General features: G+C 70.8%; 100 protein-coding genes and 1 riboswitch (1 of these 101 only partly in view). Of the genes, 58 read left to right on the top strand and 42 right to left on the bottom strand.

All coding sequences use genetic code 11. The annotated features are described in order from the left end of the window. Positions 1-120: adenosylhomocysteinase (locus INP57_RS14830; RefSeq protein ID WP_200070770.1), on the top strand; the 120-nt coding region annotated here is incomplete at its 5' end. Positions 121-356: 236 nt separating this feature from the next. Further along, on the top strand, positions 357-1244 hold the full coding sequence (locus INP57_RS14825) for a mycobacterial-type methylenetetrahydrofolate reductase (protein WP_200070769.1): 888 nt from the start codon (positions 357-359) through the stop codon (positions 1242-1244). Positions 1245-1390: 146 nt separating this feature from the next. Here the strand turns inward: INP57_RS14825 and mmuM are convergent, their stop codons facing one another. Then, complete coding sequence (gene mmuM / locus INP57_RS14820) at positions 1391-2278, bottom strand: homocysteine S-methyltransferase (protein ID WP_200070768.1); 888 nt, start codon at positions 2276-2278, stop codon at positions 1391-1393. Positions 2279-2357: 79 nt separating this feature from the next. On the opposite strand from mmuM, the gene INP57_RS14815 reads away from it, so the two are divergent. The 4 genes from INP57_RS14815 (at position 2358) to INP57_RS14800 (ending at position 5799) form a co-directional block, all read left to right on the top strand. Further along, entirely contained in the window at positions 2358-3356 is a 999-nt protein-coding gene (locus INP57_RS14815) for a phosphatidylinositol-specific phospholipase C (protein ID WP_200070767.1), read from the top strand. 64 nt (positions 3357-3420) lie between these two features. Further along, positions 3421-3858: a PPOX class F420-dependent oxidoreductase gene (locus INP57_RS14810; RefSeq protein ID WP_200070766.1), complete on the top strand. Its 438-nt coding sequence runs from the start codon at positions 3421-3423 to the stop codon at positions 3856-3858. Between the two features lie 121 nt (positions 3859-3979). Next, on the top strand, positions 3980-4225 hold the full coding sequence (locus INP57_RS14805) for a DUF397 domain-containing protein (protein WP_307850088.1): 246 nt from the start codon (positions 3980-3982) through the stop codon (positions 4223-4225). 179 nt (positions 4226-4404) lie between these two features. Beyond that, positions 4405-5799: an FAD-binding oxidoreductase gene (locus tag INP57_RS14800; RefSeq protein WP_200070764.1), complete on the top strand. Its 1395-nt coding sequence runs from the start codon at positions 4405-4407 to the stop codon at positions 5797-5799. Between the two features lie 326 nt (positions 5800-6125). On the opposite strand, the gene INP57_RS14795 is transcribed toward INP57_RS14800, so the two are convergent. From INP57_RS14795 to INP57_RS14775, 5 genes are read right to left on the bottom strand one after another with little or no spacing between them, the layout of a single operon-like run. Beyond that, positions 6126-8360, bottom strand: a complete 2235-nt coding sequence (locus tag INP57_RS14795; RefSeq protein WP_200070763.1) for a thiamine pyrophosphate-dependent enzyme — start codon at positions 8358-8360, stop codon at positions 6126-6128. Next, the gene (locus INP57_RS14790) at positions 8357-9448 is read right to left on the bottom strand and encodes a LysR family transcriptional regulator (RefSeq protein WP_233627533.1); all 1092 of its coding nucleotides are present in this window, start codon (positions 9446-9448) and stop codon (positions 8357-8359) included. The genes INP57_RS14795 and INP57_RS14790 overlap by 4 nt, the downstream gene beginning before the upstream one ends. A 6-nt stretch (positions 9449-9454) precedes the next feature. Beyond that, positions 9455-10630: a Glu/Leu/Phe/Val family dehydrogenase gene (locus INP57_RS14785; protein ID WP_307850087.1), complete on the bottom strand. Its 1176-nt coding sequence runs from the start codon at positions 10628-10630 to the stop codon at positions 9455-9457. A 48-nt stretch (positions 10631-10678) separates the two neighbouring features. Next, the gene (locus INP57_RS14780) at positions 10679-11821 is read right to left on the bottom strand and encodes an NAD(P)/FAD-dependent oxidoreductase (RefSeq protein ID WP_200070761.1); all 1143 of its coding nucleotides are present in this window, start codon (positions 11819-11821) and stop codon (positions 10679-10681) included. Then, a complete protein-coding gene (locus INP57_RS14775) occupies positions 11818-13404 on the bottom strand; it encodes an aldehyde dehydrogenase family protein (protein WP_200070760.1) in 1587 nt (528 codons plus the stop codon). Before INP57_RS14775 ends, INP57_RS14780 begins: the two co-directional genes overlap by 4 nt. Positions 13405-13717: 313 nt before the next feature. On the opposite strand from INP57_RS14775, the gene INP57_RS14770 reads away from it, so the two are divergent. Then, entirely contained in the window at positions 13718-14662 is a 945-nt protein-coding gene (locus INP57_RS14770) for an ornithine cyclodeaminase family protein (protein WP_200070759.1), read from the top strand. Positions 14663-14678: 16 nt separating this feature from the next. Further along, entirely contained in the window at positions 14679-15476 is a 798-nt protein-coding gene (locus INP57_RS14765) for a serine hydrolase (protein ID WP_295150859.1), read from the top strand. A gap of 52 nt (positions 15477-15528) precedes the next feature. On the opposite strand, the gene INP57_RS14760 is transcribed toward INP57_RS14765, so the two are convergent. Then, positions 15529-17097, bottom strand: coding sequence for an amidohydrolase (locus tag INP57_RS14760; RefSeq protein WP_200070758.1), 1569 nt, complete (start codon positions 17095-17097; stop codon positions 15529-15531). A gap of 41 nt (positions 17098-17138) precedes the next feature. Continuing rightward, entirely contained in the window at positions 17139-18026 is an 888-nt protein-coding gene (locus INP57_RS14755; RefSeq protein WP_200070757.1) for a hypothetical protein, read from the bottom strand. A gap of 557 nt (positions 18027-18583) precedes the next feature. Between INP57_RS14755 and INP57_RS14750 the strand changes: the two genes are divergently transcribed. The 4 genes from INP57_RS14750 to INP57_RS14735 all read left to right on the top strand — a co-directional run bounded on the left by INP57_RS14750 (position 18584) and on the right by INP57_RS14735 (position 23062). Next, the gene (locus INP57_RS14750; RefSeq protein WP_233627532.1) at positions 18584-19807 is read left to right on the top strand and encodes a Glu/Leu/Phe/Val family dehydrogenase; all 1224 of its coding nucleotides are present in this window, start codon (positions 18584-18586) and stop codon (positions 19805-19807) included. Positions 19808-20123: 316 nt separating this feature from the next. After that, complete coding sequence (locus INP57_RS14745) at positions 20124-20327, top strand: cold-shock protein (RefSeq protein ID WP_200070755.1); 204 nt, start codon at positions 20124-20126, stop codon at positions 20325-20327. Positions 20328-20468: 141 nt separating this feature from the next. Then, positions 20469-21398 carry an NAD-dependent epimerase/dehydratase family protein gene (locus INP57_RS14740; protein WP_307850086.1) on the top strand — a complete coding sequence of 310 codons (930 nt, stop codon included), beginning with the start codon at positions 20469-20471 and terminating at the stop codon, positions 21396-21398. Between the two features lie 245 nt (positions 21399-21643). Next, on the top strand, positions 21644-23062 hold the full coding sequence (locus INP57_RS14735; protein ID WP_200070753.1) for an FAD-binding oxidoreductase: 1419 nt from the start codon (positions 21644-21646) through the stop codon (positions 23060-23062). Here the strand turns inward: INP57_RS14735 and INP57_RS14730 are convergent. The 3 genes from INP57_RS14730 to INP57_RS14720 all read right to left on the bottom strand — a co-directional run bounded on the left by INP57_RS14730 (position 23047) and on the right by INP57_RS14720 (position 25117). Then, a complete protein-coding gene (locus INP57_RS14730; protein WP_200070752.1) occupies positions 23047-23217 on the bottom strand; it encodes a hypothetical protein in 171 nt (56 codons plus the stop codon). The two genes, INP57_RS14735 and INP57_RS14730, sit on opposite strands and share 16 nt — an antisense overlap. A 182-nt stretch (positions 23218-23399) precedes the next feature. Next, positions 23400-24173 carry an enoyl-CoA hydratase-related protein gene (locus INP57_RS14725; RefSeq protein ID WP_200070751.1) on the bottom strand — a complete coding sequence of 258 codons (774 nt, stop codon included), beginning with the start codon at positions 24171-24173 and terminating at the stop codon, positions 23400-23402. Positions 24174-24259: 86 nt separating this feature from the next. Further along, positions 24260-25117, bottom strand: coding sequence for a TetR family transcriptional regulator C-terminal domain-containing protein (locus INP57_RS14720; protein ID WP_200070819.1), 858 nt, complete (start codon positions 25115-25117; stop codon positions 24260-24262). A 125-nt stretch (positions 25118-25242) separates the two neighbouring features. Between INP57_RS14720 and INP57_RS14715 the strand changes: the two genes are divergently transcribed. Continuing rightward, positions 25243-26664, top strand: coding sequence for an MFS transporter (locus INP57_RS14715; protein ID WP_307850085.1), 1422 nt, complete (start codon positions 25243-25245; stop codon positions 26662-26664). On the opposite strand, the gene INP57_RS14710 is transcribed toward INP57_RS14715, so the two are convergent. From INP57_RS14710 to INP57_RS14695, 4 genes are all read right to left on the bottom strand, one after another. Then, a complete protein-coding gene (locus INP57_RS14710) occupies positions 26645-28105 on the bottom strand; it encodes an APC family permease (protein ID WP_200070750.1) in 1461 nt (486 codons plus the stop codon). The genes INP57_RS14715 and INP57_RS14710 overlap by 20 nt on opposite strands. Before the next feature lie 301 nt (positions 28106-28406). Further along, on the bottom strand, positions 28407-30527 hold the full coding sequence (locus tag INP57_RS14705; RefSeq protein ID WP_200070749.1) for a catalase: 2121 nt from the start codon (positions 30525-30527) through the stop codon (positions 28407-28409). A gap of 65 nt (positions 30528-30592) precedes the next feature. Beyond that, the gene (locus tag INP57_RS14700; protein WP_200070748.1) at positions 30593-31081 is read right to left on the bottom strand and encodes a VTT domain-containing protein; all 489 of its coding nucleotides are present in this window, start codon (positions 31079-31081) and stop codon (positions 30593-30595) included. A 151-nt stretch (positions 31082-31232) separates the two neighbouring features. Then, entirely contained in the window at positions 31233-31937 is a 705-nt protein-coding gene (locus tag INP57_RS14695; RefSeq protein WP_200070747.1) for a FadR/GntR family transcriptional regulator, read from the bottom strand. Positions 31938-32117: 180 nt separating this feature from the next. Between INP57_RS14695 and INP57_RS14690 the strand changes: the two genes are divergently transcribed. The 8 genes from INP57_RS14690 (at position 32118) to INP57_RS14655 (ending at position 41730) form a co-directional block, all read left to right on the top strand. Further along, a complete protein-coding gene (locus INP57_RS14690) occupies positions 32118-33368 on the top strand; it encodes an SLC13 family permease (protein ID WP_200070746.1) in 1251 nt (416 codons plus the stop codon). 27 nt (positions 33369-33395) lie between these two features. Beyond that, positions 33396-34847 carry an acyl-CoA synthetase gene (locus INP57_RS14685; RefSeq protein ID WP_200070745.1) on the top strand — a complete coding sequence of 484 codons (1452 nt, stop codon included), beginning with the start codon at positions 33396-33398 and terminating at the stop codon, positions 34845-34847. Positions 34848-34998: 151 nt separating this feature from the next. Next, entirely contained in the window at positions 34999-36294 is a 1296-nt protein-coding gene (locus INP57_RS14680) for a carboxyl transferase domain-containing protein (protein WP_200070817.1), read from the top strand. A 738-nt stretch (positions 36295-37032) separates the two neighbouring features. After that, entirely contained in the window at positions 37033-37815 is a 783-nt protein-coding gene (locus INP57_RS14675; RefSeq protein WP_200070744.1) for a 2,3-dihydro-2,3-dihydroxybenzoate dehydrogenase, read from the top strand. 47 nt (positions 37816-37862) lie between these two features. Then, on the top strand, positions 37863-39119 hold the full coding sequence (dhbC, locus tag INP57_RS14670; RefSeq protein WP_233627531.1) for an isochorismate synthase DhbC: 1257 nt from the start codon (positions 37863-37865) through the stop codon (positions 39117-39119). Positions 39120-39138: 19 nt separating this feature from the next. Next, on the top strand, positions 39139-40788 hold the full coding sequence (locus INP57_RS14665; RefSeq protein ID WP_200070743.1) for a (2,3-dihydroxybenzoyl)adenylate synthase: 1650 nt from the start codon (positions 39139-39141) through the stop codon (positions 40786-40788). A 34-nt stretch (positions 40789-40822) separates the two neighbouring features. Further along, on the top strand, positions 40823-41485 hold the full coding sequence (locus INP57_RS14660) for an isochorismatase family protein (protein ID WP_200070742.1): 663 nt from the start codon (positions 40823-40825) through the stop codon (positions 41483-41485). Next, positions 41482-41730, top strand: a complete 249-nt coding sequence (locus INP57_RS14655) for a phosphopantetheine-binding protein (RefSeq protein WP_200070741.1) — start codon at positions 41482-41484, stop codon at positions 41728-41730. The genes INP57_RS14660 and INP57_RS14655 overlap by 4 nt, the downstream gene beginning before the upstream one ends. 117 nt (positions 41731-41847) lie before the next feature. Here INP57_RS14655 and INP57_RS14650 read toward each other — a convergent pair whose 3' ends face one another. Further along, on the bottom strand, positions 41848-43320 hold the full coding sequence (locus INP57_RS14650) for a GAF domain-containing protein (RefSeq protein WP_200070740.1): 1473 nt from the start codon (positions 43318-43320) through the stop codon (positions 41848-41850). Between the two features lie 266 nt (positions 43321-43586). Between INP57_RS14650 and exaC the strand changes: the two genes are divergently transcribed. Together exaC and INP57_RS14640 are read left to right on the top strand one after the other, a co-directional pair. Further along, positions 43587-45110 (top strand): acetaldehyde dehydrogenase ExaC, encoded by a 1524-nt coding sequence (gene exaC / locus INP57_RS14645; protein WP_200070739.1) that lies wholly within the window; start codon positions 43587-43589, stop codon positions 45108-45110. Continuing rightward, complete coding sequence (locus INP57_RS14640; protein WP_200070738.1) at positions 45110-45502, top strand: DUF779 domain-containing protein; 393 nt, start codon at positions 45110-45112, stop codon at positions 45500-45502. The genes exaC and INP57_RS14640 overlap by 1 nt, the downstream gene beginning before the upstream one ends. A gap of 42 nt (positions 45503-45544) precedes the next feature. Here the strand turns inward: INP57_RS14640 and INP57_RS14635 are convergent, their stop codons facing one another. Both INP57_RS14635 and INP57_RS14630 read right to left on the bottom strand, forming a co-directional pair. Further along, positions 45545-47119 (bottom strand): beta-N-acetylhexosaminidase, encoded by a 1575-nt coding sequence (locus INP57_RS14635; RefSeq protein WP_200070737.1) that lies wholly within the window; start codon positions 47117-47119, stop codon positions 45545-45547. 117 nt (positions 47120-47236) lie between these two features. Further along, positions 47237-49126, bottom strand: a complete 1890-nt coding sequence (locus tag INP57_RS14630; RefSeq protein ID WP_200070736.1) for a propionyl-CoA synthetase — start codon at positions 49124-49126, stop codon at positions 47237-47239. Positions 49127-49544: 418 nt separating this feature from the next. Here INP57_RS14630 and INP57_RS14625 point away from each other — a divergent pair, with 418 nt between their 5' ends. The 8 genes from INP57_RS14625 to INP57_RS14590 all read left to right on the top strand — a co-directional run bounded on the left by INP57_RS14625 (position 49545) and on the right by INP57_RS14590 (position 57483). After that, a complete protein-coding gene (locus INP57_RS14625) occupies positions 49545-49769 on the top strand; it encodes a hypothetical protein (RefSeq protein ID WP_200070735.1) in 225 nt (74 codons plus the stop codon). Between the two features lie 411 nt (positions 49770-50180). Continuing rightward, positions 50181-50786, top strand: coding sequence for a cardiolipin synthase ClsA (clsA, locus tag INP57_RS14620; RefSeq protein ID WP_200070815.1), 606 nt, complete (start codon positions 50181-50183; stop codon positions 50784-50786). Between the two features lie 191 nt (positions 50787-50977). Further along, positions 50978-51361: a glycine cleavage system protein GcvH gene (gene gcvH / locus INP57_RS14615; protein WP_200070734.1), complete on the top strand. Its 384-nt coding sequence runs from the start codon at positions 50978-50980 to the stop codon at positions 51359-51361. A gap of 115 nt (positions 51362-51476) precedes the next feature. Then, positions 51477-51938, top strand: a complete 462-nt coding sequence (gene garA / locus INP57_RS14610) for a glycogen accumulation regulator GarA (protein ID WP_200070733.1) — start codon at positions 51477-51479, stop codon at positions 51936-51938. Positions 51939-52464: 526 nt separating this feature from the next. After that, positions 52465-52941, top strand: a complete 477-nt coding sequence (locus INP57_RS14605) for a bifunctional nuclease family protein (RefSeq protein WP_200070732.1) — start codon at positions 52465-52467, stop codon at positions 52939-52941. 340 nt (positions 52942-53281) lie between these two features. Next, positions 53282-53812 carry a MerR family transcriptional regulator gene (locus tag INP57_RS14600; protein WP_200070814.1) on the top strand — a complete coding sequence of 177 codons (531 nt, stop codon included), beginning with the start codon at positions 53282-53284 and terminating at the stop codon, positions 53810-53812. 138 nt (positions 53813-53950) lie between these two features. Continuing rightward, positions 53951-54052, top strand: a riboswitch (glycine riboswitch). Positions 54053-54219: 167 nt separating this feature from the next. Continuing rightward, complete coding sequence (gene gcvP / locus INP57_RS14595) at positions 54220-57117, top strand: aminomethyl-transferring glycine dehydrogenase (protein ID WP_200070731.1); 2898 nt, start codon at positions 54220-54222, stop codon at positions 57115-57117. 81 nt (positions 57118-57198) lie between these two features. Beyond that, on the top strand, positions 57199-57483 hold the full coding sequence (locus tag INP57_RS14590; RefSeq protein WP_200070730.1) for a HesB/YadR/YfhF-family protein: 285 nt from the start codon (positions 57199-57201) through the stop codon (positions 57481-57483). 181 nt (positions 57484-57664) lie between these two features. On the opposite strand, the gene INP57_RS14585 is transcribed toward INP57_RS14590, so the two are convergent. From INP57_RS14585 to INP57_RS14545, 9 genes are all read right to left on the bottom strand, one after another. Then, positions 57665-58570: a 3-methyladenine DNA glycosylase gene (locus tag INP57_RS14585; RefSeq protein WP_200070729.1), complete on the bottom strand. Its 906-nt coding sequence runs from the start codon at positions 58568-58570 to the stop codon at positions 57665-57667. A 51-nt stretch (positions 58571-58621) separates the two neighbouring features. Next, entirely contained in the window at positions 58622-59038 is a 417-nt protein-coding gene (locus tag INP57_RS14580) for an acyl-CoA thioesterase (protein ID WP_200070728.1), read from the bottom strand. Continuing rightward, positions 59035-59448: a MaoC family dehydratase gene (locus INP57_RS14575; protein WP_307850083.1), complete on the bottom strand. Its 414-nt coding sequence runs from the start codon at positions 59446-59448 to the stop codon at positions 59035-59037. Before INP57_RS14575 ends, INP57_RS14580 begins: the two co-directional genes overlap by 4 nt. Further along, entirely contained in the window at positions 59445-59885 is a 441-nt protein-coding gene (locus INP57_RS14570) for a hypothetical protein (RefSeq protein ID WP_200070727.1), read from the bottom strand. Before INP57_RS14570 ends, INP57_RS14575 begins: the two co-directional genes overlap by 4 nt. Beyond that, on the bottom strand, positions 59882-61441 hold the full coding sequence (locus INP57_RS14565) for an AMP-binding protein (RefSeq protein WP_200070726.1): 1560 nt from the start codon (positions 61439-61441) through the stop codon (positions 59882-59884). The genes INP57_RS14570 and INP57_RS14565 overlap by 4 nt, the downstream gene beginning before the upstream one ends. 7 nt (positions 61442-61448) lie before the next feature. Further along, positions 61449-61862, bottom strand: a complete 414-nt coding sequence (locus INP57_RS14560; protein ID WP_200070725.1) for a nuclear transport factor 2 family protein — start codon at positions 61860-61862, stop codon at positions 61449-61451. Positions 61863-61885: 23 nt separating this feature from the next. Further along, the gene (locus INP57_RS14555; protein ID WP_200070724.1) at positions 61886-62707 is read right to left on the bottom strand and encodes a mycofactocin-coupled SDR family oxidoreductase; all 822 of its coding nucleotides are present in this window, start codon (positions 62705-62707) and stop codon (positions 61886-61888) included. A 207-nt stretch (positions 62708-62914) separates the two neighbouring features. Further along, positions 62915-63958, bottom strand: a complete 1044-nt coding sequence (locus INP57_RS14550; protein WP_200070723.1) for a hemolysin family protein — start codon at positions 63956-63958, stop codon at positions 62915-62917. Continuing rightward, positions 63955-65313, bottom strand: a complete 1359-nt coding sequence (locus INP57_RS14545; protein ID WP_200070722.1) for a hemolysin family protein — start codon at positions 65311-65313, stop codon at positions 63955-63957. Before INP57_RS14545 ends, INP57_RS14550 begins: the two co-directional genes overlap by 4 nt. Positions 65314-65849: 536 nt before the next feature. Between INP57_RS14545 and INP57_RS14540 the strand changes: the two genes are divergently transcribed. After that, a complete protein-coding gene (locus INP57_RS14540) occupies positions 65850-67328 on the top strand; it encodes a peptide MFS transporter (RefSeq protein ID WP_307850082.1) in 1479 nt (492 codons plus the stop codon). Positions 67329-67505: 177 nt separating this feature from the next. Here the strand turns inward: INP57_RS14540 and INP57_RS29580 are convergent, their stop codons facing one another. Together INP57_RS29580 and INP57_RS14530 are read right to left on the bottom strand one after the other, a co-directional pair. Beyond that, positions 67506-69845, bottom strand: a complete 2340-nt coding sequence (locus INP57_RS29580; RefSeq protein ID WP_233627530.1) for an FUSC family protein — start codon at positions 69843-69845, stop codon at positions 67506-67508. A 164-nt stretch (positions 69846-70009) separates the two neighbouring features. After that, positions 70010-70603: a TetR/AcrR family transcriptional regulator gene (locus INP57_RS14530; protein WP_200070721.1), complete on the bottom strand. Its 594-nt coding sequence runs from the start codon at positions 70601-70603 to the stop codon at positions 70010-70012. 236 nt (positions 70604-70839) lie between these two features. Between INP57_RS14530 and egtA the strand changes: the two genes are divergently transcribed. The 4 genes from egtA (at position 70840) to egtD (ending at position 75262) form a co-directional block, all read left to right on the top strand. After that, positions 70840-72081, top strand: a complete 1242-nt coding sequence (gene egtA, locus INP57_RS14525; protein ID WP_200070720.1) for an ergothioneine biosynthesis glutamate--cysteine ligase EgtA — start codon at positions 70840-70842, stop codon at positions 72079-72081. An 83-nt stretch (positions 72082-72164) separates the two neighbouring features. Further along, positions 72165-73535 (top strand): ergothioneine biosynthesis protein EgtB, encoded by a 1371-nt coding sequence (gene egtB, locus INP57_RS14520; RefSeq protein ID WP_307850081.1) that lies wholly within the window; start codon positions 72165-72167, stop codon positions 73533-73535. A gap of 6 nt (positions 73536-73541) precedes the next feature. Further along, positions 73542-74294, top strand: a complete 753-nt coding sequence (gene egtC, locus INP57_RS14515) for an ergothioneine biosynthesis protein EgtC (RefSeq protein ID WP_200070719.1) — start codon at positions 73542-73544, stop codon at positions 74292-74294. After that, positions 74291-75262: an L-histidine N(alpha)-methyltransferase gene (gene egtD, locus INP57_RS14510; RefSeq protein WP_200070718.1), complete on the top strand. Its 972-nt coding sequence runs from the start codon at positions 74291-74293 to the stop codon at positions 75260-75262. Before egtC ends, egtD begins: the two co-directional genes overlap by 4 nt. 39 nt (positions 75263-75301) lie before the next feature. On the opposite strand, the gene INP57_RS14505 is transcribed toward egtD, so the two are convergent. From INP57_RS14505 to INP57_RS14495, 3 genes are all read right to left on the bottom strand, one after another. Beyond that, complete coding sequence (locus tag INP57_RS14505; protein WP_200070717.1) at positions 75302-76189, bottom strand: oxygenase MpaB family protein; 888 nt, start codon at positions 76187-76189, stop codon at positions 75302-75304. Positions 76190-76410: 221 nt separating this feature from the next. Beyond that, on the bottom strand, positions 76411-77670 hold the full coding sequence (locus INP57_RS14500) for a hypothetical protein (RefSeq protein ID WP_200070716.1): 1260 nt from the start codon (positions 77668-77670) through the stop codon (positions 76411-76413). A 257-nt stretch (positions 77671-77927) separates the two neighbouring features. Further along, entirely contained in the window at positions 77928-78743 is an 816-nt protein-coding gene (locus INP57_RS14495; RefSeq protein WP_200070715.1) for an enoyl-CoA hydratase-related protein, read from the bottom strand. A gap of 233 nt (positions 78744-78976) precedes the next feature. Between INP57_RS14495 and INP57_RS14490 the strand changes: the two genes are divergently transcribed. The 7 genes from INP57_RS14490 to INP57_RS14460 all read left to right on the top strand — a co-directional run bounded on the left by INP57_RS14490 (position 78977) and on the right by INP57_RS14460 (position 86597). Then, positions 78977-80149 carry a TetR/AcrR family transcriptional regulator gene (locus INP57_RS14490; protein WP_307850080.1) on the top strand — a complete coding sequence of 391 codons (1173 nt, stop codon included), beginning with the start codon at positions 78977-78979 and terminating at the stop codon, positions 80147-80149. A 293-nt stretch (positions 80150-80442) separates the two neighbouring features. Continuing rightward, positions 80443-82080: an acyl-CoA carboxylase subunit beta gene (locus INP57_RS14485; RefSeq protein WP_200070713.1), complete on the top strand. Its 1638-nt coding sequence runs from the start codon at positions 80443-80445 to the stop codon at positions 82078-82080. 251 nt (positions 82081-82331) lie between these two features. Further along, the gene (locus INP57_RS14480) at positions 82332-82622 is read left to right on the top strand and encodes an acyl-CoA carboxylase epsilon subunit (RefSeq protein WP_200070712.1); all 291 of its coding nucleotides are present in this window, start codon (positions 82332-82334) and stop codon (positions 82620-82622) included. Between the two features lie 77 nt (positions 82623-82699). Further along, positions 82700-84472: an acetyl/propionyl/methylcrotonyl-CoA carboxylase subunit alpha gene (locus INP57_RS14475; RefSeq protein WP_200070711.1), complete on the top strand. Its 1773-nt coding sequence runs from the start codon at positions 82700-82702 to the stop codon at positions 84470-84472. Positions 84473-84554: 82 nt separating this feature from the next. Continuing rightward, a complete protein-coding gene (locus tag INP57_RS14470) occupies positions 84555-84737 on the top strand; it encodes a hypothetical protein (RefSeq protein ID WP_200070710.1) in 183 nt (60 codons plus the stop codon). A 186-nt stretch (positions 84738-84923) separates the two neighbouring features. Then, entirely contained in the window at positions 84924-85946 is a 1023-nt protein-coding gene (locus INP57_RS14465) for an Acg family FMN-binding oxidoreductase (RefSeq protein ID WP_200070709.1), read from the top strand. Between the two features lie 108 nt (positions 85947-86054). Next, the gene (locus INP57_RS14460; RefSeq protein ID WP_200070708.1) at positions 86055-86597 is read left to right on the top strand and encodes a 2'-5' RNA ligase family protein; all 543 of its coding nucleotides are present in this window, start codon (positions 86055-86057) and stop codon (positions 86595-86597) included. Positions 86598-86607: 10 nt separating this feature from the next. Here INP57_RS14460 and INP57_RS14455 read toward each other — a convergent pair whose 3' ends face one another. After that, positions 86608-87045, bottom strand: a complete 438-nt coding sequence (locus tag INP57_RS14455) for a MarR family winged helix-turn-helix transcriptional regulator (RefSeq protein WP_307850091.1) — start codon at positions 87043-87045, stop codon at positions 86608-86610. Positions 87046-87358: 313 nt separating this feature from the next. Here INP57_RS14455 and wrbA point away from each other — a divergent pair, with 313 nt between their 5' ends. The 4 genes from wrbA (at position 87359) to INP57_RS14435 (ending at position 90420) form a co-directional block, all read left to right on the top strand. Further along, positions 87359-87973 (top strand): NAD(P)H:quinone oxidoreductase, encoded by a 615-nt coding sequence (gene wrbA, locus INP57_RS14450; protein WP_200070706.1) that lies wholly within the window; start codon positions 87359-87361, stop codon positions 87971-87973. Positions 87974-88039: 66 nt separating this feature from the next. Further along, complete coding sequence (locus INP57_RS14445; protein ID WP_200070705.1) at positions 88040-89005, top strand: ring-cleaving dioxygenase; 966 nt, start codon at positions 88040-88042, stop codon at positions 89003-89005. Then, entirely contained in the window at positions 89002-89616 is a 615-nt protein-coding gene (locus INP57_RS14440) for an alpha/beta hydrolase (RefSeq protein WP_200070704.1), read from the top strand. The genes INP57_RS14445 and INP57_RS14440 overlap by 4 nt, the downstream gene beginning before the upstream one ends. A gap of 204 nt (positions 89617-89820) precedes the next feature. Next, complete coding sequence (locus INP57_RS14435) at positions 89821-90420, top strand: LURP-one-related family protein (RefSeq protein WP_200070703.1); 600 nt, start codon at positions 89821-89823, stop codon at positions 90418-90420. A gap of 49 nt (positions 90421-90469) precedes the next feature. On the opposite strand, the gene INP57_RS14430 is transcribed toward INP57_RS14435, so the two are convergent. Next, positions 90470-91330, bottom strand: coding sequence for an alpha/beta fold hydrolase (locus tag INP57_RS14430; RefSeq protein ID WP_200070702.1), 861 nt, complete (start codon positions 91328-91330; stop codon positions 90470-90472). A gap of 159 nt (positions 91331-91489) precedes the next feature. Between INP57_RS14430 and INP57_RS14425 the strand changes: the two genes are divergently transcribed. Then, positions 91490-92656, top strand: coding sequence for an MFS transporter (locus INP57_RS14425; RefSeq protein ID WP_307850079.1), 1167 nt, complete (start codon positions 91490-91492; stop codon positions 92654-92656). Positions 92657-92666: 10 nt separating this feature from the next. Here the strand turns inward: INP57_RS14425 and INP57_RS14420 are convergent, their stop codons facing one another. The 3 genes from INP57_RS14420 to INP57_RS14410 form a co-directional block, all read right to left on the bottom strand. Continuing rightward, positions 92667-93413, bottom strand: coding sequence for an MBL fold metallo-hydrolase (locus INP57_RS14420; protein WP_200070701.1), 747 nt, complete (start codon positions 93411-93413; stop codon positions 92667-92669). A 100-nt stretch (positions 93414-93513) separates the two neighbouring features. Then, positions 93514-94176 carry a 4'-phosphopantetheinyl transferase family protein gene (locus tag INP57_RS14415; RefSeq protein WP_200070700.1) on the bottom strand — a complete coding sequence of 221 codons (663 nt, stop codon included), beginning with the start codon at positions 94174-94176 and terminating at the stop codon, positions 93514-93516. Continuing rightward, positions 94173-95018 carry a metallophosphoesterase family protein gene (locus tag INP57_RS14410; protein ID WP_200070699.1) on the bottom strand — a complete coding sequence of 282 codons (846 nt, stop codon included), beginning with the start codon at positions 95016-95018 and terminating at the stop codon, positions 94173-94175. The genes INP57_RS14415 and INP57_RS14410 overlap by 4 nt, the downstream gene beginning before the upstream one ends. Before the next feature lie 325 nt (positions 95019-95343). On the opposite strand from INP57_RS14410, the gene INP57_RS14405 reads away from it, so the two are divergent. The 9 genes from INP57_RS14405 (at position 95344) to INP57_RS14365 (ending at position 109668) form a co-directional block, all read left to right on the top strand. After that, entirely contained in the window at positions 95344-96201 is an 858-nt protein-coding gene (locus INP57_RS14405) for an ABC transporter permease (protein ID WP_200070698.1), read from the top strand. Then, positions 96174-96914: an ABC transporter ATP-binding protein gene (locus INP57_RS14400; protein WP_200070697.1), complete on the top strand. Its 741-nt coding sequence runs from the start codon at positions 96174-96176 to the stop codon at positions 96912-96914. Before INP57_RS14405 ends, INP57_RS14400 begins: the two co-directional genes overlap by 28 nt. A gap of 120 nt (positions 96915-97034) precedes the next feature. Continuing rightward, positions 97035-98153 carry an LLM class flavin-dependent oxidoreductase gene (locus INP57_RS14395; protein ID WP_200070696.1) on the top strand — a complete coding sequence of 373 codons (1119 nt, stop codon included), beginning with the start codon at positions 97035-97037 and terminating at the stop codon, positions 98151-98153. Positions 98154-98373: 220 nt separating this feature from the next. Next, entirely contained in the window at positions 98374-99429 is a 1056-nt protein-coding gene (locus tag INP57_RS14390) for an Rrf2 family transcriptional regulator (protein ID WP_200070695.1), read from the top strand. 92 nt (positions 99430-99521) lie between these two features. After that, positions 99522-99989, top strand: coding sequence for a cupin domain-containing protein (locus INP57_RS14385; protein WP_200070694.1), 468 nt, complete (start codon positions 99522-99524; stop codon positions 99987-99989). A gap of 240 nt (positions 99990-100229) precedes the next feature. Continuing rightward, a complete protein-coding gene (locus INP57_RS14380) occupies positions 100230-101525 on the top strand; it encodes a glycosyltransferase family 87 protein (RefSeq protein ID WP_233627528.1) in 1296 nt (431 codons plus the stop codon). A 676-nt stretch (positions 101526-102201) separates the two neighbouring features. Further along, positions 102202-106767 (top strand): glutamate synthase large subunit, encoded by a 4566-nt coding sequence (gene gltB, locus INP57_RS14375; protein WP_200070693.1) that lies wholly within the window; start codon positions 102202-102204, stop codon positions 106765-106767. Continuing rightward, entirely contained in the window at positions 106760-108211 is a 1452-nt protein-coding gene (locus tag INP57_RS14370; protein WP_200070692.1) for a glutamate synthase subunit beta, read from the top strand. The genes gltB and INP57_RS14370 overlap by 8 nt, the downstream gene beginning before the upstream one ends. A 257-nt stretch (positions 108212-108468) precedes the next feature. Further along, entirely contained in the window at positions 108469-109668 is a 1200-nt protein-coding gene (locus INP57_RS14365; RefSeq protein WP_200070691.1) for a macrolide family glycosyltransferase, read from the top strand. Positions 109669-109732: 64 nt separating this feature from the next. On the opposite strand, the gene INP57_RS30035 is transcribed toward INP57_RS14365, so the two are convergent. Further along, a complete protein-coding gene (locus tag INP57_RS30035; protein ID WP_295141770.1) occupies positions 109733-109936 on the bottom strand; it encodes a DUF397 domain-containing protein in 204 nt (67 codons plus the stop codon). Between the two features lie 13 nt (positions 109937-109949). Further along, positions 109950-110801, bottom strand: a complete 852-nt coding sequence (locus INP57_RS29570; RefSeq protein WP_295141773.1) for a helix-turn-helix domain-containing protein — start codon at positions 110799-110801, stop codon at positions 109950-109952. Positions 110802-110941: 140 nt separating this feature from the next. On the opposite strand from INP57_RS29570, the gene INP57_RS14355 reads away from it, so the two are divergent. Beyond that, positions 110942-111256 (top strand): hypothetical protein, encoded by a 315-nt coding sequence (locus tag INP57_RS14355; protein WP_200070689.1) that lies wholly within the window; start codon positions 110942-110944, stop codon positions 111254-111256. A gap of 138 nt (positions 111257-111394) precedes the next feature. On the opposite strand, the gene INP57_RS14350 is transcribed toward INP57_RS14355, so the two are convergent. The 3 genes from INP57_RS14350 to dnaK form a co-directional block, all read right to left on the bottom strand. Further along, complete coding sequence (locus INP57_RS14350; RefSeq protein WP_200070688.1) at positions 111395-112003, bottom strand: lytic polysaccharide monooxygenase auxiliary activity family 9 protein; 609 nt, start codon at positions 112001-112003, stop codon at positions 111395-111397. 239 nt (positions 112004-112242) lie between these two features. Further along, positions 112243-112833 (bottom strand): nucleotide exchange factor GrpE, encoded by a 591-nt coding sequence (locus INP57_RS14345; RefSeq protein WP_200070687.1) that lies wholly within the window; start codon positions 112831-112833, stop codon positions 112243-112245. Between the two features lie 6 nt (positions 112834-112839). Further along, positions 112840-113447, bottom strand: the final stretch of a protein-coding gene (gene dnaK, locus INP57_RS14340) for a molecular chaperone DnaK (protein ID WP_200070686.1). The gene runs 1270 nt beyond the window's last position; only the last 608 of its 1878 coding nucleotides appear in the window; the start codon falls outside the window, past its right edge — the gene reads right to left on this strand; it ends in the stop codon at positions 112840-112842.

Genomic DNA, 113447 nt, shown 5'->3' with positions numbered 1-113447 from the left:
GTCGCCCGGCTGCACCTGGACGCGCTCGGGGTCAACCTCACCCGCATGACCAAGGCCCAGGCCGAGTACATCGGCGTCGACGTCAACGGGCCCTACAAGCCCGAACACTACCGCTACTGATTCGTTCGGCTACGGCCTGAGCGACCGGTGGTCGCCGCCACCGCCCGGGGTTTGCAGCCTCGGGCGGTGGCGGCCCCCGAAAAACCAGCAACTCCCGTCGAGGCCGCGGCGCCGAACACTTCGCGCCCCCTCGAATTCCGATTTTTCCGGCAGTACGGTTGCTGCTCGCGCGGCTGCTCCAGCGACGCGGCCGGGTGTGCGCGGTGACCGGCTAGGAAGGAAAACCTGAGGCCGACATGCACACGATCGCACTCGAAATGGCACCGCCCGACCTGGACGGCGGACAGGAGAGGGCCGTGGAGGAAGGCCGCAAGGTGGCCGAGAACAGCCGCGCCGCCGGGCTCGCCGACCGCATCGGGCACCTCATGATCCCGGGCATCATCGCCGAGGACGACGACCGTCCGATCGAGATGAAGCCGAAGATGGACGTCATCGATTTCTGGAACGCGGTGCGTCCGGAGATCGGCGACGTCAAGGGCCTGTGCACGCAGGTCACCGCGTTCATGGACAAGCCGCAGCTGACCGAGCGGCTCAAGCACCTGCGCAGCGCCGGGATGGAAGGCATCACGTTCGTCGGCGTGCCGCGCACCATGGCCGACGGCGAAGGCGGCGGGATCCCGCCGACCGACGCCTTAACCCAGTTCCAGGACATCGTGCCCAACCGCGGCTCGATCCTCATCCCGACCCGCGAGGGCGAGCACGGCCGGTTCAACTTCAAGTGCGACCGCGGCGCGACGTACGGCATGACGCAGCTGCTGTACTCCGACGCGATCGTCGGATTCCTGCGGGAATTCGCGGAGAAGACGCCGCACCGCCCGGAGATCCTGCTCTCGTTCGGTTTCGTGCCGAGCGTCGAAGGCAAGCGCGGACTGATCGACTGGCTCATCCAGGACCCCGGCAACCCGGCCGTCGAGGCCGAGCAGAAGTGGGTCGCCGCGATCAGCGAGCTCGGCTTCGAGCAGCGCAAGCAGAAGCATCTCGACGTGTACAAGAGCGTCATCGACGGGGTGGCCGACCTCGGCTTCCCGCTGAGCCTGCACCTGGAGGCACCGTACGGCTACTCCAAGCCGGCCTTCGACGTGTTCGCGGAGATGCTCGACTACTGGTCCCCGACACCGTCCTGATCGCCTGTTGCTGAGCTCGTGTTGCGTGCGCCTTCCGGCGCTCTCCCGCTGCGGGATCTCTCCTCCCTTCGATACCCGAGCGGTTCGCCGGAAGTGAACGGATCGTCCGCCCGGCGGGCGGTCCGTTCACTCCGCGCCCCTGCAGCTCAATCGCGCGGCCGTGCCAGGACGTTCGCGACGGCGTTGATGTCGGCGGGCGCGACGCGGCAGCAACCGCCGACGATGCGGGCTCCCGCAGCGACCCAATCGCGAACCAGCGCCGCGTCGAACCGGGACGGCCCCGTCCAGTCCTGCCGTCCGGCGTTCCAGCCTTCGCCGCTGTTCGGATAGACCACGACGGGTTTTCCGGTCATCTCGCGAGCGATCGGCACCGCCCGCGTGGCATCGGCGGGCGTGCAGCAGTTGATGCCGACCGCGAGCACGTCGTCCCGACCGGCGGCTACGGCGAACGCCTCCTCCAGCGGCTGTCCGGCGCGAGTGCGCTCGCCATCGATGTTGTACGAGAGCCAAGCGGGCACGTCGACGTCGCCGAGCACTTCCAGCAGCGCGGCCGCCTCGTCCACGTCCGGAACCGTCTCCAGCGCGAGCAGGTCGGGCCCGGCTTCGGCGAGGACTTCCAGCCGTGGCCGGTGGAACCCGACGAGTTCGCGGTGGCTCAGGCCGTAGCGGCCGCGGAACTCCGAACCGTCCGGCAGCACCGCCCCGTACGGGCCCACCGATGCCGCGACCAAGCGCCGCTTGCCCGCATCTCGCTGCGCGGCCCGCTTGGCCAGCTCGACGCTGCGACGCATCAGCCCGGCCGCGTGCTCGCGATCGAAGCCGTGCGCGGCGAAACCCGCGAAGCCCGCCTGGTAGCTCGCCGTGGTCACGATGTCCGCACCGGCCGCGAAGAACGCCTCGTGCGCGGCGACTATCTCTTCCGGTGCCGATGCCAGGAACCGCGCCGACCACAAGTCGCCGGAGAGATCACCCCCGCGCGCCTCCAGTTGCGTGCCCAGCCCGCCGTCGAGCACCAGCGGCTCGTCGAGTTCCATGTCCCCACGGTAAAAGCCCGCCATGGCGGGATGTCGCCAGTACCGCCACCCGGTACGCCGCACGCGTGATCATGCCCGCATGGCCGGAGTCGCAACTTCCACCGCCCGGGCCGCGCTCACCTTCGCTGCGGCGCTCGCGGTGACCCTCGTTCCCGCCGGGTCCGCGCACGCGGCGACCGCCTACTGCGAAAGCCTCACCGACGCGTCGAACCAGGAGTGGATGAGCGGGCTGCCCGACGACACCGGCCTCGCGGCGCTGTCCGTTCCCGGCACGCACGACACCTTGTCGTTGCACGGCGGCGACATCACGCAGACCCAGGAGGACCACGGCGACAGCGCCGAAACCCTCACCGCGCAGCTCGACGCCGGCATCCGCGCCATCGACATCCGGGTGCGCAAGGTGGACAACGAGTTCACCGTCCACCACGGAACCTTCTACCAGCACGCCAACTTCGCCGACGTGCTGGCGAAGGCCGGTGACTTCCTCGCCGCCCACCCCGGCGAGACCGTGCTGCTGCGGCTGAAAGCCGAGTGCACCGGCGAAGTCGGCTCGTGCACCGACGAGTCCAGCGACCTGAGCACCGCGGAGATCGTGGACCGCTACCAGCAGAACGATCCCAACGGGCACTACCTGTACAACCCGGCTTCCGATGGGACGCCCACGCTGGGTGCCGCCCGCGGCAAGATCGTGCTCACCGCACTGCAGGAAGCCCAAGGCGGCTTGGTCGGCGGCTACGGGCTGGAGCAGTTCAACGACGACAACTGGGGCGACTACGTCCAGGACGAGTACGAAGTGCCCACCGTCGGCGACATCGAGCAGAAGTGGAACCACGTGCGGGAGCACTGGGACAAGACGAACTCCGCCGATCCCGCGGAGATGTTCCTGAACTTCACCAGCGGCTCCAGCCTCGGCGCCGACCCGAAAGACGTCGCTTGCGGCGCGAGCGGGGCCCGCGGCGTCAACGACCACGCCCTGGAACATCTCGGTGGCAACGACGTGCCGCGCACCGGCGTGGTGCTGATGGACTTCCCCGGCTCGGACCTGATCAACGAGGTCATCTCCCGCAACGGCGCCTGATTGGCGCCGGTGGGCTCCGGGTAGGGCGGAATCGAGAAGGTTCGCCCGACCGGGAGGAGTCGCGATGCCGGCGAAGACCGAGAACGGACCACAGCTGATGCCCGAAACCGAGCGGTTGGCCACCGGCAAGAACTTCGCCGCCGTGTCCACGGTGCTGCCCAGCGGCCGGATCCAGAGCCAGACGATCTGGGTGGACGTGGACGACGACCAGCTGGTGCTCAACACCGAGACGCACCGCGCGAAGTACCTCAACGTGCAGCGGGACCCCCGGATCACCGTGCTGATCAGGGACGAGCAGGACCCGTACCGCTACGCGGAGGTGCGTGGCCGGGTGTCGGCCACGACCACCGGCGACCGCGCCCGGCGGCAGGTGGACGAACTCGCGCACAAGTACATCGGCAAGGACTACCCGCCGGAAGCGATCAAGAGCGACCGCGTGACCATCTGGATCGTCCCGGAGCGCCAGACCTTCATCGATCAGAGCAGGGGCGTCGCGGACTGACCCGGCCTCCGGTGCTCGGCCGCGGCGGCGCGGTCCACCGACTGGGATGTCGAGTCGTGATGTGTCGGAGGAAGCCGGTTGCGACAAGTGCTGAATTGAGTCCATCGGCCGATCACCGAAGATGAAAGGAGTCCTGATATCTGAGGAGGGGGTCGTGATGTCCGAGGAGTGGCACCGCAGTACTCGAAGCGGGTCGACGGGCAACTGCGTCGAGGTCGCGTGCACGGGGACGGCCACGCTGATCCGGGACTCCAAAGAACCCCACGGGGCGCTGCTGCGGGTGTCGAAGGAGCGGTGGCGAGGCTTCCTGGCTTCGATCGGTTCGGGGCGCTGCGACCGTCGGAAGCTGCCCGCAACGGCGGAATGACGCAGGTCCTTCGCAGCATGTGATAACCGCCGAGCACCGCGTTTCAACCGCGCAAGCCGCTGTGACCAGCGCGGACGTCGCTGCCGAAAGCATCACCGAGGGTCGGTCCCGCCGGGTGGAGGTGGGCTCGTCCGCACCCGAACGGTTAGCGTGGGTGCGAACGGGTGAACGGAGGGTCGATGGACACGGAGAGCACACTCGCGGCGCTGCGGGCCGAGCTACCGCAAGAACAGCTGGTCACCGATCCGGACTCCGTCGCCCGCTACGCCCACGACGAAGCCGAATGGGCGCCGCACGGGACCCCGGCCGCCGTCGTGCGCCCCACCGGCACCGAAGACGTCGTCGCCGTGGTCAAAGTGTGCGCGCAACTCGGTGTGCCGGTGGTGCCGCGGGGAGCCGGCACCGGCCTCTCCGGCGGGGCCAACGCGCTGGACGGCTGCGTGCTGATCTCGTTCGAGCGGATGACTTCGGTCTTGGAGATCAACCCGCGCGAACAGCTCGCCGTGGTCCAGCCCGGTGCGGTCAACGACGACTTCCGCGCCGCCTGCCGCGAGCACGGCGCCTGGTATCCACCGGACCCGGCGAGCTCGCCCTGGTCCACGATCGGCGGCAACGTCGCCACCAACGCGGGCGGCGTCTGCTGCGTCAAATACGGCGTGACCAGGGATTACGTCCTCGGGTTGGAAGCCGTTGTCGGCGACGGCGAGGTGGTTCGGCTCGGCAGGCGCACCGCCAAAGGCGTCGCGGGTTACGACCTGTGCGGGCTGTTCGTCGGTTCCGAGGGCACGCTCGGGATCATCACCGAGATCACCGTGAAGCTGCTGCCCGGGGTGCGCGCGCCGGAGCGCACCGTGGTCGGCTACTTCGATTCGCTCGTGGCGGCAGGTGATGCGGTGGCCGCGGTGGCCGCCTCCGGGGTGACGCCTTCCGCGCTGGAACTGCTCGACCGGCACTGCCTGCGTGCCGTGGACGAGTGGAAGAACATGGGCCTCAGCGACGAGGCCGAAGTGCTGCTGCTGGGCCGCTCGGACACGCCGGGCGAAGCCGGGGATCGCGAAGTCGAAGCCATCGTCGAATGCTTCGAGAAGGGCGGGGCCACGTTCAGCGCGGCCTCCACCGATCAGCACGAGGCGGATGCGCTGTTCGCCGCCCGCCGGTTGGCCTATCCGGCGCTGGAACGGCTGGGTCCGCTGTTGACCGAGGATGTGTGCGTGCCTCGCGCGCTGGTGCCGGACATGCTCGCCAAGGTCGAAGCCGCCGCGCAGCGGCACGACACGAAGATCGCGAACATCGCGCACGCCGGGGACGGCAACCTGCACCCGCTGATCATCACTCCCGCCGGGGACGAAGCGGCGCGCGAGCGTGCGCAGCGCGCTTTCGACGACATCGTGGCCGATGCGATCGCGCTGGGCGGCACCGTCACCGGTGAGCACGGCGTGGGCCTGCTGAAACGGCGCGGCTTGCACGATGAACTCGGGCCGACGGTGGTCGGGATGCACCACGCGGTGAAGAACGCGCTCGACCCGGCGGGCATCTTCAACCCCGGCAAGGTCTTCGGCGATCCCGACGGCTGAGGCGATCTGAACCGTGCCGAGTGCCGGTTCCGCTTCGTGCATGCAGCAGTGAAGTGCGCGGGGCGCCGCAGGTACGCCTGCAGACGATCACGTGGCCGGGCAGACCGCACGGCGCGGGATCGTCGATGTGCGCCTCCAGGGCCTTGGCGGCTGCCTCGTGATCGGAGAATTAGCAGTTCAGCGGCTCATGAACGACATGAACCCGAGGCGGTTCCGCGCCTAGCATGGCGGTGCCGGCGGCGCAGGGGAGTGCGCCGTCGGCCCTTTTGCCCGGACGGCCTCCGCCGCGGTCCGAGGGCCGGAACCTTCGGTCAGGGCCGCGGCGATCAGCCGTCGCGGGTCGGGCGGGTGCCGGCTCCCGTGGCGGCGTCGGACGTTCCCGCCAGCAGCTTCCGCGCGGTGTCCTCGATGTCCTGCTCGTCCAACAGCACGTGGTACGCGGCGTCGCCGAGCGGGATGAAACTGTCCTCGCTGGTGACCCGCGCGATCCTGCCGGCGAAACCCGCGTCCGCGAGAGCGGTCACGACCGGTTCGGACACCCCGCCGCTGCGCCGCGTCTCGTCGGCCACCAGCACCGACCCGGTCGCACGCGCCGCCGCCAGCAGGTCCTCGGTGGGTAGCGGGCTCAGCCACCGCAGGTCCAGCACGCGAACCCCGGCCCCTTCGCGCTGCAACCGCCGCGCGACCCGGAGGCAACGCGGTAGCCCGTTGCCGAAGGTGACCAGCGTCAGGTCGGTCCCGTTCCCGTAGGTGCGCGCCCGCCCGATCGGTACGTGTCCGCCGACCGGATCGGGGTAGCGCGCCAGCCATCCTTCGTCCCCGGTCTCGTGCAGGTCCCGCTCGTGGTAGAGCGCGATCGGTTCCAGGAACACGCACACCCGTCCGTCCTCGCGGGCGGCTGCTACGCAGGTGCGCAGCATGGCGGCGGCATCGTCCGGGCTGGCCGGGGAGGCGACCACCAGGCCGGGGATGTCGCGCAGCGCGGCGACGGAATTGTCGTTGTGGAAGTGCCCGCCGAAACCTTTCTGGAAGGCGTACCCGGCGATGCGCACCACCATCGGGTTCCGGAAGCGGCCGTCCGAGAAGAACCCCAGCGTCGCGGCCTCACCCCGGAGCTGATCGGCGGCGTTGTGCAGGTACGCCAGGTATTGGATCTCCGGAATGGGCAGCAGGCCGGCCGTTCCGGCCCCGAGCGCGGTCCCCAGCACGCTCTGCTCGTCGAGCACCGTGTCGAACACCCGCAGGCCCCCGAACCTGCGGCGCAGACCGCGGGTCACCCCGTACACGCCGCCCTTGCCCGCGACGTCCTCACCGAACACCAGCACACCGGGATCGCCCGCCAACGCCGCCGCCAGCCCGTGATTGATCGACTCCGCGAGGGTCAGCCCCCGGTCCGGAACCGTCGCCTGCTCGGTCGGTCCACGGCGGACGCGTGCCCGGACGGCTTCCGGGTGCTCGGAGGCGATCGTTGCCATGACGTCCCGGCTGTCGGCGAGTTTCGGCCGGGACAGCGCCTGTTCGGCGATGCGCGTCACCTCGGCCCGCTTCTGCTCGTAACGCTCCAGCACCTGCTCGGCGGAGAGAACTTGTTGCCGCACCAAGGTTTTCGCGGTGGCGAGCAGTGGGTCCCGCGCGTGCTCGGCCACGATCTCGGCACGGGAGCGGTAGGCGGACTCCACATCGGACCCCGCATGCCCCATCAGCCGCACCGTGCGCAGGTGCAGCAACGCGGGCCGGCGATGTTCGCGCACCCAATCCGCCGTCTCGGCGGCGATCCGCAGGCACTGCTCCGGATCGTCACCGTCCACTGTGGAGTACCGTAGTCCCGGTCTGCCGGAGTGCGCGGACTCCACCCAGTCGTGCGGAGTGCGGACGCTGATGCCGAGCCCGTTGTCCTCGCACACCAGCAGCAAGGGCATCGGTAGCCCTTGGTGTGCGCAGTGCAGCGCCGAGTTGATCGCCCCGAGGGCGGTGGAGTGGTTCATCGAGGCATCGCCGAAGCTGCACAGCACCACCGAATCCGCGGGCCACTCGGCGCGGACGCCGAGTTGTTCGGCGCGCGCCAGCGAGAACGCCAGCCCCATCGCGCGCGGCAGGTGCGAGGCGATCGTCGAGGTCTGCGGGATGATCCCGAGATCGCCGTGACCGAAGACCTTGTGCCGTCCCGCGGAAATCGGCTCTTCGGCGGAAGCGACCACGCCGAGCAGTACGTCCCGCAGCGGGTCCTGTCCCGGCACTTGGCTCGCCCGCCGCAGGTAGAACGCGCCGGACCGGTAGTGCAGCAGCGCGGGGTCCGTCGGGCGCAACGACGCGGCGACCGCCGCGTTCGACTCGTGCCCGGCCGAGCCGATGCTGTAGTAGCCGAGCTTGCGGTGCCCCAGTTCCCGAGCTGCGAAGTCCAGGTGCCTGCTGCCGCACTGCGCGTCGAACAGCTCCAGCAGTTCCTGGCGCGCCGCGGCCGGATACCGGGCCGTTGTCGAGGAATCGGCGGTGCCGCATCCGGCCACAGTGGACCGGAAGTGGTCGTCGATCGGCTCGGACCTGGCGGGTTGCTGGGTCATGATCGCTCCGCTTCGATGCGCCCGGACGCCGGCTCGTTCTCGTCCGAGGTCATTCCTCGATCGGTGTGCACCGCGTCGTGCTCGGTGCCGTTCTCGCGGGCCGGCGGTGCGGGTGCTGCCGGACCCGGACCGGAACCGGATGCCCGTTCCCTGCTGCCCCGGGGCGGGTGCTCGAAGTCCGATTTCCACAGCACCGCGAGTTCCGACCCGGCTCGCGTCAAGCAGTCCAGTGCGATCGGCAGCAGCGGGTTCGTGTTCTGCTTGCGATACAGCGTCCGCACCCGCCGATACGGTTGCCGACCGGCGATCCGGGCGAGCCGAACTCCGCCACCGCTGGGCGCGAGCCCCGGCAGCACGGCGACCCCGAGCCCGCGCGCCACCAGATCGCGGATCACCGAGTAGTCGTTGCTGCGGAAGGTGATCCGGGGGACGAACCCGCTGGCCGCGGCCAGCCGCACCAGCGACCGCGCACCCGCGGTGTCCTTGCGGGTGCAGATCCAGGACTCCTCGGCCAGTTCCTCCAGAGCGACCTCCGGGGAATCGGCCAGCCGGTGGGATGCGGGCAGCGCCAGCCGCAGCGGCTCGGCGAGCACGTCGTCGGCGCGCAGGTCCGACGGCCATTTCCGGGGATCCAGGTCGTACTCGAAGACGACCGCGGCATCCAGCACTCCGTCCAGCACTCCGTCCAAGACTTCGTCCGGCTCGCCCTCGTCGAGCTGCAGCTCCGCGCTCGGGCGCCGCGCGATCACCGCGGCCAGCACGGACGGCAGGATTCGCGCGTTGGCGGTGGCGAACCCGGCCAGCCGCAGACTGCCCTCGTCGCCGCTGACCATGGCGTGGACTTCACGTTCCAAGGCGTCCAACGCGCCCAGCGCGTCACGGCTGCGTTCGGCCAAGCGCGTCGCCAGCGTGGTGCTGCGGGTGCTGCGCGCGGAGCGCTCGAAAAGCGGTGCTCCGACGGCACGTTCCAGCAGCGCCATCTGCTGGGACACCGCCGATGCGGTGTAGCCGAGTGTCCGGCCCGCTTCGGCGAACGATCCGGTGCGCACGCACTCCTGCAAGGTTCGCAGGTGGATGGGGTTGAGCATCGCCGATCACCCGCAGGCGCCGACCGGTTCGGCATCGACCCGCGGCAGTCGTCCGCGCAGCTCCATCGCCGTGCGCACCCGGTGCTGAGCCAGTTCCAGCGCCGCGTGGTGCGGCTCGATCCGCCGCTGCGCAGCGGTGCGCAGCACGAGAGCGGTGTTCGCCCGGCACCGCTCGGCGACCTCGTGCAGTATTCGCGCCGGTTCCGGCCGGAACGCCGAGCGGCGCGCGTCCATGGCGAACCCGGCGGCGATCGCACCGCCCGCGTTCGCGATGAAATCCGGCACCACCTGGACACCCCGCGCGGCCAGCAACGCGCGGGCGCCGGTCGTGGTCGGCAGGTTCGCGCCCTCGACGATCAACTCGGCGCGCACTCCGGCTGCGACCTGTTCACCGATCACGTCCTGCTGCGCAGCGGGCAGCAGCACGTCGCAGTCCACCAGCAGCTCGTCCCCGCGGCCGAGCCGCTGCGCGGAGGGAGCGGCGTGCACGCACGCATCGCCCTGTTCGGCGCGCGCGGCGAGCCACCACGGCACGTCCAGGCCGGCCGGATCGTGCACGGCGCCCTGCGCCGTGGACAGCGCGACGATCCGCGCCCCGAGCTCGTGCAACCGGCGGGCTGCGGCGGCGCCGACAGCGCCGAACCCCTGCACCGCGACGCGGACCCCGTCGAGCGAACGACCCCGCAGTTCCAGCGCGCTTGCGATCGAGGCCGCCACCCCGTGGCCGGTGACGCCGAGCTCGTCGTACGGGACGCCGCCCAGTTCCTCCGGCACCCCGACGGCCGCGCCGCGGTCGCCGAGCTCGTCCTGGATGATCGCCGCGTCGTGCTCGGTCATGCCCATGTCCAGACCGGCGACGTAACTGGCCGGAACCTGGTCGGCCAGCCTGCGCGCGAACGCCCGCACCACCCTTTCCTTGTCCGGTGCGGCGGGATCGGCCGCGATGCCCGCCTTGGCACCGCCGTGGAACAGGTCGGCGGCGGCCCACTTCCACGTCATCACCCTGGCCAGCTTGGCGATCTCGCCGACCGTGACACCGGGACTCATCCGGATGCCGCCCTTGCCGGTGCCGCGCGCGGTGTTGTCCACCACCAGCACGCCGCGCATCCCGGTGCGGGCATCGGAAACGCAGACGATCTTCTCCGGACCCCACTGGTCCATGGACTGCAACAGGTCGTTCACAACTGCCTCCATCGCCGCCGACCGGTCGCCCGGTGTCCGGCTCGGTGTTCAGACGAGGTTCCGTTCGGGGCGGTGCCCGGCGCGTTCGAAGCGCGCCACGTCGAGAGCACCGACGTCGACCGGCGGTGTGCGGCCGAGGACGAGGTCCCGCAGCACTTCGCCGATCGCCGGGCTCTGCAGGAAGCCATGCCCGGAGAAACCGGTGGCGTACCACAGGCCCCGCACCTGGCCGGCCTGCCCGACGAGGGCGTTGTGGTCGGGCGTGATCTCGTACAGGCCGGCCCACCGGTGCGCCGCGCCCGCGGTCGAGAACCGGGGCGCGCGGTGCGCGACGGCCTCGGCCAGCAGCTCCAGCCAGCTGTCGTCCGGATGCGGATCCGGGCTGTCGGCGGGATCGGGCATCCCCATCAGCAGCCCGGGCCCCTCCTCGTGGAAGTAGAAACCGGTGCCGAAGTCAATGGTGAACGGCAACCGGCCCGGCAGGTCCCGGATCGGCTCGGTGACCACGATCTGCCGCCGCAGCGGCCGCACCGGCAGTTCGACCCCCGCCATCGCGGCCACCGCCGAAGACCACGCTCCGGCCGCGCAGAGCGCGGCGGAGGTCGCGATGACACCGGAGTCCGTGCGCACCCCGGTGACCGCATCGCCTGCGGTGTCGATGCCGGTCACCGCGCAGTGCGGGAGCACGGTGCCGCCGTGCCTGCGGATACCGGCGGCGTAGCCGTGCACCACGGCCTCCGGCGTGCAATGGCCGTCGGTGGGGGAGTAGGCGGCGGCGAGCACGTCCTGCACGGACACCACGGGCGTGAGCTCGGCCGCCTCGGCAGCGGTGAGCATCCGGCTGGGCACCCCTAGCTCGTTCTGCAACCGCACGCCGTCCTCGAACGCCGTGACGTCCGCAGGTGCGGAAAGCAGGAACAGATAGCCGTGCTGGCGCAGGTCGATCTCCGCTCCGGGACGCTCGCCGAACTGCTCGAAGGCCCGCAGGCTCCGCGCGCCGAGCGCGATGTTGACCGGGTCGGAGAACTGCGCCCGCACTCCGCCCGCCGCCTTGCAGGTGCTGCCACCGCCGAGCTCGCCGCGGTCCAGCAGGACGACGTCCACACCGGCTTCGGCCAGGTGGAAGGCCGCCGATGCGCCGATCGCCCCGCCACCGATCACCACGACGTCGGCCGTGGCGGGCGGGTTCACGGCGTCCCGCCCAGCTCGGGCGGCAGCCGGTAGCCGCGGTCCGGCTCGATGGTGTCCACGTCCATCTGGGCCTTCTGCAGCTTCCCGGAGAAGTCCCAGTTGAGCGATTGCCAGCGGGTGAACTGGTCCAGCACCCAGATGCCGGATTGGCGACTGCCGTTGCCGGACCGGCCGTTGCCGCCGAACGGCAGGTGCGCTTCCGCGCCGGAGGTCGAGTTGTTCACGCTGACCATGCCCGCGCGAGTGCCCTGCCGGAAGCGGAAGGCCGTGGCGGGATCGCTGGTGTAGACGGCGGCGGAGAGCCCGTAACCGGGTGCGTCGCCGAGTTCGATCGCCTCGTCGAGGTCGCTGAAGGTGCTCACCCCGACGATCGGCCCGAAGGTCTCGTGGGTGAAGACGTGGTCGTCCGGGCGCAACCCGTCCAGCAGCACCGGGTGGTAGTACAGCCCGGACTCCGGATCACCGCGAAAGCCCGTGCGGGGCGCGGACGATCCGATCCGGCCGACCGCGTCCGAACCGAGCACCTCGTGGTGATCGGCGATCGTCTCCAACGCGGATTCGAAGCCCGCGGCGAAGCGCTCGTCCAGCATCGGGCCGTAGAGCACGTCCCCGCCGGGATCCCCGATCGCCGCCGCGCGCAGCGCTTGGTCCAGCCGCCCGACGAACTCCTCGTGCACGTCCCGGTGCACGATCAGATTGCCCAGCGAGGTGCAGCGCTGCCCGGCGGTTCCCCAGCCGGAGAACAGCGCGCCCTCCACCGCGAGGTCCAGATCCGCGTCCGCGGCGACGACCATCGGGTTCTTGCCGCCGAGTTCCAGGCACGGGCTCTGCCGGTGGCGCCCGCACAGTTCGCCGACCCGGGAACCGACCGCGGTGGACCCGGTGAACCCCACCTTGTCCACCAGGCCGTCTTCCAACGCCGATTCCAGTCCGCCGAAGGTCGACTCGCCATCGGCGTAGACGAGGTTGAGCACGCCCTGCGGCACACCGGCGCGCCACGCCAGCTCGGCCACCGCGCGCGCCGCCGCAGCGGCGTATTCGGCCGGTTTCCACACCACCGCGTTGCCGCAGAGCAACGCCGGGACCAGGTACCAGGACGGCACCGCGACCGGGAAGTTGCCCGCGGTGATCACCGCGACCACGCCGACCGGCACCCGGAAGGTGAACAGCTGCTTGTCCGGCATCTCCGATGGCACCGTCTGCCCGTAGAGCCTGCGCCCCTCACCGAGGAAGAAGTCGCAGGTGTCCACGATCTCCTGGACCTCGCCGAGCGCTTCGGCGTAGGGCTTGCCGATCTCCCTGGTGACCAGCCTGGCGAGCGAGTCCTTGTTGGCCTCCACGAGCCTGCCCAGCTCCGCGACCGCTCTGCCGCGCACCGGCGCCGGTACGCGCCCCCACTCCCGCTGCGCGGTGCGCGCGGCCCGCGCAGCCGAGTGCAGCGCGGAGGCACCGCCGAGGTGGACCTCTGCCACCACGTCGTCCAGATGCGCGGGATTGCGCGAGCGGTACACCTCGCCCTGCGGGTCCGGTGCCGCGTCGCGGGTGCCGGTGCCGATCACCGAACTCAAGGTCGTCGACTCCACGGGTCCACCTCTTCCTCGGGGTTGCGTGTTCCTCGGGGTTGCGTGCTGCGGTCGCGGGCCGCTCGGTTCCGCGATCGGCCGCCGGATTCGGCTGATCGATCCGGGGAATCGGCCTGGCTGTTCGATCTGGACGATCGCACTGCGCGATCAAGCGCGATACCCACCGTAACCGTTCAGGCGTTCGACCATCGAGCACCAGAAGAGTGATTTCCCAACTTTCTGAGCGACAGCGCTGCTTGGTCCGGCTCCCGGCCGCTGTCGCGACCCGCTCCGGCTGTGGCAGTTTCCGGATGTGCGCGGCGAGGAGGACCGGATGACGAACCCGCCCGAGACGTGGACCGACGAAGACGTCCGGGCCGCTCTGGACCCGGACACCGCGATCGCGTCGCAGCGCACCGCGTTCCGGGCGCTCAGCGACGGGCGAGCGCGGATGGCGGAGAAGGTCGCGCTCGGCGTCGGCGCGAACACCGCGCTCGGCTACCTCAGCACGCTGTCACCGGACCACGGCGCGGTCAGCAAGCTCGTCGCCGTGCATCCCGGCAACGGCTCGCTCGGGCTTCCCGCGATCAGCGCCACCGTGCTGGTCTTGGACGCAGCGACCGGTCGGCTGCGGGCGACGCTCGCGGGTACCGCGCTCACCGAGCTGCGCACCGCCGCGGGCAGCGCCGTCGCGGTCGACGCGCTCGCACCGCGCGGTGCCGACGAGTTGGCGGTGCTGGGCTCGGGGGTGCAGGCGCGGGCGCACGTCCGCGCGTTCGCTCGAGTCCGCGAGCTGCGCGCGGTGCGGCTCTACAGCCGCAACCGGGGTCGCCGGGAAGCCGCCGCGCGGGAGCTCGATGCCGAACTGGACGTCGACGTGCGCCCCGCGGACTCGCCGGAGGATGCCGTGCGCGGCGCCGCGCTGGTCGCGACCTGCACCCTCAGCACCGATCCGGTGCTCGGCCCGGTCGACCCCGGCACCACCGTGATCTCGGTAGGCGGTTTCGAACCGCACCGCAGGGAAGTCGCGCCCGCGCTGGTGCGCCAGGCGGCACCGGTCGTCGTGGACGACGTCGAAACCGCCGCCGCGCACGCCGGCCCGATCATAGCGGCGCTGGAGCAAGGCGCGATGTCGGTCGAGGAGCTGCATTCGCTCGGCGACGTGCTCACCGGCCGCCGCGCCGGGCGCACCGACGAAGAACAGGTCATCTTCTACAACAGCGTGGGAGTCGCGGTGCAGGACGCGGCCGCCGCGCACGCCGTGCTGGGGACCTTGTAGCGGAAAGGGGCCGAAGGTGACTTTCGCGGAACGGCTGGGTGCGTCGCTGCAGCAGGCGTGGGAGACCTTTCCCGGGCAAGTCAACTTCGCCGCGTGGGACCTGCAAGAGCGGGAACCGGTGCTGCTCGGCGCGAACCGCGAGGTGCACCCGGCCAGCACGATCAAGGTGCTGATCATGATCACCGCGCTCCGCGAGGCGCACGCCGGCCGCGTCGCGCTGGACACCTCGGTCGCGTTGCCCGCCGAGCGGACCGGAGGCTTCGGAGTGCTGCGCGAACTGCCCAGCGTGCACCGCGTAGCGCTGGCGGACCTGATCACGCTGATGATCGTGGTCAGCGACAACGCAGCGACCAACGCCGTCATCGACATCATCGGTTTCGACGCGATCGCCGAGTGCACCGCTGAACTCGGCTGCGAGCGCACTCGCGTCGAACGCCGCTTGATGGACGTGCACGCCCCTGGCCGCAACACGACCTGCGCGCTGGATCAAGCGCGCGTTCTGGACCGGCTGGCGACCGAGCGCGCGTTGCCGCCGGAGCTCACCCGGCACGCGTTGGGAGTGCTGGCCCGCCAGCAGGTCCGGGACCGGCTACCGGCGTTGCTGCCCGCCTCCGCGCGGTGCTGGAACAAGACCGGCGAGATCAGGGGCGCGCGGCACGACGTGGCGTTGATCGGCGACGACCGTCCGCGCGCGGTGGTCGCGGTGCTCGTCGACGAGCTCACCGACGAGTTCTCCTCCCGCGGCAGCGGGCGAAGCGCGGTCTACGACCACTTCGCCGACCTCGGCGTCCGGGTGTATCGAGCGCTCGGCTGATCTTGTGGGACAGCGCGGATCTCGATGACGCCGACGGGAGATGCCGGCGCGCTCAGCCGAGCCGATCGTGCACGACGACACCGTCCACGGCGGTGAGGTCTACGCGCGCGCGTCCGATCTCATCCGGCGGTACGCGGAGCAGATCGCGGTCGAGCACGACCAAGTCGGCGGCCTTGCCGATCTCCAGCGACCCGGTCTCGTGCGCGAATCCGTTCGCGCGCGCGGCCCCGCGCGTGTGCGCCGCCAGCGCGTCGGTGAGCCCGATGGCCTGCTCCGGCTGGAAAGGTTCGGCCGCCGCTGCCGGAACGGTCCGGTTGACCGCCGCGTGCACCGCCGCGAGCGGGTCGATCTCGGACACCGGCCAGTCGCTGCCCGCCGCCAGCGGCGCACCGGAGTCGAGCAGCGACCGGAACGGGTATTGACGCCCGGAACGCGCCGCCCCGAGCCGCGGAATGGTCAGCTCGGTCATCGCCGCGTCGTTGATCGCCCAGGCGGCCTGGAGGTTCGCGGTGACGTCCAGCTCCCGGAACCGGCCGATGTCCTCATCGCGCACCACCTGCACGTGAGCGATCTGGTGGCGCAGGCCCATGGGACCGTGCGCGGCACGTGCAGCCGCCACGGCGTCCAGTGCGTCGCGGACGGCCCTGTCGCCGACAGCGTGGAAATGCGTGGAGAACCCTGCAGCGTCCAAATGCGCCAGTGCGCTTCGCAGGTCCTCTGCGGACAGATAAGACAGCCCGCAGCCGTGCGCACCCACATACGGCTGGACCAGCGACGCGGTGAGGTTCTCGCAGACTCCGTCACCCATGATCTTGACGTGTTCCGCGCGAAAACGGTCACCCCGACCAAGACGGCGGCGCTCGACGAGATCCGGAACCTGCTCGATGCCGCGGCGGCGATCCCACCACAGTGCTCCCTGGACGCGTGCAGTGAGCATCCCGCGCCGGTCGAGATCGCGATAGGTGCCCAAGGTGTCCGCGTAGCCGAGGTATTCCCCGACGATCGCGTCCTGCCACCCGACGACCCCGTGCGCGTGCATCAGCCGCTGAGCGTCCAGCAGCGCCGCCGCGTACTCCGGCGGGTCGGGTTCCGGCAGGACGCGCGCGACGAGGTCCGCGGCCCCCTCGTGCAACGTCCCGGAAGGACGGTCGTCGGCGTCGCGTTCGATCCAGCCGTCAACCGGGTCGGGAGTGCCCCGGTCCACTCCGGCGAGCCGGAGCGCTTCGGTGTTCACCCAGACGCTGTGGTGGTCACGGTTCACCAGATACGCAGGACGCCCTCCCGTCACAGCGTCGAGGGCTGTCGCGGTCGGCGCACCTCCCGGGAAGAGCGCGGGATCCCAACCACCGCCGAGTACCCATCCACGCCCGTCGTGCTCACCGACGATCCGCAGGCATCCCGCGGCGCTGGACGCGGCGGTGAGGTCGCACCGCGACCGCAGCAGCCCGCCGAAGACCGGGTGCGCGTGCGCATCCTGGAAACCGGGCAGCAACAACCGCCCGCGCAGGTCCACGAGTTCCGTACGGGAACCGGTCATCGCGCGCACGTCCGCCTGCCCGAGGGCGACGATGCGGCCCGCTCGGACCGCCAGCGCGTCCGCGCTCGAACCCGCGGCGTCCATGGTGAGCACCCGGCCGCCGACGAACGCCAGGTCCGCGGAACTCAGCGATGCTCCTCGCCGGTGATCACCGTGACCGCGAGTTCGCGCACGTGCTCGTCCACCTCCGGCACCCGGAAACCGGTCTTGCGGATGTGCTCGACCAGCTCATCCTCCGGCGGCACCCCGTGCTTGCGCAGGTAGTACGCGACCGCGCCGGGCCAGATCCAGGCCCCGTCGGTGTGGAAGGTCAGCGGCACCGAGGCGGGCTGTTCCGGGTCGAGCTGATCGGTGTCGTAGCTGCGGGCGGCGAGCACTAGCGGCGCCTGGTCCAGGTAGTTGGCCAGCCCGTCGAGTTCCGCGGCGTTCACCTCTGCCCGGTTGGTCTGCGGGCGCCCGGACTGATCGACCGCGTCGAAGACCTCCGCGGTGCGCAACGCGGGCGCGCGGGTGGCGCTGCCGCTGGCATCCGGCACCCCGGCGCGCTGGGCGAGCCAACCGGGGATGTTCTCGCCGGTGCGGGGGTAGTGGTGCAGTTCCTCGGCGAAGGCGTCCTTGGGCGGCGGGGTCTGCCAGGTGGGTTCGTAGTCGCCGTTGAAGTCGACGCTGTAGCTGCTCGGGCGCCGCAGCCGGTAGATGGCACTGAGCCAAGTGCCCCGTTCCGACTCGTGCATTCCGTGGCGCAGCCGGGAGAACAGCGCACGGACCTCGTCCGGCGTGGTCAGCGGAATCAGCGTCCCGTTCGGAGCCACCAGTTGCGCCGCGATCTCCGCGTGCCCGCCGACCGCGCGGTACTCGACGCTGACCTCGTTCCAGGCCGGCGGGACCGAGCGCAGCAGCGCCCGCCCGAGCTGCTGGATGAGGTTCTGCTGAGCGGTCTGGTCGAGAGTCCCCGGCGGTTCCTGCGGGTCGGTTCTGGGGCGGCCCTGCTCGGGCGGTCCCGGTTGGCTCATAGCTGCATCCTCCCAGCCACACGCGGGGTTTCCGTGCCCGGCTCCCCGCGGCCGTGCTCCGCCGTTCCTGCACCCGGGCGTGGCGAAAGCCCGCCCGGGTGCAGAGCTTAAGACCCCGGTCGAGGGATGGGCACCACCCAGCTGCCCACCTCGTAACCACCGCCGAATGCGCTGGTCAGCGGCTCGCTGTGGATCACGCCCAGGTTTCGCCGGTAACTTCCGACGAAGAGCCTGATGTCGAATGCGAGGATTGTTGACAATAAATCCAGGCGGGGTTTAGCTTCGATTCATCGCCAGCGAGACCCGGAGGTGACCATGCGGGCTGATGAGTACGGCCTTCCCCGTCCCCTCCGCTGGCTGTCCTCTTCATCGCTGTGGCTGCGACATTGAGGTGGACCACCGCGAAGCCGGTGGTCATCACCTGCAGCGCGTGCGGCCGGTCGCAACGGACCTGACAACGCGGACATCCGATCCGCCGAAGGTTCGTGCACAGGTGTGACCGGAACACGCCCCTTCTGCAAGTAACTCTGATGGGCGCCTACCCGTGCGCCCATTTCATGCACTGCTCTTGGAAGGAGGTTCGGCCGGTGGCACTCGTCGACTGCGACCCGCTGATGAGGGTGACCTGGACAGATCCGGTGACGGGCAACCGCGGTTACCTGGTCGTGCACAGTCTTGTGTCCGGCCTGGCCACCGGCGGGACCCGGATGCGCGCCGGCTGCACGATGTCCGAAGTGGAGGACCTGGCCCGCGGCATGGCCCGCAAGACGGCCGTGTTCAACCTGCCGGTCGGTGGCGCCAAGGGCGGGATCGACTGCGACCCGAAGGATCCCGAGGCGCGCGGCGTGCTGCGCCGCTTCGTCGAAGCAATGCGCCCGTGGATCGACGCGCACTGGGTGACCGCGGAGGACCTGGGCGTGCCGCAGCACCTGATCGACGAGGTCTTCGAGGAATCCGGCCTGCAGCAGTCCTACCACGCGGCCATCCGGCGGGCGCCGGACGTCGAGCACACGCTGCGCCGCGTCCGGGCCGGGTTGAACTCCCCGGTGCCGGGCGGACTCCTGCTGGGCGATGTCGTCGGCGGCTACGGCGTGGCGCAGAGCTGCCTGGGCGTGGTGCAGGCCCGCGGCTGGGACCACGAGCGCACGACCGTGGCGGTGCAGGGTGTGGGCACCATGGGCGGCGGCGCGGCGTGGTACCTGCACGAGGCGGGGCTGAAGGTGGTCGCGGTGGCCGACGCGGCCGGCTCGCTGTACCACCCGGACGGGCTGGACATCCCGGCGCTGCTGGAGGCCCGCGACCGGTTCGGCGAGATCGATCGCGATCAGGTGCCCGCGGACGTGCAGCGGCTGTCCAGGGACGCGGTGCTGTCCGCGGAGGTCGACGTGCTGATCCCGGCGGCGGTGTCCTACGCGATCACTCCGGAGCGGGTGCCGCAGGTGCGCGCCAAGGTGATCATCGAGGCGGCGAACACGCCGATCACGCCCGCGGCCGAGGAGCTGCTGGCGACCCGGGGCGTGCCGGTGATCCCGGACTTCGTGGCGAACTCCGGCGCCGTCGCCTGGGCCTGGTGGCTGCTGCTGGGGCGGGTGGACGCCGACCCGGTGCTGTCGTTCAGCGTGCTGCGCGAGGAGATGCTGGCCAAGATCCCGCCGCTGCTGGCGGCCTGGGACGCCGACGGCACGACGCCGCGGGACGCGGCGCTGGGCATGGCGGACCGGCAGACCGAGCAGAACCGGGTGGCCGAGGCGGAAGGCCGGCTGCTGGTGAGCATTCCGTAGCGGCGGTGCTCGGCGCGCGCCATAGCCGGTGGCGCGCGCCGAGGTTTTGCGGAAATCGTCGGAATGCCTTTCGGTGTTACATCCATCTGTGGCGGCCACGACTTCGGGTGACAAGTGTGTGACAACCCGTGGATCGGGTGCTAGCGTTGCCGCCGGTTGCAGTTTTGGTTCCCAGAAGTACTTGAAAGTGCCTGCGAAACAAGCGTGCCGCAGGCACTTTGTTGTGCCGTAGGCCGTTCGGCCCAGGTGATCATCTCGGCGACTTCGGGGTTGGCGAAGTGTCGGCCCCTGGCCATCTGAAGTAGGAGTAAAGAGAATGGCTACCGGTACCGTGAAGTGGTTCAACGCCGAGAAGGGCTTCGGCTTCATCACTCCTGACGGGGGCGGTTCTGACGTGTTCGCCCACTACACCGCGATTGACGCCTCGGGTTTCCGCACGCTCGACGAGAACCAGCGGGTGGAGTTCGAGATCGCTCAGGGGCCGAAGGGTCCGCAGGCTTCGGGAATCCGCAGCATCTGAGTTCCGCGAGCTACGAGGGGCCCGCGCCTGCCCAGGCGCGGGCCCCTCGCATGTTCCCGCCCGGCGCGGAGTGATGATCATCTCTGGGCCCCCGGGGTAGGCTGCCCCCTCCCGCTGATGTCGATCGCTGCGAGGTTCTCAGTGCCCCTGCGGGTGTTCATCGCCGGTGCCACCGGCGTGGTCGGAAGAACGTTGCTGTCCAGCCTGCAGCAGCGCGGCCACCACGTGACGGCGCTGCTGCGCGCCGCGAACGCGGAGGCGGCGACCGGCGCGGACGATGTCGCGGTCGCCGATGTGCTCGAGCTGCCGCAGCTGCGCCGCGTGCTGCGCGACAGTGCGCCGGACGTCGTCGTGGCGCAGGTTTCGGGTTTCCGCGCCGAGGACTACGACGATGCCCTGGACCGCACGGCGCAGCTGTGGGGGCTGGGCACGCGCAACCTCGTGAGGGCCGCGCGGGACGCCGGGGTGAACCGGGTCGTCGCGCAGAGCACGGTCGAGGCGTACTACCCGAACGGCCACGACGTGCTGGACGAGGACTCCCCGCTGTGGACCGACGCGCCCGGGCGGTGGGGCGAGCTGGTGCGCGCGGTCGCCGACCTGGAAGACGCGGTGCTCGAGCACGACGGCGTGGTGCTGCGCTACGGCTCGCTGTACGGGCCCGACACCTGGTACGCCCCGGGCGGGCGGATCCACGAGCAGGTGCGCGGCAGCGCGTTGCCGTTGGTCGACGACGGGGTCGGGCTCACCTCGTTCACGCACGTCGACGACGCCGCCAGCGCTGTGGCCGAAGTGTTGAGCGCCGGCGAATCCGGCATCTACAACGTGGTGGACAACGAACCTGCCGAATACGCGGAATGGCTGCCTGCCTACGCCCGGATGGTCGGTGGCCCGGCGCCGGTGTCGTTGACGCTGGAGCAGGCGCGGGCGCAGCTGGACTGGTTGACGGTGCACCGGCTGACCGAGCAGCGTGGCGCCACGAATTTCCGGCTGCGGGAAACGCTGGGATGGCGTCCGATGTGGCCGAGTTGGCGGGAAGGTTTCGCAACGTTGTTCGGTCTCTGGCCGGGCTGAGGCGCGCGTTGTCCGCCGAATCCTTTCGCGGTCGGCGAACAGGGGCGGGCTTATCGTTTTTAAGTTCGGCGTCGCATTTGCGGGAAAACCCGCAGCGCTGCCCGGAAGAGAAATTTCGCCGACGGCATTCGTGCGGAACCGACCGGCCGGATGGCCCAGCGTCCGCCGCGGCTCGACCCTCCTGGCGGTGGGCCGGACGCTCGAGCACGGCTAGCGTGGATCCGGCACCGACGCCGAGGGGCTCCATGACGACGACCGCCGCGCACCCGCTGACCGGACTTCTCGCCGCGGGCAGCGTCATCGACGATCCCGACGTGCTGCGAGCGCACAGCAGGGACCGCGCCACCTTCTGCCCGGCAGGCGAACCCGCTGTGCTGGTGCGTGCACGCAGCACCGAGGACGTATCGACCACGCTCGGCTGGGCTCATCAGCACGGGGTGCCGGTCGTGCCGCAGGGCGCCCGAAGCGGCCTTTCCGGAGCGGCGAACGCGTCGGCGGGATGCGTGCTGCTGTCGCTGGAGAAGATGAACCGGGTGCTGCGGATCGACCCCGAGGAGCAGGTTGCCCTCGTGCAGCCGGGCGTGGTCAACGGCGAGCTGGGGGAGGCCGCCGCCGAGCGCGGGCTGTTCTACCCACCGGACCCGGGGTCGCGGTCCATCTCCACGATCGGCGGCAACATCGCCACCAACGCGGGTGGCATGTGCTGCGTGAAATACGGCGTGACCGGGGACTTCGTGCGCGGGTTGCAGGTCGTGCTGGCCGACGGGCGGGTGCTGCGGACCGGGCGCGCAACGGCCAAGGGCGTGGCCGGCTACGACCTCACCAGCCTGCTCGTCGGCTCCGAAGGCACGCTCGGCGTGGTCACCGAGGCGACGCTCGCGCTGCGGCCCGCGCAGGAGCGGCCGCTGACCGCCGTGGCGTTCTTCGGCGCCGTCGCCGACGCCTGCCGCGCGGTCGCGAGCTACCTCGGCGCCGGGTTCCGGCCGTCGGCGCTGGAGTTCATGGACGCGCCCACGATGCGTGCCGTCGCGGGCATCGCCGACCTGGGCTTCCCGGAGCAGGCCGCCGGAATGCTCATCGCGCAGTCCGACCGCGGACCGCTGGCGGGCGCGGACCTGGACGGGTTCGCGCGGGCGGCCGGGGAGTGCGCGGCAACGGACGTGGTCGTCGCCGACGATCCGGCCGAAGGCGACCTGCTGATGCGGGCGCGGCGACTGGTCGGCGACGCGCACGAGAAGCTGGGATCACTGCTCATCGACGACGTGTGCGTGCCGCGCGGGCGGCTGGTGGACCTGGTCGAAGGGCTCGCCGGACTGTCCGCCGAACATCGGGTGCAGATCCTGTGCGCGGGGCACGCCGGGGACGGGAACATGCATCCGGTGGTCGTGTTCGATGCCGACGACGCGGCCGAGACCGCGCGCGCCGAGCGAGCCTTCGACGCGATCATGGACCTGGGCCTGCGGCTCGGCGGGACGATCACCGGCGAGCACGGCGTGGGCGCGCTGAAGCGGCGCTGGCTCGGCCGGGAGCTGGACCCGGCGGCGCTGTGGGCGCAGCGGGCCATCAAGCGGACGCTGGATCCGAGGGGAGTGCTCAACCCCGGCCGGGTGCTACCCGATGCGGACGACCCGGCCGGGGATCTGCCTGGTCAGTCCCGCTCGTAGTCGTCGTCGGTGGGTTCGGTGCGCTTCTGGTCGGCGAGGTCGGCCGGATCCGCTTCCCAGGTGGCTTCGGTGCCGGTCGGGCCGTCCTCCTCCGGGATCGCCTCGTCCTGCTGGGCCTGCTCGACCGCGTCGGCTTCCGGGGTCTCCGGGTTCATCGCGCGCTCCTTCCTCGACTCGGGGCTTGCGGCCACCGTATCGGGTAGCCCCGCGGCGGAGCCGCCCAACGCCTCCGCGGCGGAGCCGCCCAACGCCTCCGCGGCGGAGCCGCCCAACGGTCCCGCGGCGGAGTCGCCGAAGGGGCCCGGGCAGAACCGTTGAGCGTGGCGGTGACTGCGGCTCAGCCGCTCAGCGGCGGGAAGTCCGGGGGCCTGCCCTCGCGGAAGCTGCGCACCCCTTCCCGCACGTCGGGGCGGTCGAACGCGGCGATCATCCGGCTGTGCGCATCCGCGGTCGCCGTCTCCAACCCGCTGTCCAGGCCGGCGTAGATCTGCTGCTTGATCTCGGCGAGCGAGGCAGGGGAGCACTCGGTGGCCAGCGTGCGCGCGTACTCCAACGCCGCGGGCAGCACCTCGGCGGCGGGCATGACGCGGTCGGCCAAGCCGATCCGGTGCGCCTCGTCGCCGAGGAAGGTGCGCGCCGAGAGCATCAGGTCCAGCGCCGTTCCGGCCCCCACGAGCTTCGGCAGGATCCACGAGATGCCGTGCTCGGCGACCAGCCCGCGGCGGCTGAACGCGGTGGTGAACTTCGCTTCCGCCGCGGCGAACCGCACGTCGGCGAACAGCGCGGCGATCAACCCGATGCCCGCGACCGGACCGTTGATCGCAGCGATCACCGGTTTGCGCATCCGGATCGGCTGCGACACCGGCGGCACGTCGTCGTCCACCTCCGGCGCGCCGGACAGCGCGGACAGGTCGGTGCCCGCGCAGAAGCCGCGGCCGGAGCCGGTGACCACCACCGCGCGCACCGCCGGGTCGTGCTCGGCCTTGTCCAGCAGTTCGAAGTACCGCCGCTGCATGGACGGGGTCCAGGCGTTGAGGCTTTCCGGGCGGTTGAACGTCAGCAGCAGCACCGCGTCGTGGTGCTCGACCAGTACTTCGTCGTCCTCCGGCACGTGATCACCTCCGTGGGCGGTCGCTCCCGCAAACTATTGCAGCGACCACAACGGCTCAACCGCGCAAACAGGCGATCCGCGGACCACTACGGGTGATCACGACCGGCTGCCACGTCCCGCTCGATGAACTCGCGCAACACCCCGCGCATCCGGTCGACCGAACGCCCCGGGCGCCCGGTCAGCACGCCGATGCCGAGCCCGTCGATGAGCGCGGTCAGCCGCACCGCCAGGTCCTCGGCATCGCCCGGGGCGAACACGCCCTGCTGCTGGCCTTCGCGGATGGTGCGGGCGATCGTGTCGTGCCAGCGGGTGTAGGAGTCGCCGTGCAGCCCGCGCAGCTCGGGGCGCAGCGCGCTCTCGTTCCACACCTGCAGCCAGATCGACCACTCGCGGCGCAACGGGGCGGATGCGGGCAATTGCAGCTCGACCAGCCGCAGCAACCGTTCGCGGGCGTCGTCGATCCGGTGCAGTTCGGCGACCTGGCGGTCGAACGCCTGCCGCACCGAATGCCGCAGCGCCTCGGTGAGCAGGTCGTCGCGGCCGGGGAAGTGGTAGTGGATGGTCGCCGCGCTGACCCCGCACGCCTCGGCGATGTCGGCGACGCGCACCGAGTGGTAGCCGCGCTCGGCGATCAGCTCCCACGCGGCGTCCAGGATCTGCCGATAGCGGTCGCCGCCGGGGTGCTCCGGTGGACGTGCGGTGCGGCGCGGGGCAGCGGCGACGGTCTCGGCGTCGTCCCGGCCGTTGATCAGCCAGTTCACCGTGACCTGGCCGACTTCGGCGATGCGCGTCAGCTCGACCGGGGTGAACCGGCGGATGCCGGTCAGCGACTTGGAGAGCTTGGTGGCGTCCAGCCCGATGCGGTCGGCGAACGCGCGGTGGCTTTCCGGGTAGCCGGCGAGGACCTCGCGCACCCGGCCGCGCAACGCCTCCAGCTCCGCCAGCTCCTGCACGGGCTCGGACGCTACCAAGCGCGTCGCGGCGGGTTCCGGTGTGCTGGAGCACGGCCGCGTCGACCCAGGGCGCCCTGAACGCGAACATCTTTCAGCACGACCGGCAGGATGTGGGGGTGACGACTACGAGCACCATCAGCACCGAGCAGCCGGCGCACCGCTGGCCGGCATTGGTGATCTGCCTGCTGGCCGGATTCATGACGCTGCTCGACGTCAGCATCGTCAACGTCGCGCTGCCGTCGATGCAGCAGGGACTGCAGGCGCCGCCGATCGCGCTGGCCTGGGTGGTGTCCGGTTACGCGCTGACCTTCGGGCTGGTGCTGGTGCCGTCCGGGCGGCTCGGCGACGACCGCGGCCGCAGCCGCATGTTCGTGCTCGCGTTGCTGCTGTTCACCGCCGCTAGCGCTATCGCCGGGTTCGCCACAGGGCCGCTGTGGCTGGTGATCGCGCGGCTGGTGCAGGGCGCCGCGGGCGGGATGCTGAACCCGCAGATCCTCGGGCTGATCCAGGCGCTGTTCCACGGTCCCGAGCGGGGCAAGGCGTTCGGGTTGTTCGGCGCCGTGGTGGGGCTGTCCACCGCGATCGGCCCGCTGCTGGGCGGGCTGATCATCGAGGTCGCGGGCGCCGAGGACGGCTGGCGCTGGGTGTTCTTCGTGAACGTGCCGATCGGGCTGGCGGCGCTGGTGTTCGCGCGGAAGTACCTGCCGCGGGACTTGCCGAGCGGACCGGCGCAAAGCCTCGACCTGATCGGCGTGCTGCTGCTGGCGGCCACCCTGCTGTCGGTGCTGCTGCCGCTGGTCGAGCGGGAGAGCAGCAGCGGGACGCCGTGGTGGTTCATGCTGGCCGCGCCGGTGCTGCTGGTGCTGTTCGTGCTTTGGGAGCGTCGTTACCGGGACCGGGGCCGCCAGCCGTTGGTCGACATCCGGCTGTTCGGCATCGGCAGCTACAGCTTCGGCAGCGCCCTCGGGATGGTGTACTTCGCCGGGTTCACCAGCATCTTCTTCGTGCTGGCGCTGTACCTGCAGCACGGGCTGGGGTACTCGCCGCTGCTGGCGGGGCTGTCGATGACCCCGTTCGCCATCGGGTCGGCCGTGTCGTCGGCGGCCAGCGGCCGCCTCGTGCACCGCTTCGGCCGGTCGCTGGTCGTGCTGGGCCTGGTCGCGGCACTGGCCGGGCTGGTTCTGACCGACGTGCTGCTCGGCGCCGGATTCGGCCGGATGGCGGGCGCGGTGGCCGCGCCCGCCCTGCTGCTGGCCGGGATCGGCAGCGGTGCCGTGATCTCGCCGAACCAGACCGTCACGCTCTCCGAGGTCGACAGCGCCAGCGGCGGGACCGCGGCCGGTGTGCAGCAGACCGGACAGCGGCTGGGCACCGCGATCGGCACCGCAACCGCCTCCGGGCTGTTCTTCTCTTCGGTCACCGAAGGCGGTTGGGACGCCGCGATCTCCACCGGGTTGCTGGTGGCGGTCGGATTCGTCGCGCTGGCGCTGCTGATCGCGGTCGCCGAGCAGCTCGTGGTCACACGTCGCCGCCGGTGACCGGCTCCCCCTTGCCCAGCCGCGACTTGCGGTAGCCGTAGAGCAGGTACAGCACCAGTCCCACCGCGAGCCAGGCCGCGAACCGCAGCCAGGTCAGCACGTCCAGGTTCGACATCAGGTACAGGCAGGCGACGGCGGTCAGCACCGGCAGCACCGGGGAGAGCGGAACGCGGAACGGGCGCTGCAGGTCCGGTTTGCGCGAGCGCAGCACCGGAACCGCGATCGCGACGATGATGAACCCGGACAGCGCGCCGATGCTGACCATGTCGGAGAGCTCGGAGATCGGCACGAACCCGCCCAGCAGCATGATCACGATCGCGCCGCCGATGGTCATCCGGTGCGGCGTGCCCCACTTCGGGTGCACCTGGGACAGCTTCGGCGGCAGCAGGCCGTCCCGGCTCATCGCGAAGCCGATCCGCCCGATGGTCACCAGCTGCACCATCATCACCGAGGTCAGCCCGGTCACGGCGCCGAGCGAGATCAGCGCGGCCACCCAGTGCGAACCGACCAGGTGGAACGCGGCGGCCAGCGGCGCGCCTTCGTCGATCTGCGAATACGGCACCATCGCGGTGAGCACCAGCGCCACCGCGACGTACAGCCCCGTGCAGATCAGCAGGCTGCCGAGCAGCCCGGTCGGCAGGTCGCGCCGCGGGCGCTTGGTCTCCTCGCCGAGGTTGGCCAGCGCCTCGAACCCGGTGTAGGCGAAGAACACGATCGCCGCGGCGGTGAGCACCCCGCCGAAGCCGTACTTCGACTGCTCCATGCCCAGCAGCGCGGACACCAGCGGTTGCTCCAGCACGCTGCCGCCCGATGTGCTCAGCTCCGCGGGCGGTACGAACGGTGTCAGGTTGGCGCCGGTGAAGAAGAACAGCCCGGCCACGATGACCAGCACGCACACCGCGACCTTGATCACGACCAGTGCGTTGGTCACCCAGGAGGACTCCCGGATGCCGGAAACCGCCACCACGGTGAGCACCGCGATGATCAGGATGGCGCCGAGGTTGACGGTGGCGTCCTCGCCGAACCATTCCTGCGGCAGCCCGAGCAGGCTGGCGATGTAGCCCGACCAGCTCCGCGATACCACCGCCGAGCCCAGCGCGAACTCCAGCAGCAGGTCCCAGCCGATGATCCAGGCGAAGATCTCGCCCAGCGTGGAGTAGGCGTAGGTGTAGGCGCTGCCCGCTGTCGGCACCGCCGAAGCCAGCTCCGCGTAACAGAGCGCCGCCAGCGCGGCGACCACGCCGCCGATCACGAAGGACAGCACCACGGCCGGTCCGGCGTGGTCCTTCGCCTCGATCCCGGCGAGGGTGAACACGCCGGTGCCGATGATGATGCCGATGCCGAAACCGACCAGGTCCCGGCCGGTCAGCCGTCGCACGAGGCCGCTGCGCTGGGTGCGCGTCAGCACGTCGTCGACGGGAAGTGTTCGGAGAAGACTCACGGGCTAGCACCGTAGGAGATCGCCAACGCGATGGCGAATTTCCAGGCTCGGCGTAACTGTTTCGGTATCGGACCGCGAGAAACGGAACATCGACGCGCCGGCCAATTGCACCGGATCCTCCGGTCGGACATCGTCGCTGCGCACGGGCTTGCTCCAGGTGGCGGTGCCGGGGCGGCGGGAAAAGTGCGGCACGGCGGTGCGGTGCGCCGAATCACGGAATCGCCGACGATCACGCGATTCTGCGCGCCCAGTATTCGGGAAGGGGTTGACGGGGCGGGGCCGCCGAAGCGGCCCCGCCGTCTCACGCCGCGACGGAATCGGTGTCCCGATCCCACACCCGGTGACCGGCGAGCGCGTTGGCGAACTCCGCCAGGAACCCCTCCGGCAGCGCGCCACCGGTCGCGGCGGCGGTGACGACGCCCCGGTCGGCGACCACGCCGTCGCCGCCGCTCGCACCGGCCTGCCGGACGTCGTTGATGCCCGCACGCTGCAGCACGGCCAGCCCCTCATCGCTGGCCGCGACCGGTTTGGCGTGCTTGTACGCCTCGGCGACGAAGTGCACCGCGTAGCCGTCCGCCGACAGCGCCCGCGCGCTTTCCGAACCGCCCGGCACGATCACCGCGTCGTAGACCACCGAGGCCATCGTGCTGATCGCGCGGTCCACGCGGACATCGTCGCCGTCCGAGCCGCGCGCCGTGCCGTCCCGCAACCCGAGCACCTCGGCGACCGCGCCGCGTTCGGACAACCCGCGGCGGATCTGGTCGACCTCGGTCGGGTCGACCCCGTCGCCGACGAGCACGGCCACCTTGCGGGTGGCGATCGTGCCGGTCACCGAGTTCGACTGGCTCAGCGCCGGGGAGCTGCGGCCGTGGTTGGTGGTGACCGCGGACTCCGGCGGCGTGACGCCGATGCCCTCGGCGACCTGCACGGCAAGCTCGTGGTCGACGTGGTTGAGCTGCTCGACCGCGGCCTCCCGCACGTGGTGGTGGTCGACCTTGCCCAGCTCGAACCGGAACGCGGCGATGATGTGCGCCTTCTCCCAGGACGCCATGCTGTTCCAGAACAGGGTGGCCTGGCTGTAGTAGTCCTTGAAGCTCTCGCTGCGCTTGCGGATCTTCTGGCCTTCCACCTTCTCCTGGTAGTGGTGGAACGCTCCCTCGTCGGTCCCGGCGATCACCGGGCAGCCGCCGCTGAGGCTGTTCTTGGTGTAGCTGGTGCGGCCCCGGTGGATCCGCTGCTGCTGGAAGCCGTCGCGCTGGTTGTTGCTGACCTCGGCGACCGGCCGGTTCACCGGGATGTGCGCGAAGTTCGGCCCGCCCAGCCGGATCAGCTGGGTGTCCAGGTAGGAGAAGTTGCGGGCCTGCAGCAGCGGGTCGTTGGTGAAGTCGATGCCCGGGACCACGTTGGCGGTGTGGAACGCGACCTGCTCGGTTTCGGCGAAGAAGTTGTCCGGGTTGCGGTTGAGCACCAGCTTGCCCACCGGACGCACCGGGACCTCCTCCTCGGGGATGATCTTGGTGGCGTCCAGCAGGTCGAAGTCGAAGTCGTGTTCGGAGGATTCGTCGACCAGCTGCACGCCCAGTTCCCACTCCGGGTATTGGCCGGTCTCGATGGCCTCCCACAGGTCCCGGCGGTTGAAATCCGGGTCCTTGCCGCCCGCCTTCTGGCACTCGTCCCAGACCAGCGAGTGCGTGCCGAGCATCGGCTTCCAGTGGAACTTCACGAAGGTGCCCCTGCCCTGCGCATCGACCAGGCGGAACGTGTGCACGCCGAAGCCCTGCATCATCCGGTAGCTGCGCGGGATCGCCCGATCCGACATCAGCCACATCATCATGTGCAGCGTTTCCGGTTGCAGCGAAACGAAGTCCCACAGCGTGTCGTGCGCGGACTGCGCCTGCGGGATCTCGTTGTCCGGCTCCGGTTTCACCGCGTGCACGAAGTCGGGGAACTTGATCCCGTCGTGGATGAAGAACACCGGCATGTTGTTGCCGACCAGGTCGTAGTTGCCCTGGCTGGTGTAGAACTTGGTCGCGAAACCGCGCACGTCCCGGACGGTGTCCGCGGAACCCCGCGAACCCGCGACGGTGGAGAACCGGATGAACACCGGCGTCTGCTCCTGCGGGTCGGTCAAGAACTTCGCCACCGTGTAGTCCGCCAGCCAGCCGTCGTAGGGCTGGAAGTAGCCGTAGGCGCCCGCGCCGCGCGCGTGCACCACCCGCTCCGGGATGCGTTCGTGGTCGAAGTGGGTGATCTTCTCGCGCGCGTGGAAGTCCTCCAGCAACGTCGGACCGCGCTCGCCGACGGTCAGCGAGTCGTCGGTGTGGTCGACTCGCACGCCTTGCTGGGTGGTCAAGTAGGTGTCTTCGACGTCCTTGCGGACGCCGTCGAGCTGCTCCTGCTTGTCGCCGTGGTGGGAAGCCATTACCTACCTCCGGGTGGCCGGAACCTGCCCTCAGCGGGTGCCCTCGCCCGGAGGTCGTTATGCGCTCAGCCGAAGAACGGCAGCTGGTGCACCACTTCGGGGGCGCCTGCGACGATCAGGAAGTGGATCGCGCGGCCGGTGAGGCTCACCGCGAGGAAACCGAGCAGGGGCAGGCCGGCGGCGCCGGACAGGAAGCACAGCACGGTGAACGGCGGAAAGCTCAGCACCGCGCTGACGAACAGGACGCCCAGCCCCCACCACGGGTGTTGCTCGGTGCGGGAGTGGAACTTCTCCAGCAGAGCGGCCCAGCGGCCGCCCTCGCGGGCCTCGGTCATCCTGCCGAGGCGCCTGCCGAGCGAGAAACCGCCGCGACCGGCCAAGAAGAACAGCGTCTTGCCCAGCATCTGCCCGACCGCCGCGGCCAGGCCCAGCGCCCACCAGTTCAAGCCTTCGACGGTGCTGAGCACACCGACCAGGTAGAGCTCGATGTTGGCCAGCGGGAAAACGCTGCCCAGCAGGGCGGTGCCCGCCGTGGCCAGCAGCCAGCCGATCATTGGGGGCCTGCGGGCCGGGGGCGGGCGGGGATCAAGGATTGCTCCACTGCGGTCGGGACGGCGAGACGAAGCCTAACCGCACCGTTCCCGGTGCCATCGCGGCAGGCCAGGCTCGGCGGAGGGTGTCCGCGATGGGGGATTCGCCGCGGTTTCAGTCCGCGTCCGGATCCCAGCTGAGCAACCGGACGCGGCTGACGGTGCGCAGGTGGCGGCGCATCGCGGTGACCGCGGTGCGGGCGTTGCCCGCGCGGATCGCTTCGGCGATGCGCTCGTGCTGGCGCAGCGACTGCGGCGGGCGGTTGGGCTGGCGCAGCGACTCCTGGCGGCTCTCGGCGATCTCGTCGGCGATCGTGCGCATGAAGTCCGCGAGCATCGTGCTGTGCGCGGCCGCGGTGATCGCGGCGTGGAACCGGCGGTCCCCGTCGCCGCCGAGGTCGCCGGCTTCCACCTGGCCGCGCATGTCGGCCAGCGCCGCGTCGATCTCGGTCAGGTCCTGCTCGGTGCGGCGTTCGGCGGCGAGTTCGGCAAGCTTCGTCTCCAGCGCCTCCCGGGCGTCGAGCACGTCCGGCAACCTGCGGCGCCGCGCCACCAGCTCTTCCACCGGCTCGCTGTCCAGCACGCGCTCGCGCAGGTAGGTGCCGCCGCCGTGGCGCACCTCGACGAGGCCCTGGACTTCCAGGACGACGATCGCCTGGCGCACCGAGGCGCGGCTCACCCCTAGCCGGTCGGCCAGCTCCCGTTCCGGCGGTAGGCGGTCGCCGACGTCCAGCCCGGAAGCGGCGACGTGCTCGCGCAACCGCACCACGACCTGCTCGTAGAGCTTCGGCCGGGTCAGCGGGCGCAGCGCGTCGGACACCTTCGGCCTCCAGCGGACGGATCGACAGCGCCCAGATTAGCACCGGAGATCTCGGTCAGAGGTTCGTCCAGTCGACCAATTCAGCCTTGACGGTGTTCGGGCCGAGGCGCAAAGTGGTCCATCCAGTGAACCAATGTCCCCGCGGCCTCGCGGTCGCGGGGATGACGAGGGGAGACAACGGTGTCGCCCGAGTTGATCTCGATCTTCGCGCTGGTGGCCTGCTTCGCGTTGGCCACGACGATGTCGGTGAACATGGGGGTGCTGGCGTTCGCCGCCGCGTTCGCCGTCGGCAAGCTCGCCGGCGGGCTCTCCGACGACGACATCTTCGCCGGCTTCCCCGGCGACATCTTCGTGGTGCTGGTCGGCGTGACCTACCTGTTCGCGATCGCCCGGGCCAACGGCACCACGGACTGGCTGGTGCACTGGGCGGTGCGGCTGGTCGGCGGACGGCTCGCGGTCATTCCCTGGGTGATGTTCGGTGTCGGTGCGGTGCTCACCGCGATCGGCGCGGTCAGCCCGGCCGCGTGCGCCATCGTCGCGCCCATCGCGCTGAACCTCGCGGCCCGGCACGGCATCAACCCGCTGCTGATGGGCGCGATGGTCGTGCACGGAGCGCAGGCAGGCGGGTTCTCGCCGATCAGCGTGTACGGCGTGATCGTCAACGGCGTGGTCGCCGACAACAAGCTGCCCGGCAGTCCGCTGGTGCTGTTCCTCGGCAGCTTCGCGGCGAACCTGCTGATCGCGGCCGTGGTCTTCGTGGTGCTCGGCGGCATGCGGCTGGCGCGCAGCCAGCCGGTCGCACCCGATCAAGAGGAATCGGCCGAGTTCATGCGGCTCACCAGAGACCGGGTGCTGACGTTGCTCGGGCTGGTCTCGCTCGTGGTGTGCACGTTGGTGTTCGAGCTGGACGCCGGCCTGGTGGCGATGACCGTGGCCGTGGTGCTGACCGTGATGTCGCCGAAGGCGGCCGCGAACGCTCCCGCGGAGGTCACCTGGCCCACGGTGCTGCTGATCTGCGGTGTGCTGACCTACGTCGGCGTGCTCAAGGAAATGGGCACGATCGACTACGTGGGCCACGCCGTGGCCGGGGTCGGATTGCCGCTGCTGGCCGCGGTGCTGCTGTGCTACATCGGCGGCATCGTCTCGGCGTTCGCCAGTTCGGTCGGACTGATGGGTGCCTTGATCCCGCTGGCCGTGCCGTTCCTGGAGACCGGGGCGATCGGAGCGGTCGGCATGGTCACCGCGCTGGCCGTCAGCGCCACGCTCGTCGACGTCAGCCCCTTCTCCACGAACGGGGCGATCGTGCTGGCCAACGCGAAGGGCGTCGATCGGGAAGTGTTCTTCCGGCGCCTGCTGGTTTACGGCGCAGCGGTCGCCGCCGCGGGCCCGGCAGTGGCCTGGCTCATTTTCGTCGTCCCCGGTCTGGGGTGAAATTGCAACGGAGCTCGGAGGTACGCCATGGATCGCGCAACGGAGTTGTTCCCGAAGCTGCGGCGCCCGGACGACGAGGAGGCGTTGCGGTTCGGTGACCGCGCGCTGACCTACCGGGAGCTGGCCGCGGCCGCGAGCGGCATCGCCGAGCGGGTGGGGCGCGCCGAACGGGTCGCGGTGTGGGCGACCGCCGAACTGGAGACCTGCGTGGCCGTGGCAGGCGCGCTGGCCGCCGGGGCAGCGGTGGTGCCGATCAACCCGAAGGTGGGCGAGCGGGAACTCGAGCACATCGTCGGCGACAGCGAGCCGGGATTGCTGCTGGCGGCGCCCGGGTTCCAACCGCCCGAGGTGCTGCGGCAGATCCCGGTGCACGAGGTCGACCTGGCACCGGGCAGCGGAGCGCTCCCGCCCAAACCGGACGAGGAATCGCCCGCGCTCGTCGTCTACACGTCCGGCACCACCGGACCGCCGAAGGGCGTGGTGCTTCCGCGCCGCGCCATCCGGGCGAACCTGGACGCGCTGGCCGACGCGTGGGAGTGGACCGCCGAAGACGTGCTGGTGCACGCGCTGCCGCTGTTCCACGTGCACGGCTTGATCCTCGGCACGCTGGGACCGCTGCGGCTCGGCGGCACCGTGCACCACCTCGGCAAGTTCTCCCCGCAGGCGGCGGCCGATGAACTGGCCGGGTCGGCGACCATGTTGTTCGGGGTGCCGACCATGTACCACCGGCTCGCCGACGACGCCGAGCGCGATCCGGACCTGGCGAAGGCGGTCGGCCGGGCGCGACTGCTGGTGTCCGGATCGGCCGCGCTGCCCGCCGTGGAGCACGAGCGGATCTCGCGATCGACCGGGCAGCGCGTGGTGGAGCGCTACGGCATGAGCGAAACGATCATGAATTCCGGGGTCCGGGCATCCGGTGACCGCAGACCCGGTTACGTCGGGCTGCCCTTCGACGGGGTGGAGATCAAACTCGTCGACGACGCGGGCCGGGACATCGAAGTCAGCGACGACGAGACGGTAGGGGAGATCCTGGTTCGCGGGAGCAACCTGTTCACCGGCTACCTCAACCGGCCGGACGCCACCGCGGAGGCGTTCGCGGACGGCTGGTTCCGCACCGGTGACGTCGCAACCCGGGCGGCCGACGGCTACCTGCGCATTGTCGGGCGCAAGGCCACCGACATCATCAAAAGCGGCGGTTACAAGATCGGCGCCGGCGAGATCGAGAACGCGCTGCTGGAGCACTCGCTGGTCGCCGAGGTCGCGGTCGCCGCCGCACCGGATCCGGACCTGGGCGAGCGCATCGTCGCCTGGGTCGTGCCCGCAGGCGAGTTGACCGACCGCGACGGCACGGCCGCCGAGCTCACCGAACACGTCGCCCGACTGCTCACCCCGCACAAGCGGCCCCGCGAGGTGCGGTTCGTGGACTCGTTGCCACGCAACGAGATGGGCAAGATCATGAAGAAGGCCCTGCATGGTTGACCAGCGCGGGAACGGCGTGCGCGTCCTGATCGAGTCGCTGTGCGCGGACTTCGAGGAGTTCGAGGTCCCGCACACCGGCACGGCTGCGGGCGGACCGGAGCCCGCGGCAGCCGCGTTCGATCATGTTGCGGATGCGGACCCGGACGAGCGGATGGCGCCGGATGTGAGCAACCCGGACGCGGTTTCCACCGCGGACGGCCCGCTGCGCTGGCCCGGCTACGACGAACAGCGGTGCCGCGCGGCCGAACGCACCGGCGCCGACGAATCCGTGCTGTGCGGACAGGGACGCATCGGCGCCGGGCAGGCCGTGTTGATCGCGTTCGAGTTCGGTTTCCTGGGCGGTTCGGTCGGGGAGACCGCTGGAGCCCGCGTGGTGCACGCCTTCGAGCGGGCGCGCGAGCTGCGTCTGCCGGTGATCTCCCTGGTCGCATCCGGCGGCAGCCGGATGCAGGAGGGCATCCGCGCGCTCGCACAGCTGCAGGCGATCGCCCGCGCCTGCCTGCTGACCCGGCAGGCGCGGATCCCGCACATCACCGTGCTGCGCAACCCGACGACGGGCGGCATGTGGGCGTCCCTGGCCGCAGGTGCCGACATCGTGCTCGCCTCCCCGGAAGCCGATGTTGCCTTCGGCGGCAGCCGGGTGCGCACCCCTGACGAGAAGAGTGCTTCGTTCACCGCCGCGGGCAAGGTCACCGACGGTCAGGTCGACCGGCTCGTCGACGACACCGAGCTACCGCAGGTGCTGGCCCGGCTGGTGGAGCTGCTGCACCCGCAACGCCTGGTCCGCCCGCCGGCCCCCGCCGACCTGCCGGAACCGATCACCCGGCGACCCGAGCCCGGCACCGGATGGGATGCCGTTCGCCGCGCCCGCGCCGCCGACCGGCCGCATGCGCAGGACTACCTCGACCGGTATTTCACCTCCCGGTTCTCGTTGAGCGGAGACCGTGCCGGCGGCACGGACTCCGGGATGTTGTGCGGAATCGGCGAACACGACGGGCGTCCGGTCGCTTACGCCGCGCAGGACGGCACCGCCAACAACCCGGCGGGTTTCCGGACCGCCGCGCGCTTGGTGCGCCTCGCCGACCAGCTCGGCCTGCCGGTGCTGACGCTGGTGGACACCCCCGGTGCCGCCAACGACGCCGAGGCCGAGCGCACCGGCGTCGGCCCGGCCATCGCGGAGCTGTTCACCGCCGTGGCCGAGGCCAGGGTGCCGATCACCACGCTGGTCATCGGTGAGGGCGGTTCCGGGGGAGCGCTCGCGCTGGCCGCGCCGGAGTCCACCTGGATCACCGCGGACGCCTACTTCGCCGTGATCGCCCCGGAATCGAGCGCGGCGATCCTGAAGCGGCCGCCGGAGGAGGCACCGGAGTTGGCCGACCGGCTCAAGCTGCGTCCGCAGGACCTGCTCGAACTCGGCTTCGTGCGGGGTGTGGTCCCACCCGCGTGAAACCGCGCCGTGCGCTACCGGGCGGCGCGCGGCCCGCGATGCCCGTCGGTACCCGGGAATTCCTGCCGGGAGCGCCCACCACAGGCGGCGGCCGGGAAACCGGCACATCGCCGGATTTCCCGATTCCCCCGCGAAGCCACATTGCCCCGCGAAGCCACGTCGCTTCCGCGATAGGCCGAAGCATGGAACCGCGCTGCACCGCGGGAACGGTCGATTTCCGAGATCGGCACGGTCGGTTCGGAACGATCGCGCCCTGCGCCGCTAACCGACAGCCGCTCGCGCTTCGGTAATCGTCCGACTGCAGGTGGCCCGAGCCCGGGTCCCGGGGCTGGGCGGGCTCCCGGCGTTGGGCGGGGTCTCGGTGCTGGGTGGGGTCTCGGTGCTGGGTGGGGTTCGGCTGTTCTGCTGCTCGCTCATCCATGATCCCGAGTATCCGGCCTCGAACAGTCGTTCGCCATAGCTTGATCGGGTGGATCAACGCACCGGATCTCCCCGCGCGCTGTGCGTCGCCGGGCGGACTTCTCCCGAATCGGCCCCGGCTCGCCGAAAGCCGCGACCGCAGTGAGTCATGCCTCTTCCGCTGGCCACGCACCGACGATTCGACGGGAAAATTGCGCGGCGATCGCAAATGTGACGGTCATCCCCTACCGGTTTGGTCAGCGGTCAGGTTAGCCTAACCATACAGGCTCGCGGCATCGCCGCAGCGCACCGCGCGCCGTTGTGGGAGGAAAGGACGCAATGGACCGAACTGGCATCAGCGGCCGAACGGCCGTGGTGACCGGAGCCGCCCGCGGGATCGGTGCCACGGTCGCCCACGCGCTGGGCGAGCTGGGGGCCACCGTGGCCGCTGTGGACGTCGACGCGGAAGGGCTCGACGAGCTCGCCGCGGCCGCGCAAGCCAAGCAGCGCCGGATGCTGGCCTGCCCGGCCGACGTCGCCGATGCCGACGCGGCACGGGCCGCGGTGCGCCGCGCGGAGGACGAAGCAGGCCCGGTCGACATCCTGGTCAACGTCGCCGGAGTGCTGCACCCCGGCAAGGTCGCTGAGCTTTCCGACGCCGACTGGCACCGGACCTTCGCGGTGAACACCAACGGCGTGTTCCACATGTGCCGCGCGGCCGCAGAGCTGATGATCCCGCGCAGCCGCGGCGCCATCGTCACGGTCGGTTCCAACGCGGCGGGCGTCCCGCGTCAGGGAATGGCCGCCTACGGCGCGTCCAAAGCAGCGGCCACGCTGTTCACCAAATCCCTCGGCCTGGAGCTGGCCGAGCACGGCATTCGTTGCAACGTGGTCTCGCCGGGCTCCACCGACACCCCGATGCAGCACGCCCTGTGGGACCAGCAGGGTGCCGCCGCGGTGATCGCCGGCTCGCCGGAAACGTTCAAAACCGGCATCCCGCTGGGCAAGCTGGCCACCGCGGAGGACATCGCGGAGGCGGTGGTGTTCCTGGTCTCCGAGCAGGCCGGGCACATCACCATGCACGACCTCTACGTGGACGGTGGCGCCACGCTGCGCGCCTGAGACCGCGCGCCCGGCCCACTCCGCAACGCCTCGCACGGAAGGCTCACATGACCACTGACAGCGACACCGGCACCGGCATGTTCCGGGACACCGCGGACGCGGCCGAACTGCTCGCGGAGTACGCGGCGGGCTCGTCGTTCTTCTTCGCCTCTCCGCGCGGTTCGATGCTGGCCCGCGGGGTGGACGCCACGGTGCCCAAGACGACGTGCGCCTACGGACGCTCCGGGCTTCCCCGGAGGGTGGCGGATTTCCTGCGCCACGCCGAGGAATTCGGCCGCCGCGATCCGCTCGTGGTGGGTGCGGTGCCGTTCGACGGGGATCTGCCCGCGCACCTGGTGCTGCCCAGCGAGGTCGTCCGCGCGCAACCGCTGGGCGAGTCGGCGGTGGTGGCCCCGGCGGCGGAATCGGCCGGCGGCGACTACGAACTGCGCCAGGTGCCTGCGCCGGGCGAGTACGAGCGGGCGGTGGAGCGGGTGCTCAAACGGCTGCGCAGCGCCGAGTTGAGCAAGGTGGTGCTGGCCCGCTCGCTGGAACTGTCCACTGCGGACCGAATCGATCCGGCGCGGATGCTGCGCAACCTGGCCGCCGCCGATCCCGGCGGCTACACCTACGCGGTCGACCTGCCGCGGCGCGGCGCCGACGGTTCGCGGGACAACTTCGGCCCGCAGCCCGAACTCGCGCGCACGCTGCTGGGCGCGAGCCCGGAGCTGCTGGTGTCGCGGCACGGCACCCAGGTGCGGGCGAACCCGATGGCCGGCTCCCGCCCGCGCAGCGACGACCCGGCCGAGGACCGCCGCCGCGCCGCGGAGCTGCTGGAGTCGGACAAGGACCTGCGCGAGCACGCCGCCGTCGTGGAGGCGGTCGCGGACGCGTTGCGCCCGTACTGCACCGAACTCGTCGTCCCGGAGCGTCCGTCGGTGCGCAGCACGGCCGCGATGTGGCACCTGGCGACCGAGGTGACCGGTGAGCTCGCCGACCCCGCCACCTCGTCGCTGCAGCTGGCAGTGGCGATGCACCCGACGCCCGCGGTGTGCGGTACTCCGCCGGAACCCGCGCGGCAGGCCATCGCCGAGGCCGAGCCGTTCGAGCGCGGCTTCTACACCGGGATGGTCGGCTGGTGCGACGCGGCCGGTGACGGCGAGTGGGTCGTGACGATCCGCTGCGCGGAGATCGAAGATGCGGCGCTGCGGCTGTACGCGGGCGCGGGAATCGTCGAGGGCTCCGATCCGGCCGAGGAGCTCGCCGAAACCTCCGCCAAATTCCGCACCGCGTTGTCGGCCATGGGGTGGTCCGGCGCGCTGTAGTCGCACCCGTTCTTGGCCAATGATCGAAGAGGAATGCACGATGCTGCCCGGATGTCCCACTTGGCCCGAAGATTTCGCCCGCCGCTACCGGCGAGCCGGTTACTGGCGCGGGGAGACCTTCGGCGCGCTGCTGCGCGCCCGCGCGGCCGAGCGCGGCGATCGGGTCGCGATCGTCGATGAGCGGCGCCGGATCACCTACGCCGAGCTCGACGAGCGCGCGGACCGGCTGGCTGCCGGGTTGCGTGAGCTGGGGATTGCCCGGCAGGACCGCGTCGTGGTGCAGCTGCCGAACATCGCGGAGTTCTTCGAGGTGTGCTTCGCGCTGTTCCGGCTGGGCGCGGTGCCGGTGTTCGCGCTGCCGTCGCACCGGCTGACCGAGGTGTCCTACTTCTGCGAGTTCAGCGCCGCCGCTGCCTACATCACCTGCGACGTGGAGGCCGGGTTCGACCACCGCACGCTGGCCGCCGAGGTGGCGGGGAAGGTGCCGGGGCTGGGGCGGGTGCTCATCGCGGGCGATCCGGGCGACACCGGCTTCACCGCGCTGTCTGATGTGGACGCAGAGCCGTCCGAACTGGACGGACCGGATCCCGGCGACATCGCCTTCCTGCAGTTGTCCGGCGGTAGCACCGGTGTTCCGAAGCTGATCCCGCGTACCCACGACGACTACCTGTACTCGTTCCGCGCCAGCAACGACATCTGCGGTGTCACCGCGGACACGGTGTACCTGGCGGCGCTGCCGATCGCGCACAACTTCCCGATGAGTTCCCCGGGAACGTTCGGCGTGCTGCACGCGGGAGGCCGGGTGGTGCTCGCGCGGCGCTCCAGCCCGGACGAGGTCTTCCCGCTCGTCGAAACCGAACGGGCCACGCTGGTGGCGGCCGTGCCGCCGCTGGCGCTGGTGTGGCTGGACGCGGCCGAGCACACCGAGCACGACCTCTCCAGCCTGCGAGTGCTGCAGATCGGCGGCGCGAAGTGCAGCGAGGAGGTCGCGCGCCGGGTGCGGCCGGTGCTGGGGGCGACGCTGCAGCAGGTCTTCGGCATGGCCGAGGGCTTGGTGAACTACACGCGGCTGGACGATCCGGAAGAGGTCATCGTCGGCACGCAGGGCCGTCCGATCTCCCCGGACGACGAGGTCCTGGTGGTCGATGACGACGACAACCCCGTCGCAGCAGGGGAAACCGGGCACCTGCTCACCCGCGGTCCGTACACCATCCGCGGCTACTACGACGCCGAGGAGCACAACGCGAAGGCGTTCACGCCGGAAGGCTTCTACCGCACCGGCGACGTCGTCCGATTCACCCCGGAAGGCAACATCGTGGTCGAGGGCCGCGCCAAGGACCAGATCAACCGCGGTGGCGAGAAGGTCGCCGCCGAAGAGGTGGAGAACCACCTGCTGGCGCACCCGTCGGTGCACGACGCCGCGGTGGTGTCCATGCCGGACCCGTACCTCGGCGAGCGCACCTGCGCCTTCGTGGTGCCGCGCGGGGAAGCGCCGAAACCGCGGGAGCTGATCAAGTTCGTCCGGCAGCGCGGGCTGGCCGGCTACAAGGTGCCCGACCGCGTCGAGTTCGTCGACCGGTTCCCGCAGACCGGCGTCGGCAAGGTCAGCAAGCGCGACCTGCGCGCGGCGATCGAGCGGGACCTCGTCCCCGGACTCCAGCGGCGCTGAACGGATTTCGCAGCGAGGACAGGAGGAATCACCGGTGGGGTTGCCGACGATCGCGCCGTATCCCGTGCCGCGGCAGGACGACCTGCCGCCGAACCGGGTGGATTGGCGAGCGGATCCGGCGCGCGCGGTGCTGCTGGTGCACGACATGGAACGCCACTTCGTGGGCGCGTACGCGCCGGAAGGCGAACCGCTCAGCGAGGTCGTGCCGAACATCCGCGCACTGGGCGCGCAGGCGCGCCAGGCCGGGGTGCCGGTGGTCTACTGCGCCCAGCCCAGCGGGCAGAGCCCGCAGCAGCGCGGGCTGCAGCTGGAGTGGTGGGGGCCGGGCGTGGCCGACGCCGCGCAGGAAGCCATCATCGAGGAACTCGCGCCCGAACCCGGCGACGTGCGGATGACGAAGTGGCGCTACAGCGCTTTCCAGCGCACCGAGCTGCGTTCGATGCTGCACGAGTGGGGACGCGACCAGCTGGTGATCACCGGCATCTACGCGCACATCGGCTGCCTGATGACCGCGGCGGAGGCGTTCCAGCAGGAGGTGCAGGCGTTCCTGGTGGCCGACGCGGTCGCGGACTTCTCCGCGGAGGAGCACGCGATGGCGCTGCGCTACGCGGCGAAGCGGTGCGCGGTGGTCGAGTCGGCCGAACGGCTCGTCAAGGATCTCGCGGGCAGCGCGGTGACGGGAGTGGAGAACCGATGAGCGCGAAGCTGACCCTGGACGACGTGCGGGCCGACGTGGCGGAACTGCTCTACGAGGACCCTTCCGAGCTCGCCGACGACGAGAACCTGCTGGACTGGGGCCTGGATTCGGTGCGGATCATGAGCCTGGTGGAGCGGTGGCGCAGGCTCGGCGTGCAGATCACCTTCGCGGACCTGGCAGAACGTCCGAGCCTGGCGGACTGGTGGAGCGTGCTGGAGCCGAAGGTCGCCGAAGCGCAGGACTGAGTTCGCGGCGGGCGGTTTCGCCATCGGCCCGATTCGGCGCTGAACGGCGCGAATAAGCGGGGAGCACCGCGGACCGCGGGTCGGTCGAGCCCCGCCCGGCGCAACGCCTTCGGCGATTCACTCGACCAGCAGCCGGTTCAACCGCGCGGCCACCGTGGCACGCCGCCAGTCGTGCACCGGCAGCGCTTCGAGCAGCACCTCGTGCACCTCGATGTCGTGCTTGCCGACTTCCGCGTCGGCCAGCCGCCACAGCGCCTCGGCGTCCCGCGCGGCCAGCACCGCACCGCGCACGCCGGTGATCAGGTCTTCGCGCTCCTCGTGGATCAGCGGCGCTTCCGAAGCGGGCAGCAGCGGGCCGTGCAGCTCGAGCGCGGCCGAGACCTCGCCTGCGCGCAATGCCTTGCGCAGGCGCAGGAAATCCGCGTCGACCTCGGCGGCGAGCCGGTACGGCTTGGTGCCCACCACGTCGTGCCCGAGCTGCGCGCGCAGCCGGTGGATCTCCGCGCGCACGGTCACCGGGTTGCCCTGCTCGCCGTGCAGCGCCAGTGCGAGCTGCTCGGCGTTGACGCCGTCCGGGCGCAGCGCCAGCACGGCCAGCAGCTCCGCGCGGCGGGGGCTCAGCGCGACTTCGCGGCCGCGCAGCCGCGCGGTCGGACGGGGAGTGAGGAAGTCGAGCCGCAACGTCGGCGCGCGCGTCTTGGACGCGGGTGACGGTGCGCGCAGCAGGTAGCCGTCGTCCAGCGGCTCGATCCGCGCCTCGCGGCCGGACAGCAGCAGCGCCCCGTCCGGCCGGTCCAGCTCGACCCGTTCCGGCAGCGCCAGATCACCGGGCTCGGCGGCGATCACGCGGCCGGAGGAACTCAGCAGCGCGGCCGGTTCGCCCTGCAACGCGTGCAACGCGTGCAGGTTCCGCTCCCGCAGCTGCTCGTCGCGGCGCGTCATCCGCTCCCGCAGCTCGCTTTCCACCAGCGTCGCGGCCGCCGATACCAGCGCGGGCAGCGCCGGGTGCATCGTATGCAACGGGCCGCTGAGGTCGATGGCGCCGAGCAGCCGCCCGGTCTCCGGGTCGTGCACCGGCGACGCCGCGCAGGTCCACGAGTGGTAGCGGCGCACCAGGTGTTCGGCGGAGTGGATCTGCACCGGCAGCCCGGTCGCGAGCGTGGTGCCCATCGCGTTGGTGCCGATCGACGACTCCGCCCACCGGGTGCCCTCCGCCAGCCACACCCGGTCGGCGTCGCGGCAGACGTCGCGGTGGCCCTCCCGCCACAGGATGTTCCCGTCCGCGTCGGTGACGATCATGATGTGCGTGGTGCCGTCCGCGGCGTCCAGCAACGTCCGGCGCAGCAGCGGCACGCACTCCGCCAGCGGATGCGCAGCCCGCACGTCGCAGAGCTGGTCGGAGCCGAAGGTGACCGGGGGCTCCCAGCGTTCCGGATCCACGCTGGCCGCCAGCGACCGCTGCCACGACTCGGACACCACCGCGCGGGGCGCTCGCGGTGCGGGCTGCCCGGAGAGCACGGCGGTGTGCACCCGCCGCAGCAGGTGGGCCCGCTCCAGCGGGTCGGCCGGGGTGTCGTCGGTGTGGTTCATGGCTCCTGTACGCCGCGGGATCTTCACCGGTGGTCCGGTGCGCCGCACCTGCTCGTGGAACCGTCCTCGCGGTCTCGCGCGGGCGGTGCTCGCGGGCTGCTCCGGTGGTGCGCCGTACCACGCCCGTTCGGCTCATCCTGAACGGTGACGATCGTTACGAGCAACCATCCTCACCCCAATGCTGCTCGCCGCGGCAACGCATCTGCAACGTCGCGCTCCGTAGGTTCCCCGCCCGAGACCGCACAACGTCGTACGGGAGGCACCAGATGACCCGCTTCGCAGCGCCGGGCACCGAGGGATCGGTCGTCGAATACAAGTCGCGCTACGACCACTTCATCGGTGGCGAATACGTGTCCCCGGCCAAGGGTGGTTACTTCGACAACCCCACGCCGGTCAACGGGCAGGTCTTCACCGAGATCGCCCGCGGCACCGCCGACGACGTGGAACGAGCCGTGGACGCCGCCGAAGGCGCGGCCGCCGCGTGGGGCCGCACCGCACCCACCGAGCGAGCGGGGACGCTGCTGGCGATCGCCGACCGCATGGAGCAGAACCTGCAGAAGCTCGCGGTCGCCGAGAGCTGGGAGAACGGCAAGCCGATCCGGGAGTGCCTGGCCGCGGACATCCCGCTGGCGATCGACCACTTCCGCTACTTCGCGGGCGCGCTGCGCGCGCAGGAAGGGTCGCTCTCGCAGATCGACGAGAACACCGTCGCCTACCACTTCCACGAGCCGCTGGGCGTGGTCGGGCAGATCATCCCGTGGAACTTCCCGATCCTGATGGCGGTGTGGAAGATCGCCCCGGCGCTGGCGGGCGGCAACGCGATCGTGCTCAAGCCCGCCGAGCAGACGCCCGCATCGATCCACGTGCTGCTGGAGGTCATCGGGGACCTGCTGCCGCCGGGCGTGCTCAACGTGGTCAACGGTTTCGGCGTCGAAGCGGGCAAACCGCTGGCGTCGAACTCCCGCATCCGCAAGGTCGCCTTCACCGGCGAGACCACCACCGGGCGGCTGATCCTGCAGTACGCCAGCGAGAACATCATCCCGGTGACCGTGGAGCTGGGCGGCAAGAGCCCGAACATCTTCTTCGACGACGTCGCCGCGCAGCGCGACGCCTTCTACGACAAGGCGATCGAGGGCTTCACGATGTTCGCGCTCAACCAGGGCGAGGTGTGCACCTGCCCGTCCCGGGCGCTGGTGCAGCGCGGCATCTACCAGGACTTCATCGCCGACGCGGTCGCGCGCACCGAGACCATCAAGCAGGGTCACCCGCTGGACACCGAAACCCAGGTGGGCGCGCAGGCCAGCAACGACCAGCTGGAGAAGATCCTCGCCTACATCGACATCGGCAAGCAGGAGGGCGCCAAGATCCGCACCGGCGGTGAGCGCGTCGACCTCGGCGGGGAGCTGTCCGGCGGCTACTACGTGCAGCCCACGATCTTCGAGGGGCACAACAAGCAGCGGATCTTCCAGGAGGAGATCTTCGGCCCGGTCGTGTCGGTGGCCTCGTTCGACGACTACGACGACGCGCTCAAGACCGCCAACGACACCCTCTACGGCCTCGGCGCGGGCGTGTGGTCGCGGGACGGCAACACCGCCTACAAGGCGGGCCGGGACATCCAGGCGGGCCGGGTGTGGGTGAACAACTACCACGCCTACCCGGCGCACGCGGCCTTCGGCGGCTACAAGCAGTCCGGCATCGGCCGCGAGACGCACAAGATGATGCTCGACCATTACCAGCAGACGAAGAACCTGCTGGTCAGCTACTCGGACAGCGCCCAAGGGCTGTTCTGATGGACGAGCCCGGCCGAGTGGCCGTGACGCCGGAGGCGGCGGAGCTGATCCGCCGCCTCCGCGGCGAGCACGGCCAGGTGATGTTCCACCAGAGCGGCGGCTGCTGCGACGGCAGCGCACCGATGTGCTACCCGCAGGGCGAGTTCCGCACCGGAGCGTCCGACGTGCATCTCGGCGATCTGGCCGTGGACGACGAGGACGGCGCGCCGAATCCGGTCCCGGTGTGGATGTCCGGCCCGCAATACGAGTACTGGCAGCACACCCACCTGACCATCGACGTCGTGCAGGGGCGGGGCAGTGGTTTCTCCCTGGAGGCGCCCGAAGGCGTGCGCTTCCTGATCCGCTCGCGGCTGTTCACCGACGAGGAATGGGCCGCGCTGGGTTCGCACTGAACCACCCGTTTGCTCGGGTGCGGCCCGCCCGGCCGCACCCGCTCACGGCCACGGGAGCTGCGGGGAGCGGGTGAACCCGATGCCCGCCGCCTCCCAGCGCGGTGCTTGCGCGGCCAGCCGCGCCCGGAACGACTCCCAGTCGTGCGTCGCGGCAGGGGACCAGCCGAGTTCGGCGATCGCGGGCAGCCGGGGGAACGCCATCACCTCCAGGTGCGCGGAGTTCTCCAGCGTCTCGGTCCAGATCGGTGCTTCCACGCCGAGCACGGACTCCTCGCCGACGCCCTGCAGGTGCGCGGCCGGGTCCCAGCCGTAGGCGTCGGCGACTTCGACGTAGCCGGCCCAGTTCAGGCCGAGTTCGGTCGACTCGTCGTACTTCATGTCCAGGTAGGACCTGTTCGCGGGCGACATGAGGATCTTGCTGCCACGCGCGGCGGCGGCCGCGACCTCGGCCGCCTCCGGGTCGGCGGGATCGGTTCCCCAGTACTGCACGACCGCCGGATTCTGCGGTGTCGCCTTGGCGTACTCGTGCCAGCCGACGACGGTCTTGCCGTGCGCGCGCAAGATCGGCAGCGCGCGGCGCATGAACGCCCGGTACTGCTCGTCGGTCGTCGCGTCCGCCTCGTCACCGCCGATGTGCAGGTAGGGGCCGGGCGTGAGCGCGGCGATCTCGCCGATCACCTCGTCCAGGAACCGGTACGAGATGTCCTTGTCCACGCACAGCGAGCTGAACCCGACCTCGATGCCGGTGTAGAGCGGCGGCGCCACACCGTCGCAGTTGAGCTCCGCGTAGGACGACAACGCGGCGTTGGTGTGCCCCGGAACGTCGATCTCGGGGACGATCGTGATGTGCCGCGAAGCGGCGTAGCGCACGATCTCGGCGTAGTCCTGCTGGGTGTAGAAGCCGCCGGGGCCGCCGCCGACCTCGGTGCTGCCGCCGTGCTCGGTCAGCCGCGGCCAGGACTCGATCTCGATGCGCCAGCCCTGGTCGTCGCTCAGGTGCAGGTGCAGAAAGTTGATCTTGTAGCGCGCGATCTGGTCGATGTAGCGCTTGACCTGCTCGACGCCGAAGAAGTGCCGCGCCACGTCGAGCATCGCCGCGCGGTGGCCGAACCGGGGCCGGTCGGCGATCGCACCGCCCGGGATCGGCCACGGCCCGGGCTGCGGGTCCGCGCTCTCGATCTGCGGAGGCAGCAGCTGCCGCAGCGTCTGCACGCCGTTGAACAGCCCCTCGGGCGTTCCCGCGCGCAACGTGACGGTTTCGGCGGTGACTTCGAGGCGGTATCCGGCTTGGCCGAGCCCCGCGTCATCGAGGCGCAGCACGAGATCGCCCCGTTCGCCGGTCGGCAAGGCGTAGCCGGTCGCCGGGCGCAGCACACCCGCGAGGTACTCGGCGACCCCTGCGGCCGCCGGGTCCGCGCCGATCGCGCTGTCCGGCCCCAGCTCGAAGCGCACGCCCGGCGCCTCCCGCACCGACTCCGGCACCGGGATCACCTGCTGCATCCGAGATCCCTGCGCCGCACGTGCGGATGGTGCGGCGCCCAGCGCGCCCGCCGCGACGGCGCCGCCGAACAGGGCCATCGCCGCACGCCGCGGGAACTCGATCGGGAAGTGGTTCATCGGCTCGCTCCCGGCTCGGAAGATCGTGGAGACCAAAGGTATAGACCACGATCCGCCGCCGGGAGCGGCCGAACGGACGTATCGGGCACCGAGCCGGCCCGCACGATCAGCGCAGGCTCACTCCCGCCGACCGCGCAGCGCTCCGCGCAAGCCGTCCAGCACCGCCGGGTCCTCGATCGTCGAGGGAACCTTCGCGTCGCCGGTGTCGGCGATCTCGCGCATCGACTTGCGCAGGATCTTGCCGGAGCGCGTCTTCGGCAGCCCGTCCACCACGTCGACGTCGCGGAACGCCGCCACCGGCCCGATCTGCTCGCGCACCGCGGCGACCAGCTCCGCGCGCAGCGTCTCGTCGTCGATCTCCACGCCGGACTTGAGCACCACGAATCCGCGCGGCACCTGGCCCTTCAGCGGGTCGTGCACCCCGATCACCGCGCATTCGGCCACCGCCGGGTGCCCCGCCAGCACCGCCTCGATCGAACCCGTCGACAACCGGTGCCCGGCCACGTTGATCACGTCGTCGGTGCGTCCCATGACGAACACGTAGCCGTCCTCGTCGATGTAGCCGCTGTCGCCGGTGCGGTAGTAGCCGGGGTAGCGGGACATGTACGACTCGTGGAACCGCGCGTCGTCGTTCCACAACGTCGGCAGCATCCCCGGCGGCAGCGGCTGCTTGATGCAGATCGCGCCCTCGGTCCCGGCAGGCGCCTGCTGCCCGGACTGGTCCAGCACCCGGACGTCGAAACCGGGCACCGGCACGGTCGGCGAACCCGGCTTGACCGGCATCGGCTCCAGCCCGCGCAGGTTCGCGCAGATCGGCCAGCCCGTCTCGGTCTGCCACCAGTGGTCGATCACCGGAATCCGCAGCCGGTCCACGGCCCACTGGTACGTCTCGGGATCCAGCCGCTCGCCTGCCAGGAACAGGGTCTGCAGGCTGGAGACGTCGTAGCGGTCGAGCTCCCGAGCCTCCGGATCGACCCGCTTGATCGCGCGGAACGCGGTCGGTGCGGTGAACAGCGCCTTCACCCGGTGCTCGGAGATCACGCGCCAGAACGCACCGGCATCCGGCGTGCCCACCGGCTTGCCCTCGTAGACCACCGTGGTCGCCCCGGCCAGCAGCGGTGCGTACACGATGTAGGTGTGCCCGACGACCCAGCCCACGTCGGAGGCCGTCCAGAACACGTCGCCGGGCCCGATGTCGTAGATCGCGCCCATCGACCAGTGCAGCGCCACCGCGTGCCCGCCGTTGTCCCGCACGACGCCCTTGGGGCGGCCGGTGGTGCCGGAGGTGTAGAGCACGTAGAGGGGATCGGTCGCCGCGACCGGCACGCAGTCGGCAGGTTCGGCCGTCGCGACTAGTTCGTCCCAATCGACGTCGTCCGGGCCGAGCTCGGCGGGGGACTGCGGCCGCTGCAACATCACCACACCGCCCGCGGGCCGGTGCTCGGACATCCGCAGCGCCTCGTCGACGATCGGCTTGTACTCCACCACCCGATTCGGCTCGAGTCCGCAGGAGGCGGCCACGATCACCGCCGGCTGGGCATCGTCGATGCGCGCGGCGAGCTCCTTGGGCGCGAATCCGCCGAAGACCACCGAGTGCACCGCGCCGATCCGCGCGCAGGCCAGCATCGCCACCAGCGCCTCCGGGACCATCGGCAGGTAGATGATCACCCGATCGCCCTTGCCGACACCGCGCGAGCGCAACGCGCCTGCGAACCGCGCGACCCGGTCCAGCATCTCCTGGTAGCTCCAGCTGAGCTGCTCACCGGCCATCGCCCCGCCTGCCATCGCGGAGTCCCAGATCACCGCGGTCCGCGCGCCGTGCCCGTCCCGCACGTGCCGGTCCAGCGCGTTGAAGCAGGTGTTGAGCACACCGTCGGCGAACCACCGCCCGGAATCCGCCAGCGCCCGCTCCGGTGCCCGGTCCCATTCGATGCCGCGGGCGGCATCGAGCCAGAACCCGTCCGGATCGGACAGACTGCGCCGGTGCGCGTCGGCGTAGGCGCCCATGACCACGACCTCCCACGTGCGGCTGTTCAGGTGCCGAAGTCCTACCGCACGGCACCCGTTCGCGCCAACAACCTGCGGCCACCGGCCGGAATACCCGCCGCCGTGCACCGTGTTGCGCGGGTGGCACCGCACCCGTGCCGCCGTTCCCGGCAAGCGTCCACAACGGACTTCCGGAGTGCGCGGAACTGCGGCGGCGAGCGGGCCTCGCGACGAGCGGTCCGCCCGCTTCGCCCGCGCCGAACCGGCGCGCGGACCGGCTCGTGCAGCTCGGCGCCCTCGCCCGCCCGCTTGGCGCGGCAGGCCCGGAATTGCGCGAATGACCGGTGATCCATGGAACAGAATTCGCCGGGAGGGGAGGCGGCGGAGCTAACACGGGGTGCGGCGCGGCCGACAACCGTGATGGAGGTGCCAGGTAGTGATGAGTGCGAATACGACGGTGCGCGAAGCCGGGCCGGACGGCTCCGGACGGGCCGGTGAACTGCCGACCACGCCGAGCAGCGTGGTGTGGAGCGGCGGCCACTCGTTCGTCCTCGAAGGCGTGGGCGGCCGGGCGCGCTGGGCCGGTGTCGACGACCGCGGCCGCGCCCGCTTCCTCACCGACGCCGAGCTGCAGCGGCGGGGCTGGAGCCACGCCCGTCGCTGAACGGAGCCGCCCGCGCACCCGGCTCGCCGCAGCCACGGCCGCCACGGCCGGTGCCGGGGGCGTGTGGCACCCTGACGCGAGTGGACGCCGAGCGTCCATCGGGCCGGAGGCGCAGGTGAGCGCCGTACGGCGGATCGCACAACCGTGTCAGGGAGGGCTGTGGTGCAGGACGCCGACGGCACCACGGCCGGACCGCGTGGCCGGGGTGGGGCGCAGGATTCCGTGCCCCCGGAACCGTCCCGGCATCCGGCTCCGGACCGACCGGAACCGAGCGAGCACCCCGAAGCGCGCGAGCATCCCGAACCAGGCGAGCAAGCAGCCGCGCAGCAACCGCCGGAGGACTCCGCGCAGCAACCGGCGGATTCGTCCGGTCCGGATGACGCCGAAACCGCAGCCCCGCCCGATCCCGGCATCGCGCACATCAAAGAGGTCGCCGCGAACGTCTGGGACGATCCCTGGCTGACCTGGCCGAACCTGCTCAGCGTGCTGCGCCTGGCCGGTGTCCCGCTGTTCCTCTGGCTGCTGCTGGGGCCGCAGCAGGACCTGCTTGCCCTGCTGGTGCTGGTGATCAGCGGGGCCACCGACTGGCTCGACGGCAAGCTCGCCCGCTGGCTGAACCAGTACAGCCGCGTCGGCGAGCTGCTCGACCCGGGTGCCGACCGGCTCTACATCGTCGCGACGCTGATCGCCTTCGTGCTCCGGGACGTGATCCCGTGGTGGGCCGCGGTGGCGCTGATCGGCCGCGACGTGGTGCTGACGCTGTGCTTGCCGGTGCTGCGCTGGCACGGGTTCGAGCCGCCCGAGGTGCACTACCTCGGCAAGGCCGCGACCTTCTGCCTGATGTACGCGTTCCCGCTGTTGCTGCTGGTGCAGGAGGACTTCGCGTTCGAGCAGGTCGTGCGCCCGCTGGCGTACGCCTTCACCGGCTGGGGCGGCGTGCTGTACGTGTGGGCCGGTGTGCTGTACCTGATCCAGGTCTTCGCGACCGTGCGGCTGGCCAGATCGAACCGGACCTGACCGCGGCGCACCCGGCCGCGGTGCGCGTGCGCTGCCGGTGTCACCCGCGCTGCGGAGTTGATCACGTCGCGGCTGCCTTGCGGTCCGCTGCGACCTCGACCTAGGCTCGCGGCGCCCGCGGCGATCATCGCGGGTGAGGCGGAGGCGCTGCGAAGTCCCGTCGGCCGAGCGACCAGGAAGGCGGGACCCAAGTGGCCCCGGAAGGGATCAAGTACACCGAAGACCACGAGTGGGTGCTGCGCACCGGCGAGGACACCGTCCGGGTCGGCATCACCGACTACGCCCAGCAGCAGCTCGGCGACGTGGTGTTCGTCCAGCTGCCCGATGCGGGCGAGGCGGTGCAGGCCGGTGGCGGCATCGGCGAGGTGGAGTCGACCAAGAGCGTCTCGGACATCTACGCCCCGGTCGCCGGCGAGGTCGTCGCCCGCAACGAGCGGCTCGACGAGCAGCCCGAGCTGGTCAACTCCGCGCCGTTCGGCGACGGCTGGATGCTCGAGATCAAGCTGGCCGACCCGGCGGCGCCGGACGCGCTGCTCGGCCCGGAGGACTACCAAGCCGTCATCGACCAGGCATGATCGTCGATCTCCGCACCGCGGCCGGATCGTTGTGGGACTCCCGCGTCTGCCACCTGGAACGGCGCGGTACGTTGGAACGCACTTGCACGACCCATCCGCGCAGAGGAGAGCTCAGGTGAGCCAGAACGACGGGCCCGGCGGCGTTCCGCCGGAGCAGTCACCGGAGACCACCTCGGTCTTCAGGCCGTTCCTGTCGGAATCGGAGAGCACCGAGAGTGCGGCTCCGGAGCCTGCGGCCTCCGGAGTCGACGCGCTGCCCGCCGGGTCCGCCCTGCTGGTGGTCAAGCGCGGCCCGAACGCGGGGTCGCGATTCCTGCTCGACCGGGAGACCACCAGCTCGGGTCGGCACCCCGACAGCGACATATTCCTCGACGACGTCACCGTTTCCCGTCGCCACGCCGAGTTCCGGCGCGAGGGCAGCGACTTCGTCGTCGTGGACGTGGGCAGCTTGAACGGGACCTACGTCAACCGGGAACCGGTGGACACCTCGGTGCTGGCCAACGGCGACGAGGTGCAGATCGGCAAGTTCCGGCTGGTGTTCCTGACCGGGCCGATCGACGGCGGCCAGGGACGCTGAAGGTCCGCGGCCGTTCCGCGACGGGGCGCCGCCCCGACGGCATCCGAGGCGATCGTCCGATCGCGGCACCGGAGGCGATCATCCGATCGCCGGGTGCGGAGCCGCCGGTCCGTCCTCGCCCGATGCCCTCCGCGAGGCTCTGACCAGCGGTTGGCCGTTGGGGCTGCGGTGTATCGTTGCTGTGGGCGTCGTTGCGCTGCAGCAACCGGCAGGGCGCGGGAACTCCCCGTTCGCCCGGAGCCCGCAGCGGGCGAACGATCTCGGCAGCATCGCGAACGGCACCGGCGAGCGGAACCGGAGTCGGTCGACGAACAAGGGCCTGCACCGGCGGCACCGGCGTTCGCGCGCGGTCCGGCGAGCAGGCGGTACGAACCGGAAAAAGCCGTTCAGCGAGCGGAAAATCCGGCCGGAGGCGATGGCCAGTGGTAGGCGTGTCCGCCGTATCGCGGGTAGCGTCGGAGGCGTCGGTGCGCGATCCTCGACCAAGGATGTCACGCTTCGGCGCGCTGGAGGAGGCGATGAGACGATGAGCAGCGAGATGCGCGTCGTCGGCGTGCGAGTGGAACTACCAGCCAACCAGCCGATTCTGCTGCTGCGCGAAACCGACGGTGAGCGGTACTTGCCGATCTGGATCGGATCGGTGGAGGCCACCGCGATCGCGCTGGAGCAGCAGGGTGTGCGGCCGGCCAGACCCCTGACCCACGATCTGCTCAAGGACGTCATCGGCGCCCTCGGGCGGGATCTGGAGCAGGTGCGGATCACCGATCTGCAGGAGGGCACGTTCTTCGCCGAGCTGATCTTCGACGGGGACGTGCGGGTCTCGGCCCGCCCGAGCGACTCGGTCGCGCTGGCGCTGCGGGTCGGGGTGCCGATCCACGCCGACGAATCGGTGCTGGACGAAGCTGGGCTGATCATCCCGGACGAGCAGGAGGACGAGGTCGAGAAGTTCCGGGAGTTCCTGGACTCGGTCTCGCCGGAGGACTTCCGGGGCGCGGATACCTGACCGCCCCGGTGCGCCACGACGGCTCCCGCTGCCGAGAGGCACGGGAGCCGTTCGCATTTCCGGCCCGGTGGCGGGGAATTCCCGGTGGGGTGTCCGCCCGGCGGGGGTGCGTCCGCGCGTCGCGTTGACCCGCCCACGGGGTGGGCTTACCGTCGTTGCAACGCGAATTGCTCCGATGTGATTTTCCAGGTCGGGCGCTCGCGGCCCGGTCGCGGGAGCTCCGGGGCGGCAGCCGCCCGGTGCGGTTCCCGGTGGTTCGCCGGCCCCGGTGGCCGGACGAGGGGAGGCAGGCGTGGTGGAGCGAGCACCCGGCGAAGATTTCGCGCAGCAGCCGGAACCGATGGCCGACCCCGCGTTGCCGGATCCAGCGCTGCCGGATGAACTCGTCGGCTACCGCGGACCCGCGGCCTGCCAGATCGCCGGAATCACCTACCGGCAGCTCGACTACTGGGCCAGGACCAAGCTGGTCGGCCCGTCCATCCGCAGCGCGGCCGGTTCGGGCTCGCAGCGGTTGTACTCGTTCAAGGACATCCTGGTGCTCAAGGTGGTCAAGCGGCTGCTGGACACCGGGGTCTCGTTGCACAACATCCGGCTGGCGGTGGAGCACCTGCGCGGCCGCGGGGTGCGCGACCTGGCGAAGATCACGTTGTTCAGCGACGGCACCACGGTCTACGAGTGCACCTCCGCGGAAGAGGTCGTCGACCTGCTGCAGGGCGGGCAGGGCGTGTTCGGCATCGCGGTCAGCGGTGCGATGCGGGAGATCACCGGCACCATCCACGAGTTCCCGGCGGAAAGAGCCGACACCGCCGACCCCGAAGAGCCCGTCGATGACGAGCTGTCCCGCAGGCGTCGGGACCGGCAAACGGGCTGAACCGGTTCGGCGGCTCCGGCCCGGGGATTTCGCGTGGACACGGTGCGTGCGCAGCGCGTCCGGTGCGTGGGACGTTCGGACGCGACGAAGATCGCACCGGTCGGCGCTCACTGGATCGGGTAGGGTGCGAGGCATCGCAGACCCCGTGCGGGAGAGTCCGCCGGTGATCCGGTCGCCGGCGGCGCCGAAGGAGCAAACCCTCCCCGACAACCTCTCAGGCGGCTGGACCGCACGGGCGAGATACCTCTGGAAAGAGGTGCCACCGGACGAGGTGGCGCCCGCCGACGGTGCAAGTCCGGTCCGACCGGGCGAAGCTCTCAGGCGTTCGCGATGCGGACAGTGACAGAGGGGGAGGGCAGCACACAACGCTGCCGCCCTGTGTCCGCTGCGATGAATGAGGTGTGGCGATGACGACCGAAGACCGGATCCCGCTGGCCGCCCTGGAACACGGAACCCCGTTCGCCGACCGCCACGTCGGGCCGCTGCCCGCCGAACTGGCCCGGATGCTGGACGTGATCGGCGTCGGCTCGCTGGAGGAACTCGCCCAGTCCGCGGTGCCGTCCGGCATCCGCGAGCGCGACCTGCACTTGGCGCTGCCGGAACCGGCGACGGAGGCGGAGGCGCTCGCCGAGCTGCGCGAGCGCGCGAGCCGCAACCGGCCGCACACCGAGATGATCGGGCTCGGCTACCACCCGACGATCACGCCGCCGGTGATCCGCCGCAACGTGCTGGAGAACCCGGCGTGGTACACCGCCTACACGCCGTACCAGCCGGAGATCTCGCAGGGCCGCCTGGAGGCGCTGCTGAACTTCCAGACCATGGTCGCGGACCTGACCGGGGTGCCGGTCTCGAACTCCTCGATGCTGGACGAGTCCACCGCCGCGGCCGAGGGCATGACCCTGGTGCGCCGCGCGGGCCGGAACAAGTCGCCGCGGTTCGTCGTGGACGCCGACACCATGCCGCAGACGCGTTCGGTGATCGAGACCCGTGCCGAGCCGCTGGGCATCGAGATCGTCGAGGCCGACCTCTCCGCCGGTCCGCAGGGCCTGCCGGAGGGGGACTTCTTCGGTGCGCTGCTGGCCTACCCGGGCGCATCGGGCGCGCTGCGCGACCACGAGGCGATCATCGCCGAGGTGCACGAGCGCGGCGCGATGGCCGTGGTCAGCGCCGACCTGCTGGCGCTGACGCTGCTGCGCGCGCCGGGGGAGATCGGTGCCGACGTCGTGGTCGGCACGACGCAGCGCTTCGGCGTGCCGATGGGCTTCGGCGGCCCGCACGCCGGGTACATGGCGGTGCGCAAGGGCATCGAGCGGCAGTTGCCCGGCAGGCTGGTCGGGGTGAGCGTGGACGCCGACGGGGATCAGGCTTACCGACTCGCGCTGCAGACCCGTGAGCAGCACATCCGCCGCGAGAAGGCCACCAGCAACATCTGCACCGCGCAGGTCCTGCTGGCCGTGATGTCGTCGATGTACGCGGTCTACCACGGCCCGGGCGGGCTGCGCGCCATCGCGCAGCGGGCGCACCGGATGGCGGCGGTGCTGGCCGAGCGGCTGCGCCGCGGCGGGGTCGAGGTCGTGCACGCGGAGTTCTTCGACACGATCGTCACGCGGGTGCCGGGCCGGGCGGCGGAGGTCGTCGACGCCGCTCGCGGCGAGGGGATCAACCTGCGCCACATCGACGCCGACCACGTGGGCCTCAGCTGCGACGAGACCACCACCCGGGAGACGCTGCTGAAGGTCCTCAGCGCGTTCGGGTTCGGTGGCGAGACGCTGACCGGGGTGGACGAGCTGGACGCGGAGACGGCCGACGCGCTGCCCACCGCACTGCTGCGCACCTCCGACTACATGACGCACCCGGTGTTCCACACGCACCGCTCGGAGACCTCGCTGCTGCGTTACCTGCGCAAGCTCTCGGACACCGACCTGGCGCTGGACCGCAGCATGATCCCGCTGGGCTCGTGCACGATGAAGCTCAACGCCACCGCCGAGATGGAGCCGGTGACCTGGCCCGAGTTCGCCGAGGTGCACCCGTTCGCACCCGGGCAGGACGCGGCGGGGCTGCTCGAGGTGGTGCACGACCTGGAGCGCTGGCTGACCGAGATCACCGGCTACGACGCGGTCAGCGTGCAGCCGAACGCGGGCAGCCAGGGCGAATTCGCCGGTCTGCTGGCCATCCGCGCCTACCACCACAGCCGTGGTGAGGCGGCGCGGGACGTCTGCCTGATCCCGGCCAGCGCGCACGGCACGAACGCCGCCAGCGCCGTGATGGCCGGGCTGCGCGTGGTCGTGGTGCGCTGCGACGACCAGGGCAACATCGAGATGGACCACCTGCGCGAGGTCGTCGAGCAGCACCGCGACGACCTGGCCGGGATCATGATCACTTACCCGTCCACGCACGGCGTCTACGAGGACACCGTGCAACAGGTGTGCGGGCTGGTGCACGACGCGGGCGGGCAGGTCTACGTCGACGGCGCGAACCTCAACGCGCTGATCGGGCTGGCCCGGATGGGCCGGTTCGGCGCGGACGTCTCGCACCTGAACCTGCACAAGACGTTCTGCATCCCGCACGGCGGCGGTGGTCCCGGCGTGGGGCCGATCGGTGTTCGCGCGCACCTGGCGCCGTTCCTGCCGAACCACCCGCTGCAGCCCGCGGCCGGTCCCGAGACCGGGGTCGGCCCGATCAGCGCCGCGCCGTGGGGCAGCGCCTCGATCCTGCCGATCTCCTGGGCCTACGTGCGGATGATGGGTTCGGACGGGCTGCGCCGGGCCACGCTGACCGCGGTCGCCGCGGCCAACTACGTGGCGCGGCGGTTGGACGAGTACTTCCCGGTGCTCTACACCGGCTCCGGCGGGTTCGTCGCCCACGAGTGCATCCTGGACCTGCGCCCGATCACCAAGTCCAGCGGTGTGACCGTGGACGACGTGGCCAAGCGGCTCGCCGACTACGGGCTGCACGCGCCGACGATGTCGTTCCCGGTCGCGGGCACGTTGATGGTGGAGCCGACCGAGAGCGAGAACCTCGCCGAACTCGACCGGTTCTGCGCGGCGATGATCGCCATCCGCGGGGAGATCGACAAGGTGGCCGCCGGGCAGTGGCCCGCCGACGACAACCCGCTGGTGCAGGCGCCGCACACCGCCCCGGCGCTGGCCGGTACGTGGGAGCACGCCTACACGCGCGCCGAGGCCGCCTACCCGCTGGGCACCTCGGAGGCGAAGGTGTGGCCTGCCGTTCGCCGCATCGACGGCGCGCGCGGTGACCGCAACCTCGTGTGCTCGTGCCCTCCGCTTTCGGCCTACGAGGCATGATCGCGCGGGGGTGAGCGGGCGACCGGCCGGATGCACTACGGTGGGCGGTTCCATCCGACCGCCTCCGAGAGGAGTGCAGCAATGCTCACGATCAGCGAGAGCGCAGCCGAGGTCATCAAGGTCGTGCTGGCCGGTGGTGAATCGGGCGAGAGCTCGGGGCTGCGGATCGCGCCGGTCGCCAACGCGTCCGGTGAGGGCGAGCTCCAGGCGGCCATCGCCAGCGAGCCGCAGGCCGACGACGAGGTGGTCGAGGAGTCCGGTGCCCGGGTGTTCCTCGAGCCGCAGGCCGCGTCGCTGCTCGGGGACAAGGTCCTCGACGCCGAGCGCGACGACAACGGTGAGCTGAGCCTGGCCGTTCGGGAATGAGCTGATCGGCCCGCCGCCGCGTGGTGGCGGGCCGATTTCGTTCGGATCGAAGTGCGGCTCGCTGGGCGGAGTCGCTTTGGAACCGGAGTTGTTCAGGGACCGAAGCCGCTTTCTGCCCGGAGCCCCTTTAGGACCCGGAGCCCCTTTAGGACCCGGAGCCGCTTTAGGGCCGGAAATCGTTTCAGGGCTGGGAATCGCTCAACTCGGAACGAGCTGCCTCGGCCGTTTCCGCCGCCAGCAGCCCCGCGCAGACCTCGATCAGCCGGGTGCGCAATCCGCCCGCCTCATCGGCGAATTCGCGTTGCCGCGCCGCGTATTCGGCGCGCCCTTCCGCCGTTTCCACCGCGATCGGTTCGTATCCGAGTTCGCGCAGGTCGTACGGGCTCGCGCGCATGTCGACCGCGCGGATGCGCGCGGCCAGGTCGAAGCAGTCGGCGATCAGCTCGGACGGCACCAGCGGGTCGAGCTTGTAGGCCCACTTGAACAGGTCCATGTTGTTGTGCAGGCAGCCCGGCTGTTCCATCGCGACCTGATCGGCGCGGGTCGGTTGCAGCGCATTCAGCGGCCGGGCCTGCGGGGTGAAGAATCGGAAGGCGTCGTGGTGGCTGCATCGGATCTGCATGGACTCCACGACTTCATCGGTGCCGCGGTGCCCGAGTCGCAACGGCCAGGAAGCGTGCCGCACGTCCTCCGGCGTGGTGCGGTACAGCATGGCCCACTCGTGCAGGCCGAAGCAGCCCAGGAACGGCCGCCGGTCTTGCACCGCGGTCAGCAGGTCCCGCACGAAACGCGCGGTGTCCAGGCGTTTCGCCGTGCGTGCCGCGGGGGACAGTGCGACGCCTTGCGGCAGCGCGACGTAGCCGCGCCGGTCCAGGAACTCCTCGCCGCCCGCGAGCGCGACGCCGAGGCCGGGTTGCCAGCGCTCCAGCAGTGACGGGCGGTGCGAGTAGTAGGTGAACAGGAAGTCCATCACCGGGTGCGGGATGCCCTCGCGCCGCCTGCGGCGATGCGGTTCGGTCCACTGCCGCACCCGCTGCCGATGCGCGGCTCGGCGTGCGCGCCACTCCTGCTCGGCAAGCACTTGCATAGTGCGGCCAGGATAGGCGAGGTCGGGTGGCCGTCCGGCGCCCCGGTGGGCTCAGTCCGCTGCCGGTCGCAGCGTGCCGAGGAGTTCGCCGAGCCGTGCCGGGATGGGGGTTTTGGTCCCGTCCGGGGCGCGGCAGGCGAAGGTCATGGTGCCGAAGGTGACCAGCTCGTCGCCGCGGCGGAACTCGTGGCCGAGGGTGTACGAAGTGGTGCCGACCTTGCTGCGCACCAGCTCGCAGGTGAGTTCGTCGAACACGTGCACCGGCCGCAGGTAGGTGGCGTCCGAGTGCACGCCGACCGTTCCCGCACCGAGCTGTTCGGCCAGCTCCGCCGAGCGCAGCCCGTGGTGGTGCAGCCAGCTGCTGTAGGTGCGCTCCATCCACGGGTAGTAGATCGCGAAGTAGGCGATGCCGAGCGAGTCGCAATCCCCGTAGGAGAGCTGGAACCGTTGCATCGTCGGCGGCGTCATCGGTTCTCCTCCAGCAGCACGGTCGCGGTGCCGGACAGCACGGTCCGCCCGCCGAGCACGTCGAGCTGCACATCGCAGGTGGCGACCCGGCAGCCCTCCTCATCGGCGACCTCGCGCACCGTCCCCCGCGCGCAAAGGTGGTCACCTGCGAACACGGTGCCGAGGTAGCGCAACCGCACGCCGCGCACCCGGTCCGCGCCGCCCGCCCAACGGCTCAGCATGTCCAGCACGTACGCCTGGTTCAGCGGACCCTGGTTGATCACCCGCTCGCCGAGCCCGAGCGCGCGCACCGCGGATTCGTCGAAGTGGATCGGGTTGGCATCGCGCATCAGCGCCGACATCGTCTTCATCTTCTCCGCCGAGACCGGGCCGATGCGGTGCTCCGGCAGTTGCTCGCCGGCCTCGGTCACTGCGCCCTCCTCGGGAAGATGATCGAGCTGGTGCAGCTCGCCGCCAGCGCGCCGGAATCCTCGTGCAGGTCGAGCCGGTACTCGACGAGGTCGAAGACACCGGTGCGCGAGCCGCGCTTGCGCCGCGCGGACTCGATCCGGCCGCGGACCCGGTAGGTGCCGCCGACGCGCAGCGGGACGTGGATTTCGGTGCTGGTCTCGCCGGCCATCGGGCCGTCCGACTCGGTGGCGCCGAACATCGCCCACAACTGCTCCCAGGACATGCCCATCGCGGCGGTTCCGGCGAGGAAGACGAACACCGGGCTGCCCGCGCCGTCCTCGGGTGCGGCGAGCGCGCAGTCGTTGACCAGTCGCACCCACCACGGTTCGAAGGTGAACTCGCCGCCGGGCAGTTCGGTGCCGACCAGCCTCGCCAGTTCGGCCTCGTCCGGGCTCAAACCGAACGCTCCCGGTCGGCCCAGTACGGGGTGCGCAGGTCGCGCTTCATCACCTTGCCGGTCGGCGCCTTCGGCAGGCTCGCGACGAAGTCCACCGACTTCGGCTTCTGGTAGGAAGCGAGGTGCTGCTTCGCGGTGGTGATGATGTCCTGCTCGGTGGCTTCGGTGCCGGGTTTGAGCACCACCACGGCTTTGACGTTCTCGCCCCATTCGTCGTCCGGGACCCCGATCACCGCGCACTCCAGCACCGCCGGATGCGCGGCGACGGCCTCCTCGACCTGGACGCTGTAGATGTTCTCGCCGCCGGAGATGATCATGTCCTTGGCCCGGTCGACGATGTAGACGTAGTGCTGCTCGTCCCAGGTGGCCACGTCACCGGTCCACATCCAGCCGTTCCGGATGGTCTGCGCGGTCAGCTCCGGCCGGTTCCAGTAGCCGATCATGTTCGCGTCCGAGCGGACCGCGATCTGCCCCGGCGTGCGCCCGTCGCGCGGCACCTCGGCGCCGTACTCGTCGAGCACCCGCAACATCCCGGCGAAACCTTCCCGGCCGCACGAGCGCAGCCGGTGCTCGTTTCGCCCGGCCGCCGCCTCGGCGTGGTCCTCCTGGGACAGGAACGTCATGCCCGGGCCCTCGGTCTGGCCGTAGCCCTGGATCAGCGTGCACGGGAACGAATCCAGCGCCGCCCGCACGATCGACGAGGGCATCGGCCCGCCGCCGTACTGGATGTTGCGCAGGCTGGAGAGGTCGTAGCCGGAGAATCCGGGCACCGCCATCATCCAGTTGAGCATCGTGGTGATGCCCAGGAACGCCGAGACCTTCTCCTGCTCGATGATCCGCAGCGCGCTTTCGGCCTCGAAGTTCATCAGCACCAGCGGGCACCCGTGCCGCAGGTAGTTCATCGAGAGCACGATCGGGATGTGGTACATCTGCCCGGTCAGCAGGTAGACGTCACCGGGCACGATGCGCTCGGCCACCGTCTGGTTCAGCCCGCCCGTCGCCGCGCTGTGGTGGGTGTGCAGCGCGCCCTTGCTGCGTCCGGTGGTGCCGCCGGTGTAGAGGATGAAGAACGGGTCGTTGCCGCCGATGCGGTCGGAGCCTTCGGGCTCGTCGGTGGCCGCCGCGGCCAGCAGCCGCTCGTAGCTGCCGTCACCGGACTCGCCGAACTCCAGCCAGTGCGGCACGTCGCAGTCCCGCTGCAGCTGCTGGGCCTGCTCGGACCACTCGGCCGCGGTCACCACGGCGCGCGGCGCGGCATCCCGGATGAGCTCGGTGAGCTCGCCGGTGGACAGCCGCCAGTTCAGCGGTTGCAGCACCAGCCCCACGCGGCCGCAGGCGAAGTACAGCTCCTGGAACTCCACGCAGTTGCGGGCCAGCACCGCAACCCGGTCACCGTGCTGCAGCCCGAGCCCGCGCAGGCCGTTCGCGGCGCGGCGCACCCGCTCGTCCAGCTCCGCCCAGTTCACCCGCCGCTCGTTCGGCGCGTCGTAGATCGCTTGTGCATCCGGGGTGAGCGCGGCCCACTTCGCCGGGATGAATCCCTGGTTGCTCGTCATGGCCGGCTCAGTAGGGCAGGTCCAGGGCGATGTGCACGGAGTCGAGCCGCCAGCCGTCACCGGTGCTGCGCAGCTCGGTCTCGTACCGGCCCGTGGTCAACGCCGTCAGCTGCCCGTCCGCGACGGAGAACAGCGTCAGGTAGGTCCGGGCGGTCGCGGTGTCGCCGCGCTCGTCGAGCACCAGGTTGCTGATCACGTGCTTGCGCTTGTCCTGCTGCGTCTGCGCGGTGTCGCGCATCATCCCGATGATCGCCGCGCGGCCCTCGAACGGGCCGATGAGATCACCGTCGGCGATGCGGATCGTGAGCACCGCGTCCTCGGTGAAGACCTCCTCGAGCAGTGCGAGGTCGCCTTCGTCGTAACCGAGCGCGTACCTGCTCAGCACGTCCTCGATCTCGCCGCGTGCCGTGCCGGTGGACATCGGCGCTCCTTCCACTGCCTGGCTCATTTGACGTTGGCGCCCGCGTCGACCGGGAAGGTCGCGCCGGTGATGTAGCGGGCCTCGTCGCTGGCGAGGAAGGCCACGGCGTTGCTGATGTCGCCGACCTCGGCCCACGGGACCGGCATCGCGTTGAGCGAGCGGTAGCCGGGCATGGCGTTCTCGCGGGTGGGTTCGACCCCCTCGGGCACGAACAGCCCCATCGCGCCTTCGTGCTGGATCATCGGAGTGTCCACATTGGTCGGATGGATGGTGTTCACCCGGATGCCGTGCGGGCCGAGTTCGTTGGCCAGCGTGCGCATCAGCCCGACGATGCCGTGCTTGGCCGCGACGTAGTGCCCGACGTTCTGCAAGCCCTTGAAACCGCCGATCGACGAGGTGAACAGCAGGCAGCCGCCCGCACCGTGCTCGATCATGCCGGGGATCGCGACCTTCGCGGTGTGGAAGACCCCGGTCAGATTGATGTCGATCATGTCCTGCCAGTGCTGGGCGGTCAACTCCCAGGTCGGCGCGAACGACGCGATGCCCGCGTTGGCCAGCACGGTGTGCACCGGACCGAGCTCGGCCACGCCGGCGTCGAAGGCGGCCTGCAGGGCGTCGAAATCGCGGACGTCCGCCTTGCGGGCCACCACCCGGCGGCCCTGTTCGGCGATCAGCCGGGCGGTCTCCTCCAGGTCCTGCTCAGTGGCCATCGCGTAAGCCGCGGTCGCGACGTCCGCGCAGGCATCGACCGCGATGATGTCGGCGCCCTCGGCGGCCAGGCGCACGGCGTGCGATCGTCCCTGCCCCCTGGCCGCACCGGTGATGAAAGCGACCCTGCCAGCCATGCGTTCCGCCACGCTGCCTCCCGCGTTTCGCGCACCGCCTCGGCGGGCGCGGCCGGACTCACTGCACTGTGATGATGGTTATACTGATTTTTCGCCGACTGCGTGTCAACTACCCCGACGCCGCCGAATCCGGGTGCCAGCGCCCGAACGGGCGCGAACGAGAAAGGGGCGGCCGCACGTAGCGGCCGCCCCCGAGGGGAACGGGTCTCAGGCGGTGACGTGGGTGCCGTCGCGGACCGTGCCCACGTACTCCTCGACCAGGTCCTCGAGCGCGACCACCCCGCGCGGCACGCCATCCGCGTCGACCGCGGTGGCCAAGTGGCTGCGCGCCCGGCGCAACGACGCCAGTGCCTGGTCCAGCCGCGCGCTCACCGGCACGTTCGGCAGCTGCCGGACCCGGCTCGGCGCGACCGGCGTGCCCGGGTCCGAGCCCGCCTGGTCGAGCAGGTCCTTGACGTGCAGATAACCCAGCAGCTCACCCGAAGCCGCGCGCACCGGGAACCGGGAGAAGCCGGTCGCGGCGACCGCCTGCTCCACATCGCCCAGCGTCGGGTTCCCCGGCACGCTGGTGACCTCCGGCAGCGGCACCAGCACGTCGGCCACGGTGTTCTCCACCGAGGACAACGTCTGGGCGAGCCTGCGGTGCTCGGACTGCTCCAGCAGCCCCTCCCGGCGCGACTCCACCAGCAGCTCGGCCAGCTCGGCGGAGGTGTAGGCGGTGTCCAGCTCGTCCTTCGGCTGCACCTTCAGCAGCTTGAGCACCGCGTTCGCCATCATGTTGAACAGCGCGATCAGCGGCCGCGCCAGCTTGACGAACCCGACCAGCGCGGGCACCAGCCACAGCGCCAGTCGTTCCGGCTCGGCGATCGCGAGGTTCTTCGGCACCATCTCGCCGACCAGCACGTGCAGCACCACCACGATCGCCAGCGCAATGGTGAACCCGACCGCGTGCACCACCGGTGCGGGCACGTTGAACGGCTCGAACAGCAGCTCCAGGCGGTGCGCCACGGCCGGTTCGCCCAACCGCCCGAGTCCCAGCGAGCACAGCGTGATGCCGAGCTGGGCGCTGGTCAGCATCAGCGAGCCCTCCTGGCTCGCCTTGATCACCGTGCGGGCGCGGCTGACGCCCTGGTCCAGCAGCGCCTCCAACCGGTCCCGGCGCGAGGACAGCAGCGCGAACTCCGCGCCCACGAACAGCGAGTTCAGCAGCAGCAACAAGATTCCGAACAGGATCGCCGCGGTGTCGCTCATCGGACGCCTCCCGCGGTGGTGCCGACCCCGCTGGTGCCGCCTGCGGCGGTCTGCGGCCGGCTCAGCCGCAGCTCGGCGATGCGGTTGCGGTCCATGCCGTTGACCGTCAGGCACCAGTCGCCGACCTCGACGCGGTCACCGGCCTGCGGGATGCGGCCCAGCTTCTCCAGCACCAGCCCGGCGACGGTCTCGTACTCGCCGTCGGGCATCTCGAAGCCGGTGGCCTCCAGGAGCTCGTCGGCGCGCAGCAGGCCGGAGACGATCCAGCTGTCCCGGTCCAGCGGCCGCACCGCGGCGGTCTCCCGGCGGTCGTGCTCGTCGCGCACGTCGCCGATGATCTCTTCGATCACGTCCTCCAGGCTCACCATGCCCGCGGTTCCGCCGTACTCGTCGACCACCAGCGCCAATTGCAGGCCGGAGCCGCGCAGCCGGTTCAGCAGCGAGTCGCCGTCCAGCGTCTCCGGAACGCTCGGCACCGGCCGTGCCAGCGAGCCGACCCGGGTCGTGTCGCGCCTGTCCACGGGCACTCCGAACGCCTGCTTGACGTGCACCACGCCGTGCACGTCGTCCAGATCGCCGCCGTGCACGGGGAAGCGGGAGAAACCGGTGCGCCGCGCCAGCGCCAGCAGCTCCTGCACGCCGGCCTCGGCAGGCAACGACTCCACCTGCACGCGAGGCGTCATCAGCTCCTCGGCGGTGCGGTCGCCGAAGCGCAGCGACCGGTCCATCAGCGTGGCGGTGGACTGGTCGAGGGTTCCGTGCTCGGCGCTGGTGCGCACGATCGAACCGAGCTCGTCGGCGGAGCGCGCCGAGCGCAGTTCCTCCTGGGGTTCGATGCCGAAGCGGCGCACCACCCAGTTCGCGCTGTTGTTCATCGCATCGATCAGCCAGCGGAACACCTGGGAGAAGCGGCGGTGGTAGCCGGACACCGCCCGCGCCGCCGACAGCGGCCGGGTGATCGCGAGGTTCTTCGGCACCATCTCGCCGAAGACCATCGACAGCGTCGTGGCCAGCAGGATCGCCAGGACCAGCGAGAGCACGGTGGAAACCGCGCCCGGCATGCCGGTGGCCAGCAGCAGCGGGCGCAGCAGCTCACCGATCAGCGGCTCGGCCACGTAACCGGTGATCAGCGTGGTCAGCGTGATCGCGACCTGGGCGCCGGAGAGCTGGAACGACAGCGTGCGGTGCGCGCGCTGCACGGCCTTCGCCCGCCGGTCGCCGACCTCGTTGACGTGCGCGTCAACGGTGCTGCGCTCCAGCGAGGTCAGCGAGAACTCGGCCGTGACCGCCAGCGCGGTGCCCAGGGTGAGCACGGCGACGAAAAGCAGGCCGAGGATCGAGAGCAGAATGCTCAACGTGGTTCACCCCCGCCGAAGGGGGGCGCTGCGGCGCGGACGCCGGATGCGGACGGCCCGCCGAACCATGTGCGGGAGCGGGGTTCCGCGGAGCGCGGCCGTGCGGCTGCGCAGGAACAGGTCGGGGAGCCGGGACTTCGACCCGGCTCGGTACTGCCGTCAGGGGACTCAGCCTGGGGCACCGAAGGTGTCACCTCTCGCGAATATCAGGCGTGTTCGCCGGATGTCGGTGAAACGGGAGAAATACGACGCCAGTATATCCGGATGGAGTAGCGGGAGGCAGCGCCTCGTGATCACGGCGACGTCCCGGCCGCGCCGCGACCGGCGGCGCACCGGGCGGGCTGAACCATCGGCGGCGTGTCCCGTGACCTAGCGTGCCCGGGTGGCGATGGGCGGGTCGGGGAGCGCCATCCGGACTTTTGTGAAAATTCACTCACGTTTCGGTTGGTCCACGCCAATCGGCGCAGGTATAGCCTGCCGCAAAATCACAGCAGCCGGACCCAGGCAGACCGGACCCAGGCAGAAAGGACGTGATCGTGGCTGACAACACGGTCGCGGATGCCCCGCAGCGCGGCTTCTTCGGCCAGCCGCGCGGGTTGTCCACGCTCTTCTTCACCGAGATGTGGGAGCGCTTCTCCTACTACGGGATGCGGGGCATCCTCGCCCTGTACCTGATGACCGAGGTGAGCAAGGGCGGTCTGGGGCTGCCGGAAGGGACCGCCACCTCGACGGTCCAGGCCTACGGCGCCTCGGTGTACCTCACCGGCGTCGCGGGCGGCTGGCTCGCCGACCGGTTGCTGGGCGCGCGGCACTCGGTGTTCTACGGCGGCGTGCTGATCATGTTCGGGCACATCGGGATGGCGCTGCCCGGCGGCTTGACCAGCGCCGGGCTCGGCATCGTGCTGATCATCGCCGGCTCCGGGCTGCTGAAGCCGAACGTGTCCAAGATGGTCGGCGACCTCTACAGCGCGCAGGACCAGCGCCGGGACGCCGGGTTCTCGGTGTTCTACATGGGCATCAACCTCGGCGGCTTCTTCGGTCCGCTGATCGCCGGGTTCCTGCAGAGCGAGATCGGCTTCCACTGGGGCTTCGGCGCCGCGGCCGTCGGCATGGCGCTGGGCCTGATCCAGTACGTGCTCGGCAGGCGCAACCTCGGCACGGTCAGCGACCACCCCGGCAACCCGCTGCCCGAGGGGCAGAAGGGCCGCGTGCTCACCCGCGCCGTCGGCATCGCGGTGCTGTTCGTGGTGGTGCTGGGCGGTCTGGTGGCCACCGGCTCGATCGGCCTGGGCGGGCTGGTCAACGTGGTCTCGGTGATCTCCGCGGTGCTGCCGGTCGTGTACTTCGCGGTGATGCTCAGCAGCAAGCAGATCACCAAGGTGGAGCGGGACCGGCTGATCGCCTACATCCCGCTGTTCCTGGCCACCGCGCTGTTCTTCCTGCTGTTCGAGCAGCAGGCCAGCACGCTGGTGCGGGTGACGGAGGAGGACACCGCGCACTCCGTGCTCGGCTGGGAGTTCCCGGTCGCCTGGTTCCAGTCGATCAACTCGCTGGCGATCATCATCCTGGCGCCGGTCTTCGCCGCGCTGTGGCTCAAGCTGGGTTCGCGCCAGCCCAGCACGCCCGCCAAGTTCGTCGGCGGTGTCGTGTTCGTCGGGCTCGGGTTCCTGTGGGTGGTGCTGTCCGGGTTCGTGGTGAACTCCGACGGCCAGCAGCTGGCGATCATGGTCGCGCTGGTGTTCGTCATCCTCACCATCGGTGAGCTGATGCTCTCGCCGGTCGGGCTCTCCGCCTCGACGAAGCTGGCGCCCGCGGCGTTCTCCTCGCAGACGCTGGGGCTGTACTTCCTGGCGCCTGCGCTGGGCCAGGGGCTCGGTGCGCAGGTGGTGAAGCTGTACTCGCCGGAGAACCAGGCGCTGTACTTCGGCGTGATCGGCGTGCTCACGATCGCCTGCGGCGGCTTGCTCGCGGTGTCGGTGCCGTGGGTGCGCCGGATGATGCACGGGGTGCCGTGATCGGCTGCGGCCGGAGCGGTTGATGCGGTTCGGGCAGCCGGCACTTCAGCAGGCGCGGGTGCCGGCTGCCCGGGCAGCGGCCCAACCGATGGCGGCCCGAACCGATAGCGCCGCTGCTGCTCACGGCGCAGCAGCTTGGCCCCGTCGCGGCGTCGTGAGCGGCGCGGCCCCGGGGCGTCAGCCGCGGGTGACCTGCGGGGCGCTGATCTCGCCGCGCACGTCGTCGAGCAGCGAGGCAAGCCGGTCCAGCACGCTCAGCGCGCGGTGCAGCGATGTCGGGTCCTGCGGCAGCGACTCCGCCAGGTCCCGCAGGTCCTCGGCCCACTTGCGGGCCGACTCGCGGGCGGTTTCGAACGACTGCCCGGCCTCGTCGGTCAACGCCTCGGCGGTCTCGGCCAGCGCCCACAGCAGCTCGGCCAGCCGTTGCCGGGTGTCCTCGTCGACCATCTCGGCCGCCTGCGGCAGCGCCACCGCGAGGTTGCGGGCCGCGTACGCGCATCCGCTGAGCATCGTCATCGACCGGTCCAGGCTGCTGCGCCGGGTGGACACCCGGTAGTTGACCAGCGGGCGAGCGCTCGACAACGCCTGGTGCAGCGCGTCGTCGACCTCCCGCACGTCTTCGCGCAGCACGCCACCGGCGTTGCCGCTGCTGACGTCGGTGCCTGCCGAGCGCAGGAAATCGCGCAGCGCCAGCAGGAACTTGTCCACGTTCTGGCGCACCAGCCGACGGGTGCGGGTGGGCAGCACGAACACGGCGGCCAGCACCCCGGCCACCGCCCCGACCGCGGTCTCGGCCAGCCGCAGACCCAGCGTGGAGGTGTTGAACGTGCCGAGGATGCCGTAGAGCGCGCCGAGCATCGTGGTGATGAAGAAGGTCAGCCCCGCGTACGACACGCCCGCCAGGTAGAACGCGAGGAAGACGCAGCACAGGATCATGATCAGCTCGGCGGTGGTGTCCCCGGTGATCCGCGAGGCCAGCAGCACCCCGGCGATCACGCCCAGCAGCGTGCCCGCGGTGCGCTGCCACGCCCGCACCAGCAGCTCGCCGCGGCTGCGGGCGCTGATGAACACCACGAACGCGGTGATCACCGCCCAGTACCAGCGGTTCGGGGAGATCAGCTGACCCGCCACGATCGCGATCCCGGCAGCGCAGGTGGCCTGCACGGCCGCGCGCACCTCGGGCCGTTGCAAGCCGGTCTCGGTCGGCTCTTCGGCGCTGGATTCGTCCTTCTCGCCATCGTCGCCGGTGCGCGGTCCGACCCGGCCGAGGTCTTCGTTGGCTGCGGTCAGATCGGCCAGCGCGGCGCCGAACCGCCGGATCGCCATCGCCAGCTGTGCGGCGCCGGGTCGCCGGGCCGCAGCGGCTTCCGCTGCATCCGGAGGATCCGGCGGCTGCTGCGGCGGAGTTGATCGCGTGGCCGGGACGGCCGAGTCGAGCGATCCCGAGATCCGCAGCAGCGACCGTCCGCGCGTGCGCGGGTCGTGCGGGGTCATCGGCGCCGGGGCCTGATCCGACGAGTAAGCCGCGCCGGAGTGCGCCGGGGAGCCCGCGCCGGAGTGCGCCGCCGCGGGCCGGGTCGACCAGGCTCCGCCGGTGCCGACACCTTCCCGCTCGATGCGGTCGGCCAGGCTCCGCGCGGCCGCCCGAACCTCGGAGGGATCGCTCTGCACCAGCGCGAGCAGCCCCGCGATCGCGTGCGACACAGCACCACCACCGCTGGGGTGGTCCAGCACGCGCATCAGCGGTGTGAGCGTGTTCTCCGCGGCGAGTTCCACCGCCAGCACCCGCCGGCGCAGCAGCTCACGGCCTTGCTCGTCGAGCCCGGGCAGCTCGGCGACGTTGTTCTCCAGCATCAGCGCCGTCTCGTTCAACCGCACCGAGCGGTGTTGCAACCGCCTGCGGTGCCGCTGCACGTCCGGGTTCTGCGCCACGTCGCGGACGTCGTGCAGCAGCCCGTGCACCTGCGCTCGCAACGTTCGCCGACCCCGTTCGAGCACGCCGCGCGGGTTGTCGCGCAACACGACGAACCGCATCAGGTAGGCGCTGAGCGCACCGGAGACCACCGCCAGCGCCAGCGCGGGCAGCTGCGGCAGCTGCGGACGCACGAACATGGCGAAGAAGTAGCCCATGAACGCGACCATCCCGAAGGCGAAGTAGCGCGAGCCGAACCGCCGGATGTAGGTCGCGACGAACACGACGGGCAGGAACAGCCCCACGTGCAGCAACGGCAGGCTGGTGGTGCTGGTCGCCAGCGCCAGCGAGATCATCGCGGGGATCGGCATGAGCAGCGTGGTCAGCTTGCGCTCGGCCTCGGTGTCGTCGTTGACCGCGGTGCAGGAGTTGATCGCCACCACCGCGGAGACCATCCCGACCGGAATGGGCTGCTGCCACAGCAGCAGTAACGGGAGCACCACCAGCAGGGTGAGTCCGGTGGCGGCCGTGACGCGCACGGCGTTGCGCAACCGGCGCAACGCGGGATCGGAGGCGAGGAAGCGGTTCCACCACTCGCTGATCATGCCCGCGCGCGCTCCTTTCCGTCCGCTCCCGGTGCGACCTTACGCCGCGCGCGGTGCCAACGGCCCGCTTGCCGCAGGCGGCGGCGCCGGGGTGGCCCGTCGACCGAGGTGGCCGAACGGTCGAGCCGGCCCGTCGATCGAGGTCGCCAGCCGCTCGCTACGGCTCAGTGCGCCCGGTGCCGCCGCACGCTCTCCTCGACCACGTCCAGCACCGGCCCCAGGTCGTCGGCGGGCAGCCCCATCGCCAGGTGCGAGACCAGCCCTTCCAGCACCAGTTCCAGGTAGGCGGTGAGCACGTCGACGTCGACGTCGTCGCGCAGGTTGCCGGAGTCGCGCTGCCACTGCAGCCGGGCCTTGGTGGCCGCGGTGAGCTGCTCCGAGCGCTGCGCCCACCGGGTGCGGAAATCGGTGTCGGTGCGCAGCCGCCGGGACACCTCCAGCCGGGTGCCGAGCCATTCGGCCTCCGGCTCGGCCCCGCCTCCGGGGGTGCGGTCGGCGAGCAGATCGCGCATCACCTGCACCAGGCCCTGCTCGGCGACGACGTCGGCCATCCGGGAGGCGTCGTCCTCGGCCAGCGCCAGGAACAGCGACTCCTTGTCCTTGAAGTGGTGGAAGATCGCGCCGCGGGACAGCGCGGTGGCGTCTTCCAGCCGGCGCACCGTGGCACCCTCGTAGCCGTGCCGCGCGAAGCAGCTCCGGGCGCCGTCGAGGATCTGGCGGCGCCTGGCCTGGAGGTGATCCTGACTGACCCTGGGCATCCATTGATCGTGGCAGCTCGGTGGTGCGGAATGCAATCAGTACGTACGTATTGTTGGCAAGCCGCACCCCGGTGCGGAAGTATCGCGCACGGACATCGCACGTCCGCACGACACCGCGCGAACGCCCCTCGTGGCCGATCGCCGCGCTGGCCGGAACCCGCTCGGCAGCGGACGGGTGCGGCCGGACATGGGCGCCGGTAGCGTCGGTGGCCGACCCACTACAGGTGGTGACCTGCATGACCGTGTCGATCGACCCGCAGACCGGCGCTCATCCGTCTGCCGAGGTTCCCAACTCCCGCATCCGGACACGGGCCGACGCCGAGGCCTACGTCGCGTCGGTGTGCTTCAAGCACGGGCCTCCGCGACTGCTCGGCGTCGAGCTCGAATGGACCGTCCACCACGCCGACGATCCGCGCAGGCCACTCGACGCCGACGCGCTGATCCGCGCACTCGGCCCGCACGCTCCCAACTCCCTGGTCCCGGACTCCCCGCAGCGCCCGTTGCCGAACGGTTCCGCGCTCACCGTCGAACCCGGTGGCCAGGTCGAGGTCTCCAGCCTTCCCGCGCATTCGATGCATTCCCTGTTCGACACCGTCGCCGCCGACGCGGAGCACGTCCGCCGCAGGCTCGCCGGCGCCGACCTGGTTCTGGGGGAACAGGGCACCGATCCTTGGCGCACTCCGCACCGGCTGCTGAACGTGCCGCGCTACGCGGCGATGGAGTGCGCGTTCGACCGCATCGGGATCGGCGGGCGGCTGATGATGTGCAGCACCGCGGGCGTGCAGGTGTGCGTGGACGCCGGCGAGCCGCACCGGGTGGCGGCGCGCTGGGCCGCGTTGCACGCGCTCGGCCCGGTGTTCATCGCGGCCTTCGCGAACTCGCCCCGGCTGTTCGGCGAGCCGACCGGGTGGGCCTCGGCGCGGACCCGGTCGCTGCTGCGCACCGACGCGCCGCGGATGCGGCCCGGTCCGGCCACCGCCGATCCGGCCGCGGATTGGGCGCGGCGGGTGCTCGACACCGCGCTGCTGTGCCTGCGCCGCGACGGGGAGGACTGGCGGGTGCCGGGCGGGGTGACCTTCGCCGAGTGGATCGGCGGGGCGCTGCCCAGCCCGCCGACGACGGACGACCTGGACTACCACCTGACCACGATCTTCCCGCCGGTGCGCCCGCGCGGGTACTTCGAGGTGCGCTACCTGGACACGCAGGGCGGGGACGGCTGGATGCTGCCCGCCGCCGCGCTGTTCGCGCTGTTCGCCGACGAGTCCACGGTGGACGAGGTGGTGGAGCTGGCCGCTCCCGCCGCGGGCCGGTGGGTCGACGCCGCCCGTTGCGGGCTGCAGGATCCGGTGCTGGCCCGCACCGCCGCGGACGTGCTGGCGCTGGCCGCCCGCCGGCTCGACGGGACGCACCCGCAGCTGGCGGGACGCCTCGCCGAGACCGTGGCAGGCCGCCTGGCCGCGGTCGGCGCTTCGAGCTGAACCCGCGCGTTTGGAATCCCGCGCGCCGGGGCAGCGAACAGAAGGGCCTTGGCGCGTTCCCGCGAAACCCTGGAGGTGATCCGGTGAGCACCGAGCCGCCGACCGAACGCCCTGCGAGCAGGGGAAACCTGGCCGAGCTGGGTATCGAGCGACTGCGTTCCCGCGCGGCCGAAGACCTCGTCCGCACCCGTGAGCGCAGCGCCGTGCTCACCGACAGCGTGGACGACGACGACCTCGTCCAGCAGCACTCGCCGCTGATGTCGCCGCTGGTGTGGGACCTCGCGCACATCGGCAGTCAGGAGGAGATCTGGCTGGTGCGCGACGTCGGCGGGCGCGAGGCGGTCCGCCCGGACATCGACGACCTCTACGACGCGTTCCAGCACCCGCGTTCGGACCGCCCGCAGCTGCCGCTGCTCGGCCCGTCCGAAGCGCGCTCCTACGTGGGAACCGTGCGGGACAAGGTGCTGGACCTGCTCGACAGCACGCCGCTGGAGGGCCGCAGGCTGGTGGACCGGGCGTTCGCCTTCGGCATGATCGTGCAGCACGAGCAGCAGCACGACGAGACGATGCTGGCGACTCATCAGCTGCGCAAGGGCGCCCCGGTGCTCACCGACGTGCAGCCGCCGTCGGCGTCCGAAGTGGACGGTCTGGCGCCGGAGGTCTTCGTGCCCGGCGGACCGTTCGTGATGGGCACCTCCACCGAGCCGTGGGCGCTGGACAACGAGCGGCCCGCGCACCGGGTGCACGTGGACGACTTCGCCATCGACAGCACACCGGTCACCAACGCCGCGTTCATGCGGTTCATCGAAGCCGGCGGGTACGAGCAGCCGCGCTGGTGGAGCGAGGACGGCTGGGCCTACCGGCAGCGCGCCGAGCTGTCCGCGCCGCGGTTCTGGCGGCGCGACGGCGATCGCTGGATGCGCCGCCGCTTCGGGCACGTCGAACCGGTGCCGGGTGACGAGCCGGTCATGCACGTCAGCTTCCACGAAGCCGAGGCGTACGCGCGCTGGGCGGGCAAACGGCTGCCGACCGAGCAGGAGTGGGAGAAGGCGGCCCGGTACGACCCGCGCAGCGGCCGCTCGCTGCGCTACCCGTGGGGCGATGAGGACCCGTCGCCGGAGCACGCCAACCTCAACCAGCGGCACCTGCGGCCCGCACCCGCCGGGGCGTATCCGCGCGGCGAAGCGCCTTGCGGCGCGCGGCAGCTGATCGGCGACGTGTGGGAGTGGACGGCGACGGACTTCCTGCCGTACCCGGGTTTCAACGCCTTCCCGTACCGGGAGTACTCCGAGGTGTTCTTCGGCCCGGACTACAAGGTGCTGCGCGGCGGCTCGTTCGGCACCGACGAGGCCGCCTGCCGCGGGACGTTCCGCAACTGGGACTTCCCGATCCGTCGGCAGATCTTCACCGGATTCCGCTGCGCGCGCACGCCGCGCGCGGGCGAGTTCGGCTGACCCGGGATGTGCCGTCATCTGGCCTACCTGGGTCCGGCGGTGACGCTGGAGGAGTTGTTGCTGCGCCCGCGGCATTCGCTGCTGGAGCAGACCTGGTCGCCGCGCGACATGCGCGGCGGCGGCACCGTGAACGTCGACGGCTTCGGCGCCGGCTGGTACGAGCAGGGTGCACCGGAGCGGTTCCGCAGCGCCGTTCCGATGTGGACGGACACCGCGTTCGCGGGGCTGGCGCGCAGGCAGCGGGCGAGCGCGGTGCTCGCGGCGGTGCGCTCGGCCACGGTGGGAATGCCGGTGATCGAGACCGCCTGCGCCCCGTTCACCGACGGCACCTGGCTGTTCAGCCACAACGGAGTGGTCGCCGGCTGGCCGGACTCGCTGGCCAAGGCCGCCGCGGAACTCGACGTGATCGACCTGATGACCTTGGAGGCGCCCACGGACTCCGCGGTGCTGTGGGCGCTGCTGCGGCAACGCCTGCACGCCGGGCAGGACCCGGCGCTGGCGGTGTGCGAGGTGATCGACCAGGTCGCAGCCGTGCGCCCGGACTCCCGGCTGAACCTGCTGCTGACCGACGGCTCCACCGTGTACGCCACGACTTGGAGTCATGCGCTCGCACTGCGCCGCACCGAGGACTCGGTGACGGTCTCGTCCGAACCGTTCGGCGACGACCGCGAATGGGAGCCGGTGCCGGATCGCCACCTCGTGGTGGCCGATTCCAGCACCGTGCGCGTCACACCACTTCCGGAGGGGGAACACCCGTGAGCCAACCCGAGCTGACCGTGCACTTCACCGAGGCCGACGCGGCGCGGGAACTGCGCGCCGACGTCCGCGAAGGACTGACCGACGAGCCGAAGTGGCTGCGGCCGAAGTGGTTCTACGACGCCGCGGGCAGCGAGCTGTTCGAGCGGATCACCGAACTGCCGGAGTACTACCAGACCCGCGCCGAGCACGACATCCTCGCCCGGCACGCGGTCGAGATCGCCGAGGCGGCGGGCGCGGGAACGCTGGTGGAGCTGGGGTCGGGTTCCTCGGAGAAGACCCGGCTGCTGCTGGAGGCACTGCGCAAGACCGGCACGTTGCAGGAGTTCGTGCCGCTGGACGTCTCGGAGTCCGCGCTGCGCGCGGCGATCGACGCCATCGCGCGGGACTACCCGGACCTGGCGGTGCGCGGCATCGTCGGCGACTTCACCACCGAGCTGGCTTCGGTCCCGCCGGGTCGCGGCCGGATGGTGGCGTTCCTCGGCGGCACCATCGGCAACCTGCTGCCCGCCGAGCGCGCGGAGTTCCTCTCCGCGGTGCGATCCGCGCTGCGGCCGGGGGAGTGGCTGCTGCTGGGCACCGACCTGGTCAAGGACTCCGGAAGGCTGGTGCGCGCCTACGACGACGCCCAGGGCGTGACCGCCGAGTTCAACCGCAACGTGCTGCGGGTGCTCAACCGCGAACTCGGCGCCGAGTTCGACCCGGCGGCGTTCGAGCACGTCGCGCAGTGGAACGCCGAGCAGGAGTGGATCGAGATCCGGCTGCGCGCCACCCGCCCGATGCGGGTGCACATCACCGGGCTCGACCTGACCGTGGAATTCGCCGCGGGCGAGGACATCCGCACCGAGGTCTCGGCGAAGTTCCGGCGCGCGCGGGTGGCGGGCGAGCTGGCCGCCGCCGGTTTCGAGCTCAGCCGTTGGTGGACCGACGAAGCGGGCGATTTCGCCTTGACGCTGGCCACTGCGAGCTGAGCCGGGCGGCGGGGCCGGGTTCCCGGCCCCGCCGCGGGTTCAGCTGGTCTTGCGGCGCAGCCAGCTCGGGTCGATGCCGACCGGAGCCGGGGCGCCCAGGTCTTGCGGGGTGTAGCCGTTCGGGTAGTTCGGGTAGCTGCGGTTGCCCGGGTCTTGCGCGGCCTTCGAGACCTTGCGCTCGGGCAACCGCCGCACCACCGCCGAGCGCGCGCGCAACGCGCCGCGGGAAACCGCTCCCACCCATGCCGGGGCGGCGCGGAAGCCGAACGCGGTCAGCATCCGCTCGTCCAGCAGGCTGCGCACGCCCAGCGACACCACCGGCCGCAGCGGTTTCGGGAACCAGGAGCAGAACAGCTCCAGCGTGTAGCGGCCGATGGCGTGGTTGGTGTCGGTGTAGCGGAAGTGCTCGGCCTCGAAATCCAGCTTGAACCGGCGGAATTCCTCGAAGGTCTCCGGGATGTCCTTGATCCCCATCCGGTTGCCGACGGCTTGGAAGTAGTGGAACGCGGCCGCGCGCTCGTTGGCGTGCAGCGGCCGCCAGCCGAACTGCTCGATCCAGTCGATCGGGTCGTAGACGAACGTCGACAGCACGTAGAGCATGTCGTCGTTGCTGATCACGTAGCGGCCGTGCGCCCGGTTGATCACCCGCAGCGCCTGCTTGCCGCGTTCCGAGTCGTAGCCGTGCTCGGCGAGTTCGGCCATCAGCAGCGCGGTGTCGTCGTAGCGCTGCTGCGGGCGCTTCTCGAACTCGCCGGTGGCGGCCAGCAGCGCCGAGATGCTCGGCACGCAGTAGGTGCGGAACAGCGCGAACTCCAGCGCGCGCTGGTAGTCGAACGGGAACTCGTGCCCGATCGAGATCCGGTAGATCTCCTGGTCGTCGGTCGCCGGATCGAGCGCGGCGATGCGGTGCAACCAAGTCCGCGGCATCGGGAGCCTCCTCGCGGCACGGTCGGGTCCGAGCCTCTCGGCCGGTACAACGACGCGGTCGGCCGGGGTGTGACGACGGCGGGACCGCGGTGCCGGCCCGGCTGCGCTGCCAGTCGGGCTGCGGTGCCGGTCCGGTTGCCGCGCCTGGTGCGAGCGGCGGAAGCGGGCGCCTCCACCCGAGGCCGGGGGAGGCGCCCGCGGCAGCCGCTGCGCTGGTGGGATCAGCTCGGCGGCTTCACGCTGTAGATCGCCCGGCTGCCCGGTTCCTCCGTCAGCGTCCAGAGGTGGTCACTGCTGTTGTAGTAGGACAGGTCCTCGGATGGGCCCCGACCGCCGTCTTCCGCAGGCGTTCCGACCGCATCCTTCGCGTCGAGCACGAGCTCGCCGTCCTTCTCGGTGGCGCGCGAAAGGTAGTAGGCATCCTTGTCGTAGCCGCCGGTGCCTTCGCCCCGGTGCGTGAAGTACCACTTCCCGTCGTGCACCGAAGCGCCTTGGACGTACCCGGTCGGCAGCGTGTGCGCCTCCTGCGGCCGGAATCGTTCCGAGCCGCCGGACGTGGGCGCGATCTTGCCGTCTTTCAGGTTCCAGGTCATGACCCGGCCGTTCGGCTCGCCCTTGCCACCGCCGCAGTACTCGCCGGTGATCAACCGGTCCGGCTTCGTGCTGCGGTCCAGGCCGATGTAGGAGAAGCGGGTCGGTCCGGTACCGCACGTGCCCTCCGGCTCCTGCACCTTGACGTAGGCGTCCACCTGGAGCATCACGTACCGGTAGTCCCCGGCCGCGGGGTCGCCGCTGCCCTCGAGGTCGAGGATGTAGTCGGTGTTGAACACCCGGATACCGCCGTTGGTGTCGGCCACGTAGAGGTTCTTGCCGTACCACGCGATGCCGCCGGCGTGGATGCTCTTCCCGCCGCTGGTGAGCGGCCGCAACGTCGGGTCGTTCTGGTCGTCGCGGTCGGGGATCATCAGCAGGACGTGCCGGTACTTCTTCGTCGCCGGGTCGAGGAACGACAACCGGACGCCTTGGTCCCCCTTGCTGTACCAGCTGGTCACGACCGGCTTCCGCGCGCCCCACTGCTCGTCGGCGACCGCGTCGGAGACGGTCGTGACGCCCTGCGGGTACCAGGCCTCGGTGTTCTGGTCGTCGCCCTGCCCGTCGACCTGGGGCTGGAAGCAGAAGGTGTGCGCGGCGCCTTCCGGTGCGTTGCAACCCTTGTCGCCTTCCGTTCCGGCGGTCCGGTTGGCGTCCTTCAGCAGGGTCTGAACCCCGACCCTGGTGTGCTGGTCCCGGATCTCGTTCGCGATGTCCAGGTACTCCCGGCTCGGCGTGCGAAGCTCGAAGCCCTTGTCGACCTGCGGTCCGGCGTTCTCGGCCGCCACCGCAGTGGCGGGTGCGCAGAGCAGTGCGGGCAGCAGCGCCATCGCCGCGAGCGCCGCGTGGCCCCGTATCCGCGAGCCGGTCGTCCGGCGGGGACTGCGCACCAGGCCTTTCCTGCGGATTTTCATGTTCCTCCCCCTGGTCAGCATGTGTGATCCAGAAACATGCTTGCCCAGGGGACGCTCCGCGTACCCGTTTCGCCGGGGATTCACCCGAATGGTCGCTGGCCGGAGCCGGTCGGCTCGCAGGGGCGACCCGGTGGGAACGTTCCGCGGCGGTCGGTCGCGTCGGCAGGAGCTCGCCGCGCAACGGTGTCGCTGGCGGGACGCGCGGCCGGATCACACCGGGGTGAGCCGCCCGCTCACGGCTCGCCTTCCGGCGGCAGCGGCGGGAATTCCACGGGGGTGCGCTGCCCGAGCGTCTGCACCGCGGTCTGGAAGTCGGTGGCCGAGAGCGACTCGACCATCAGCCGCACCGACTCGGCGACCGCCTCCGGACCGCCGGTGTCCACCCCGCGCCAGACCTGCCGCTTGATCACCGCCATCGAGCGGGGCGAGCAGTTCTGCGCGAGTTCGCGCGCGTAGTCCTGGGCGGCCGCGAGCACTTCCTCCTTCGGCCGCACGAACTGCACCACGCCGAGTTCCCGCGCTTCGGCCGCGTCGACCTTGCGCGCGGACAGCAGCAGGTCCATCGCGTTGGCCACCCCGACCAGCCGCGGCAGCAGCCACGCCGTGCCGTACTCGCCGATCAGCCCGAGCTTGCTGAACGCGGTCGACAGCCGCGCACCGTCGGCCATGAACCGCACGTCGGCGAACAGCGCCTGCGCCAGCCCGAGACCGGCCGCGCCGCCGTTGAGCGCGGCGATCAGCGGTTTGCGCAACGTCATCGGGTGGTGCGGCGGGAAGCCGAGCGCTTCGACCACGTCGGCGCTGTCGCCCGCGGCGAGCAGGTTCAGCGTCGAGGCGTCCGCGCCGCTGCAGAACCAGTCGCCGTCGCCGGTGACCACGATGGCCCGGACTTCCGGGTCCGCGTCGGCGTCGGCCAGCGCGGCGTAGTAGGCCGCGAACATCACACCGTCCATGGCGTTGCGCCGCTCCGGGCGTCCGAAGTGGATGGTCCGGACGCCGCGTTCGGTGCGCACCCGGATTCCGGTGCCGCCTTCGGCGGAGGAAGACATCAGCGACTCGCTCCCCACTGGTCGATTTCCGAGCGGACAACGACTCCGGCGGCCGATGCGTGATGCACCGCCCGCCGACGTCGCCTGCCAGGGCGGATGTGACTCGGGACGCACGCGCGCCGCCGCTGGCGGCGGGCCCGGCGGCCTATCCTGTTCGGCGATGCGCCGCCATGCGGACGGGCGTCCCGCGGTGAGGGCGGGCGCGGCGGCGGGCGAGCCGGGAGGTCGTGCCAGTGGCGGAGACGAGGACCGGTGGGACCCGGCCGCGCAATCGCCGGGAGCTGATCACCGCAGCGGCCTCCCGGCTGTTCCACGAGCGCGGCTACACCAGGGTCAGCGTCAGCGACATCGCCGAGGCCGTCGGCGTCGGGCCGTCCGCGCTGTACCGGCACTTCGCGGGCAAGCAGCGGCTGCTGCGGCGGGTGGTGCTCGATCACCTGCACCCGTTCGAGCGGGTGCTGAGCGCGCGTTCCGACGACCTGGACGCGGTGGTGCGGGAACTGGCCGCGACCGCGCTGGACCACCGCGAACTCGGCGTGCTGTGGCAGCGCGAGGCGCGGCACCTGCCGGAGGGCGAACGGGCCGAGCTCAAGGACCAGCTGCGCGTCGTGGCGGGCGGGCTGGCGGAGCTGGCCCGGGCGAGCAGGCCCGATCTGTCCGAGGAGGACGCGCGCTTCCGCGGCTGGTGCCTGTTCAGCGCGCTGACCAGCCCCTCGTACCACAGCACCGAGTTGCCGCGCGGCCAGTTCGAGGTGCTGCTGCGGGACGTGGTGCGCACCATCACCGGACTGCCGCTGCTGGTGTCCGGGCGCCGCCGCGGCATCCCGGACGCGGACACGCTGCTGCTGCAACGCGGCGGAGCGTCCCGGCGGCGCCAGCTGCTCTCGGCCGCGACGAGGCTGTTCGCCGAACGCGGCTACGACGCGGTGACCACCGAGGAGATCGGCGCGGAAGTCGGCATCTCCGGGCCCAGCGTGTACAACCACTTCGCCAGCAAGCAGGAGCTGCTGGCCGCGGTGATCACTCGCGGCTCGGCGTGGCTGGAGATCGACCTGGGCCGCACCCTGGTGCGCGAACCGGACCCGCAGGAGGCGCTGCGGGCGCTGCTGTGGTCCTACATCACCTTCGCGCTCGATCACGGCGGCTTCATCGAGCTGCTGGTGGGGGAGGTGGGCCACTTGCCCGATCACGAGCGGCACCGCGCCAGGCAGACCCAGCGCGAATACGTCTCGGAATGGGTCTCGTTGCTGCGCGAGATCCGCCCTGAGCTGGACGCGGCCACCGCCCGCGTCCTCGTGCAGGCCACGCTGACGCTGGCCAACGACATGGCGCGCACCGGGACGGTGCGCACTCCGGAGGCGGTCCGGCAGGTCGGGGCCGCCCTGATGCTCACTACCGGAACTTGAGCGCGCTCTGCTAGGGGGCGTTCACTTTTCGCGGGCGCCACCCCTGTTTTCGAGGTCTTTTGGTACTGCTTCGAGGGTATGCCGTACTCACTTGTCGGTTGACTCCGAAGATTCGGCCGCACTAACCTCCCCGATCGGGACCCGCAGGTACCGCGTCGCAGGCAGCGGCGCGACCGCGCACCCGTCAGGGGAGAGGTTCCGCGGCGAATGGCCACGACGGCGCAAGTTGCGCAGGACTTGCCCACGGCGGCAGGGCCTGCCCAGGACGAAGGAATGGCAGGGTCGCATCAGCGATGAGCAGCGCGACGGAACCGGTGGGCGTGCCGCCGGCCGAGGAGCCGGACATCCACACCACCGCCGGCCGGCTGGCGGATCTGTACCGGCGCAACCACGAGGCGGTGCACGCGGGCTCGGAACGCGCCATCGAGCGCCAGCACGCCAAGGGCAAGCTCACCGCCCGTGAGCGCGTCGACCTGCTGCTGGACCCGGGTTCGTTCGTGGAGATCGACGAGCACGCGCGGCACCGCTCGACGAACTTCGGCATGGACGAGAACCGGCCCTACGGCGACGGCGTGGTCACCGGCTACGGCACCGTCGACGGGCGCAAGATCTGCGTTTTCTCGCAGGACTTCACGGTCTTCGGCGGATCGCTCGGCGAGGTCTTCGGCGAGAAGATCGTCAAGGTGATGGACCTGGCGCTCAAGACCGGCTGCCCGCTGGTCGGCATCAACGACTCCGGCGGCGCCCGCATCCAGGAAGGCGTGGCCGCGCTGGGCCTGTACGCGGAGATCTTCAAGCGCAACACGCACGCTTCCGGCGTGGTGCCGCAGATCTCGCTGGTGGTGGGCCCGTGCGCGGGCGGCGCGGTGTACTCCCCGGCGATCACCGACTTCACCGTGATGGTCGACCAGACCTCGCACATGTTCATCACCGGCCCGGACGTGATCAAGACCGTCACCGGTGAGGAGGTCAGCTTCGAGGAGCTGGGCGGGGCGCGCACGCACAACTCGACCTCCGGCAACGCGCACTACCTGGCCTCCGACGAGCAGGACGGCATCGACTACGTCAAGGAACTGCTGTCCTACCTGCCCGCGAACAACCTCGCCGAACCGCCGGTGTTCGACGCCGAGGCGGAGGCCGGTTCGATCGCGGAGGGCGTCACCGAGGCGGACCGGGAACTGGACACGCTCGTCCCGGACTCGCCGAACCAGCCCTACGACGTGCACGAAGTGCTCTCCCGAGTGCTCGACGACGGGGACTTCCTGGAGGTCTCGGCGCTGTTCGCACCGAACATCGTGGTCGGCTTCGGCCGGGTCGAGGGCCGCAGCGTCGGCGTGGTCGCCAACCAGCCGACCCAGCTGGCCGGCACCTTGGACATCGACGCCAGCGAGAAGGCCGCCCGGTTCGTGCGCACCTGCGACGCCTTCAACATCCCGGTCGTGACGTTCGTGGACGTGCCGGGGTTCCTGCCGGGCACCGGGCAGGAGTGGAACGGCATCATCCGGCGCGGCGCGAAACTGCTCTACGCCTACGCGGAAGCGACCGTCCCGCTGGTCACCGTGATCATGCGCAAGGCCTACGGCGGCGCCTACGACGTGATGGGCTCCAAGCACCTCGGCGCGGACATCAACGTGGCGTGGCCGACCGCGCAGATCGCGGTGATGGGCGCGCAGGGCGCGGCGAACATCCTCTACCGGCGCCAGCTCGCCGAGGCCGAGGAGAAGGGCGAGGACGTCGAGGCGCTGCGGGCGCAGCTGCAGCAGGAGTACGAGGACACCCTCTGCAACCCCTACGTCGCTGCCGAACGCGGCTACGTCGACTCGGTCATCCCGCCGTCGCACACCCGCGGCCACCTGGCCCGGTCGCTGCGGATGCTGGCCGACAAGCGGGAGTCCCTGCCCGCCAAGAAGCACGGCAACATCCCGCTGTGAGCAACCGACCTCGAGGAGTCCTTTCGGAATGATTTGCGTAGCGGTGCCGGTAGCGGAACCTCAGCGGCTTCCTCGCTGTGGGATCGATTTCTGACGTAGCTCCCTACGCGGCGAAATCGCTGTCCTCGCGAGGAAGCCGCTGAGAACCCGCCGGTGGTCCGGCTGCGTACATGGTCGCCGCTCAGCGGCTACGCCGCTGACAAAACGAAGACCAAAAATCGTACTGAAATGATCCGTAAGGAGCCGCAGCCATGAGCAGCCCAGGGCAGGGCCCGCAGCTCAGCGTCGTGCAGGGCGAGGACGACGGCACCGGTGCGGGCGACCGGCCGGTGTTGCGCGTCCTGCACGGGCATCCGACCGACACCGAACTCGCCGCGTTGACCGCGACGCTGACCGCGCTCGGCGGCGCGAGCGGCGCGGCGGAACCGCAGCAGCCGGTGTCGTTCTGGGCCGACAAATCCGACCAGGTGCGCCGTGGTCCGGCGCAGACCGCCCCGCGACCCGGGCCGGGCGCGTGGCGCTATTCGCTCCGCCCGCGCTGAGCGCGCGGACATAAAGATCTTCAAGAACGAGAACTCTGCCTAAGACGAGCATTGCGGACAGGGATGGTGTGCACACCATGGGGTTGAAGAAGGTTCTGGTCGCCAACCGCGGTGAGATCGCGGTGCGCGTGGTGCGCGCGTGCCGCGATGCCGGCATCGCGTCGGTGGCCGTGTACGCCGAACCGGACGCCGACGCGGTGTTCGTGCGACTGGCCGACGAGGCGTTCGCCCTCGGCGGGCAGACCGCCGCGGACAGCTACCTGGACTTCGAGAAGGTGATCTCGGCGGCGAACCGCGCCGGCGCGGACGCGGTGCACCCCGGCTACGGATTCCTGTCCGAGAACGCGGAATTCGCCCAGGCCGTGCAGGACGCGGGCCTGGTGTGGATCGGGCCGAACCCGCAGGCCATCCGCGACCTCGGCGACAAGGTCACCGCCCGGCGGATCGCGCTGCAGGCCGGTGCGCCGCTGGTGCCGGGCACCAAGGACCCGGTCGCCGACGCCGACGAGGTGGTGGCCTTCGCCAAGGAGCACGGGCTGCCGGTGGCGATCAAGGCCGCGTTCGGCGGCGGTGGCCGCGGGCTGAAGGTGGCCCGCACGCTGGAGGAGATCCCGGAGCTGTTCGACTCCGCGGTCCGCGAAGCGGTCTCGGCGTTCGGCCGCGGGGAGTGCTTCGTGGAGCGCTACCTGGACCGGCCGCGGCACGTGGAGGCCCAGGTGCTGGCCGACCAGCACGGCAACGTCGTCGTGGTCGGCACCCGGGACTGCTCGTTGCAGCGGCGGCACCAGAAGCTCGTCGAGGAGGCCCCGGCGCCGTTCCTCACCGACGCGCAGCGCGAGCAGATCCACACCGCCGCGCGCGGGATCTGCGCGCAGGCCGGTTACCACGGCGCGGGCACCGTGGAGTTCCTGGTCGGCGAGGACGGCACGATCTCGTTCCTGGAGGTCAACACCCGGCTGCAGGTCGAGCACCCGGTCTCGGAGGAGACCACCGGGCTGGACCTGGTCAACGAGCAGTTCCGCATCGCCGCCGGTGAGCGGCTGCGGCTGACCGAGGACCCGACTCCGGTGGGCCATTCCATCGAGTTCCGCATCAACGGCGAGGACCCGGGCCGCAACTTCCTGCCCGCGCCGGGCACGGTGACCAGCTTCGTGCCGCCCGCCGGGCCGGGCGTGCGGGTGGACGCCGGGGTGGAGTCCGGCAGCGTGATCGGCGGGCAGTTCGACTCGCTGCTGGCGAAGGTGATCGTCACCGGCTCCGACCGGCTGCAGGCCATCGCGCGGGCCCGCCGGGTGCTGGCGGAGATGCAGGTCGAGGGCATCGCGACGGTGCTGCCGTTCCACCGCACGGTGCTGACCGACCCGGCGTTCGTCGCTGAGTCCGGCGCCGAGTCCTTCACCGTGCACACCCGTTGGATCGAGACCGAGTTCGACAACCGGCTGGAGCCGTTCACCGACTCCGCGCCGCCGGAGGAGGAAAGCGCACCGCGGCAGAACATCGTCGTCGAGGTCGACGGTCGCCGCGTGCAGGTCTCGCTGCCCGCCGAGTTCGGCGCCGCCGCGGCCCCCGCGGCCGGCGGGGCGAAGAAGAAGCCGCGCAAGCGCACCGGGGGCGGTGGCGGCGCCGCGGTTTCCGGGGACGCCGTCACCGCCCCGATGCAGGGCACGCTGATCAAGCTGGCGGTCGAGGACGGCCAGCAGGTCGCCAAGGGCGAGCTGATCGGCGTGCTGGAGGCGATGAAGATGGAGAACCCGGTCAACGCGCACAAGGACGGCACCGTCACGGAGCTGGCCGCGCAGCCCGGCGATTCCCTGAACCAGGGCGCGCCGCTGTGCACGATCAAGGACTGAGCGCTCCGCCCGGCCGGTCGCCCCTGCGCTCCACTGTGGACGGCCGGTCGGCGGGGAACTGAATTCCCGCGAGGAGGAGACCATGGACGCGATCTGCACCTGCTTGTGCAGGCAGGCCGGCCACCACGGCATCTGCCAGGAGACCCCGGAGCACGGCCTGCGGCTGCTGGCGCCGCAACTGACCATGACCTCGACCGGTGAGGTGTGCAGGCCCTGCTACCAGGCCACCGTGCAGGGCGGCAGGCGGCTGCCGCAGCCGGCCTGATCCGCTCCTCCTCCCGGAACCGCCGGTTCTTCCAGGGCGCCGTCCCGCTGTTCGCAGCCACGACGGCGCCCTCGCTGTTTCAAGGCGCTGACGAGGGACTTTGTCCCGTGTGGGGGTGCAGCCGGAACCCGGCATCGTGAACCGGTCGGCCGAGCACGACCGCGTGGCACGAAGGAGGCACCGCAGATGCAGGCGACCTTCCCCGCGGCGCTGGGCCTGGCGCCCGAGCAGGTCGAGCAGGTGCTGCGGCTGGCGGGGCGGGCCCCGTCGCTGCACAACCGGCAGCCCTGGCGGTTCCGGATCGCTCCCGAGGTCATCGAGTTGCACGCGGATCAGGACCGCCGGATGCCGGGAACCGATCCGGAGGACCGGGAGCTGCGCCTCGGCTGCGGTGCCGCGCTGTTCAACCTCCGCCTGGCCCTCGCGCACGTCGGGGTGCGGCCGCTGGTGACCTTGCAGCCGTCGGTCCGGATTCCCGGGCTGCTGGCCGAGATCCGCCGCGGCGGCTCGGTGCACGTCGGCGCCGAGCAGTCCGCGCTGCTGCGCGCGATCACGACCCGGCGCACGAACCGCCGCCCGTTCTTGCCGACCCCGGTGCCGAAGGTGCACCGCAACACGTTGATCGGCGCGGTCGCCACCGAGCACGCCTGGGTGCACATGGTGGAGCGGGCGCAGCGCGCCGAGCTGCTCGGCCTGGTGCGTCGCGCGCACGAGGCGCAGATGGCCGATGAGCGGTTCCGCGCCGAGATGGCGGCGTGGACCGGGTTGCGCGAAGGCGCGCCGGAAGGGGTGCAGGCCTCCTCGGCAGGTCCGGCGCCGGAAGCCCAGGACGAATGGGTGCTGCGGGACTTCTCCGGAGGGCACGCCCGCCCGCGCGTGCCGGGCAAGGACTTCGAGGACGACCCGCTGACCATGGTGCTGTGTTCCTACAGCCAGGGCAGGCAGGCGGATCTGGAGGCGGGGCAGGCGATGCAGCGGCTGCTGCTGACCGCGACCTCGCTGGGCCTGGCCGCCTCCTACCTGTCCCAGGTGGTCGAGGTGGGTGAGACCCGCGCGCAGCTGCGGTCGCTGCTCGACGGGACGCTGGAACCGCGGGCCGTGCTGCGCGTCGGCTACGGCTCACCGGTGCCGCCGACCCCGCGCCGGGAGCCGATCGAGCTGCTGCTGCCCGCCGCGGCGGGTCAGCGCACCCATGCGGCCACGCGGTAGGCCGGAAGCACCGGCGTAGCGGTGCTTCGGTGACTGCGCCGCGGACGGGGCGAGCTGCGACGGCCACTGGAGCGGCCGCGCCGCGGGCGGTCCCGGTATAACGGGACCATGCCCGAACACGGTGCGACTGCGGTGCTGCTGCCTGCTCCCGGCGCGGATGCGCTGCTGCGGAAGGTGGCCGCCGAGCATCCCGCAGCGGCGCGGGCGGGCGTGCCCGCGCACATCACCGTGCTCTACCCGTTCCTGCCGCTGTCCGAAGTGGACGATTCAGTGCTGGCCGAGCTGCGTGCGCTGTTCGCGGGTCAGCCCGCGCCGCGCGTCGAGTTCGCCCTGCCGGAGCCGGACCACGGCTTCGTCGCGCTGCGGCCCGAACCGCTCGAACCGCTGCGCGAGCTCACCGACGCGGTCCGGTCCCGCTGGCCGCACCTGGTTCCCTACGGCGGCTCGCACGGCGACGACGTGGACCCGCACCTGACCGTCGCGATGGATGTGTCCACTTCGGACGCGCGGAGCATCGCGGCGGGCATCGCCGGGCACCTGCCGCCTCCTGCGGTGCTCGAACAAGCGTGGGTGACCGGCTACGACGGCGAATGGTCGGTGCGGGCGCGACTGCCGCTGGCGGGACGGCCGCATCGCGGCACCGGCAGCTGATCCTGCGCGGTCAGAATCCGTCGCTGTCGCCGTTGGCCGCGCGCAGCGTGCGCATCGCCTCCGCCAGCGCGTGCGAGCGGTCCGCGCCCAGCGGCGCCAGCACGCGGCGGCGCAGGATCTCCGCGCACGCTTCGCGGGCGGCTTCGGCGATCTCCCGCCCGTGCTCGGTCAGCACCGCGTAGGTCACGCGCCGGTCGGTGTCGCAGGGCTGCCGCACGATCAGGTCGGCCGCGGCGAGCCGGTCGGCGACCTTGGTGAACCCGCCGCTGCTGAGCGCGGCCTCCCTGGCCAGCTTGGTCATCGGCATCCGGTGCTCCGGGGAGCGCACCAGCCGCAGCAGGATGTCGAAGGGCCCTGGTGTGAGCCCGAAGCGCTCGGCGATCTCGCTCATCAGGCGCTCTTGGGTGAGGTGGTATCCCTCGATCACCAGTCCCCACCAGGTGACGATCTCGTCGTCGTCGGTGGTGAGGCCGTCGGTACCGGGCTCCGGGAGTCCGGCGGCAGTCGCCGGTTCCCCGCCGTGGAGGTCTTCGCCGTGGATGCCGCCGTTGGGTGTCACCGCGCCAGTCGCGCTGCCAACGCTCACCTGAGCTCCTTTCGATACCGCCATTAGCGGGACGCAAGTGTACCTGCCTGGCGTCTCGCGATGAAATCTCTTGCGCGGAAGAGAGTTGGTCAGTAATGTCCCGGCCGAGGGAGCCGCGCGCTCCCGGAACGCACGAATGCCGGGCAGTCGCCCGGCCGCCTCGAAGGAGCCGTTCATGGGCAACGTCAAGCTCAGCGTCATCTACTACTCGTCGACCGGCACCGGCACCGAGATCGCCAACGCGCTGGTGGCCGAGGCGGAAGCCGCCGGCGCCGAGGTGCGCCTGCGCAAGGCGCCGGAGCTGGCCCCCGACGCCGCGATCGACGCGAACCCGGCGTGGCGGGCGAACCTCGAGGCGACCCGCTCGGTGCCCGACGTCGCGGCCGAGGACGTGGTGTGGGCGGACGCGGTCATCTTCGGTTCGCCGACCCGCTACGGCAACATCGCCGCGCAGCTCAAGCAGTTCATCGACACCCTCGGCGGCGAGTGGCAGCAGGGCCTGCTGGCGGACAAGGTCTACAGCGGGTTCACCTCCAGCGCCACCAAGCACGGCGGCCAGGAGTCCACGCTGCTGGCGCTGTACAACACCATCCACCACTTCGGCGGCATCATCGTCAGCCCCGGCTACACCGACGGCTCGAAGTTCGTCGACGGCAACCCCTACGGCACCAGCCACGTCGACGCGCAGGGCCAGCTGAAGGTCGACGACGAGACCCGCACCGCGGCCAGCGTTCAGGCGCGCCGCGTCGTCAAGGTCGCCCAGGCCCTCAAGGCCGGCCAGGCAGCCTGATCCCAGGACGCCGGTGGGGCCGCGCGCCCCACCGGCACTCACCCTCCCGAACGACGGAGCTTTTCGATGAGCATCGCCACGAGCGGCCTGCACCACGTCACCGCGATCGCCGGTGATCCGCAGCGCAACGCCGACTTCTACCTGCGCACGCTGGGACTGCGGCTGGTGAAGAGCACGGTGAACTTCGACGACCCGGGCACCTACCACCTCTACTACGGCGACGAGGCGGGCCGCCCCGGCTCGTTGCTGACGTTCTTCCCGTGGAAGGGCGCTCCGAGCGGCCGCCGCGGCACCGGGCAGGCCACCACCACCGCGTTCTCCGTGCCGGAGCAGTCCATCGGCTGGTGGCACCGGCACCTGACCGAGCAGGGCGTCGAGGTCGGCGAGGTGCACAACCGCGACGGCGAGGACGCGCTGACCTTCACCGACCCGGACGGACTGGCGCTGTCGCTGGTCGCGCACCCGCAGGGCGATCCGCGCGCGCCGTGGGACAACGGGATCGTGCCCGCTGAGCACGGGGTGCGCGGGCTGCACTCGGTGACGTTGTCGGTCACCGAGGAGGAGGCCACGGCCTGGATGTTCGGCGACCTCGGGCTCACGTTCAGCTCCCAGGAGGACAACCGGTTCCGCTTCGCCGCGGGTGACGGCGGCCCGGGCGCGTTCGTCGACGTGCTGGTCACTCCGGACGAACCGGAAGGACTGGTCGCGGCCGGGACCGTGCACCACGTGGCGTGGCGCGCGCCCGACGAGACCGCGCAGGCCAACTGGCGCGAGGAGCTGGTCGACGCCGGATTGCAGGTGACCTCCATCCTCGACCGGCAGTACTTCCGCTCGATCTACTTCCGCGAGCCCGGCGGCACGCTGCTGGAGATCGCCACCGACGAGCCCGGATTCACCGCCGACGAACCGCTGCTGGAGCTCGGCCGGGAACTGAAGCTGCCGCCGTGGCTGGAGCCGGACCGCGAGCAGATCTCCCGGACGTTGCCGAAGCTCGACCTGCCCGCCGAGAACAACCCGGGGGTGGCGGCTTGAGCGAGCTGTCGCTGACGTACGAACACGTCGACGGCGACCCGGACGCGCCGGTGCTGCTGTTGCTGCACGGCACCGGCGGTGGCCCGAAGGATCTGCTGGGCGTCGCCCAGGAGCTCAGCCCGCGTTCTCCGCTGCTGGCCCCGGCCGGTCCGGTGTCCGAAGGGGGGTCCGCGCGCTGGTTCCGCCGGATCGCCGAGGGCGTTTTCGACCACGACGACGTCGTGCGGCGCACCCACCAGCTCGCCGATTTCCTCGCCGCGGCCGTCGAAGAACACGGACTGGGCGGGCGCCGGCTGGTCGCGGTCGGCTTCTCCAACGGCGCGAACATCGCGGCCGCGCTGACGCTGCTGCGGCCCGAGTCGGTCCAGGAGGCGGTGCTGTTCGCCGCGATGCAGCCGGTTCCGGATCCGCCGGTGCACGACCTGACCGGCACCCGGGTGTTCCTGGGCAACGGGCGGATCGATCCGATGGCGCCGCTGGAGTCGGCGGACCGGCTGGTCGCGGACTTGCGCACCCGCTCGGCGGAGGTCACCGAGCACTGGCACGACGGCGGTCACCAGATCACGCTGCCCGGCGTGCACGCCGCGGCCGAATGGCTCGCGGGGCGGTAGGCGCAGCTCCGCGGAAACGCCCTCGCCGGTTCGGGGAGGGGAAGGACGGGCCGTCCGCCGGGTGGGGTGGCGGCCCGTCCGGCTGCGCGGCCGGTGGCGGGTTCCGAGCGGGATTCCCCGGCGCACGGCTTGTCCGGCGGCACGCCGAGATCATCCGGCTGTCCGGTCTGCGATAATGGAGGTTCCCGGACAGAAGAGGAAGCGATGGATCTCGACCGGCTGCAGGCGGCGGAGACGCTGCACATGCGGCAGCGCGTGACGTTCATGGTCAACCGCTACGAGCTCCGGCTCGACGACGGCTCCGGCCGCGAAGGTGACCTGGTGGCCTTCGCCCAGCAGAAGCGGGTCAGCTTCAAGGAGCAGGTCACGTTCTACGCGGACCAGGACAAGCAGCGGGCGCTGGCGAGCTTCCGGGCGCGCAACGTCGTCGACCTCGCCGCCGGTTACGACGTCACCGACGCCGACGGCGCGCCGCTGGGCGTGTTCCGCAAACGGTTCGGGAAGTCCTTGCTGCGCTCCACCTGGGACCTGGAGCAGCCCGGTTCGGTCGCCGCGAAGGGGCAGGAGCGCAGCATGGCGGTCGCGCTGCTGCGGCGGCTCTGGGAGATCGTCCCGTTCGTGGAGAACATCCCGTTCATGATCCCGTACCACTTCGACTTCACCGCCGAGGACGGCGCGGGATTCGCGGTCACGAAGAAGTTCGCGCTGCGCGACCGCTACGTCATCAAGATCGACGATCCGCGGCTGGACCGCAGGCTGGTGATCGCCCAGGCCGTCGCGCTGGACGCGCTGCAGGGCCGGTGAGTTGCAGGGCGGGTGAGCTGCAGGGCCGGTGAACGGGCGCTGATCAGGCTCACAGCACGTCGAGCACGATCCCGGCGAGCAGCTGGGGCCGGTCCAGCGGCAGCGCGTGGCTGGCGTCGGCCGCGGTGACCAGCTCGCCGCGCGGGAACAGCCGCACCAGCTCGGCGTGCGTCGCATCCAGCTGCGCGCGGTACTCGGGCGCCACGCCGGGGCGCCGTTGCGGCACCACGAGCCGCATCGGGACATCAGGCGGGTCCGCCCGCAACGCCGCCGAAGCCTCGCGCGTGCAGGAGGTCAGGCGGCGCAGGACCGTCGCCGATCGCCACAGCTCCCGCCAGTCGTTCCACTGGCGCTTGGCGAATCGGAGCCCGGCCGGGCTGATCTCCGGGCCCGCCATCCGCTCGATGAGGCGTTGGCCGCGGGCCGTCCGGAAAAACCCGAGCCTTGCGGCGACCGCGAACACGCGGGTCTGCGCACCGCTGATCGCCAGCCGCACCCCGGCGGGCAGCTTCGTGTCGGGTAGCGGTACTGACGGGTCGGCCAGCACCACACCGGAAACCAGCTCCGGGTACCGCGCGGCGAACAGCTGGGCCACCAGCCCGCCGGACGACCAGCCGACCACGACCACCGGCGTGCTCGTCCCGGTCGCCCGCAGCAGTCCGGCGAGGTCGTCGGCCATGGCAGCGACGGTCCGGTGCTGCGGCCCGTCCGAGCGCCCGCTGCCCGCCCGGTCGTAGGTGAGCACGGTCGCCGATGCGGCGAGGCGGTCCGCGAACTCGCCCCAGACCGCGCCGCTGCCGTTGCCCGCGCCGCCCGCTTCCAGCACCACGGCGGGACCCGCGCCGCGCTGCCGGATGCAGAGCTCGCGGCCGTTGACTTCGATCAGCGTTCGGGGTGCCTTGTTTCCCATCGGCCGAGCGTTGCCGATCACTTCCGGCGACCGCTGTCGAATTCGCTGTGAGCGGAAACCTGCCACCCGGCGGAGCGAGGCAGCCGCGAGTCGTGACCATCCGCACATCGCCGCAGCGATGCCGACTAGGGCCTGGTGGAATCGGCGCGTGAACGCGCTGTGAACATCGACCGGAAGACCTGGGTGCTGCTGGCGCACGCCACCCTCACCCAGCTGGTGACCTTCGTGCTGCGGCCCGCGACGTCCTACCGCGCGCTGGAGCTGGACGTGCCCGCGTCCTGGCTCGGTTTCCTCTCGGGCAGCTTCGCGCTGGTTCCGCTGGTGCTGGCGTTGCCCGCCGGGCACATCGTGGACCGGATCGGGGAGCGCCGGGTGATGATCGCCGGCGGGGCGCTGATGTGCGCGGCGGGCGGTGCGTTCCTGGTGTTCGGCGATTCGGTCGCGGGCTTGGTCGCGGGCAACGTGCTGCTGGGCACCGGGCACCTGTGCTCGGTGATCGGCCAGCAGGCGCTGGTCGCGAACACGGCGAGTTCGGCCCGGCTGGACGCGGCTTTCGGCTACTACACCTTCGCCGCCTCGCTGGGGCAGGCGGCCGGCCCGCTGCTGATCGTGGCCTTCGGCGGTTCGCAGGCGATCCCGGACACCACGCCGATCTTCTGGGGTGCGACGGCGATCGCGGTCGTGCTGTTCTGCTGCTCGCTGGGGATCCGCGGCCGCACCGCGTCGAGCGGGAAGGCGGCCGTCGAGTCCGGCGGAGTCGGCGCGCTGCTGCGGATGCCCGGCCTGATCCCGGCGTTGACCACGAGCTGCGTGGTGCTGGCGGCGGTGGACATCTCGGTGGTCTACCTGCCCGCGCTCGGCGCGGAACGCGGCATCGCTTCCGGACTGGTGGGGGTGCTGCTCGGGCTGCGCGCGGTCGCTTCGATGGTGTCGCGGTTCTTCCTCGGCTCCAGCACGCGGCTGCTCGGGCGGCGGCGCCTGCTGGTGATGAGCATCGTGGCCGCCACCGCCGGACTCGGAGTCGTCGCCGCACCCGTACCCGTGTGGCTGCTGGTGCCCGCGGTCGTGCTGGCCGGGCTCGGGATGGGCGTCGGCCAGCCGCTGACGATGTCGTGGCTTGCCGAGTCGACCCCGCCGGGCCTGCGCGGGCGCGCCATGTCGTTGCGCCTGACCGGGAATCGGGCCGGTCAGGTCGTGGTGCCCGGAGCGGTCGGCCTCGTCGCCGCCGGAGTCGGCGCTGCAGGCGTGCTCGGAGCCACCGCCGCGGCCCTGGCGTGCACGGCCGTGCTGGCACGAGGGTTGCCGGTGGACAGTCCGCGGAGCTGAGGGCTCCCGCTCAGCCCGGTTCGATGGTCAAACCCGGTTCGGCGACGTCGATCGCACCGCGGTACTCGCGCCGCGCCGCCGAGCGCGCCGCCGATCGGTCGGTGCCCGGCCAGAGGTGGGTGAGCACGAGACGCCCGACCGCGGCGCGCGTTGCGCACCGTCCCGCTTGCCAGGCCGTGGACAGGTGCGGGGAGTCGGAATCCGGCACGACCCGCTCGACGAAGGTCGCTTCCGCGAGCAGCACGTCGGCGCCCGCGGCGAGTGCATCGAGCTCCGGGCTCGGACCGCTGTCGCCGGTGTAGACGAGCGTGCTGCCACCCGCGGCCAGCCGAACCGCCGCGTTCGGCACGAAGTGCGGCGTGCACCGTGCGTCCACTGTGAACGGTCCGATGGCGAACCGGTGTCCCGCCGTGAACTCGGCCAGGCGATAGGCCGTCGCCAGCATGTGCGGGGAGTCCAGCGCGAGCACCGGCCCCAATGCTCCCGGCAACGAGTGCACGGGCAGCGGCGCGCAGGGGTCCGGACCGAGCGCACGCGCGCGCAGCAGCGGGTTCAAATCGGCGCAGTGGTCGGGATGACCGTGGCTGACCAGCACCGCGTCGACCCGCTCCGCAGCGGTGGTCCGCAGCAGCGCTTGGAACGTGCCGTAACCGGGATCGATCAGCAGCCGGAAACCGCCGTGTTCGACCAGGTAGCCACTGCACCCCTGGTCCGGAACGGGCCAAGCGCCGCAACCCCCGAGAACCGTGATGCGCACCCACCGGATGTTACGGCGATGCCGCAGCACGATCCGCTGCGGCATCGCCGCTACCGAACTCGGGCAGCCGCCCGATTCGTGAGCGCGGTTCCCCGACGGCTCATCCTGTCGTACGCAAGCGGGTGATCGCGGTGATGATGAGGCCGTCGGCGGCCAGCCAGCGGCCGGTGAACGAGTCCAGCGGTGCGCCCTCGACGTCCGGTCCGCGTTTGAGCAGCTGCGCGTGGAACGCGCCGTCGCGGGCGATGGTGAGTTCGGCGTCTTCGAAACCGAGCCATTCCCGGGCCACGGGGAACCACGCCTTGTACACGGATTCCTTGGCGCTGAACAGGATCCGGTCCCAGTGCAACGACGAGTCCGATGTGGACAGTTCAGTGATCCGGCCGCGCTCGGCGGGCAGCGTGACCGCCTCCAGCACCCCGTCCGGAAGTGCGTCGTGCGGTTCGGCGTCGATGCCCACCGTGAGCACGGTTTCCTGGCGGCCGACCACCGCGGCCCGGTAGCCGAGGCAGTGCGTCATGCTGCCCGCCACGCCTTCGGGCCAGCCGGGTGCGCCGCGTTCACCCGGCAGCAGGGGAGCAGCGGGCACGCCGATCTTGGCCAGCGCGTTGCGCGCGCAGTGCCGCACGGTGGTGAACTCGCGGCGGCGCTTGTCCACCGCGCGGGCGATCACCTGCGACTCCTCGTCGAACAGCCACGCCTCCGGCGGGTCGGTGAAAGTCTCCTCCCAGGCCAGTTCGCCCGGCAGCAACCGCTCGATCACGCCGCCTCCTCGCCGAACACCGGCCGCAGCGAGTCCGCGGGCAAGCCGTGCCGCTTCCACTCGCGCGGGTAGCCGACCGAGACTTCCTGGAAGCGCACCCCGTCGTGCCAAGTGGTCCGCGGAATGTGCAGGTGCCCGTAGATCACCACCGAAGCCCGGTGCCGCAGGTGCCAATCCGCGGTGTGCACGGTTCCGCACCACTGCGCGAACTGCGGGTACCAGAGGACATCGGTGGGTTCGCGCACCAGCGGGTAGTGGTTCACCAGCACCGTGGGAAGTTCGGGGTCGCACTCGGCGAGCCGCTGCTCGGTGTAGGCCAGCCGGGCGCGGCACCAGTCGTCGCGGGTCTCGTAGGGGTCGGGGTGCAGCAGGAACTCGTCGGTGCACACCACGCCGGACTCGTGCGCGACGGCCAGCGCTTCTTCCTTGGTGGCGGTTCCCGCCGGGCGGAACGTGTAGTCGTAGAGCACGAACAGCGGCGCGACGGTGACCGGGCCGCCGCGGCCGGTCCAGATCGGGAACTCGTCCTCGGGCGTGACCACGCCGAGTTCCCGGCAGCGGCGCACCAGCTCCAGGTAGCGCGCTTCGCCGCGCAGTTGCAGCGAATCCTGCTTCGGTGTCCACAGCTCGTGGTTGCCGGGCACCCAGATGACCTTGGCGAACCGTTCCGCGAGCAGCTCCAGCGCCCAGGAGATCTCGTCGGAGAGCTCGCCGACATCTCCGGCGACGATCAGCCAGTCGTGCTCGGTGCGCGGGCGCAGGTTGCGGGTGATGTCCTTGTTCTCGGCCATCGCGACGTGCAGATCGCTGACGGCCAGCAGTTCACCTGGGGTAGAGCTCATGATGTGCCGATCGTATCCGTGCTGGTGAGCTTCCCGGGGCGGTTCTGGGGGAATTCACAGTCCGCGGCGGGCTCCCACGGGCTGGGAATCGAATCTCGGCTCTCCGGGTTGGGTTTACGGCCGGGCAGGGCGTCGATACCGTCACCACATGGCCCGGACGGCGACTCTCACCACACGCGGATACGTGGATTTCGCGCGTGTGTCGTCCGCGCTCTGTAGCGCCTGAAAACTCCCGCGGGCGACCGCGGTCGAGTCGACGCTTTCCTCCTGATTCCTCCCGGCGGCACCGCGCGGTGCGCGCCGTGCTGCCCAGCGGAGCGTGCTGATGAGCTTGCCCGACCACGTCCCGAACGGCGCCCGGGCCGACCCGGATGCCATCGCGGTCACCAACGTCCGGAACAGCAAAGCCAGGAACCGCCCGCGGATTCCTCGCTGGTTGTTCAAAACCTTCAGTCCCGTCGGGCTGATCGTGCTGTGGCAGGTGCTCAGCGGTACCGGCCTGCTCGACGAGGACACGCTGGCCTCCCCGGCCACGGTGCTGGCCACCGCGGGCGAGCTGTGGGAGGAGGGCCGGATCCAGTCGGCCGTGCTGACCTCGGTGCAACGCGTCGGTGCCGGACTCGTGTGCGGGCTGGTCGCAGCCGTGGTGCTGGCGACCCTGTCGGGGTTGTTCCGCCGGGGTGAGGACCTGATCGACGCGCCGATGCAGATGCTGCGCACGGTTCCGGTGATCGGACTGATCCCGCTGCTGATCATCTGGTTCGGCATCGGCGAGGAACCCAAGATCATCCTGATCGCGCTGGCAGTGACCTTCCCGCTGTACATGAACATCTACGGCGGCATCCGCAACGTCGACGCCGGCCTGGTGGAGGCGTCCAGGACGCTCGGGCTCGGCCGGTTCGCCCAGGTGCGCCACGTGATCCTGCCCGCTGCGATGCCCAACGCCCTGGTGGGCCTGCGGTACTCGCTCGGTTCGGCGTGGCTGGCGCTGGTGTTCGGCGAAACGATCAACGCCACCGCGGGCATCGGCTACGAGATGAACATGGCGCGCGAGTTCTTCCAGACCGACGTGATCGTGGTCTGCCTGGTGCTCTACGCCCTGCTCGGCCTGGTGGCCGATTTCATCGTGCGACTTCTGGAAAGGACTGTTCTGGCATGGCGACCGGCCTTCCGCGGAGCGTAGCCGAGCGCGCGCCCGAGACGACGGCGCTGCCCGCGTCGGTGCGCGGGCTCACCAAGAGCTTCGACGAGCACACCGTCCTCAATGGACTCGACTTGGACATCCGGCCGGGCCAGTTCGTTGCCCTGCTCGGCCCCAGCGGCTGCGGAAAGAGCACGCTGCTGCGCATCCTGGCCGACCTGGACCGCGAGATCGGCGGGGACGTGCAGGTCGCGCGGCGCCGTGCGGTGGCGTTCCAGTCCCCGCGGCTGATGCCGTGGAAACGGGTGTGGCGCAACGTGGTCCTGGGCCTGGACGGGCGTCCGGACCGGGCGAAGGCGATAGAGGCGCTGGAGGAGGTCGGCCTGGGACATCGGGTCGACGTGTGGCCCAAGGTGCTCTCGGGCGGTGAGGCGCAGCGCGCCTCGCTGGCGCGGGCGCTGGTGCGGGAACCGGACCTGTTGCTGCTGGACGAGCCGTTCTCCGCGCTCGACGCGCTGACCCGGATCAAGGTGCAGAACCTGGTCGGCGAGCTCTGGCAGCGCCACGGCTGCGCGATCCTGCTGGTTACCCACGACGTCGAAGAGGCGCTGCTGCTGGCCGATCGAGTGCTGGTGCTGCGCGACGGCGGCATCGCGCACGACCAGCTCGTCGAGCACGAACGGCCGCGGGACGTTTCCGCGCCGGGTTTCGTGGCCCAGCGCGCGGAACTGCTGTCCTGGCTCGGTGTCCACTGAGGACTTCGTTGTGAAGGGGCTGCGGGCCGTTCGCGGCTCCGGCACGCGCGGTCCTGAGCCGAAACCGGACCGGTGAGCTTTTCCGGCAACGCAACGCACATTCGTGAAGGAAGTGGTGACATGTCGGTCGAGATCGTCGGCATGATCGGGGCGCAGCACGTCTCGGAGATCCATCCGGCCGGCGGCCCGGCGATCGACCCGGAGTTCCTGCGCCGGTTCGCCCGCGCGCACGAGGACGGCGGGTTCGACCGCGTCCTCATCGGACACGGTTCGGGTTCGCCGGACGGCACGCAGCTCGCCGCGCACGTGGCCGCGCACACCGAACGACTCGGTTTCCTGGTCGCGCACCGGCCGGGTTTCGTCGCGCCGACGCTGGCCGCCCGCACGTTCTCCACATTGGACACGTTGGCGCGCGGGCGGATCGCGGTGCACGTCATCAGCGGCGGCAGCGACGCCGAGCAGCGGCGCGACGGCGACTACCTCGGCAAGGACGAGCGCTACGCGCGCACCGACGAATACCTCGAAGTGCTCAAACGGGCCTGGACCGAGCCGGGCCCGATCGACCACGTGGGCGAGCATTACCGGTTCGAGGGATTCGAGACCCGGGTGAAACCGGTGCAGCAGCCCCGGATTCCGCTGTACTTCGGCGGATCGTCGCAGGCGGCGTACCGGGTCGGCGGCAAGCACGCCGACGTGTTCGCGCTGTGGGGCGAGCCGCTGGCCGAGACCGCCGAGCAGATCGCGTCGGTGCGGGCTGCCGCGAAGGCCGCCGGGCGCTGCGACCTCCCGGGCATCAGCGTCTCGTTCCGGCCGATCCTCGGTGCCACCGAAGAACTCGCGTGGCAACGGGCGCACCGGATCCTGGACCGGATCCACGCGGCTCGCGGCGGATTCGGCTCGTTCACCGGGCCGAAGACGCTCGGCAATTCCGCCGAGGTCGCCAACGTCGGATCGCAGCGATTGCTCGCCGCCGCGGCGGGCCGAGACCTGCACGACCGTGCACTGTGGACTCCCACGTCGCGCGCGACGAACGCGGCGGGGAACTCCACCGCGCTGGTGGGCACCGCCGAGACGGTGGCCGAGGCGCTGGCCGACTACGTCGACATCGGGGTGAGCACGCTGCTGATCCGCGGCTACGACCCGCTGGACGACGCCATCGACTACGGCCGCGAACTCCTCCCGCGAGTGCGCGAAACCGTCGCCCGCCGCGCGGCGAACCCCGCACCCGCGATTTCCTGAGTGAACGGCCCGCTGGTCCCAATAGATTGGTCAAACGGTCCGTTCGCTCGGCGATTAGCGATCAGGCGACACGTGGGAGCGCCACTCGATCCGGGTGCTCATGGGGGAGTGAACGGCCCGCTGGTCCCAATAGATTGGTCAAACGGTCCGTTCACTCCGGGGTGCGGGCGGAGTGGGAGTGCGGCGGGGGATCATGCCGGGGGAAAGGAATGGAGGGGTCATGACGCGCACCTGGGCGCCGGAGAACGCTCCGCGGGGGCATGTCGTCGTGCTGCACGGGCGGGGCGAGCATCCCGGCGTGTACGAGCGGCTCGGGCGGCGGCTGGCCGCCGACGGCTACACCGTCGTGGCGCCGGACCGCGAAGCCTCCCCGGAGAGCTGGTTCGCCGGTGCGGGCGAGGCCGCCCGCGTGCTCGCGGGCTCGGACACCGGCGCGCTGCTGGCGTGGGAGGCGGCGCTGGCCGAGCCGGTAGACGCGCTGGTGCTGGCGGGAACGCCGCTGGCCGCCGCGGAGCCACCGGCCGGGCGGGAGGACGAGATCACCGCCCGCACGTCGTGCCCGATCCATCGCGAACACCTCGGCGCCGACCCGGATTTCGAATGGGGAGCGCTGACCGGATCCACCGGCGAACCACCGCAACGGCTGCCGGAGATCCCGGTGCTGCTGCTGCACGGCGAGTCCGACCCGATCGCTCCCGTCGACCCGGTGACGCGGCTGGGCGCCGCACACTCGCAGGCGACCGTTGCCGCGTTCAAGGACGGCGTGCACGACATCCTCAACGACAAGGCGCACCGCAGTGCCGCGGCGCGGATCGTGCTGTTCTGCGAAGAGATCGCCAAGGGCGCGGTGCTGCTGCCCGAAGTTCCCGCGGCCAGGAACACCCGCGCGCGCCGGGCCGCGCCGGTGCACGTGTCCGCGCGGGTGGACTACTCGCTGCGGGTGCTGACCGAGCTGGCGCGCGGCCCGCAGCAGCAGACCTGCGAGGCGATGGCCCGCAGCCAGGGCATTCCGCTGAACTCGCTGGTGAACCTGATGGTCGAGCTGCGCCGCGGCGGCCTGGTGCGCAGCAGGCGCGGCTGCGAGGGCGGTTACTGGCTGGCCCGGCCTGCCGCGCAGATCACGCTGGCCGAGGTGGTGCGCGCGGTGGAGGGCGAAGTGGTCTCGCACCACGAAGACGGCCCGCACGCGGAGGTGTGGGAGCAGCTCGGGCGGACGGTGGCGGAGTTCATGACGCGGGTCAGCGTCGCCGAACTCGCGCAGCCGGCCGCGGCATGAGCGATCCTCGGGCGCGCCGACGACCGACGCGGACGAGCCGGAACGACCGGCACCGACAGCTGGCAACACCCAAGACGACCGGAGCGGCGACCATGACCGAGCACGACGCCTTCCACCCAGACCTGACCTCCGAGGTCGACCCCGAGCAGCGCAAGTCGCTGCGTTCCCGGCTGCACCACGTGCGCGGCGCCGACCTCGACGAGGGCACCGCGCAGACCGAGGGCATGAAGCGGCTGGCCGCGATCAGCGGCGAGTCGGTGGGTTCCGAGAAGATCTGGACCGGCCAGACCCACGTCGCCCCGGACACCGCCTCCGCCGATCACCACCACGGCGAGTCGGAGACCTCGATCTACGTCGCCGACGGGCATCCCGAGTTCGTCTTCCACGACGGCACCGGCGAGGTGCGCATCAAGACCGAGCCCGGTGACTACATCTTCGTCCCGCCGTACGTGCCGCACCGGGAGGAGAATCCGGATCCCGACGAGGAGGCGGTCGTGGTGATCTCCCGCAGCACCCAGGAAGCCATCGTGGTGAACCTCCCCGGGCTCTACCCGCTCTGAGGCTCCGTTCGCACGAGCTGGGTGGTGCCGGCGGCGGACACCGCTCTCGCGGGCTTCCCGAGATTTCCGCGCCGGAGCGTTAATTTTCCGAAATGTCCGAAAAGGACGAGTCGGGTCGGCGGCGGGATCGCTCGAACCGTCGGATAGAGTGCTGCGCCTGCGCAGGGTGCACCTTGCGGCCGTGCTCCTCGTCGGGGATCGAGCAGCCGATGCCGGTGGCCGCGTGAAGAAAGGATCTCGTTGGCCACCCCGCTGTTGAAACCCGCACCGTCCGAGCCCTCTCGCCCCGCCGGCCCGGTCGCGGGCGCGCGGCGGCTGCGGGACCGCGTTCTCGTGCTGGTGCTCGCGCGGCCGCGAGCGGTCCTCGCGTCCGGGGCGGTCGCCGTGGTCGCCGCGATGGCGTGCATGTTCCTGCTGCACCTGGCCGGGACCGGACACGGCGCCGGAGTGGACTACCAGGTCTACCGGTGGGCCGTGCGCACCTGGCTCGGCGGTGGCGACCCGAGCCAAGGCACCGCGATGACCAGCGCCGACCGCCCGTTGCCCTGGGTGTATCCGCCGTTCGCGCTGTTACCGCTGGCGGTTCCGTCGGTGCTGCCGTTCGTGCCCGGCTTGTGGTTGCTGTACCTGACCGATCTGGCGGCGCTCGGCGGCGTGCTCTACCTCGTGGTCCGCAGCATGTGGCCGGTCGCGGGCCGGAGCGGAGCGGCCGCGGCGGCTTCGCTGGGGTTGGCGGGCACGTTGCTGCTCGAGCCGGTTTACGCCTCGTTCGGCCTGGGGCAGGTGAACATCCTGCTGATGGGGCTGGTGGCCGCGGATTGCCTCACCGCGCGCCCGCGCTGGCCGCGCGGGCTGCTGGTGGGCCTCGCGGCCGCGATCAAGCTGACTCCTGCGGCGTTCGTGCTGTTCTTCTTGTTTCGCCGGGATTTCCGGGCGGCGGTGGTCGCAGCGGTCACGGCCGCGGCCGGGACGGCTTGCGGGTTCCTGGTGAGCTTTCCGGCCTCGATGGACTACTGGTTCGGGCGCGGTCCGGCGGCCGGGGTGAGCGGCTCCGCGTACCACACCAACCAATCGATCATGGGGGAACTGGCGCGGCTGGAACTGCCGACCGGCGTGCGCTACGCGGTCTGGGCGGTGCTGGCGCTGGCGTTGCTCGTGGTGACCGCGCGGGTGCTGCGCACGGCGGAGGCGCCGCAGGCGTTGCTGGCCAACGGTCTGCTGGCGTTGCTGATCTCGCCCACGTCCTGGTCGGACCACTGGGTCTGGGCGGCGCCCGGAGTGCTGGTGGCGCTGGCGACGGCGGTGCGCAGGCGCAGCATCGGGTGGGCGGTCTCCGGCGCGGCCATCGTGGTCGCCGCGCACATCGCGCCGTTCCGGATGCTGCCCGCCGCCGGGGACTGGAATGCGGTACAGCACGTGGTCGGCAATTCCTATCTGCTGCTCGGAATCGCAATGCTGTTGCTGCTGGAGCGTGATCTCCGGCGGCGACGGCGATCTCCGCGCTTCCTCGCCGAGACCACGGCCGCAGTTCGCTGAACCATTGTCCCGGCACCGCCCGATCGTTTCCGCGGCGAATCCCGGCCCGCGTGAGCGGATCGCTCGACCGGTGCGAGCGGCGTGGATGCTGCATGTCCTTTGTGGACTCGAAACGGCCGAGTCGCTGGCCGATGGTGGTCTGTACCAGCAGGGACGGCGCCCGGCCGTGCTGCGAGTAAGTCCGGTTTGGGACTGTGCGGGCGAACCCGACAACTGGACTGCGGCATCCGGATGAATTTCGGTGGCACGAGCGTACTTCCGCGGAGTCCAAAAGGGATCGTCCGGCGGGTCTGCGCTAAGGCAAGGGTCACTCCGGTGTGCGCTAGGTCACGTAATGCTCCCGCTGGACCGAGCCAGCGCCGCTGCGCAGCGCGGATGAACGCTGGGTGGCGAGCTGTGCGGCGCCGGTGACCGGAGCTGGCGCGCGTTCGCAGCGGCGGTCTTGACCTGCGGCGGGACCGGTCCCGGCAGGCGGCTGCGCCGAGCGCGCGGCCGGAATGTGACATTCACCTGCGTTACTGCGCCGTAGCTTTCCACCGCATCGGTCTGTACAGTGCCGAAAACTGACCAGCGGTTGCAACGGCGCATCCTTTTGTCAGTGCCCGAAGGTTTTCGCGGGCCCGCTGGCGAGTGACCACACCTCCCGCGTGTCCGTGGCCTGGCGACGGGAGGATCGATGCCGGATTCCCAGTATCTGAGAAACGAGGCGCAGCGCCGCGCCACCGGGCAGGGCCTTTACGACCCCGCCCACGACCACGACGCCTGCGGTGTGGCGTTCGTGGCCGACATGCACGGGCGGCGCAGCCATGCCCTCGTGGACAACGCGCTCACCGCGCTGCGCAACCTCGAGCACCGAGGTGCCAAGGGCGCCGACCCGGAAACCGGGGACGGCGTCGGCCTGCTGACGCAGGTCCCGGACGAGTTCTTCCGCGCCGTCGTGCCTTTCGAGCTGCCCGCGGCGGGCGGCTACGCGGCCGGGACCGCGTTCCTGCCCGCCGACGAGGCCGGAGCCGCCGCTGCCGTCGAGACCATCGAGCGGATCGTGGCCGAGGAAGGGCTCGCCCTGCTCGGCTGGCGCGACGTTCCGGTGGTGCCGGACAACGCGGGCCGCTCGGCGCGCGAGGTGATGCCGGGCTTCCGGCAGTTGTTCCTCGGGCACGGCCGCGACGGTGCCGGGCAGGAGTCGGCGCTGCAGTTCGAGCGCCGCGCGTTCTGCGTGCGCAAGCGCGCCGAGCACGAGGCGAAGGTGTACTTCCCGAGCCTGTCCGCGCGCACCTTCGTCTACAAGGGGATGCTCAGCGAGACCCAGCTCGACGCGTTCTACCCGGACCTGCGCGACGAGCGGTTCGCCAGCGCCATCGGCCTGGTGCACTCGCGGTTCTCCACGAACACGTTCCCGTCGTGGCCGCTGGCGCACCCGTACCGGTTCATCGCGCACAACGGCGAGATCAACACGATGAAGGGCAACCGGAACTGGATGCGGACCCGCGAGAGCATGCTCGCGACCGACCTCATCCCCGGCGACCTCAAGCGGCTTTACCCCATCGCCACGCCGGACGGCAGCGACTCCGCGACGTTCGACGAGGTGCTGGAACTGCTGCACCTGGGCGGGCGGAGCCTGCCGCACTCGGTGCTGATGATGATCCCGGAGGCGTGGGAGAACCACGCCGAGATGGATCCGCAGCGGCGCGCCTTCTACGAGTTCCACAACTACTTGATGGAGCCGTGGGACGGCCCGGCGCTGGTGGCGTTCACCGACGGCACCCAGATCGGCGCGGTGCTCGACCGCAACGGCCTGCGCCCTGGGCGCTACTGGGTCACCGACGACGGCATGGTCGTGCTGGCCAGCGAGGTCGGCGTGCTGGAGCTGGACCCGGCGCGGGTGGTGCGCAAGGGCCGGTTGCAGCCGGGCCGGATGTTCCTGGTGGACACCGGCGCGGGCCGGATCGTCGACGACGACGAGATCAAGGGCGGGCTCGCCGCCGAGCACCCTTACCAGGAGTGGCTGGACTCCGGTGTGGTGCACCTGGGCGACCTGCCGGAACGCGACCGGGAAGTGCCCTCGCACGCCTCGCTGGTGCATCGCCAGCAGGTCTTCGGCTACACCGAGGAAGAGCTCGGCGTGCTGCTGCGGCCGATGGCCGCCGGTGGTGCCGAGCCGATCGGCTCGATGGGCAACGACGTGCCGTTCGCGGCGTTCTCGAAGCGCCCGCGGCACCTGTTCGACTACTTCACCCAGCTGTTCGCGCAGGTCACGAACCCGCCGCTGGACGCGATCCGGGAAGAGCTGGTGACTTCGCTGGCCACCCACGTCGGCCCGGAGCACAACCTGCTCGACCACGACCCGGACGCCTGCAAGCAGCTGGTGCTGCCGTTCCCGGTGCTGGACAACGACCAGCTCGCCAAGATCGTGCACATCGACGACGACGGCGACCGCCCGGGGCTCAAGCCCGCGATCATCCGCAGCACCTTCGAGGTCGGCGGTGGCGGGCAGGCGCTGCGGCAGCGCCTCGACGAGATCTGCGAAGAGGTCTCGGCCGCCGTCGCCGACGGCGCGCACGTGCTGGTGCTGTCCGACCGCACCGCCGACGCCGAGCACGCCCCGATCCCCTCGCTGCTGGTCACCGGCGCGGTGCACCACCACCTGGTGCGGGAGAAGAACCGCACCCAGGTCGGCCTGGTCGTCGAAGCCGGCGACGTGCGCGAGGTGCACCACGTGGCGCTGCTGATCGGCTACGGCGCGGCCGCGGTCAACCCGTACCTGGCGATGGCCAGTGTCGAGGACCTGGTGCACAACGGCGTGCTCCAGGGCCTTGAAACCCACCAGGCCACCGCGAACCTGATCAAGGCGCTGGGCAAGGGCGTGCGCAAGACCATGTCCAAGATGGGGGTCTCCACGGTGGCCTCCTACACCGGCGCGCAGATCTTCGAGGCGATCGGGCTCGGCGAAGAGGTCGTCGAGCGCTGCTTCGCGGGCACCACTTCGCGGCTCGGCGGAGTCGGTTTCGACGGGCTGGCCACCGAGGTCGCCGAGCGGCACCGCAAGGCGTACCCGGCCGACGGCGTGCAGGCCCCGCACCGGGATCTGCACGTGGGCGGCGAGTACCAGTGGCGGCGCGAGGGCGATCCGCACCTGTTCAACCCGCGCACCGTGTTCAAGCTGCAGCACTCCACGCGGGCCGGGCGCTACGAGATCTTCAAGGAGTACACCAAGTCCGTCGACGACCAGTCGCGGGACCTGATGACGCTGCGCGGGCTGTTCAAGTTCCGCGAGGGCGTCCGCGAGCCGGTGCCGGTCGAGGAGGTCGAGCCGGTCTCGGAGATCGTCAAGCGGTTCGCCACCGGCGCGATCTCCTACGGCTCCATCTCGCAGGAGATGCACGAGACGCTGGCCATCGCGATGAACCGCCTCGGCGGCAAGTCGAACACCGGTGAGGGCGGCGAGGACGCCGATCGGTTCACCGCCGATGCGGATGGCGACTCGCGGCGTTCGGCGATCAAGCAGGTCGCCTCCGGCCGGTTCGGCGTGACCAGCGAATACCTGGTCAACTCCGACGACATCCAGATCAAGATGGCGCAAGGTGCCAAGCCCGGTGAGGGCGGCCAGCTGCCCGGCCACAAGGTCTACCCGTGGATCGGCAAGACCCGGCACTCCACGCCGGGCGTAGGGCTGATCTCCCCGCCGCCGCACCACGACATCTACTCGATCGAGGACCTGGCGCAGCTCATCCACGACCTGAAGAACGCCAACCCGGCCGCTCGCATCCACGTGAAGCTGGTCAGCGAGGTCGGCGTCGGCACGGTCGCGGCCGGGGTGTCGAAGGCGCACGCCGACGTGGTGCTCATCTCCGGGCACGACGGCGGCACCGGTGCCTCGCCGCTGTCGTCGATCAAGCACGCGGGCGGTCCCTGGGAGCTGGGCCTGGCCGAGACGCAGCAGACGCTGCTGACCAACGACCTGCGCGACCGGATCGTGGTGCAGACCGACGGCCAGCTCAAGACCGGCCGGGACGTGCTGATCGCGGCGCTGCTGGGCGCGGAGGAGTTCGGCTTCGCCACCGCCCCGCTGGTCGTGTCCGGTTGCATCATGATGCGGGTCTGCCACCTCGACACCTGCCCGGTGGGCGTGGCCACGCAGAACCCGGAGCTGCGCGCGAAGTTCAACGGCAAGGCCGACTACGTGGTGAACTTCTTCCAGTTCATCGCCGAGGAGGTCCGGGAATACCTGGCGCAGCTGGGCTTCCGCTCCATCGAGGAGGCGATCGGGCACGCCGAGCTGCTCGACACCGACGAGGCGGTGCGGCACTGGAAGACCGCCGACCTGGATCTTTCGGCGATCACCCACGTGCCGGAGCTTCCCGCGGGCAAGCCGCTGCACAACACCACCACCCAGGACCACGGCCTGGACAAGGCGCTGGACAACACGCTGATCCAGCTCAGCGAGGGCGCCTTGAAGGAGGGTTCTCCGGTGCGCCTGGAACTGCCGGTGCGCAACGTCAACCGCACCGTCGGGACCATGCTCGGCCACGAGCTGACCAAGCAATGGGGCGGTGCGGGGCTGCCGGACGACACGATCGACGTGACGTTCACCGGCTCGGCGGGGCAGAGCTTCGGCGCGTTCGTGCCGCGCGGCATCACGCTGCGGCTGCTCGGTGACGGCAACGACTACGTCGGCAAGGGCCTGTCCGGCGGGCGGATCGTGGTGCGCCCGCCGCAGAACGCCTCCTACACCGCCGAGGACAACGTCATCGCGGGCAACGTGCTGCTCTACGGCGCGACCGGCGGTGAGCTGTTCGTGCGCGGCGTGGTCGGGGAGCGGTTCTGCGTGCGCAACTCCGGCGCGGTGGCCGTCGTCGAAGGCGTCGGCGATCACGGCTGCGAGTACATGACCGGCGGGCGCGCGGTGATCCTCGGCGACACCGGCCGCAACTTCGCGGCGGGCATGTCCGGCGGCATCGCCTACGTGCTGGACCTGCGCGCCGACCGGGTCAACCCGGAGATGGTCGACCTCGACCCGCTCGACGACACCGACGCCGAGTTCCTGCACGACCGGGTGCGCAGGCACTTCGAGCAGACCGCATCGCAGGTCGCCGCGGAGCTGCTGGCGGACTGGGACCTGGCGCTGCGCCGGTTCGGCAAGGTCATGCCGCGCGATTTCAAGCGGGTGCTGGAAGCCCAGAGCGCCGCCGAACGCGATGGGCGCGACGTCAACGACGCGATCATGGAGGCGGCTCATGGCTGACCCGAAGGGCTTTCTCACCACCGAGCGCCAGACGCCGCAGCGCAGGCCGGTGGACATCCGGATCAAGGACTGGCGCGAGGTCTACCTCGAGTTCGAGCAGGACAACGTGCAGAAGCAGGCCGGGCGCTGCATGGACTGCGGCATCCCGTTCTGCCACCAGGGCTGTCCGCTGGGCAACCTCATCCCGGAGTGGAACGACCTGACCTGGCGCGGCGACTGGGCCGACGCGATCCAGCGGCTGCACGCCACGAACAACTTCCCGGAGTTCACCGGGACGTTGTGCCCGGCGCCGTGCGAGGCGGCGTGCGTGGTGGGCATCAACTCCGATCCGGTCACCATCAAGCAGGTCGAGATCGAGATCATCGACAAGGCGTGGGACGAAGGCTGGGTCACCCCGCAGCCGCCCGCGGCCAAGACCGGCAAGAAGGTCGCGGTGATCGGCTCCGGCCCGTCCGGGCTGGCCGCCGCGCAGCAGCTGACCCGCACCGGGCACGACGTGGTGGTCTTCGAGCGGGCCGACCGCCTCGGCGGGTTGCTGCGCTACGGCATCCCCGAGTTCAAGATGGAAAAGCACCGGCTGGACCGGCGGCTCGGGCAGCTGCGGGCCGAGGGCACCGAATTCCGCACCGGCGTCAACGTCGGCGTGGACGTGACCGTGCAGCAGTTGAAGTCCGATTACGACTCCGTCGTGCTGGCGGGAGGCTCCACCGCCGCCCGCGACCTGCCGATCACCGGCCGCGAGGTGCGCGGCGTGCACCAGGCGATGGAGTACCTGCCGCTGTCGAACAAGGTGCAGGAAGGCGACCTGGCGACCTCGCCGATCGACGCCGCGGGCAAGGACGTCGTGGTCATCGGCGGCGGTGACACCGGCGCGGACTGCGTCGGCACCGCGCACCGGCAGGGCGCGCGGTCGGTCACCCAGCTGGAGATCATGCCGACGCCGCCGTCCACGCGGCCGGACGCCCAGCCCTGGCCGACCTACCCGATGATCTACCGGGTCTCCTCGGCGCACGAGGAGGGCGGCGAGCGGCTGTTCTCGGTCAACACCCAGGAGTTCCTGGGCGACGAGAACGGCGAGCTGCGCGCGCTGCGGCTGGTCGAGGTGCGCCGCGAGGACGGGAAGTTCGTGCCCGTCGAGGGCAGCGAGCGGGAGATTCCCTGCCAGCTGGCGTTCCTGGCGATGGGCTTCGTCGGCCCGGAGAAGGAGGGCCTGCTCGACGAGCTCGGGGTGGATCTCGACGAGCGCGGCAACGTCGCGCGCGACGAGAACTTCATGACCTCCGTGGACGGGGTCTTCACCGCGGGCGACATGGGCCGCGGGCAGTCGCTGATCGTGTGGGCGATCTCGGAGGGCCGTTCCGCGGCCGCCGGGGCGGACCGCTACCTGACCGGCCGGGACGTGCTGCCCGCGCCGATCGCACCGACGGATCGTCCGCTGACCTGAGCCACCGCCTCCGCGCTGGCCAGCTCGGCGCGGGGGCGGTGATCCACCTGGGCGCCACCGGGACCAGAGCGGTCCCGGTGGCGCCTTTTTTGCTGGTGACGGATTTGCGGCGGCCTGTCGCCCAGTCATTTAGTTGCGAGAAACACCTTTATTGGTGGCGGCTGTTGCGCGACCATGGAGGTGCGGGCGCCAGCGCCGGTGGCCGCGCGGCGGGCAGGCATCCGCCGGCCCGCGCACTCACTCGCTCTGAGGGGAAAATGAAGCACTTCGCGTTCGTCAGCATGCCCGCGCACGGTCACGTCAACCCCACATTGCCGATCGTTGAAGAGCTGGTCCGGCGCGGCCACCGGGTCAGCTACGGCGTCGGCGCCGCGTTCGCCCCGGTGGTCGAGGCGGCGGGCGCGACCGCGGTGCCCACCGGCAGCGAGATGCCAAAGCTGCCCTCGAACTTCGGCGGCACGTTCGACCCGGAAGCGATGGCGCCGTTCATGCAGCACCGGCTCGCCGACCTGCGGGAGAACTTCCCCGTGCTGCTCGAGCACTTCCAGCAGGATCCGCCGGACGCGGTGTGCTTCGACGACGGCGAGATCTCCGGGCCGATGCTGGCCGAGAAGCTGGGCGTGCCGGACGTGGCGCTGGTCCCGCACTTCGCGGGCAACGAGCGCTTCTCGTTCCGCGACCTGCTGCGGGAGCACTCGGCCGATGCGTTCGACCACGAGGAACACCCGGTGTTCCAGGACTTCAAGGCGCGGCTGGCGGAGATCAAGACCGAGTTCGGGGTGACCACCGAATCCGGCGGGTTCGGGCAGACCATCCCGTCCTCGTTGAACCTGGTGTTCCTGCCCGCGGAGTTCCAGATCGCGGTGGAGACCTTCGACGAGCGGTTCCGGTTCATCGGCCCGTCGGTCGGCGGGCGCGCGGAGTCGGACTGGCGGCCCGCGGACTCCGTGAAGCCGCTGCTGTTCATCTCGCTGGGCACGATCTTCAACCAGCGCGCGGACTTCTTCCGCACCTGCATCGAGGCGTTCCGGGACAGCGGCTGGCAGGTCGCGATGTCCATCGGCAACGTCGTCGAGCCCGCCGAACTCGGCGAGATCCCGGACGACTTCGAGGTCCGCCCGAGTTTCCCGCAGCCCGCGGTGCTGCGGCACGCCAGCGCGTTCCTCACGCATTCCGGCATGAACTCGACGATGGAGGCGCTCTACTACGGGGTGCCGCCGATCGCGGTGCCGCAGATGCAGGAGCAGCAGGCCAACGCGCGGCGGCTGGAGGAACTCGGACTCGGGCGGTACCTGGACTCCGACGAGATCACCGCCGCGCAGCTGCGCGATGCGGTGCAGGAAGTCGCCGAGTCCTCCGAGATCCGCGCCGCCGTGCACAAGATGTCCGAGGCCGTCCGCAACTCCGGCGGCGCCCCGGCGGGTGTCGACGCCTTGGAGGCGCACCTCGGCGGCTGATCCACTGAGGTCTTTCCAGGAGTGAACGGACCGTTCGTCCAATCTAGCCGGACGAACGGTCCGCTCACTCTGAACGAGCGGGTTGCTCCGCGGCCGCCAGGTGGGTCAGGAAGCTCGTCCAGCGGCGCCGGTCGAATCGCAGGATCGGGCCGTGCGGGTCCTTCGAGTCTCGTGCGAGGACTGCGCTGGGCAACGCCGCCACCTCGACGCACGCACCCTGGTTCATGCTCCGCGACGACCGCTTCCAGTCGATTTTTAACGGATCCACGACTTGCTCCTCGTCACGGGAGTTCGGTGAGTACTGCTTCGATGAACTCCCGTGAGTCTTCCTCAGACAGGGCCTCGTTGCGAAGACTTTTCGCAACTGCGAGGTAGGTCTCCGCCAGCAGTGGGTCTCCGACGTCGTAGCGCGCACCCAGCACCGGATGCCCCTCCAGGAAAACGCCTGGGCTGAAGCTTGCGAATTCGAGAACGATGAACTTCCCATCCATGCCGCTGTGGGCACCTGCCGAAGTCGGCAGCACTTGGATGCGCACATGCGGCAAGGTGGCCACCTTCACGAGGTGCGCGAGCTGGCCACGCAGGATCTCTACGCCGCCGACCGGACGGCGCAACGCGGACTCCTCGATAACGGCGTCAAGTCGCAGCGGAGCCGAGTCGTGCAGCCGCCGCTGCCGCTCCAGGCGGAGCTCGGCGACGGCTCGGCGGTCCTGGGCAGCGACGCTGCGACTGGCCTCGGTAAGAGCTTCGGCGTAGTCCCTGGTCTGCAAAAGTCCCGGTATGACGAGTTGTTCGTAGTTGAACTCCCGGGCAGCTTCCCCTTCGGAACCGAGGAAGAAGGCGAACCAGTCCTCGACGATGTCGGCGTACGGTTCCCACCAACTCGGTTCCGCCGAGCTCTTCGCCTGCGCTACCAGGTTTTCGACCTCGGTCTCGGGAACCCGGTAGAAGCGCAACAGATCCCGCACGTCGCGGTGTTGGAGGCGGTACATGCCCGCTTCCATTTGGCTTACCTTGCCGCGTGAGCACCCGAGCTCCTCGGCTGCCTGCTCGGCTGTCTTCCCAGCCTCGTTTCGGAACTGCCGCAGGGCCGCTCCGATGCGTCGACGCGTTGACGCGGGATCGCTTCTCACTGCAACCAACCTCCTCGCGCGCCCCAGTGTGCCTGTCGCCTCGGCTTACCCCGAAGTGATCACCCGATCGTGATCTAGGGCAGCTAACGGTTAGTCAGTAACGTGTTAGCGGTCAGTGTAGAGGCATGGATGGAGGAGCCATGAACGTGGATCTGTCGGGCATCTTGGCGGCGCCGTCGGATGCGGAGTTTCAGCGGGAGTTGCGTGAGGTGGTGGCGTTCGACGCGCCGAGGGTGTTCGCGTTGTGCGAAGAGGAAGGTGTGCGCGAAGACGGGTACGTGCGCTACTGGGGTTTGGCCTTCGACGACTGCGCGGAGGTGATCAGTACCGTGGACGATGCACGGGTGCGTTTCCGTTCCGTCGAAGCTGCCTGCGCACGCCTGGGGCGCCGCCGCAAGATGCATTTGATCTGGGTGGAGACCGCAGTGGCATCGGCAGGTGATGGGGCGCGGTAGCGGGCGCGGGAACATTTGCGAACTTCCGGCTGGAAAACCCGAAACCAGGGCGGGCCAGATTTTCGGGGAATGGGTTCCGAATCCGGGGCATCGGCCGCTGCCCCGGATTCGGTGCAAATCACGGCCGTCCGGCGCCGGTCAGCCGAGGTTCACATCGGAGCAGCTGTAGAAGGCGTTGTCGGTGTCGGCGATCTCCCACGCTGCGAAGATCATGTGCTTGCCGTGTTTGCCGGCGGGCAGCCGGACGTCGTGGACCTCGGTGTCGCCGGGTGTCTTGCCGCCGTAGTCCACCGTGGCGAACGGGGCAGGCTCAAGCTGATCCCTGGTCAACGGCTTGTTCGGATCCCAGTCGTCCTTGGTGATGAAGTACCGGTACGCCTCGGTGGGGTGCGATGCGGTGTTCTTCCAGTGGAACTGGACGTTCTGCCCGGGCTCGAGGTTCGTGGCGGGCCAGTCGCCGCCGCGCGGGTCGTCGAGCTGCCCGAACGTCGGGTTGTCCGCGCTGCACAAATGCCCGTCCGCCGGGCCTTGCTGCGGGAAGTTCCCGGGGCCTTCCACGCTCTGCGGCTCCCACTGGATCGGCCCGCAGTCACCCGCTGCACCGTTGGCGCACACGGCTTGGCGGCTGGGCGGACTCTCGGTGAAACCGTGCGCCTGAGCGAGGCCGGTCGTGATCGCGGGCGCCAGCAAGGTGCTCAGGCCGAGCAGCGAAATTCCGATCGAGCGCGCTGCGCGCTTCGTGGTCATGCAACTCCTTTTCGGGGTTCTCCGCGGAAGGGTTAATCCTTTTCGGCCCTTCCGGGTGGAGAACTTTAGTAGCCCGCAAACAGCTCACAAGACCCGATCATGATGATTACCGTCACGTAACGCTGCGATAAAGTTTAACGAAGGCTTTCATGTGCGCAGCGTGCTTTCGGAATGACTCCTCGTTGGGCATTTTCCGATGAATTGATCGGCGCGTTGATCGCTTTCGCGGAAGCCGGTCGTCAACCACCGGAGGCGACGCGCACCAGCGCAGGCCGGATGAGCCGGCCGTGCGTGCGGTAGCCGGGGCGCAGCACCTCGGCGACCACGGCGTTGGCCTGGACATCGTTGCCGTGCAACGGAATCACGTTGCTGGAGTCGGAAGGAGCGGCCTCGTGCTCGGCCGGGTCGAACGGTTCGCCCAGCGGATCGATGCGGTGCAGGCCCTCGGCGGCGAGGGTCTGCTGCAACTGCTTGTGCACCGCGCCCAGTGCTTCCGGATTGTGCTTGGCGCCGAGTTCGACGGCGTCCAGCACCGGCAGCAGTTCCCGCAGCAGCCCTTCGGCCGCGCGATCGAGGTTGGCGGTCTGCTCCCGCAGCATCCGCTTGCGGTAGTTGTCGAATTCGGCGGCGAGCCGTTGCAGCGAGGCCAGATGTTCATCGCGTTCGCCGCGCAGCCGGTCGAGCTGGTCGGCCGGATCGGCGGACGCCTGCGCGTCGGTGCGCGCCGACTCCGGCGGGCCGATCAGATCGGTCACCACGGTCGGGCGCCGCCGGGGATGTTCGGCCGGGATCGGCAGCGCGTTCGGCGGGTCCTGTTCGTCGTGCGCCACGCCGGCTCACTCCTTCCGGCCGGTGTTGTCGTCGATGATCTCGGCATCCACCACGTCATCGTCGGAGGAGGCCGAACCGCCCGAGGGCCCCGAACCGGCGGACCCCGAACCACCGCCCCCGGAGCCGCCTGCTTCCGAACCACCGGAATCCGAATACAGCGCCTGCCCGAGCGACTGCGACTCGGCGGAGAGCTTGTCCAACGCCGTGCGGATCGCCGCCACGTCCTGCCCGCGCAGCGTCTCGTTGGTCTCGCCGATCGCGCCGCGCACGCGGTCCTTGACGTCGGCGGGCAGCTTCTCGTCGTTGTCGCTGAGCACCTTTTCCGTCTGGTACACCAGGGTTTCCGCCTGGTTGCGGGTCTCGGCCTCCTCGCGGCGCTGCCGGTCCTCCTCGGCGTGCGCCTCGGCGTCCGAGACCATCTGGTCGATGTCCTCCTTCGGCAGCGCGGAACCGCCGGTGATCTGGATGGACTGTTCCTTGCCGGTGCCGTGGTCCTTGGCGCCCACGTGCACGATCCCGTTGGCGTCGATGTCGAACGAGACCTCGATCTGCGGCACGCCGCGCGGCGCGGGCGGCAGCCCGGTCAGGTCGAAGCTGCCGAGCTTGTTGTTGT

This window comes from Saccharopolyspora galaxeae (genome assembly GCF_016526145.1).
Classification (GTDB): domain Bacteria; phylum Actinomycetota; class Actinomycetes; order Mycobacteriales; family Pseudonocardiaceae; genus Saccharopolyspora_C; species Saccharopolyspora_C galaxeae.
This window is presented reverse-complemented; position numbering and strand designations above follow the sequence as displayed.

Excerpts from the sequence above, each read along its gene's own strand:
- INP57_RS14825 (WP_200070769.1), top strand. The coding sequence starts at position 357 with ATGCACACGATCGCACTCGAAATGGCACCGCCCGACCTGGACGGCGGA.
- mmuM (WP_200070768.1), bottom strand. The coding sequence starts at position 2,278 with ATGGAACTCGACGAGCCGCTGGTGCTCGACGGCGGGCTGGGCACGCAA.
- INP57_RS14815 (WP_200070767.1), top strand. The coding sequence starts at position 2,358 with ATGGCCGGAGTCGCAACTTCCACCGCCCGGGCCGCGCTCACCTTCGCT.
- INP57_RS14810 (WP_200070766.1), top strand. The coding sequence starts at position 3,421 with ATGCCGGCGAAGACCGAGAACGGACCACAGCTGATGCCCGAAACCGAG.
- INP57_RS14805 (WP_307850088.1), top strand. The coding sequence starts at position 3,980 with ATGAAAGGAGTCCTGATATCTGAGGAGGGGGTCGTGATGTCCGAGGAG.
- INP57_RS14800 (WP_200070764.1), top strand. The coding sequence starts at position 4,405 with ATGGACACGGAGAGCACACTCGCGGCGCTGCGGGCCGAGCTACCGCAA.
- INP57_RS14795 (WP_200070763.1), bottom strand. The coding sequence starts at position 8,360 with ATGACCCAGCAACCCGCCAGGTCCGAGCCGATCGACGACCACTTCCGG.
- INP57_RS14790 (WP_233627533.1), bottom strand. The coding sequence starts at position 9,448 with ATGCTCAACCCCATCCACCTGCGAACCTTGCAGGAGTGCGTGCGCACC.
- INP57_RS14770 (WP_200070759.1), top strand. The coding sequence starts at position 13,718 with ATGACGAACCCGCCCGAGACGTGGACCGACGAAGACGTCCGGGCCGCT.
- INP57_RS14760 (WP_200070758.1), bottom strand. The coding sequence starts at position 17,097 with ATGGACGCCGCGGGTTCGAGCGCGGACGCGCTGGCGGTCCGAGCGGGC.
- INP57_RS14755 (WP_200070757.1), bottom strand. The coding sequence starts at position 18,026 with ATGAGCCAACCGGGACCGCCCGAGCAGGGCCGCCCCAGAACCGACCCG.
- INP57_RS14750 (WP_233627532.1), top strand. The coding sequence starts at position 18,584 with ATGCACTGCTCTTGGAAGGAGGTTCGGCCGGTGGCACTCGTCGACTGC.
- INP57_RS14745 (WP_200070755.1), top strand. The coding sequence starts at position 20,124 with ATGGCTACCGGTACCGTGAAGTGGTTCAACGCCGAGAAGGGCTTCGGC.
- INP57_RS14735 (WP_200070753.1), top strand. The coding sequence starts at position 21,644 with ATGACGACGACCGCCGCGCACCCGCTGACCGGACTTCTCGCCGCGGGC.
- INP57_RS14730 (WP_200070752.1), bottom strand. The coding sequence starts at position 23,217 with ATGAACCCGGAGACCCCGGAAGCCGACGCGGTCGAGCAGGCCCAGCAG.
- INP57_RS14705 (WP_200070749.1), bottom strand. The coding sequence starts at position 30,527 with ATGGCTTCCCACCACGGCGACAAGCAGGAGCAGCTCGACGGCGTCCGC.
- INP57_RS14700 (WP_200070748.1), bottom strand. The coding sequence starts at position 31,081 with ATGATCGGCTGGCTGCTGGCCACGGCGGGCACCGCCCTGCTGGGCAGC.
- INP57_RS14685 (WP_200070745.1), top strand. The coding sequence starts at position 33,396 with ATGGATCGCGCAACGGAGTTGTTCCCGAAGCTGCGGCGCCCGGACGAC.
- INP57_RS14680 (WP_200070817.1), top strand. The coding sequence starts at position 34,999 with ATGGCGCCGGATGTGAGCAACCCGGACGCGGTTTCCACCGCGGACGGC.
- INP57_RS14675 (WP_200070744.1), top strand. The coding sequence starts at position 37,033 with ATGGACCGAACTGGCATCAGCGGCCGAACGGCCGTGGTGACCGGAGCC.
- dhbC (WP_233627531.1), top strand. The coding sequence starts at position 37,863 with ATGACCACTGACAGCGACACCGGCACCGGCATGTTCCGGGACACCGCG.
- INP57_RS14665 (WP_200070743.1), top strand. The coding sequence starts at position 39,139 with ATGATCGAAGAGGAATGCACGATGCTGCCCGGATGTCCCACTTGGCCC.
- INP57_RS14655 (WP_200070741.1), top strand. The coding sequence starts at position 41,482 with ATGAGCGCGAAGCTGACCCTGGACGACGTGCGGGCCGACGTGGCGGAA.
- INP57_RS14650 (WP_200070740.1), bottom strand. The coding sequence starts at position 43,320 with ATGAACCACACCGACGACACCCCGGCCGACCCGCTGGAGCGGGCCCAC.
- exaC (WP_200070739.1), top strand. The coding sequence starts at position 43,587 with ATGACCCGCTTCGCAGCGCCGGGCACCGAGGGATCGGTCGTCGAATAC.
- INP57_RS14640 (WP_200070738.1), top strand. The coding sequence starts at position 45,110 with ATGGACGAGCCCGGCCGAGTGGCCGTGACGCCGGAGGCGGCGGAGCTG.
- INP57_RS14635 (WP_200070737.1), bottom strand. The coding sequence starts at position 47,119 with ATGAACCACTTCCCGATCGAGTTCCCGCGGCGTGCGGCGATGGCCCTG.
- INP57_RS14630 (WP_200070736.1), bottom strand. The coding sequence starts at position 49,126 with ATGGGCGCCTACGCCGACGCGCACCGGCGCAGTCTGTCCGATCCGGAC.
- INP57_RS14625 (WP_200070735.1), top strand. The coding sequence starts at position 49,545 with ATGAGTGCGAATACGACGGTGCGCGAAGCCGGGCCGGACGGCTCCGGA.
- INP57_RS14605 (WP_200070732.1), top strand. The coding sequence starts at position 52,465 with ATGAGCAGCGAGATGCGCGTCGTCGGCGTGCGAGTGGAACTACCAGCC.
- INP57_RS14600 (WP_200070814.1), top strand. The coding sequence starts at position 53,282 with ATGGCCGACCCCGCGTTGCCGGATCCAGCGCTGCCGGATGAACTCGTC.
- gcvP (WP_200070731.1), top strand. The coding sequence starts at position 54,220 with ATGACGACCGAAGACCGGATCCCGCTGGCCGCCCTGGAACACGGAACC.
- INP57_RS14590 (WP_200070730.1), top strand. The coding sequence starts at position 57,199 with ATGCTCACGATCAGCGAGAGCGCAGCCGAGGTCATCAAGGTCGTGCTG.
- INP57_RS14585 (WP_200070729.1), bottom strand. The coding sequence starts at position 58,570 with ATGCAAGTGCTTGCCGAGCAGGAGTGGCGCGCACGCCGAGCCGCGCAT.
- INP57_RS14580 (WP_200070728.1), bottom strand. The coding sequence starts at position 59,038 with ATGACGCCGCCGACGATGCAACGGTTCCAGCTCTCCTACGGGGATTGC.
- INP57_RS14565 (WP_200070726.1), bottom strand. The coding sequence starts at position 61,441 with ATGACGAGCAACCAGGGATTCATCCCGGCGAAGTGGGCCGCGCTCACC.
- INP57_RS14560 (WP_200070725.1), bottom strand. The coding sequence starts at position 61,862 with ATGTCCACCGGCACGGCACGCGGCGAGATCGAGGACGTGCTGAGCAGG.
- INP57_RS14555 (WP_200070724.1), bottom strand. The coding sequence starts at position 62,707 with ATGGCTGGCAGGGTCGCTTTCATCACCGGTGCGGCCAGGGGGCAGGGA.
- INP57_RS14550 (WP_200070723.1), bottom strand. The coding sequence starts at position 63,958 with ATGAGCGACACCGCGGCGATCCTGTTCGGAATCTTGTTGCTGCTGCTG.
- INP57_RS29580 (WP_233627530.1), bottom strand. The coding sequence starts at position 69,845 with ATGATCAGCGAGTGGTGGAACCGCTTCCTCGCCTCCGATCCCGCGTTG.
- INP57_RS14530 (WP_200070721.1), bottom strand. The coding sequence starts at position 70,603 with ATGCCCAGGGTCAGTCAGGATCACCTCCAGGCCAGGCGCCGCCAGATC.
- egtA (WP_200070720.1), top strand. The coding sequence starts at position 70,840 with ATGACCGTGTCGATCGACCCGCAGACCGGCGCTCATCCGTCTGCCGAG.
- egtC (WP_200070719.1), top strand. The coding sequence starts at position 73,542 with ATGTGCCGTCATCTGGCCTACCTGGGTCCGGCGGTGACGCTGGAGGAG.
- INP57_RS14505 (WP_200070717.1), bottom strand. The coding sequence starts at position 76,189 with ATGCCGCGGACTTGGTTGCACCGCATCGCCGCGCTCGATCCGGCGACC.
- INP57_RS14495 (WP_200070715.1), bottom strand. The coding sequence starts at position 78,743 with ATGTCTTCCTCCGCCGAAGGCGGCACCGGAATCCGGGTGCGCACCGAA.
- INP57_RS14485 (WP_200070713.1), top strand. The coding sequence starts at position 80,443 with ATGAGCAGCGCGACGGAACCGGTGGGCGTGCCGCCGGCCGAGGAGCCG.
- INP57_RS14480 (WP_200070712.1), top strand. The coding sequence starts at position 82,332 with ATGAGCAGCCCAGGGCAGGGCCCGCAGCTCAGCGTCGTGCAGGGCGAG.
- INP57_RS14475 (WP_200070711.1), top strand. The coding sequence starts at position 82,700 with ATGGGGTTGAAGAAGGTTCTGGTCGCCAACCGCGGTGAGATCGCGGTG.
- INP57_RS14470 (WP_200070710.1), top strand. The coding sequence starts at position 84,555 with ATGGACGCGATCTGCACCTGCTTGTGCAGGCAGGCCGGCCACCACGGC.
- INP57_RS14465 (WP_200070709.1), top strand. The coding sequence starts at position 84,924 with ATGCAGGCGACCTTCCCCGCGGCGCTGGGCCTGGCGCCCGAGCAGGTC.
- INP57_RS14460 (WP_200070708.1), top strand. The coding sequence starts at position 86,055 with ATGCCCGAACACGGTGCGACTGCGGTGCTGCTGCCTGCTCCCGGCGCG.
- wrbA (WP_200070706.1), top strand. The coding sequence starts at position 87,359 with ATGGGCAACGTCAAGCTCAGCGTCATCTACTACTCGTCGACCGGCACC.
- INP57_RS14445 (WP_200070705.1), top strand. The coding sequence starts at position 88,040 with ATGAGCATCGCCACGAGCGGCCTGCACCACGTCACCGCGATCGCCGGT.
- INP57_RS14435 (WP_200070703.1), top strand. The coding sequence starts at position 89,821 with ATGGATCTCGACCGGCTGCAGGCGGCGGAGACGCTGCACATGCGGCAG.
- INP57_RS14430 (WP_200070702.1), bottom strand. The coding sequence starts at position 91,330 with ATGGGAAACAAGGCACCCCGAACGCTGATCGAAGTCAACGGCCGCGAG.
- INP57_RS14410 (WP_200070699.1), bottom strand. The coding sequence starts at position 95,018 with ATGAGCTCTACCCCAGGTGAACTGCTGGCCGTCAGCGATCTGCACGTC.
- INP57_RS14405 (WP_200070698.1), top strand. The coding sequence starts at position 95,344 with ATGAGCTTGCCCGACCACGTCCCGAACGGCGCCCGGGCCGACCCGGAT.
- INP57_RS14400 (WP_200070697.1), top strand. The coding sequence starts at position 96,174 with ATGGCGACCGGCCTTCCGCGGAGCGTAGCCGAGCGCGCGCCCGAGACG.
- INP57_RS14395 (WP_200070696.1), top strand. The coding sequence starts at position 97,035 with ATGTCGGTCGAGATCGTCGGCATGATCGGGGCGCAGCACGTCTCGGAG.
- INP57_RS14390 (WP_200070695.1), top strand. The coding sequence starts at position 98,374 with ATGACGCGCACCTGGGCGCCGGAGAACGCTCCGCGGGGGCATGTCGTC.
- INP57_RS14385 (WP_200070694.1), top strand. The coding sequence starts at position 99,522 with ATGACCGAGCACGACGCCTTCCACCCAGACCTGACCTCCGAGGTCGAC.
- gltB (WP_200070693.1), top strand. The coding sequence starts at position 102,202 with ATGCCGGATTCCCAGTATCTGAGAAACGAGGCGCAGCGCCGCGCCACC.
- INP57_RS14370 (WP_200070692.1), top strand. The coding sequence starts at position 106,760 with ATGGCTGACCCGAAGGGCTTTCTCACCACCGAGCGCCAGACGCCGCAG.
- INP57_RS14365 (WP_200070691.1), top strand. The coding sequence starts at position 108,469 with ATGAAGCACTTCGCGTTCGTCAGCATGCCCGCGCACGGTCACGTCAAC.
- INP57_RS14355 (WP_200070689.1), top strand. The coding sequence starts at position 110,942 with ATGAACGTGGATCTGTCGGGCATCTTGGCGGCGCCGTCGGATGCGGAG.
- INP57_RS14350 (WP_200070688.1), bottom strand. The coding sequence starts at position 112,003 with ATGACCACGAAGCGCGCAGCGCGCTCGATCGGAATTTCGCTGCTCGGC.